At 63.1% G+C, this 113809-nt stretch carries 105 protein-coding genes and 4 pseudogenes (1 of these 109 cut by a window edge); 71 read left to right on the top strand and 38 right to left on the bottom strand.

What is annotated here, in order from left to right:
- Nucleotides 1-12, bottom strand: the 5' portion of a protein-coding gene (locus tag NKJ89_RS00545; protein ID WP_352598986.1) for an NIPSNAP family protein. Its footprint begins 756 nt before the window's first position; only the first 12 of its 768 coding nucleotides appear in the window; its start codon is at nt 10-12; its stop codon lies beyond the left edge, outside the window.
- Between the two features lie 94 nt (nt 13-106).
- Between NKJ89_RS00545 and NKJ89_RS00540 the strand changes: the two genes are divergently transcribed.
- The 9 genes from NKJ89_RS00540 (at nt 107) to NKJ89_RS00500 (ending at nt 6132) form a co-directional block, all read left to right on the top strand.
- The gene (locus NKJ89_RS00540) at nt 107-787 is read left to right on the top strand and encodes a TetR/AcrR family transcriptional regulator (RefSeq protein WP_352598984.1); all 681 of its coding nucleotides are present in this window, start codon (nt 107-109) and stop codon (nt 785-787) included.
- 191 nt (nt 788-978) lie between these two features.
- Nucleotides 979-2112 (top strand): metallophosphoesterase, encoded by a 1134-nt coding sequence (locus tag NKJ89_RS00535; protein ID WP_352598982.1) that lies wholly within the window; start codon nt 979-981, stop codon nt 2110-2112.
- A gap of 222 nt (nt 2113-2334) precedes the next feature.
- Nucleotides 2335-2988, top strand: a complete 654-nt coding sequence (locus NKJ89_RS00530; protein ID WP_352598980.1) for a glutathione S-transferase family protein — start codon at nt 2335-2337, stop codon at nt 2986-2988.
- 652 nt (nt 2989-3640) lie between these two features.
- On the top strand, nt 3641-3850 hold the full coding sequence (locus NKJ89_RS00525; RefSeq protein ID WP_010915421.1) for a cold-shock protein: 210 nt from the start codon (nt 3641-3643) through the stop codon (nt 3848-3850).
- A 363-nt stretch (nt 3851-4213) separates the two neighbouring features.
- Nucleotides 4214-4441, top strand: coding sequence for a hypothetical protein (locus tag NKJ89_RS00520; protein WP_023761966.1), 228 nt, complete (start codon nt 4214-4216; stop codon nt 4439-4441).
- Nucleotides 4441-4848, top strand: coding sequence for a hypothetical protein (locus NKJ89_RS00515; protein ID WP_352598978.1), 408 nt, complete (start codon nt 4441-4443; stop codon nt 4846-4848). The genes NKJ89_RS00520 and NKJ89_RS00515 overlap by 1 nt, the downstream gene beginning before the upstream one ends.
- Before the next feature lies 1 nt (nt 4849).
- Nucleotides 4850-5017: a hypothetical protein gene (locus tag NKJ89_RS00510; RefSeq protein ID WP_352598976.1), complete on the top strand. Its 168-nt coding sequence runs from the start codon at nt 4850-4852 to the stop codon at nt 5015-5017.
- A gap of 21 nt (nt 5018-5038) precedes the next feature.
- The gene (locus NKJ89_RS00505; RefSeq protein ID WP_502904067.1) at nt 5039-5452 is read left to right on the top strand and encodes a YkgJ family cysteine cluster protein; all 414 of its coding nucleotides are present in this window, start codon (nt 5039-5041) and stop codon (nt 5450-5452) included.
- Between the two features lie 68 nt (nt 5453-5520).
- On the top strand, nt 5521-6132 hold the full coding sequence (locus NKJ89_RS00500; RefSeq protein ID WP_352598974.1) for a LysE family translocator: 612 nt from the start codon (nt 5521-5523) through the stop codon (nt 6130-6132).
- Between the two features lie 100 nt (nt 6133-6232).
- On the opposite strand, the gene NKJ89_RS00495 is transcribed toward NKJ89_RS00500, so the two are convergent.
- The 4 genes from NKJ89_RS00495 to NKJ89_RS00480 form a co-directional block, all read right to left on the bottom strand.
- Nucleotides 6233-6511, bottom strand: a complete 279-nt coding sequence (locus NKJ89_RS00495) for a hypothetical protein (RefSeq protein WP_352598972.1) — start codon at nt 6509-6511, stop codon at nt 6233-6235.
- A gap of 441 nt (nt 6512-6952) precedes the next feature.
- Nucleotides 6953-8608, bottom strand: coding sequence for a chaperonin GroEL (gene groL / locus NKJ89_RS00490; RefSeq protein WP_128336279.1), 1656 nt, complete (start codon nt 8606-8608; stop codon nt 6953-6955).
- 63 nt (nt 8609-8671) lie between these two features.
- Nucleotides 8672-8968 (bottom strand): co-chaperone GroES, encoded by a 297-nt coding sequence (groES, locus tag NKJ89_RS00485; RefSeq protein ID WP_031261112.1) that lies wholly within the window; start codon nt 8966-8968, stop codon nt 8672-8674.
- 177 nt (nt 8969-9145) lie between these two features.
- Nucleotides 9146-9772, bottom strand: a complete 627-nt coding sequence (locus NKJ89_RS00480) for a TetR/AcrR family transcriptional regulator (protein WP_352598970.1) — start codon at nt 9770-9772, stop codon at nt 9146-9148.
- 249 nt (nt 9773-10021) lie between these two features.
- On the opposite strand from NKJ89_RS00480, the pseudogene NKJ89_RS00475 reads away from it, so the two are divergent.
- From NKJ89_RS00475 to NKJ89_RS00465, 3 genes and pseudogenes are all read left to right on the top strand, one after another.
- Nucleotides 10022-10480 (top strand): annotated as a pseudogene (locus NKJ89_RS00475) (MFS transporter); the annotation flags it as partial.
- Nucleotides 10481-10522: 42 nt separating this feature from the next.
- Nucleotides 10523-12397 carry an MFS transporter gene (locus tag NKJ89_RS00470; protein ID WP_352599328.1) on the top strand — a complete coding sequence of 625 codons (1875 nt, stop codon included), beginning with the start codon at nt 10523-10525 and terminating at the stop codon, nt 12395-12397.
- Nucleotides 12394-13539: a DSD1 family PLP-dependent enzyme gene (locus NKJ89_RS00465; protein ID WP_352598968.1), complete on the top strand. Its 1146-nt coding sequence runs from the start codon at nt 12394-12396 to the stop codon at nt 13537-13539. The genes NKJ89_RS00470 and NKJ89_RS00465 overlap by 4 nt, the downstream gene beginning before the upstream one ends.
- Nucleotides 13540-13546: 7 nt before the next feature.
- Here the strand turns inward: NKJ89_RS00465 and NKJ89_RS35690 are convergent, their stop codons facing one another.
- Nucleotides 13547-13705 (bottom strand): hypothetical protein, encoded by a 159-nt coding sequence (locus NKJ89_RS35690; protein ID WP_502904066.1) that lies wholly within the window; start codon nt 13703-13705, stop codon nt 13547-13549.
- Nucleotides 13706-13983: 278 nt separating this feature from the next.
- Between NKJ89_RS35690 and NKJ89_RS00455 the strand changes: the two genes are divergently transcribed.
- A complete protein-coding gene (locus NKJ89_RS00455) occupies nt 13984-14367 on the top strand; it encodes a hypothetical protein (RefSeq protein ID WP_352598966.1) in 384 nt (127 codons plus the stop codon).
- Nucleotides 14368-14401: 34 nt separating this feature from the next.
- On the opposite strand, the gene NKJ89_RS00450 is transcribed toward NKJ89_RS00455, so the two are convergent.
- Genes NKJ89_RS00450 through NKJ89_RS00425 form a run of 6 tightly spaced genes read right to left on the bottom strand, consistent with a single transcriptional unit; the run spans nt 14402 to nt 20199 of the window.
- A complete protein-coding gene (locus NKJ89_RS00450; protein WP_352598964.1) occupies nt 14402-15337 on the bottom strand; it encodes a phosphatidate cytidylyltransferase in 936 nt (311 codons plus the stop codon).
- Nucleotides 15337-15999: a lysophospholipid acyltransferase family protein gene (locus NKJ89_RS00445; protein ID WP_352598962.1), complete on the bottom strand. Its 663-nt coding sequence runs from the start codon at nt 15997-15999 to the stop codon at nt 15337-15339. Before NKJ89_RS00445 ends, NKJ89_RS00450 begins: the two co-directional genes overlap by 1 nt.
- Nucleotides 15996-16439: a hypothetical protein gene (locus NKJ89_RS00440; RefSeq protein WP_352598960.1), complete on the bottom strand. Its 444-nt coding sequence runs from the start codon at nt 16437-16439 to the stop codon at nt 15996-15998. Before NKJ89_RS00440 ends, NKJ89_RS00445 begins: the two co-directional genes overlap by 4 nt.
- On the bottom strand, nt 16436-17761 hold the full coding sequence (locus NKJ89_RS00435) for a phosphatase PAP2/dual specificity phosphatase family protein (RefSeq protein WP_352598958.1): 1326 nt from the start codon (nt 17759-17761) through the stop codon (nt 16436-16438). Before NKJ89_RS00435 ends, NKJ89_RS00440 begins: the two co-directional genes overlap by 4 nt.
- A 5-nt stretch (nt 17762-17766) precedes the next feature.
- Complete coding sequence (locus NKJ89_RS00430; protein WP_352598956.1) at nt 17767-19551, bottom strand: bifunctional alpha/beta hydrolase/class I SAM-dependent methyltransferase; 1785 nt, start codon at nt 19549-19551, stop codon at nt 17767-17769.
- Between the two features lie 39 nt (nt 19552-19590).
- Nucleotides 19591-20199 carry a CDP-alcohol phosphatidyltransferase family protein gene (locus tag NKJ89_RS00425; RefSeq protein WP_352598954.1) on the bottom strand — a complete coding sequence of 203 codons (609 nt, stop codon included), beginning with the start codon at nt 20197-20199 and terminating at the stop codon, nt 19591-19593.
- 215 nt (nt 20200-20414) lie between these two features.
- On the opposite strand from NKJ89_RS00425, the gene NKJ89_RS00420 reads away from it, so the two are divergent.
- The 6 genes and pseudogenes from NKJ89_RS00420 to NKJ89_RS00395 all read left to right on the top strand — a co-directional run bounded on the left by NKJ89_RS00420 (nt 20415) and on the right by NKJ89_RS00395 (nt 27025).
- Nucleotides 20415-20894, top strand: coding sequence for a MarR family winged helix-turn-helix transcriptional regulator (locus tag NKJ89_RS00420; protein ID WP_352598952.1), 480 nt, complete (start codon nt 20415-20417; stop codon nt 20892-20894).
- Nucleotides 20891-22072 (top strand): HlyD family secretion protein, encoded by a 1182-nt coding sequence (locus tag NKJ89_RS00415; RefSeq protein ID WP_352598950.1) that lies wholly within the window; start codon nt 20891-20893, stop codon nt 22070-22072. Before NKJ89_RS00420 ends, NKJ89_RS00415 begins: the two co-directional genes overlap by 4 nt.
- Before the next feature lie 303 nt (nt 22073-22375).
- Entirely contained in the window at nt 22376-23908 is a 1533-nt protein-coding gene (locus NKJ89_RS00410; RefSeq protein WP_352598948.1) for a DHA2 family efflux MFS transporter permease subunit, read from the top strand.
- A gap of 435 nt (nt 23909-24343) precedes the next feature.
- The gene (locus NKJ89_RS00405) at nt 24344-24559 is read left to right on the top strand and encodes a hypothetical protein (protein ID WP_352598946.1); all 216 of its coding nucleotides are present in this window, start codon (nt 24344-24346) and stop codon (nt 24557-24559) included.
- Between the two features lie 12 nt (nt 24560-24571).
- Nucleotides 24572-25207 (top strand): annotated as a pseudogene (locus NKJ89_RS00400) (PAS domain-containing protein); the annotation flags it as partial.
- A 48-nt stretch (nt 25208-25255) separates the two neighbouring features.
- Entirely contained in the window at nt 25256-27025 is a 1770-nt protein-coding gene (locus tag NKJ89_RS00395) for a putative bifunctional diguanylate cyclase/phosphodiesterase (protein ID WP_352599326.1), read from the top strand.
- 68 nt (nt 27026-27093) lie between these two features.
- On the opposite strand, the gene NKJ89_RS00390 is transcribed toward NKJ89_RS00395, so the two are convergent.
- Nucleotides 27094-27609 (bottom strand): CAP domain-containing protein, encoded by a 516-nt coding sequence (locus NKJ89_RS00390; protein ID WP_352598945.1) that lies wholly within the window; start codon nt 27607-27609, stop codon nt 27094-27096.
- 72 nt (nt 27610-27681) lie between these two features.
- Nucleotides 27682-28038: a winged helix-turn-helix transcriptional regulator gene (locus NKJ89_RS00385; protein ID WP_352598944.1), complete on the bottom strand. Its 357-nt coding sequence runs from the start codon at nt 28036-28038 to the stop codon at nt 27682-27684.
- 106 nt (nt 28039-28144) lie between these two features.
- On the opposite strand from NKJ89_RS00385, the gene NKJ89_RS00380 reads away from it, so the two are divergent.
- The gene (locus NKJ89_RS00380; protein ID WP_352598942.1) at nt 28145-28849 is read left to right on the top strand and encodes a glutathione S-transferase family protein; all 705 of its coding nucleotides are present in this window, start codon (nt 28145-28147) and stop codon (nt 28847-28849) included.
- A gap of 218 nt (nt 28850-29067) precedes the next feature.
- Complete coding sequence (locus tag NKJ89_RS00375) at nt 29068-29895, top strand: DUF2189 domain-containing protein (protein ID WP_023762293.1); 828 nt, start codon at nt 29068-29070, stop codon at nt 29893-29895.
- Between the two features lie 10 nt (nt 29896-29905).
- Here NKJ89_RS00375 and NKJ89_RS00370 read toward each other — a convergent pair whose 3' ends face one another.
- Nucleotides 29906-30538, bottom strand: coding sequence for a LysE family translocator (locus NKJ89_RS00370; RefSeq protein WP_023762294.1), 633 nt, complete (start codon nt 30536-30538; stop codon nt 29906-29908).
- Between the two features lie 162 nt (nt 30539-30700).
- Nucleotides 30701-31936, bottom strand: coding sequence for a TadE/TadG family type IV pilus assembly protein (locus tag NKJ89_RS00365; RefSeq protein WP_352598940.1), 1236 nt, complete (start codon nt 31934-31936; stop codon nt 30701-30703).
- A 319-nt stretch (nt 31937-32255) separates the two neighbouring features.
- Between NKJ89_RS00365 and NKJ89_RS00360 the strand changes: the two genes are divergently transcribed.
- Together NKJ89_RS00360 and NKJ89_RS00355 are read left to right on the top strand one after the other, a co-directional pair.
- A complete protein-coding gene (locus tag NKJ89_RS00360) occupies nt 32256-33116 on the top strand; it encodes a TIGR01459 family HAD-type hydrolase (protein ID WP_352598938.1) in 861 nt (286 codons plus the stop codon).
- Between the two features lie 6 nt (nt 33117-33122).
- Nucleotides 33123-34103 (top strand): bifunctional riboflavin kinase/FAD synthetase, encoded by a 981-nt coding sequence (locus NKJ89_RS00355; RefSeq protein WP_352598936.1) that lies wholly within the window; start codon nt 33123-33125, stop codon nt 34101-34103.
- A 58-nt stretch (nt 34104-34161) separates the two neighbouring features.
- Here NKJ89_RS00355 and NKJ89_RS00350 read toward each other — a convergent pair.
- Nucleotides 34162-34639: pseudogene (locus NKJ89_RS00350) on the bottom strand (HdeD family acid-resistance protein).
- Between NKJ89_RS00350 and NKJ89_RS00345 the strand changes: the two are divergent.
- The 4 genes from NKJ89_RS00345 (at nt 34523) to NKJ89_RS00330 (ending at nt 39875) form a co-directional block, all read left to right on the top strand.
- The gene (locus NKJ89_RS00345) at nt 34523-34762 is read left to right on the top strand and encodes a hypothetical protein (RefSeq protein WP_352599357.1); all 240 of its coding nucleotides are present in this window, start codon (nt 34523-34525) and stop codon (nt 34760-34762) included. The pseudogene NKJ89_RS00350 and the gene NKJ89_RS00345 overlap by 117 nt on opposite strands.
- 146 nt (nt 34763-34908) lie before the next feature.
- Nucleotides 34909-35715, top strand: a complete 807-nt coding sequence (locus tag NKJ89_RS00340; protein WP_352598934.1) for a MipA/OmpV family protein — start codon at nt 34909-34911, stop codon at nt 35713-35715.
- A gap of 303 nt (nt 35716-36018) precedes the next feature.
- Complete coding sequence (gene ileS / locus NKJ89_RS00335) at nt 36019-38982, top strand: isoleucine--tRNA ligase (RefSeq protein WP_352598932.1); 2964 nt, start codon at nt 36019-36021, stop codon at nt 38980-38982.
- A 212-nt stretch (nt 38983-39194) separates the two neighbouring features.
- Nucleotides 39195-39875 carry a hypothetical protein gene (locus tag NKJ89_RS00330; RefSeq protein WP_352598930.1) on the top strand — a complete coding sequence of 227 codons (681 nt, stop codon included), beginning with the start codon at nt 39195-39197 and terminating at the stop codon, nt 39873-39875.
- Nucleotides 39876-39923: 48 nt separating this feature from the next.
- On the opposite strand, the gene NKJ89_RS00325 is transcribed toward NKJ89_RS00330, so the two are convergent.
- Nucleotides 39924-40373 carry a nucleoside deaminase gene (locus tag NKJ89_RS00325; RefSeq protein ID WP_352598928.1) on the bottom strand — a complete coding sequence of 150 codons (450 nt, stop codon included), beginning with the start codon at nt 40371-40373 and terminating at the stop codon, nt 39924-39926.
- A 240-nt stretch (nt 40374-40613) separates the two neighbouring features.
- On the opposite strand from NKJ89_RS00325, the gene NKJ89_RS00320 reads away from it, so the two are divergent.
- The 5 genes from NKJ89_RS00320 (at nt 40614) to NKJ89_RS00300 (ending at nt 47035) form a co-directional block, all read left to right on the top strand.
- Complete coding sequence (locus tag NKJ89_RS00320; RefSeq protein ID WP_352598926.1) at nt 40614-42710, top strand: pseudouridine synthase; 2097 nt, start codon at nt 40614-40616, stop codon at nt 42708-42710.
- Nucleotides 42711-42723: 13 nt separating this feature from the next.
- Nucleotides 42724-43278, top strand: a complete 555-nt coding sequence (rsmD, locus tag NKJ89_RS00315) for a 16S rRNA (guanine(966)-N(2))-methyltransferase RsmD (protein ID WP_031261126.1) — start codon at nt 42724-42726, stop codon at nt 43276-43278.
- Between the two features lie 115 nt (nt 43279-43393).
- Nucleotides 43394-44782 carry a M16 family metallopeptidase gene (locus tag NKJ89_RS00310; protein ID WP_352598924.1) on the top strand — a complete coding sequence of 463 codons (1389 nt, stop codon included), beginning with the start codon at nt 43394-43396 and terminating at the stop codon, nt 44780-44782.
- A 4-nt stretch (nt 44783-44786) separates the two neighbouring features.
- Complete coding sequence (locus NKJ89_RS00305; RefSeq protein ID WP_352598922.1) at nt 44787-46175, top strand: M16 family metallopeptidase; 1389 nt, start codon at nt 44787-44789, stop codon at nt 46173-46175.
- Nucleotides 46172-47035, top strand: a complete 864-nt coding sequence (locus NKJ89_RS00300; RefSeq protein WP_352598920.1) for a patatin-like phospholipase family protein — start codon at nt 46172-46174, stop codon at nt 47033-47035. The genes NKJ89_RS00305 and NKJ89_RS00300 overlap by 4 nt, the downstream gene beginning before the upstream one ends.
- A gap of 49 nt (nt 47036-47084) precedes the next feature.
- Here the strand turns inward: NKJ89_RS00300 and NKJ89_RS00295 are convergent, their stop codons facing one another.
- Nucleotides 47085-47627 carry a dihydrofolate reductase family protein gene (locus tag NKJ89_RS00295; RefSeq protein ID WP_352598918.1) on the bottom strand — a complete coding sequence of 181 codons (543 nt, stop codon included), beginning with the start codon at nt 47625-47627 and terminating at the stop codon, nt 47085-47087.
- Between the two features lie 128 nt (nt 47628-47755).
- Here NKJ89_RS00295 and NKJ89_RS00290 point away from each other — a divergent pair.
- Both NKJ89_RS00290 and NKJ89_RS00285 read left to right on the top strand, forming a co-directional pair.
- Nucleotides 47756-47991, top strand: a pseudogene (locus tag NKJ89_RS00290) (patatin-like phospholipase family protein); the annotation flags it as partial.
- Between the two features lie 295 nt (nt 47992-48286).
- Nucleotides 48287-49519: a serine hydrolase domain-containing protein gene (locus NKJ89_RS00285; protein ID WP_352598916.1), complete on the top strand. Its 1233-nt coding sequence runs from the start codon at nt 48287-48289 to the stop codon at nt 49517-49519.
- Between the two features lie 263 nt (nt 49520-49782).
- Here the strand turns inward: NKJ89_RS00285 and NKJ89_RS00280 are convergent, their stop codons facing one another.
- The gene (locus tag NKJ89_RS00280) at nt 49783-50346 is read right to left on the bottom strand and encodes a TetR/AcrR family transcriptional regulator (protein WP_352598914.1); all 564 of its coding nucleotides are present in this window, start codon (nt 50344-50346) and stop codon (nt 49783-49785) included.
- Between the two features lie 110 nt (nt 50347-50456).
- Between NKJ89_RS00280 and NKJ89_RS00275 the strand changes: the two genes are divergently transcribed.
- Together NKJ89_RS00275 and NKJ89_RS00270 are read left to right on the top strand one after the other, a co-directional pair.
- The gene (locus tag NKJ89_RS00275; protein WP_352598912.1) at nt 50457-51245 is read left to right on the top strand and encodes an SDR family NAD(P)-dependent oxidoreductase; all 789 of its coding nucleotides are present in this window, start codon (nt 50457-50459) and stop codon (nt 51243-51245) included.
- Between the two features lie 58 nt (nt 51246-51303).
- Nucleotides 51304-52398, top strand: coding sequence for an alkene reductase (locus NKJ89_RS00270; RefSeq protein WP_352598910.1), 1095 nt, complete (start codon nt 51304-51306; stop codon nt 52396-52398).
- Between the two features lie 52 nt (nt 52399-52450).
- Here NKJ89_RS00270 and efp read toward each other — a convergent pair whose 3' ends face one another.
- The gene (gene efp, locus NKJ89_RS00265; protein WP_352598908.1) at nt 52451-53020 is read right to left on the bottom strand and encodes an elongation factor P; all 570 of its coding nucleotides are present in this window, start codon (nt 53018-53020) and stop codon (nt 52451-52453) included.
- Nucleotides 53021-53134: 114 nt separating this feature from the next.
- Here efp and epmA point away from each other — a divergent pair, with 114 nt between their 5' ends.
- Nucleotides 53135-54181 (top strand): EF-P lysine aminoacylase EpmA, encoded by a 1047-nt coding sequence (epmA, locus tag NKJ89_RS00260; protein WP_352598906.1) that lies wholly within the window; start codon nt 53135-53137, stop codon nt 54179-54181.
- Nucleotides 54182-54208: 27 nt separating this feature from the next.
- Here epmA and NKJ89_RS00255 read toward each other — a convergent pair whose 3' ends face one another.
- Nucleotides 54209-54625: a VOC family protein gene (locus NKJ89_RS00255; protein ID WP_352598904.1), complete on the bottom strand. Its 417-nt coding sequence runs from the start codon at nt 54623-54625 to the stop codon at nt 54209-54211.
- A gap of 168 nt (nt 54626-54793) precedes the next feature.
- Here NKJ89_RS00255 and NKJ89_RS00250 point away from each other — a divergent pair, with 168 nt between their 5' ends.
- From NKJ89_RS00250 to lpxK, 6 genes are all read left to right on the top strand, one after another.
- Nucleotides 54794-56137, top strand: a complete 1344-nt coding sequence (locus NKJ89_RS00250; protein ID WP_352598902.1) for a TldD/PmbA family protein — start codon at nt 54794-54796, stop codon at nt 56135-56137.
- Nucleotides 56124-56927, top strand: a complete 804-nt coding sequence (locus tag NKJ89_RS00245; protein WP_352598900.1) for a 3'(2'),5'-bisphosphate nucleotidase CysQ — start codon at nt 56124-56126, stop codon at nt 56925-56927. The genes NKJ89_RS00250 and NKJ89_RS00245 overlap by 14 nt, the downstream gene beginning before the upstream one ends.
- Nucleotides 56928-57029: 102 nt before the next feature.
- Nucleotides 57030-57275 (top strand): DUF4170 domain-containing protein, encoded by a 246-nt coding sequence (locus tag NKJ89_RS00240; protein ID WP_013532345.1) that lies wholly within the window; start codon nt 57030-57032, stop codon nt 57273-57275.
- A 5-nt stretch (nt 57276-57280) separates the two neighbouring features.
- A complete protein-coding gene (locus NKJ89_RS00235) occupies nt 57281-58072 on the top strand; it encodes a lysophospholipid acyltransferase family protein (protein WP_352598898.1) in 792 nt (263 codons plus the stop codon).
- Nucleotides 58069-59385, top strand: a complete 1317-nt coding sequence (gene waaA / locus NKJ89_RS00230; RefSeq protein WP_352598896.1) for a lipid IV(A) 3-deoxy-D-manno-octulosonic acid transferase — start codon at nt 58069-58071, stop codon at nt 59383-59385. The genes NKJ89_RS00235 and waaA overlap by 4 nt, the downstream gene beginning before the upstream one ends.
- A 1-nt stretch (nt 59386) precedes the next feature.
- Nucleotides 59387-60412 (top strand): tetraacyldisaccharide 4'-kinase, encoded by a 1026-nt coding sequence (gene lpxK / locus NKJ89_RS00225; protein WP_352598894.1) that lies wholly within the window; start codon nt 59387-59389, stop codon nt 60410-60412.
- Here lpxK and NKJ89_RS00220 read toward each other — a convergent pair.
- A complete protein-coding gene (locus tag NKJ89_RS00220; RefSeq protein ID WP_031261032.1) occupies nt 60409-60645 on the bottom strand; it encodes a DUF2093 domain-containing protein in 237 nt (78 codons plus the stop codon). The two genes, lpxK and NKJ89_RS00220, sit on opposite strands and share 4 nt — an antisense overlap.
- Nucleotides 60646-60770: 125 nt before the next feature.
- Here NKJ89_RS00220 and NKJ89_RS00215 point away from each other — a divergent pair, with 125 nt between their 5' ends.
- A complete protein-coding gene (locus tag NKJ89_RS00215; RefSeq protein ID WP_352598892.1) occupies nt 60771-61358 on the top strand; it encodes a hypothetical protein in 588 nt (195 codons plus the stop codon).
- Here NKJ89_RS00215 and NKJ89_RS00210 read toward each other — a convergent pair.
- Nucleotides 61355-62281, bottom strand: a complete 927-nt coding sequence (locus tag NKJ89_RS00210; RefSeq protein WP_352598890.1) for a LysR family transcriptional regulator — start codon at nt 62279-62281, stop codon at nt 61355-61357. The two genes, NKJ89_RS00215 and NKJ89_RS00210, sit on opposite strands and share 4 nt — an antisense overlap.
- A gap of 91 nt (nt 62282-62372) precedes the next feature.
- Between NKJ89_RS00210 and NKJ89_RS00205 the strand changes: the two genes are divergently transcribed.
- From NKJ89_RS00205 to NKJ89_RS00195, 3 genes are all read left to right on the top strand, one after another.
- Nucleotides 62373-63266, top strand: a complete 894-nt coding sequence (locus NKJ89_RS00205) for a DMT family transporter (protein WP_352598888.1) — start codon at nt 62373-62375, stop codon at nt 63264-63266.
- A 147-nt stretch (nt 63267-63413) separates the two neighbouring features.
- On the top strand, nt 63414-64289 hold the full coding sequence (locus NKJ89_RS00200) for an alpha/beta fold hydrolase (protein ID WP_352598886.1): 876 nt from the start codon (nt 63414-63416) through the stop codon (nt 64287-64289).
- Nucleotides 64290-64347: 58 nt separating this feature from the next.
- Nucleotides 64348-64674 carry an antibiotic biosynthesis monooxygenase family protein gene (locus NKJ89_RS00195; RefSeq protein WP_023762123.1) on the top strand — a complete coding sequence of 109 codons (327 nt, stop codon included), beginning with the start codon at nt 64348-64350 and terminating at the stop codon, nt 64672-64674.
- 211 nt (nt 64675-64885) lie between these two features.
- Here NKJ89_RS00195 and mutL read toward each other — a convergent pair whose 3' ends face one another.
- Nucleotides 64886-66754, bottom strand: coding sequence for a DNA mismatch repair endonuclease MutL (gene mutL, locus NKJ89_RS00190; protein WP_352598884.1), 1869 nt, complete (start codon nt 66752-66754; stop codon nt 64886-64888).
- Between the two features lie 106 nt (nt 66755-66860).
- Nucleotides 66861-67763, bottom strand: a complete 903-nt coding sequence (locus NKJ89_RS00185; protein WP_352598882.1) for a LysR substrate-binding domain-containing protein — start codon at nt 67761-67763, stop codon at nt 66861-66863.
- A 92-nt stretch (nt 67764-67855) separates the two neighbouring features.
- Here NKJ89_RS00185 and NKJ89_RS00180 point away from each other — a divergent pair, with 92 nt between their 5' ends.
- The 4 genes from NKJ89_RS00180 (at nt 67856) to NKJ89_RS00165 (ending at nt 72288) form a co-directional block, all read left to right on the top strand.
- Complete coding sequence (locus NKJ89_RS00180) at nt 67856-69406, top strand: trimethylamine methyltransferase family protein (RefSeq protein ID WP_352598880.1); 1551 nt, start codon at nt 67856-67858, stop codon at nt 69404-69406.
- Nucleotides 69407-69444: 38 nt separating this feature from the next.
- A complete protein-coding gene (locus NKJ89_RS00175; protein ID WP_352598878.1) occupies nt 69445-71094 on the top strand; it encodes an ABC transporter substrate-binding protein in 1650 nt (549 codons plus the stop codon).
- Nucleotides 71095-71189: 95 nt separating this feature from the next.
- On the top strand, nt 71190-71669 hold the full coding sequence (locus tag NKJ89_RS00170; protein WP_352598876.1) for a DUF3828 domain-containing protein: 480 nt from the start codon (nt 71190-71192) through the stop codon (nt 71667-71669).
- 4 nt (nt 71670-71673) lie between these two features.
- Entirely contained in the window at nt 71674-72288 is a 615-nt protein-coding gene (locus tag NKJ89_RS00165; protein ID WP_352598874.1) for a hypothetical protein, read from the top strand.
- 8 nt (nt 72289-72296) lie between these two features.
- Here NKJ89_RS00165 and queF read toward each other — a convergent pair whose 3' ends face one another.
- Entirely contained in the window at nt 72297-72758 is a 462-nt protein-coding gene (gene queF, locus NKJ89_RS00160) for a preQ(1) synthase (RefSeq protein WP_352598872.1), read from the bottom strand.
- A 97-nt stretch (nt 72759-72855) separates the two neighbouring features.
- On the opposite strand from queF, the gene NKJ89_RS00155 reads away from it, so the two are divergent.
- Nucleotides 72856-74901: an oxidoreductase gene (locus NKJ89_RS00155; protein ID WP_352598870.1), complete on the top strand. Its 2046-nt coding sequence runs from the start codon at nt 72856-72858 to the stop codon at nt 74899-74901.
- Nucleotides 74902-75037: 136 nt separating this feature from the next.
- Here NKJ89_RS00155 and NKJ89_RS00150 read toward each other — a convergent pair whose 3' ends face one another.
- Nucleotides 75038-75445: a hypothetical protein gene (locus NKJ89_RS00150; protein ID WP_352598867.1), complete on the bottom strand. Its 408-nt coding sequence runs from the start codon at nt 75443-75445 to the stop codon at nt 75038-75040.
- Between the two features lie 120 nt (nt 75446-75565).
- Here NKJ89_RS00150 and NKJ89_RS00145 point away from each other — a divergent pair, with 120 nt between their 5' ends.
- Nucleotides 75566-75994 (top strand): MarR family winged helix-turn-helix transcriptional regulator, encoded by a 429-nt coding sequence (locus NKJ89_RS00145; RefSeq protein WP_352598865.1) that lies wholly within the window; start codon nt 75566-75568, stop codon nt 75992-75994.
- A 209-nt stretch (nt 75995-76203) separates the two neighbouring features.
- On the opposite strand, the gene NKJ89_RS00140 is transcribed toward NKJ89_RS00145, so the two are convergent.
- Nucleotides 76204-78270: a putative bifunctional diguanylate cyclase/phosphodiesterase gene (locus tag NKJ89_RS00140; RefSeq protein ID WP_352598863.1), complete on the bottom strand. Its 2067-nt coding sequence runs from the start codon at nt 78268-78270 to the stop codon at nt 76204-76206.
- 304 nt (nt 78271-78574) lie between these two features.
- On the opposite strand from NKJ89_RS00140, the gene NKJ89_RS00135 reads away from it, so the two are divergent.
- From NKJ89_RS00135 to NKJ89_RS00115, 5 genes are all read left to right on the top strand, one after another.
- Entirely contained in the window at nt 78575-79762 is a 1188-nt protein-coding gene (locus tag NKJ89_RS00135) for a glycine C-acetyltransferase (protein WP_352598861.1), read from the top strand.
- 51 nt (nt 79763-79813) lie between these two features.
- Nucleotides 79814-80848 carry an L-threonine 3-dehydrogenase gene (gene tdh, locus NKJ89_RS00130; RefSeq protein ID WP_352598860.1) on the top strand — a complete coding sequence of 345 codons (1035 nt, stop codon included), beginning with the start codon at nt 79814-79816 and terminating at the stop codon, nt 80846-80848.
- A 109-nt stretch (nt 80849-80957) separates the two neighbouring features.
- On the top strand, nt 80958-82529 hold the full coding sequence (locus NKJ89_RS00125) for an HD domain-containing phosphohydrolase (protein ID WP_352598858.1): 1572 nt from the start codon (nt 80958-80960) through the stop codon (nt 82527-82529).
- Nucleotides 82530-82631: 102 nt separating this feature from the next.
- Nucleotides 82632-82904, top strand: coding sequence for a hypothetical protein (locus NKJ89_RS00120; protein ID WP_352598856.1), 273 nt, complete (start codon nt 82632-82634; stop codon nt 82902-82904).
- A gap of 64 nt (nt 82905-82968) precedes the next feature.
- The gene (locus tag NKJ89_RS00115) at nt 82969-84102 is read left to right on the top strand and encodes a substrate-binding protein (protein ID WP_352598854.1); all 1134 of its coding nucleotides are present in this window, start codon (nt 82969-82971) and stop codon (nt 84100-84102) included.
- Between the two features lie 94 nt (nt 84103-84196).
- Here the strand turns inward: NKJ89_RS00115 and NKJ89_RS00110 are convergent, their stop codons facing one another.
- Nucleotides 84197-84691 carry a MarR family winged helix-turn-helix transcriptional regulator gene (locus NKJ89_RS00110; RefSeq protein WP_352599324.1) on the bottom strand — a complete coding sequence of 165 codons (495 nt, stop codon included), beginning with the start codon at nt 84689-84691 and terminating at the stop codon, nt 84197-84199.
- 88 nt (nt 84692-84779) lie between these two features.
- Here NKJ89_RS00110 and hmgA point away from each other — a divergent pair, with 88 nt between their 5' ends.
- From hmgA to NKJ89_RS00090, 4 genes are read left to right on the top strand one after another with little or no spacing between them, the layout of a single operon-like run.
- On the top strand, nt 84780-86093 hold the full coding sequence (gene hmgA, locus NKJ89_RS00105) for a homogentisate 1,2-dioxygenase (protein WP_352598852.1): 1314 nt from the start codon (nt 84780-84782) through the stop codon (nt 86091-86093).
- Nucleotides 86094-86104: 11 nt separating this feature from the next.
- On the top strand, nt 86105-86992 hold the full coding sequence (locus NKJ89_RS00100; protein WP_352599322.1) for an MBL fold metallo-hydrolase: 888 nt from the start codon (nt 86105-86107) through the stop codon (nt 86990-86992).
- A complete protein-coding gene (locus tag NKJ89_RS00095; protein WP_352598850.1) occupies nt 86989-88002 on the top strand; it encodes a fumarylacetoacetate hydrolase family protein in 1014 nt (337 codons plus the stop codon). The genes NKJ89_RS00100 and NKJ89_RS00095 overlap by 4 nt, the downstream gene beginning before the upstream one ends.
- Before the next feature lie 4 nt (nt 88003-88006).
- The gene (locus tag NKJ89_RS00090; protein WP_352598848.1) at nt 88007-88294 is read left to right on the top strand and encodes a hypothetical protein; all 288 of its coding nucleotides are present in this window, start codon (nt 88007-88009) and stop codon (nt 88292-88294) included.
- A gap of 164 nt (nt 88295-88458) precedes the next feature.
- On the opposite strand, the gene NKJ89_RS00085 is transcribed toward NKJ89_RS00090, so the two are convergent.
- Both NKJ89_RS00085 and hppD read right to left on the bottom strand, forming a co-directional pair.
- A complete protein-coding gene (locus NKJ89_RS00085) occupies nt 88459-88644 on the bottom strand; it encodes a type II toxin-antitoxin system Phd/YefM family antitoxin (protein ID WP_352598846.1) in 186 nt (61 codons plus the stop codon).
- A gap of 64 nt (nt 88645-88708) precedes the next feature.
- Nucleotides 88709-89824 carry a 4-hydroxyphenylpyruvate dioxygenase gene (hppD, locus tag NKJ89_RS00080; RefSeq protein WP_352598844.1) on the bottom strand — a complete coding sequence of 372 codons (1116 nt, stop codon included), beginning with the start codon at nt 89822-89824 and terminating at the stop codon, nt 88709-88711.
- A gap of 137 nt (nt 89825-89961) precedes the next feature.
- On the opposite strand from hppD, the gene NKJ89_RS00075 reads away from it, so the two are divergent.
- Nucleotides 89962-90429: an Lrp/AsnC family transcriptional regulator gene (locus NKJ89_RS00075; protein WP_023762149.1), complete on the top strand. Its 468-nt coding sequence runs from the start codon at nt 89962-89964 to the stop codon at nt 90427-90429.
- Between the two features lie 29 nt (nt 90430-90458).
- Here the strand turns inward: NKJ89_RS00075 and NKJ89_RS00070 are convergent, their stop codons facing one another.
- From NKJ89_RS00070 to aztA, 4 genes are all read right to left on the bottom strand, one after another.
- Nucleotides 90459-90797, bottom strand: a complete 339-nt coding sequence (locus NKJ89_RS00070) for a protein tyrosine phosphatase family protein (protein ID WP_023762150.1) — start codon at nt 90795-90797, stop codon at nt 90459-90461.
- Nucleotides 90798-90947: 150 nt separating this feature from the next.
- A complete protein-coding gene (gene aztC / locus NKJ89_RS00065; protein WP_352598842.1) occupies nt 90948-91889 on the bottom strand; it encodes a zinc ABC transporter substrate-binding protein AztC in 942 nt (313 codons plus the stop codon).
- A gap of 28 nt (nt 91890-91917) precedes the next feature.
- The gene (aztB, locus tag NKJ89_RS00060; RefSeq protein WP_352598840.1) at nt 91918-92793 is read right to left on the bottom strand and encodes a zinc ABC transporter permease AztB; all 876 of its coding nucleotides are present in this window, start codon (nt 92791-92793) and stop codon (nt 91918-91920) included.
- A complete protein-coding gene (gene aztA, locus NKJ89_RS00055) occupies nt 92793-93608 on the bottom strand; it encodes a zinc ABC transporter ATP-binding protein AztA (RefSeq protein WP_352598837.1) in 816 nt (271 codons plus the stop codon). The genes aztB and aztA overlap by 1 nt, the downstream gene beginning before the upstream one ends.
- A gap of 227 nt (nt 93609-93835) precedes the next feature.
- On the opposite strand from aztA, the gene NKJ89_RS00050 reads away from it, so the two are divergent.
- The gene (locus NKJ89_RS00050) at nt 93836-94180 is read left to right on the top strand and encodes a RidA family protein (RefSeq protein ID WP_352598835.1); all 345 of its coding nucleotides are present in this window, start codon (nt 93836-93838) and stop codon (nt 94178-94180) included.
- Between the two features lie 187 nt (nt 94181-94367).
- Here NKJ89_RS00050 and hutC read toward each other — a convergent pair whose 3' ends face one another.
- Entirely contained in the window at nt 94368-95108 is a 741-nt protein-coding gene (hutC, locus tag NKJ89_RS00045) for a histidine utilization transcriptional repressor HutC (RefSeq protein ID WP_352598833.1), read from the bottom strand.
- Nucleotides 95105-96457, bottom strand: coding sequence for a formimidoylglutamate deiminase (locus NKJ89_RS00040; protein WP_352598831.1), 1353 nt, complete (start codon nt 96455-96457; stop codon nt 95105-95107). The genes hutC and NKJ89_RS00040 overlap by 4 nt, the downstream gene beginning before the upstream one ends.
- Nucleotides 96458-96555: 98 nt before the next feature.
- Between NKJ89_RS00040 and hutI the strand changes: the two genes are divergently transcribed.
- The 7 genes from hutI (at nt 96556) to NKJ89_RS00005 (ending at nt 113609) form a co-directional block, all read left to right on the top strand.
- Nucleotides 96556-97800 (top strand): imidazolonepropionase, encoded by a 1245-nt coding sequence (gene hutI / locus NKJ89_RS00035; protein WP_352598829.1) that lies wholly within the window; start codon nt 96556-96558, stop codon nt 97798-97800.
- Nucleotides 97788-99329, top strand: coding sequence for a histidine ammonia-lyase (hutH, locus tag NKJ89_RS00030; RefSeq protein ID WP_352598827.1), 1542 nt, complete (start codon nt 97788-97790; stop codon nt 99327-99329). The genes hutI and hutH overlap by 13 nt, the downstream gene beginning before the upstream one ends.
- Nucleotides 99329-100147, top strand: a complete 819-nt coding sequence (hutG, locus tag NKJ89_RS00025; RefSeq protein WP_352598825.1) for an N-formylglutamate deformylase — start codon at nt 99329-99331, stop codon at nt 100145-100147. The genes hutH and hutG overlap by 1 nt, the downstream gene beginning before the upstream one ends.
- Nucleotides 100148-100173: 26 nt before the next feature.
- Nucleotides 100174-101844, top strand: coding sequence for a urocanate hydratase (hutU, locus tag NKJ89_RS00020; protein WP_352598823.1), 1671 nt, complete (start codon nt 100174-100176; stop codon nt 101842-101844).
- Between the two features lie 12 nt (nt 101845-101856).
- Nucleotides 101857-102444, top strand: a complete 588-nt coding sequence (locus tag NKJ89_RS00015; RefSeq protein WP_352598821.1) for a HutD/Ves family protein — start codon at nt 101857-101859, stop codon at nt 102442-102444.
- Nucleotides 102445-102713: 269 nt separating this feature from the next.
- Nucleotides 102714-111317, top strand: coding sequence for a glycoside hydrolase family 94 protein (locus tag NKJ89_RS00010; protein ID WP_023762193.1), 8604 nt, complete (start codon nt 102714-102716; stop codon nt 111315-111317).
- Between the two features lie 510 nt (nt 111318-111827).
- A complete protein-coding gene (locus NKJ89_RS00005; RefSeq protein ID WP_023762195.1) occupies nt 111828-113609 on the top strand; it encodes a glucan ABC transporter ATP-binding protein/ permease in 1782 nt (593 codons plus the stop codon).
- Nucleotides 113610-113809: the final 200 nt, after the last annotated feature.

Raw genomic sequence — 113809 nt, 5'->3', positions numbered from 1 at the left:
GGGCATGTTCATCCAACTCTCCTCAAAACAGGGTGATCATCCTGTTTATAAACAGACCGGTTGTCCTGTTTTGTCAATATGCTAGAGTTCGGCAATGTCAGCAGAGATGAACGTTCAATCAAAATCGCGCCCGCGAAAACGCATCAACGACCCTGAAGGCATGCGCAAGAAAGTGCTCGATGTCGCCGAGGACGCGTTCCAGGCGCGCGGCTATCACGCCTCTAGCATCGGCGACCTGATGGCGGCGGCGGGCGTCAGCGGCGGAGCGCTGCATCACCACTTCCCGACCAAGAAGGCGCTGGCGCTGGCGGTGATCGACGAGCGTGTGGCGGCAGCGGTGGAACAGACATGGATCGCGCCGGTGCTGGCGGCAGCATCGGTGCGCGAAGGCGTGCGCGCCGTGTTCGAGGCGGTGGCGGCGGAACTGGAGCAGCAGGGTTTCGTGCGAGGCTGTCCGCTCAACAATCTGGCGCATGAGCTGTCGCTCGCCGATCCCGATTTTCGGATTGCCCTTGCCGGTATTTTTGCCGATTGGCGGCGGGCGATTTCGGAAAAGGTGCGGGCGGACCAGCAGGCGGGCAGGGACGAGGGCACAGATCCCGAGCGCTTCGCCGCGCTGGCGGTCGCCACCTATTCCGGCGCCATGTCGATGGCCAAGACGGCGCAGGATCCGAGCGTGCTGCGGGACTGTTTGGCTGGACTGGAGCGGAGTGCGCTGTCGTCATCTCAAGGCGGACTGGCAGCCAGGCGACGTCGCCGGGTGCTGCCAAGACCGAGAACCCTTTGATGTCACAGCGATAACGCGCCGCTACTGCGCCGGCGGCTTTCATCTCATAGCCTTCGGAACTTGCGCCTTCGTCGCAGCGCCTCGGCAGCCTGGTTCTCGAAGGGCGGAGATGCAGGCCTTTGGCACGATGTCGAATGGCGGCAAGGAGAGGCGCTGGACGGCCGGCCGCTCTCCATGCTGAAATTCAGCTCATGATGAATAGCCGTTCGCCTGGATTGTTTTCTCGTCGCAACTTTTTGGCGCAGGCCGTAGGTTTTGCCGCGGCCGGCGCATCGTCGCGCCCGGCATTCAGCCAGACCGGCCTACGCATCCAGCCCATCGACGCCACCTTCCTGTTCATCGCCGATGTTCATGCCTGCCGCATGGCGAGCGGCTTGAGCCCCAACTGCCGGCAGGAAGGAAAGACTGACGCGGCCCTGCTGCGCAACGTGACGGCGCTCAACGGTCTCGCCGACAAGGACTGGCCCACCGAGATCAACGGTGTCGCCAGTGGCCTGCGCTCGGCGGGCGGCCGCATCGGCAGGCCGCTCGGCCTCGTCGTCGGCGGCGACATCACGGACGATGGCGGCGGTCAAATCACCCAGCCGAGCGAGGGCACCCAACTGCTCCAGTTCAGCCAGCGCTACCAGCAGGGCGTCGGCCCCGATCGCGTGCACATGCCCGTCTATGTCGGGCTCGGCAACCATGATCTCGACCAGAACGGGCCGCCGCACCATGTCGACTGGTACAGGCGCGAATTGCGCGACTATGTCGAGGTCAATCATCGCGCCGGCGTGTTCTTCAAGCCGCCGGTGCCGGCCACCGACTATGATATCGACACCGACTGCTATTCCTGGGACTGGGGCGGCCTGCATCTGATCCAGACGCATCGTTTCGCCGGCGATACTGGCCACGGCGCCGAGAGCAGCCTGTCATGGCTGAAGCAGGATCTGGCGACCTATGCGGCGGATGGCCGCCCGGTCATCCTGTTCCAGCACTATGGCTGGGACACCTTCTCCATAGAACGCTGGGATGCCGCCAAAAGGCACTACGACGATGACGGCTCCGGTGCACCGCACTGGTGGGGCGAGGCCGACCGGCAGGCGCTGTTGGCGGCGCTCAAGGGCTACAATGTCGTCGGCATTTTCCATGGCCACCAGCACGACACGCCGCTGATCTATCGCAGGGATGGGCTCGATCTGTTCAAGCCGAAGGCTGCCTATATGGGCGGTTTCGCGCTGGCCAGGGTGACCGGCAACGGCTTGGACGTGGTGCTGGGCGAGGCAACCGGCGATCATGGCGAGGTCGCCTTCACCAATGCCTTCAGCAAGGGTTGGAGCATATGAAGAAGGCGACCCTCGCGGCCGCCTTTTCCGCATCTCCTGGGAGTTTTGAATTCGGAGGAATTCATCCGCGGGAGGCTAACGAGCCGGCGTCGGTTAGGTTCCAGGCGTCGCCCGGGCGTCAGATCAGGTCGTGCTTCCGCCTCCCGAGGCAAGGTCGGCGAGCTAGGCTGTTACCAAGCGCCGACCAACGGATTGCAGGTGATCGTGCGCGCGGGTAGAAAAATGGCTGAATTCACGCTCTTCATCGGCAACAAGTGCTTTTCCTCATGGTCGCTCCGGCCATGGGTGGCGATGCGGCATCTGGAGATCCCGTTCGACGAGAGCTTCGTGCGACTGCGCACGCCGGAGACGTTTGCAAACCTGGCGAAAGTGTCGCCGACCGGCCAGGTGCCCGTCCTGAATCACAATGGCAAGACCATCTGGGAAACACTTGCCATCCTTGAATATCTGGCTGACCTTTTTCCAGACAAAAGACTTTGGCCGGCCGACATCGACGCCCGCGCACTGGCGCGCTCGGTGGCGACCGAAATGCATTCGGGTTTTCGCGAGGTCCGCTATGGCTGGCCGATGAATTTGCGCCGGCCGAAGGGCCACAAGCCGCTCGACGCCGAAGGCGAACTACAGCGCGAGCGCATAGAGACGATCTGGCGCGAGTGCCGGGAACAATACGGCAAGGGCGGTCCGTTCCTGTTCGGCCATTTCACCGCGGCCGACGCCATGTATGCGCCTGTCGTCACCCGCTTCGACACCTACGGCGGCACGCTTGCGCCGGATACACGCGCCTATGTCGACGCCATTCTTGCCACCCCGGCGATGCGCCATTGGTATGCGGAAGCGGCAAAGGAGACATGGCCGGAGCCCGGCCCGGATGAATGACCTTCTTCCCCCGCCCGGTCGCCTGAACGGCTCTCGAAGACAGAGCCGGCGAGAGTCGGCGATCGCCGGCTGACGGAAACCTCAATCGTTAAGGCCCGCTCTGGCGCAATCAGTGTGCCCGACGCGTCGTATTCGGCGATCACATTACCGTCGCGTCTTGTGTGATGTTGCCGGCAAGGTCCGACTGGAAGCCGCGGTCTGGTGCGACGCCGCTGGGGATACGGCCAGCCGGTTCGTCACCATACAAGAACGCCCCTCGCACGTTTTATTGTACGGGAGGCGTCCTTTGTGTCAGCGTCCCTGAGATCGCTCTCTGAAACTGCTGACATAATGAAATGCATGGGCGCGAAATTGGTTCCCAGCATGCTGCTATTTTTTTGATGGAACAGGCGCCTTGGTTTCTGTGCCCGGAGCCGCCGGCGAATGGATCCTCGCCAGGCGCGTCTGCGTCGAATCTGGTGAGAAGAAAACCAGAAATTGACACACCCGCAAAAGAAGCCTACAAGGAATTCGTCGATATTTGTTTGACTGACTTTTGTTATCCGCGCTTTCGAGCGCGCCTTTGACGAACTTCCCACATCAAAAATCGGGACAAACGACGTCATGCATCCGCATGGCGTCGAACGAATATTTGCCATGGAAAGGGTTCGTCATGAGCACCGGCACAGTTAAATGGTTCAACGCCACCAAGGGTTTTGGTTTTATTCAGCCTGACGACGGCTCTGCCGACGTTTTTGTCCACATCTCGGCCGTAGAGCGCGCCGGTATGCGCGACATCGTCGAGGGCCAGAAGCTCGGCTACGAGATGGTCCGCGACAACAAGTCGGGCAAGATGTCCGCCGACCAGTTGAAGGCGGCCTGAAAAAAGAATTCAGCTCTCCCGGTGACCACGGATGTACTGGCACCGGTGAGTAGCGAATTCGAGCGCATGGCCGCGGAGACCTGAGTTTCCACGGCATGTCATGGGCATGAGAAGGGCGTTCCCGTGCATCCCCGGTGCATCCTTTTGGATGTCACCTGGTTGCGCGGCGCTCTCATGAAGGTCAGGCGGTGCCTGGCCTTTTTCATTTTGCGCGTCTTGCCGCTGAAAATGCGCCGCGCGCCGACCTGGACGTGCTATGGGACGCTCCAGCAATTGAATCCGCTGCCGTATGGCTTCGTGCATGGTCCCGACCGAAGACCTGGTCTTGCTCCATCGTCACGGGCTCCTGACAGGAGAAAGATTTTGACCGCTCAATCGAAGACAACAGCCGAACAGGCCGTGTCCTTGTTCAGCAAGACGCAAACCCAGTCGATGTCGCTCAACCGTATCAATTCCGAGCGCGATGCCGTCAGCCAAGCGCGTGAAGCCAAGACCGCGCGCTTGCGCGAATTGCGCCTGGAGAAGGAGGCCGATGAGTTGGCCGCCGCCGCGGCGCTCGCCGCTTTGCCGAAGCGAACCGGAAGACGCTGATGGCTACCAAGCGCGTGCCTCCGAAACTGATCGCCGCCGATTCGACCATCGCCGACGTGGTCGATGGCCTCAACAAGCCGGTCGAATATGTGCGCCGGGTGCTGGAAAAGCTGGAGCGCTGCAAACGCGCTCATGGCGATGCCCAGGTGCGGGTCGGTGTGCGCGGTCGCGCCGAATGCCCGAACTACCTGATCGAATATGTCCGTGAAGACGCCAAGACCCATGAGCGCGTGACCCATCAGGACGCCGCCTACAGCGGCAGCACGCATCGCGAGCTGGCAGTGCACCACATCGCGGAAGTCAGAAACTGGTCGCCCGAGGAAATGAACATCACGGCGGTTTCGGCGTTGATCGGCCGCCTGCGCAATCCACGTGCACCAACATCGCGCTTCGTCGACGAGGACTGACATGGCCATAAAATTCTCCACCAAGGACCAGCCGGCAACACCGGCTGCCACCGCAAAACCGGCCAAGCCGGTTGCCGCGCCGAAAGCCGGCGAAGCCGCCGAGACCGCGACCGATCTGTTCAAGTCGCCGGCCGAAGCGTCGTCGCGCAAGACAGGCAAGAAGAAATGACGGGCAAGAAGACATAGCCCCTTGCCGCAAGACGCCGATCGCAATCCTGCCGCGCCGGGGCTGTCTGCCCTGGTGGCCGCTGCAAGTCCTTTGTCGTCGCAGCGCAGCACCGCTGCTCTCTTCGACTGTCAGAGCTGCGGCGCCTGCTGTTCCTACTCGGCCGAGTGGCCGCGCTTTTCCACCGAGGACGACGCGCAGCTCGACCGAATCCCAGAAAAATATGTAGCCGCCAATCTGTCCGGCATGCGCTGCGAGGGCGTGCGCTGTTCTGCCCTTTGCGGCGAGATCGGCAAGTCGACCGCCTGCGGCATCTATGAACTCCGCCCGGACGTCTGCCGCGCTTGCATGCCTGGTGACGACGATTGCCTGATGGCGCGCCGGGCGCATGGGTTGCCGGTGGAACCGCCAATCTCGCCCCAGGACGGGACGGATTAAACCCACTGCCGCTTGCGCGCCATTATCCGCCCCGATACCTTCCGCCGGGCGGGGCAGCGGAGGATTTTATGAGCATCGAATTTCTGTTGACGTCGCTGATCGTCGTGGCTTCGCCCGGCACCGGCGTTCTCTACACGCTGAGCGCCGGCCTGTCGCGTGGCGCGCGGGCCTCGATCATCGCCGCCTTCGGGTGCACGCTCGGCATCATTCCGCATATGGCGGCGGCCATCACCGGTCTTGCGGCGTTGCTGCACACCAGCGCGGTTGCCTTCGAGACGCTGAAATATCTTGGCGTCGCCTACCTGCTCTACATGGCCTGGAACACGTTGAAGGAAAAGGGTGGCCTGAGCGTCGAACAGGATGTGACGCCGCGCTCGGCCCGCAAGGTGATTGCTACCGGCATCCTCGTCAACGTGCTCAATCCGAAACTGTCGATCTTCTTCTTCGCCTTCCTGCCGCAATTCGTCAGCACCACCGAGCCCAACGCGTTGTCGAAGATGCTGGAGCTCAGCTCCGTCTTCATGCTTTTGACCTTCGTGGTCTTTGTCGGCTACGGCATCTTCGCTGCCTCGATCCGCAGCCATGTCGTGTCGCGGCCAATGGTGCTGACCTGGATGCGCCGAACCTTCGCAGGCGCCTTCGTCATGCTCGGCGCAAAGCTGGCGCTGGCCGACCGGTAGAAACCGGTTCGCGGGTCCTGGCGTCTCTGCGCAAAATCCCTGCCAGATAGTCAGAAGGCGAGCCCAGGCTCGCCTTCATCTAGTCTTCAACTCCGGGCAATCACTTGTTGGCGCCGCCGAGAGCCTTCAATTTTTCGCAGAACGGCGCGTGTGGTTTGCTCATCGCAGCGTCCTGGCATTCCTTCATCATCATGGCCTGATCGTCCTTGGACATCGCTGCCCAAGCGGCCTTCATTTCATCGTCGGATTTCATCGTCTTCATGCTCGAATCGGTGAAGAACGGTTCCATCATCTTGGGCGAGTCAAGCGCCCCGGCAAATGCCGTGCCGCTGAAGACAGCCAATGCGAGTGCTCCAAAGCAGGCGGTTCTAATGCTCATCGCACGAGTCCTCCCTCATGGGTTTTCTCGATCGTCGAATGGCGGTCGCGCCCGGTTCTAGCACAGATTGAAATAGTTTAGGACTAACTCATATGGCTGTGGTCGGGCGTTCTCGTGCGTCAATATGGATTAGCGGAAGGTCTGCCGACCCATGGCGCTGACCTGGTGCGCCACACCTTCGGCGCCAAGCTGGCGCTGGCGGATCGCGTGCTGAGTCCGGTCGAGATCGCCGGCCACAGTTCGATACAGGCGGCCTTGCCGGCGTAGCTGGCCCCGACGAGGTCGCGGCGCTGATCGAAGCCGCAGTGCTTGCCGGCGAGGTACGGCAGCGCGCGGATGCCGCCGTCTGAGGACCGATTAGGCGCGGCGATCGAGATCTGCGCCAAACAAAAAGGGCGCCTTTCGGCGCCCTTTCCGTAAGTCTAGCGAGATTGGTTTGGATTAGAAGTCCATGCCGCCCATGCCGCCCATGCCGCCGCCGCCCATGCCGCCAGGCATGCCGCCGCCAGCCGACTCCTTCTTCGGAGCCTCCGCGATCATGGCTTCGGTGGTGACCAGCAGGCCGGCGACCGAGGCCGCGTCCTGGAGAGCGGTACGAACGACCTTGACCGGATCGACGATACCCATGGCGATCATGTCGCCATATTCGCCGGTCTGGGCGTTGTAGCCGAAGGTCGCGCCCTTGTTCTCAAGGATCTTGCCGGCAACGATCGATGCTTCCGCACCGGCGTTGGCCGCGATCTGGCGGGCCGGAGCCTGCAGCGCACGACGAACGATGTTGATGCCGGCGGCCTGGTCGGCATTGACGCCGGTGGCCTTGATGTTGGCCGAAGCGCGCAGCAAGGCAACGCCACCGCCAGCGACGATGCCTTCTTCCACGGCCGCGCGGGTCGCGTTGAGGGCGTCATCGACGCGGTCCTTCTTTTCCTTGACTTCGACTTCCGTCGCACCGCCGACGCGGATCACCGCAACGCCGCCCGCGAGCTTCGCGAGACGTTCCTGCAGCTTCTCCTTGTCGTAATCCGAAGTGGTCTCTTCGATCTGCTGCTTGATCTGGGCAACGCGGCCCTGGATCTCGGCCTTCTTGCCGGCGCCGTCGACGATGGTGGTGTTCTCCTTGGAGATCGACACCTTCTTGGCGCGGCCGAGCATGTTGAGGCCGACGTTCTCGAGCTTGATGCCGAGGTCTTCCGAGATGACCTGGCCACCGGTGAGGATGGCGATGTCTTCCAGCATGGCCTTGCGGCGATCACCGAAGCCCGGCGCCTTCACGGCGGCGATCTTCAGGCCGCCACGCAGCTTGTTGACGACCAGCGTGGCCAGAGCCTCGCCTTCGACGTCTTCCGAGATGATGAGCAGCGGCTTCGAGGTCTGCACGACGGCTTCGAGAACCGGCAGCATCGCCTGGAGGTTGGAGAGCTTCTTCTCGTGCAGGAGGATGTAGACGTCCTCGAGCTCGGCAACCATCTTGTCGGCGTTGGTGACGAAGTAGGGGCTGAGGTAACCGCGGTCGAACTGCATGCCTTCGACGACTTCAAGTTCGGTCTCGGCGGTCTTGGCTTCCTCAACCGTGATGACGCCTTCGTTGCCGACCTTCTGCATCGCTTCCGCGATCATCTTGCCGACCGACTCGTCGCCATTGGCCGAGATCGTGCCGACCTGGGCAACTTCCTCGGAGGTCTTGATCTTCTTGGCAGCCTTGCCGAGCGCAGAGACGACTTCGGTCACGGCCAGGTCGATGCCGCGCTTCAGGTCCATCGGGTTCATGCCGGCGGCAACGGCCTTGTGGCCTTCCTGGACGATCGACTGCGCCAGAACGGTCGCCGTCGTGGTGCCGTCGCCGGCGATGTCGTTGGTCTTCGAAGCAACTTCGCGGACCATCTGCGCACCCATGTTCTCGAACTTGTCTTCAAGCTCGATTTCCTTGGCGACGGTGACGCCGTCCTTGGTGATGCGCGGCGCGCCGAACGACTTGTCGATGACGACGTTGCGGCCCTTGGGGCCGAGCGTGACCTTCACCGCGTCGGCGAGGATGTTGACGCCGCGCAGCATGCGCTCGCGGGCATCACGGGAAAATTTTACGTCTTTGGCAGCCATTTTTAGCTCCTGGCAGGGGCTTTAGATTGAGCCCGGGAATTCAGTTGATGAAAAGGCCTGATATCAGCCGATGATGCCCATGATGTCGGATTCCTTCATGATCAGAAGGTCTTCGCCATTGAGCTTGACTTCCGTGCCCGACCACTTGCCGAACAGGATGCGGTCGCCGGTCTTGACATCCAGCGGAACCAGCTTGCCAGCTTCGTCACGAGCGCCGGAGCCGACGGCGATGATCTCGCCTTCCTGCGGCTTTTCCTTTGCCGTGTCGGGGATGATGATCCCGCCAGCGGTCTTGGATTCGGATTCGACCCGACGAACGACCACGCGGTCATGAAGCGGGCGGAACTTCGACTTTGCCATTTTTTCTTCCTCGATGAGAACGGTGAGAAACAGTTCCTCCGTCCGGCGGCGCCGGACATATGAGTTAGCACTCACCAATGGCGAGTGCTAACGTGGCGCTGAAATAGGCTGGCGGCCTGCCAGAGTCAAGGCGCGTAGCGCTGACCTGGAGCGTGAAATTTTTCTACGGATTGAAGCTTACAGAAACAGCCGCAGCTGGGTGTGGATGATGGAACGATAATCCTCGATTGTCCGCCGGCTTTCCGCGTCGCCCTCGGCAAGCGCCAGGCGCACCACACCACCGGCGAGCTGGAAGATCAGCAGAACCATGCGTTCGAACTGCTCGCGCTTCTCCGGCTCGATCAAGGCGGCGACATGGTCGCAGAACATCCTGGCCTGATGTCGGGTTTCGGCGATGTCTAGGTTCTTGAGCGCCTTGTCGGCCTGGATGGCGTTCTGCAGATCCTGGATGGCAGGATCGCCGGCGACGCGGCTGAGATAGTCGTCAAGCAGCCGGTCGGCGGCCACGATCACGTCCTTCGCCTCGCGGACATCGGCGATGATCGCTGTCAGCCGTGCACGGCTGACCTCTGAAAACCGTTCGTAGAGCATCGCCAGGATCGCCGATTTGTTGGGAAAGTAGTGGTAGACGGTGGCAATCGGCCCGCCCGCCAGCAGGCCGACTTCCTTCATGGTGACGGCATCGATGCCCTTTTCGCCGATCAGTCGCATGGTCGTCGACAGGATCGCGTCGATGCGCTCGCGACTGCGCTCCTGCTTGGGTCTGCGCCTGGGCGCGGTGGCTGTTTTCGTCACTTCCGTCATACACCGATCTTTCGCGCGGTTCTCAAATTCCAGTTGACAAAAAATATGATCAAGTATCAGTTTCCAGAATGCTGACAGGTTGTCAGTTTTTTTGCCGCACGGCAAGGACGTTGGGAGGCGCCTTTGGCTTCGACAAATACCGGCCGCGCAGGCGATGACGACTGGCTGGTCGGAAATCCGACCGGCGCACAGCTTGCGTCGGCATTGTGGGTTGGCTCGGTCGGCTTGCTCATCCTCGGGCTGCAGCCCGTGCTGCTCGGCGCGCTCTACAGCGAGGGCCATGTCACCGGCGATGAACTGGCGCTGGTTGCGACCGCCGAGATGATCGCCATCGCCATCGGTTCGGCTGTCCTGGCGATGCTGCTTTCGGCGCACAACATGCGCTGGAAAAGTGCCGTCCTTTTGCTGCTGCTGGCGCTGGCCAATGTGTGGACGGCCTATGCCGCAACCGCCAACACGCTGATCGCTGCCCGCGCGCTGGCCGGCCTTGCCGAGGGCGGTCTGGTGGCGGTCGCCACCGAGTTGATCGCCCGCTCGCGGCGCGCCGAGCGCATCGGCGGCTATTTCGTCACCATGCAGACGCTGGCGCAATGCGCGACTGCCCTGTTGCTGGCGCTCTATGTCATCCCGGCCGCCGGATCGGCCGGAGGCTTCATCGTTCTTGCCGTCGTCTGCGTCGCGTCGCTGGCGGTCGCCTTCACCGTCCCTGGCGACTATGCCGATCTGCCCAAGGACGAGAATCTGGCCAATGTGCTGACGGTTCCTTCGCTCACCGCGCTGCTGTCGGTGTTCTGCTACTTCATGTTCTTCGGCGCGGTCTGGGCCTTCCTGGAGCCGCTTGGCGCGCAATACGGCATCGATGGCCGCACCGTCGGCCTGATCGTCTCTGCCAGCCTCGCGGCGCAGGTCCTGGGTGCGATGACGGCAACCGTCTTCGAGGCGCGCATCGATTATCGCCTTGCAGTCGCGACGATCGGTGTCGTGGCGCTTGTCAGCTCCCTGGTCCTTGCCAGCGGACCTGACCTCACCACATTCTGGGTCGCCGCTCTGGTCATGGGCTTCATTCTTTTGTTCATCGTGCCCTACCAGATCCGGCTGGCGATCACCGCCGACGAGACGCGCACCGCCGTGCTGCTGGTGCCGGCAGCCCAGCTTTTTGGCCTGGCGATCGGGCCGATCGCCGCGTCACTGCTCATCGACGGCAAGGATTTCCGGCCGGTGCCGGAATTCGCCGCCGCCAGCGCTGTGGCCAGCGTGCTTCTGCTTGGTCTGTTTGTCTTGGTGGCGCGGGGGCGCCCCCCCCGCGCCGGGCCGGGGAGCGCCATGTCGAACAACTGGAGCAACTGGTCGGGCTTTGTCACCGCCGAACCGCGGTTGATCGCCAGTCCCGCCGATGCCGGCGAACTGGGTGATCTCATTCGTACCGCACTTGGCCCGGTCCGCGTCGTCGGCGCCGGCCATTCCTTCACCCCGCTGGTGAAATCCGAGGGCACCATCCTGTCCTTGGAGAAATTGGAAGGGCTGGTCTCGCACGACGCCGAAAAACATCAGGCGCGGGTGCGGGCAGGAACCCGGCTCGGCCCGCTGATGCACATCCTGCAAGGCATTGGCCAGGGCCTGCCCAATATGGGCGACATCGACCGCCAGGCGATCGGCGGCGCGCTGGGCACAGCCACGCACGGCTCGGGACCAAAGCTCGGCGCCTATCACACCCAGCTGGAGACGGTGCAGATCGTCGACGGGCTTGGCAAGCTGCGCGACTTCAAGCGGGCAGGGGACCAGGAGACGATCCATGCCATCGGCGTCGCGCTCGGAGCCTTCGGTGTGCTGACCGAAGTAACGCTCAACAACATCGCGACCTACAGGCTGCGCCGCCGCAAATGGGTGCTGCCGATCACTGAGATGCTGCGCGAGTTCGAGACGATGATGGCCGCGCATCGCTCGGCCGAATTCTACTACATTCCGTTTTCCGGCTATGCGCAGTTCATCGCCAGCGATCTCAGCGACGTAGCACCGACCCCGCGACCGCCGGAAGCGGATGAGGCCGGGTTGAGGACGCTGCGCCGGCTGCGCACCGCGCTCGCCTGGCTGCCGTCGCTGCGCGGCCGCCTGATCCGTTCGGCGGTCGCCAAATTTCCGGCCGAGGACTACGTGCAGGACTGGCTCAACGTCTATGCCAGCGACCGGCAGACCAAGTTCAACGAGATGGAATATCATTTGCCTTTCGAGGTGGGCCCGAAGGCGCTGGCCGAAATCATCGAGCTGACGGAGAAGCATTTTCCGGAGGTCTATTTTCCGATGGAGGTGCGCACCGTTGCCCCCGACGAATTCTGGCTGTCGCCATTCTACAGGAGGCCGACCTGCTCGATCGCCATCCACCATGACGCGGCAAATGATCCGCTGCCGTTCATGCGGGCGGCCGAGCCGATCTTCCGCAGATATGGCGGCAGGCCGCATTGGGGCAAGATGCACAGCCTGAAGGCGGTGGAGCTGAAAAAGCTCTATCCGCGCTGGGACGACGCCATGGCGGTGCGCCGCGATATCGATCCGCAAAACCGCTTGGTCTCGCCCTACATGGCCGGCCTGTTCGGCATCGAGCCCGGTCCTTCTGGCAGCGAACGATGAGCGCCTATTTTTCCGCCCTGTCGGCCGCGCTGAAGTCCGCCGGCATCTTCCAGCCCTGCCTGGTGCTGGATCTCGGCCGGCTGGACCGCAACATCGCACTGGTGAAAGACAGGCTTGCCCCCGGCCTCGCCGTGCGGTTGGTCGACAAGTCGCTCGCTTGCCCGCCCCTGCTCGCCCATATCGCCAAGGCGCTTGGCACCAATCACGTCATGACCTTCCATCCGCCGATCAGCGAGGCGGTGCTGAAGGCGTTTCCCGATGCCGATCTGCTGTACGGCAAGCCGATGCCGGTCGGCGCGGCAAGGGCAGCGCTGGTGAACGGCGAGGCCGACTGGTCGCGTGTCTGCTGGCTGATCGATACCCAGGACCGACTGGCGGAATATGGCGCGCTCGCCGACGAACTCGAGATCGAGCTGCGCATCGCCTTCGAGATCGACGTCGGACTGCATCGCGGCGGCTTTGCCAGCCCGGAGGCGTTGTCGCAGGCACTGAGCGCACTGCCATCCCACAAACGCCTGCGTTGCGAAGGCGTCATGGCCTACGAAGCGCATTCGCCGCATATTCCCAACCTGTTCGGCGGGCCGGTGAAAGCCTTGGCAAAGGCGTCGGCGCAGGCCACGGCGTTCGTCGCTTGTCTCGGCGCCGACCAGCGCCGCATCTTGAATATCGGCGGCAGCAAGACCGCACTGCTCCATCATGGCAGCGTCGCCAATGAAGTGTCGATGGGCTCGGCCTTCGTGCTGCCCAGCGATTTCGACACGCCCGGCCTTGATGGCTTCCAACCGGCTGCCTTCATCGCGACGCCGATCCTGAAAGTGGTCGCGCCGATGCTGCCCGGCCCGCCGGCCGTCACCCGCTTGCTGCAGGCACTCGGCCGGTTTCCGCGCAAGGGCTGCTATCTCTATGGCGGCAAGTGGATGGCCGAGCCGGTGTTCCCCGAAGGCATGCAGACGAACGGCCTGCTCGGCCTGTCCTCCAACCAGCAATTCATGGGCTTGCCGGCTGATGCGACTGCAAGGCCCGGCGACTACGCCTTCCTGCGCCCGACGCAGAGCGAGGCCGTGCTGCAGCAATTCGGATCGATCGCGGTGTTCTCCGGCGGCAGGATAATCGATCGCTGGCCGGCGCTGCCGATGGCGTGATCGCTTATCATTTCACCGGCATCCAGATCTCCAGCCCGCCATCGCCGCTGCGCGGGTCGAATTCGACGCCGTAGTCGAAATTGCCGGCATCGTCGCCGTTGACGCAGAGGCGACGTCGCCGGTCTCGCCCGGAATGTTGCCGATATAGGGGCCGAAGCGCTGCCATTGCCTCGGAATGGCGGCGCTGGTTCGCAGCTTTAGCGTTCGCCGAGGCCGGCGATCAGGAACGACCGGCTGGTCTCGAAGCGCGGGGGTTCGAACCGTTCGGCGACCTCAAGAAAGTCGAGACAGACATCTGAGCATTTACTAATGTAGACAAGTATAAATTAGATATTTATTCCGGAATTCGAGTCAAAATACCAAAATCGCTTTGTGGAATCTTAACAAGAGTCGCATATCGCAGAGAAGGTACAAGTAAAAATAGATGATGAGAAGTTTTATCCTATGCGTCCCAAATCTCATCCACTGTCACTTGCTTTTCGGGTGCTGTACCCGATGGTGCCGGTGTCGATCTTCGTAGGAATTGGCTGGTTTTGGGGACTCCCCGAAGTTTGGCATCTGCCTCAACCTGAAGCTAAATCAGACAACAAGCTGTGGCTTGTCACCTATGTCGGCCCGAAGGTCAGTGAGGTGGTGGGACCGCTATCGAGCGGTATGGATGAGTGTTCTGATCGCGCTTCGGAAATGAACGAGCAATGGCTGAAACAGATGGCCTCCGAAGATGAGGCTGGTGCAAACGGCGAAACAGATTTTGAGAAGACTATGTCCGCAAAGTGCATCAAGGCGTTTTTCCGGCCGGTCATAAGCTACTGGCCGGAAGACGCTTAGGCTCACTCTGGAGAGGCGGCTACAGACGGCTCACTCAGACCGTCCAGAAATAGCGCACAATGTGAAAGAAGATCGGGGCAGCGAAGACCAGGCTGTCGGTGCGGTCCATCATGCCACCGTGACCTTCGATGAGATGGCCCCAGTCCTTGACGCCCTGGTCGCGCTTGATGGCCGAGGCGACCAGACCGCCCAGAAATCCCATCGAGCAGGCGACGAAGGCCACGGCCGCCGCCTGCAACGGCGAAAACGGCGTCACGAACGACAGCAGCGCGCCGAGCAGGCTCGCCGACACCAGTCCGCCGATCAGGCCTTCCCAGGTTTTCGATGGCGAGACGTTCGGCGAAAAGCGGTGTTTTCCAAAGAGCTTGCCGAAGATGTACTGCAGCACGTCGCTGCCTTGCACGACGATGATCAGGAAGGCGATCAGCAACAGGGTGCGACCTTCGAAGCCCGGCACGTCGAGTGTCAGCAGGGCAGGGACATGGCTGACGCAATAGACCGCGATCATCACCGCCCATTGCTGCGCGGCGATCCGCTCGAGGAAGCGTTCGGTGTCGCCATGCAGCGCCGTGATCGCCGGCATCAACAGGAAGCAATAGACCGGAATGAAGATGACGAAGAGCCCGTACCAGGCGGTCCACACCAGCCAGTATTGAAACGGTATGATGATGCCGAACATGCCAAGCAGCACCCAATGGTCGCTGCGGCGCGTATGCGTCAGCGTCACGAATTCGCGCAGCGCGGCGAAGGAGATCAGCGCGAACAGGATAGTCATACCGTAGCGGCCGAAGAAGAAGGCGACCGTCATCATCGCCACCATCACCCACCAGGCGTTGATGCGCTGGGTGAGGTTGACCAGCGTCGAACTCAGCGGCTTCGGCGCCCGCGCCGAGAGTAAGGCGGCGACGGTGCTGGCGGTGGTCAAAACCGCCAGCAGGCCGATGATCAGGATGGAGATATCGTAGCGCATCAATCGTCTCGCTCGGGACGCGGGTTGAGCGCCAGAAGCGTGGCGTGAGCGCGTTCGAGAAAGGCGCGGCGTTCTTCGCCAGGCGCCACCGCGACCGGTGCGCCGAAGACGACGCGGCACAGCAGCGGCACCGGCAGGAACTGGCCCTTGGGCAGCACGCGCGACATGTTCTCGATCCAGCACGGGATCAGCTCGACCTCCGGCCGCGCCATCGACAGATTGTAGAGCCCGGAGCGAAAGGCCAGCAGCGGCTCCTCGGTCATGTTGCGGGTGCCCTCGGGAAACAGGATCAGCGAGTGACCCTGGTCGAGAACTGACAGCATGATCTCGATCGGGTTTTCCTCAGGCTTCGTCCATTGCCGGTTGATGAGCACGGACGACAGCATGTCCTCGGCAATGAAGCGGCGCAGCCGCGACTTTCCCCAATATTCGCCGGCGGCAACTGCGTGCGTGATCGCGCGTTCCCGTTCGCTGAGGCACGCCGACAGCAGGATGAAGTCACCATGGCTGGTGTGATTGGCGAAATAGATGCGCTGTCGGTTGGATGGCAGGCTGCCGCTCCAGATCGGACGCACGCCGGTCACCATCCAGGCCAGCGCCGAGAGCCCGACGGAGGTTACCGTCTGCAGCAAGGTGAACGTTTTCAGCGAAAGCTTGTTCATCGTGGCGCCCAGAATCCCGCCGCCAGAAGCGCTGCGGCAAATAGCGCCAGGGCCGTGCGCTGCTTGAACAGCAAGCGGCCTGTGCCGGCCATGCGGTCTTCGAGCGTGCGTGTCGTGGACGGGAGGGGCTTCAGGCGCATGCGCGCCAGCATGTCGTCCACCGCGGCGCCACCGGAAGCTTCGTCATTGTGACTGCCCATCAGCCGGAACAGCAGCGCATCGAACGCCAGCAGTGCCGACAGCGCCAGCACGGCGACAGCGCTACCGGCGGTGGTGGACAGCGCGAGGGCTGCAGGCAAGGTCTCGAAGGCGCCGCGCGCCGAGGCGGCAAGGGGCGCAAGGATACTTGCGGCAACCACGAGTGCGGCCGGCCATGCGGCCTGCTGCATCAGCATGCGGGCGAAGCGGTCGACGCGGTCCTGGTAGGCATTGCCGGTCATGGCGCAGTCCGCTCCGTGGTTTGGGCAAGATGAACCGGCCGGCCGGCGGCGATCAGCTTCTCGCGGGCAAGCGTCGGTGTTTCGGCTCTGCCGGTCGCCACCAGCCATTCGGCGACGACGCCGGCGCTCCGCTGGAAGCCGAGCGCACAGCACACCAGCACGGTGCCATCGCGGCGCGCGCTCTCCAGCGCGCTGGTTGCCTGTTGCTGTATCGCTGCCGGCGGTGGCAACAGGTCGATCATCGGAAAGCTGATCCAGCGGCAATCGGCTCCCGCCGGCTTTTCAAGTTCGGCGGCGAGGTCGATGACCGTGCCGAAGCTGTTGGCCTCGCGTGCTGTGGGAAAGCGTCCAAGAAAGACGCCATCGGCAACCGCCACCTGGGGAGCAAGATTGCGCGTCCAGGCCCACATGTTTGCCCGGGCACCGAGGCGGTAGGGCAAGAGCAGAATACGGCTTGCAAGCGTGATGCTGCCATCGGCGGATTTCTGGAACACCTTTGAGCCGGCCCCGGCATAGGCGCAGGCGACGATGGCCAGCGCCAGCGCCGGCCAAAGCAGGAGAAGCGCGACGGCGCAAAAGAAAGCGCCGAGCGCGGCACCGGCCAACGCAAGGGCGGCGCCCAGCGCATAGAACAACGCCAATCGCCGCGCCTTCGCATTGCTGGTCAGCCGGACACCTGAAAACGGCAACGCGCCGCTGGGCGGAAACAGCCACAGCGCAAAAACACCGAGCAGTGCTCCGGTCGGGATGTCGATGAAATGATGCTGCCAGGTCGTCAGCACCGAGGCACCGATCAGAAAGCACCAGCCATGCCAGACCGGCAGGAGAAAACTGCTGAGCCGGTGGCGCCAATGATCCCAGATGATCACCAGCAGGGCGATGTGCAGCGACGGCGCCTGGTTGAACGGCTTGTCGAAGCCGCCCAGCACGGCAAACAGGAAACCCGGCAGCCCGGTCGTTGCCGGCCGCACGAACGTCGCGGTCAGCGGGAACAGGATGAAGAAGGCAACGGCGACGATCTGCGCCGTGAGATAACGTCCGGCCAGGTGGTCGACCCCTTGCCTGTTGTCGTTGAGCAGCAGCGACAGGCCGTAGAACAGGTTGATTGACCAGTAGGGCACGATGGTCCAGGCGATGAACGGGATGCTGTGTTCCCAGGAGAAAACGATGCTGCCGACATCGTCGCGCCGCGACGCCAGCCAGTTGGCGAAGCCGTAGCTGAGGTAGAAGAACGGCGCCAGAAAGGCCAGCCACAGGGCTGCCCTGACAACCACCCGTCCATAAGGCTCGGTGCGTGCGGTCGATGCAAACGATGACACCATGCTGTTCAGCGGCGCCGCGCGACCGAGACGGTGAAGATACCCCATTGGTCGATGCGCTGGTCGAGCTTTTCGAAACCGGCGGCTTCGACAAGCTGGTCCATCTCGCATTGCGTGCGTCGGCGCATCACCCAGGCCTCGCCGCCACGATGCGAGGTCAGGCTGCGGGCGATCATCTCGAGCTGCGGATGCCAGGGCTGGTTGGTGTAGAGCAACAGGCTTCCCGGCTGCATGGCGCTGGCCAACCCACCGAGCGAGCGGGCGATCATCGCATTGTCGGAGAACAGTTCGTAGAGGCCGGAGACGATGGCGAGGTCGGGCGCCGGATCGGCTTTGGCGAGCATGTCGGCATCGAAAGCGTCCGCACGCTGGAACGAGACATCAGCCGGCAACTTCCGTTCGGTGATCAGCTTGCGGCCAAGCTGCACGTTGAGGTCGGAATAGTCCTGCAGGCGCACGCTCGCCGGCTGGTCGGGGTTCTTCACGATGGCATCGAGAACATAGCGGCCGTGGCCGGCCGCGATGTCGAGAATATGCGCCGGCCGGCCGTCGGCCTTGAGCGTCGCCAGGCAAGAGCCGATCAGTTCTTCGAGATGCAATTTGCGCTGGCGGATGCCGCGCCAGCCGATGGCTTCAAGGAAGACCCGGTCGACGACGCGGCCAAGAGATGTAAGACCCCGCGCGTCGTTCTCGTAGACGTAATCCAGTGTCGAGCCGGAATCGAAGCCGGTGGCGATGCCGGTCTTCATGCCCTGCGAGACCCAGGCGCCCATGCGGATGGAGGCACGGCTGAAGGCCCAATAGAGGCCTTTGGGCGACAACAGATCGAGCGGCGAGGCAAGCCTGTCGGCCTCGTCGCGGGTGTAGCCGGCAATATCCGCCTGCTTCAGGTCGACCGGCGCATCCGGCGCCGCAAACTGCTTCGCCAGGAACGGCCGGATCAGGTCGAGGGCCTGCGCCCGGTCGCGCTCGCCCAGCGTGTCGTGGAAGAAACCCGGCAACACATGGCGTTCCTTGGTACGGCTGCCGAGATTGACGAAGAACTGGTGCTGCGGGCCGTGGCGCACCACCCAGTCGCTGCCCGAGAGCAGCAGCTGCGTCGGCACGGTGATGGCGCGGGCGTCAGCGACAATCCGGGCGGCGTGCTGGTAGAGCTCGACCAGGATGTTGGAGGCGATCGGCCGGGTGATCAGCGGATCACTCTCGAAAGAGGCGATGCGCACCGGATCATGGGTCAGGAACTTCGCCTTGACGTAGGAATTGACGAAGAAGCGGCCCTTGATCTTCTGCCACAACGCGATGCCTTCCCTAGCGAAGGGCACGTAGAGTTTTACCAAAAAGGCCGGTGAGGCCAGCACCATGGCGCGCAGCTTCGGCGCATAGTCGTGCACCCAGGCTGCCGCGAGCACGGCGCCGAAGGACTGCGCGATCAGCGCGATATCCTGCGTGGCGAAGCCATCCCTGGCGGCAATCTCGCGCATGAAGCAGTCGATGTCGCGCACCAGGGCCGAGAAGGACGGGGCATAGCCGCGCTCGCCGGACGAACGGCCATTGCCGCGCGCATCCCACGCATAGAAAGCATGGTCCGGCATCTGCAATTCGTCGACGAGATGAGCCATGCGGCCGCCATGCTCATGGCCGCGATGGAAGAGCACCACCGCGCCCTTGGCATCGGCGAAAGCCGCCGGCCAGAAGCGGTAGAAGATCTCCGTCCCGTCATGGCTGCGGAAGACCCGCTCCTGCGCTTGCCGCTCAAGACCTTCGTTGGCCGCGGCGTTGATCGGTTCGTGCATTACGGTCTTTCCCTCTGGCGGCATGGCGAGCCCTCGTGCTCAGCTGGCGCTGCCAATAAGGCCGGCGCGTATCCGGTTGATGGCGGTCAGCAGCGAAAGCGTTGCCATGGCCGGAAACACAAATGGCGCGATGGATGCCGGCCAGAACCCGGCCGCGTACAGCACGGCGACCACGCCCAGGGCCAGTGCCCTGTCGCTCTTGCCGAACGGCCCGGCATAGTTTCGTCCGACCTTCGCAGCGATGCCGAGCACGCCGGCGAACTCAGTCATCACAGCCGATATCGCGAAAGCGATGACGGCCCATGCGCCAAATTCCGGAAAGACAGCAAAAGGGAGTGTCAGCGCGAGGTCCGAAACGACGTCGCAAATCTCGTTCAGATACATGCCGAGCGTCGAGGCCTGCGCATGTTCCCGCGCCAGCATGCCGTCCACGGCATTCAGCGCCATGCGCACGAACATCACCGCGGGGACAAGCAACATCAGCCAGCGCAATTCATGCAGAACCGCTATGGCCGCCCCTGCAGCCATCGACATCAACGCCGCCAGGATGGTTATGCTGTTTGCGGTAACCCCGATCGCCGCCAGCCGATTGACCAGCGGCCGCAGTCGTCCCTGGAAAGCCGGCTTGAGAGCGTAAAGCGTCGGCATTGTCGTTGATCCCCCGATCCTGACCAAAGGCTGTACAACAATATGTCAGACACGACCAGCATGAGGTGGCGGAGCGGCTATGCCGACCGGCATGGCGACCAGGCGCTCACCAATCGCTAACCATGACCACATCGCATGGCTGTCGTGCACATTTGCCAGCTTTTGATGCAACGCAGCGTCTTGAATAGTAAGCAAGCTTATTATATATCCAGCTCATGGTTTCCGATGGCATCGACAGACTGGGCTTCTTGATCCACGACGTGCAGCGCTTGATGCGCAAGCGCTTCGAGGCGAGGGCCAGTGGCTTGGGGCTTTCTTCGGCGCAATGGCGGCTTCTGGTCCGCGTTGCCAAGGAAGATGGCGTCGCGCAGGCGCGGCTGGCCGAACTTCTCGAAATCGAGCCGATCAGCGTTTCTCGCTTGGTCGATCGCATGGAGGAGGGCGGCTGGATCGAGCGTCGTCCCGACGCCACCGATCGCCGCGTCCGCATGATCTTCCTGACGCCCAAGGCGAGCGAAGCCTACGCCGTGATCAAGAGCATTGCCGGGGAAGTCTATGAGGAATCGCTGGTCGGTGTGAAGCCGGAAGCCCGTCGTGTCCTCATCGAGGGCCTTGAAGCGATGGTCCGGAACCTGACCGACGACGAGACGCCGTCCATTGAAAAAGTAAAGAATACAGAAGGCACAGCAGCATGAACGCGGTAGCCAAGATAGACGAGAAAGCGACCGAACTGGAAATGGAGGCGCCGGCACAGCCGGCCGCGGCCCCGGTTACGGTTGCTCCCCCGGTGCAGCCTGCCCTGTCCCCTGTGAAGAAGAAGCGCCGGCTGGGTCGCTTTCTGCTGATGGTCGCGCTGCCCGCAGCACTCGCTGTCGGCGGCGGCTATGTCTGGGTCACCGGCGGCCGCTACCAGGAGACGGAGAACGCCAATCTGCAGCAGGCCAAGGTGTCGATCGCGTCCGACACAGCCGGCCGCATCGTTCAGGTCGACATAGCCGACAATCAGCTGGTCAAGCAGGGTGACGTGCTGTTTGCCATCGACCCCGAGCCCTACCGGATCGCCTTGGCCCAGGCCGACGCGGCGGTTGCGGGAGCGCGTCTCAATGTCGAGCAGCTGCGCGCGGCCTATGGCCAGTCGATGGCTCAGCAAAAGTCCGACACCAGTCAAGTCGCCTTCGCCCAGTCGCAGTTCGACCGCGCCGCCGACCTTGCCCAGAAGGGCATCAACGCCAAGTCGTCGCTGGACGAAGCCAAGAACGATCTCGACAAGGCCAGGCAGCAGCTCGCCGTTGCCGAGCAAGGCATCATCAGCGCCAAGGCAGCCCTTGGCGGCAATCCCGACATCGAGACCGACAAGCACCCGACCGTGATGGCCGCGCTCGCCGCACGCGACAAGGCGGCCTACGACTTGGCGCAGACCACGGTCAAGGCGCCGGCCGACGGCGTCATCAGCCAGGCTTCCTCATTCAAGGTCGGCCAGTATGTCGGTTCCGGCACGCCGCTGTTCTCGCTGGTCGAGACCGGCGACACCTGGATCGCCGCCAATTTCAAGGAAACACAGCTCACCCACATGAAGCCCGGGCAGAAGGCTGATGTCGTGGTCGACACCTATCCGGGGCGTACCTTCGAGGCGACGGTCAAGGCGATTGGCGCCGGCACGGGAGCCGAATTCTCGCTGCTGCCGGCCCAGAATGCCACCGGCAACTGGGTCAAGGTCACGCAACGAATTCCGGTGCGCCTCGAACTGACCGATGCCGACGCCAAGATGGCGTTGCGCACCGGCATGAGCGCCACCGTTACCGTCGACACCGGCGTGGCGCGGGGACTGCCCTCGATCTTCGGTCACGCCACGGCTGGCGAGGCCGCGCAGTAAAAGTCAACAGAATCCCGCGCGGATCAGCGGGCGGAGGTGAATAGCAGGCTGATGGGAGGAGCTGGAAGGATCAGCGTCTGGGCTTGGCCGCGTCGCGGCTTGACCGGCATGTGAAATCTTCGGCACGGACCCGTCGGTCCTCATGTTTCCGGGCGGCAGGCATTCGCTCATCAGAGACTTTCAGTCGATGTAACCCCCACATCGACAATCGCGTCCCACCGCGACGAGGGTCTCTCAACGGAAGGCGTTGCCGCCCGGAAACCCGTTGTACACGTTTTTGTTACCTGCTGGAAGTTCCACGTCATGAGCACGCCCGAACCCTTCAAAGAAGTGCCGCATCGTGGGCTGATCACGGTCGCGCTGATGCTGGCGACGATCATGCAGGCGCTCGACACTACGATCGCCAATGTCGCACTGCCGACCATGACCGGCGATCTCGGCGCCTCGCCCGACAACATCAACTGGGTGCTGACCTCCTACATCGTTGCCGCCGCCATCATGACGCCGGTGACCGGCTGGCTGGCCGACCGCTTCGGCCGCAAGGAACTGTTCCTGGGGGCGGTTGTCGGCTTCACCGTGTTCTCGATGCTGTGCGGTATCGCCTGGAGCCTGGAGAGCATAGTGTTCTTCCGGCTGATGCAGGGTGTGTTCGGCGCCGCCATCGTGCCACTGTCGCAAACCTTCCTGCTCGACATCAACCCCAGGGAACGCCACGGCCAGGCAATGGCCATCTGGGGCGCCGGCATCATGCTGGGGCCAATCCTCGGCCCGACGCTCGGCGGCTGGCTGACCGAGAATTTCAACTGGCGCTGGGTGTTCTTCATCAACCTGCCGGTCGGCATCATCGCCTTCCTCGGCATGGCCGCCTATCTGCCGGCGGTTGCCCGGCGGGTGCGCAGCTTCGATTTCTTCGGCTTCGCCATGTTATCGCTCGGTGTCGGTGCGCTGCAGCTGCTGCTCGACCGCGGCGGCGAGGTCGACTGGTTTTCCTCGATCGAGATCTGGATCGAGCTTGCTCTTTCGATCACCGGATTCTGGGTGTTCATCATCCACACGCTGACGGCGGAACGTCCTTTCATCGACCCGAAGATCTTCCTCGACCGCAATTTCGTGACCGGGCTGGCATTCATCTTCGTCATGGGCGTGCTGATCCTGGCCTCGATGTCGCTGCTGCCGCCGATGCTGTCGACCATCTTCGGCTATCCGACCGTCACCATCGGTGTCGTCTTGGGGCCGCGCGGTGTCGGCACGATGATTTCGATGCTGGTCGTCGGGCGGCTCATGAGCAAGATCGACGCCAGGATTCTTGTGGTCATCGGATTCTTGCTGACCGCGCAGTCGCTCTACACCATGTCCAGCTTCACGCCGCAGATGGACAACTGGCTGATCCTCAGCTCCGGCGTCATCCAGGGCCTGGGCATGGGAATGGTGTTCGTGCCGCTGTCGACCGTCGCCTTCGCCACGCTTGACGTGCGCTTCCGCACCGATGCCACGGCCTTGTTCAGCCTGGTGCGCAATCTCGGCTCGTCCATCGGCGTGTCGGTCGTGACGGTCCTGATGGTGCGCAACACGCAGGTCAATCACACCGAGCTTTCGGCCTTCATCAACCCGTTCAACCCAAATCTCTGGGCCGCCTCTCCGGCAGCCGCAAGCGGCGATCCAATGGCGCTTTCGCAGGTCGATCGTGTGGTCAATCTTCAGGCGATGATGATCTCTTACGTCAACGACTTCAAAATACTCATGGTGATGACGCTGCTTGCCATCCCGTTTGTGTTCCTGCTGCGCAAGCCAAAGCAGGCGCCGGCCGGTGGCGCACCAGCCGCGCATATGGACTGAAGCACATCGCGTCGAAACGGATTCATGTGACGCGTTTTAGGTCTTTGGTTGCTATGCATGTCGTTGTCTCAAGCCGGGGCTACTTTTTGAGCGACATGCGTTAGATGCCGTTGCGCTTGAGGTTGTAAGTCTCCATGGCAAACCAGTCTGGAGATTTATGAATATGCAGCTTGCATTCTCAACTATTCCAGTAGCGGATGGCGCAGTGGCGATCGCTCCGGGCGGTGTCAACCAAGTTCGTCCTGATGTTGAAGAATACCGGGTCCGGGAGCTAGATGGAGGGTTCGAGGACGGCCCTTGGCTTCAGGTATTCAGGCTACGCGGCGCCGATTTCGATCCGGTTCATCTGTCATTAGTATGTCCGTAATACTATAGGCGGACTTTCCGTCCAGGCGAGTGATAGTTCTGCCAGACGCCAAATCGGAGGAACTCTGTTTGGTCACGAAATCATCCAGGCTAGCCATCGAGGTGCCCGAGTCGACCGGTCTGGCCGCGCTGGCAAAACTGGCTACGGCTTCCTACGAAACCCTCGAGCACGAGCTTCGAGCTACGATCGTCGAACTCCAAGGCCAGGCGCTCCGTTTCAAGACGGTGATCGACAACATATCGCAAGGCATTTGCTTTTTCGACGCCGATGAACGTCTGATCTAGTCCAACCGTCGCTACGCGGAGATCTACCGCATTGCGGTGGAACAATTGCAGCCGGGCCTGACACTGGGTGAAATCGTCGACCGACGCGTCGCTGCCGGAACATCCGCTATGGCCGCCGACGCCTATCTAGCATTGGCCCGGTCGGTCAATTCGAGTGTTACTTCAAGAATCTGGACCGCCAATCTCGCCGATGGCCGGACAATTCAGGTCTGCCACCAACCTATGCCCGACGGCGGCTGGGTTTCCACGCATGAGGACATCACGCAACTCTCGGCCAATCGCCAGATTGTCGATGAACGCATCTCGCTGCAAACGCTGATCGACTGGGTGCCCGGCTATCTGTGGGTCAAGGACACCGAAAGCCGCTTCGTCGTGGTCAACAGGGCCCTTGCATCCGACAGTGGCCGGGACAAGACGACCGACATGATCGGCTTGACCGACTTTGATGTCCATGCTCCCGAACTTGCGCAGAAATTTCGCCTGATCGAACAGAACGTCCTCACCGGCGGACAGCCGATGATCGACGAGGAGGAGTTTGTTGTCGATGCGTCAGGCACCGGCAAGTGGTTCTTGTCGACGAAGGTTCCGCTGCGCAATGTTAAAAATGAGATATTCGGTCTGATTGGCATCGCCCACGACATCACTGCTCGCAAGCAAGCCGACGTCCTCCGTAACGGGCAGGCTCAAATCCTGGAAATGATCGCGATGAGCGCGCCGCTCGAGGACGTGCTCGACCGCCTCATGCGCCTCGTGGAATCCCAGCTGACAGGCATATTCGGTTCCGTTTTGCTCCTCGACAAGCACGGCAGCCATTTGCGGCACGGTGCGGCGCCGAGCTTGGAGAAAGGCTATACGAACGCCATCGATGGCGTCGCCATCGGTCCCAAGGTCGGATCTTGTGGGACCGCCGTCTATCGGCGGGAGCCAGTCATTGTCGCCGACGTCATGCAAGATCCGCTGTGGGAGGATTACCGCGAACTAGTGGCGGTGTACGGCTATCGTTCTTGCTGGTCGACCCCGATCCTGTCGCATCAGGGCGCGGTCTTGGGTGTCTTTGCAATGTATTCGATGACGGTGCGTTTACCGGTCGAGGCCGAGACCCGGCTGATTGATTTCACGACCCGCATCGGCGGTATAGCGATCGAGCGCAAACTGGCTGAAGACCAAATCCACTTTATGGCAAATCATGACGTGCTTACCGGGCTTCCCAATCGCGCTTTGCTGGAGGACCGGCTCTCTCAAGCCATCTTGTACGCGCAGCGATACGATCGCTGGGTGACGCTGGTGTTCGTCGACCTGGACAATTTCAAGCTCGTCAACGACACGCTCGGCCACAATGCCGGGGACGAGCTTCTGAGGACCGTCGCCAGCCGTATGGTCGAATGCGTAAGGGCCACCGACACCGTCGTGCGACTTGGCGGCGATGAATTTGTGATCGTCCTGTTCGACCAGCCCACGGATGTCGATCTCATCTCCCAGAGCTTGCAGAAGATCCGGGCCGCGATTGCAGAGCCGGTTCATCTCGGAGAGCATCAGCTACGAACAACAGCCAGCATCGGCATCGCAAACTATCCCAAGGATGGGGCGAGCCCGGAAACACTCCTGGCCAATGCGGATGCAGCCATGTATCGCGCGAAAGAGTTCGGCCGCGACAATTTCCAATTCTACGCTCCCGAATTCAACTCGAAGGCTCATGAAAAATTCGTGCTTCAAGAGGAGTTGCGAAACGCCCTGGCCGCCTCGGAATTCGCGCTGCTCTACCAGCCGCAAGTTGATCTTCGCTCGGGGCGCGTCTTCGCGGTGGAAGCGTTGATACGCTGGAACCATCCGACACTGGGAGTGGTAGCGCCGACCAGTTTCATTCCTACGGCCGAGGAGACAGGTTTGATCGTGCCGATCGGCGATTGGGTTCTGCATGAAGCCTGTCGACAGAACAAAGCCTGGCAGGATGCGGGTCTGCCGCCGATGACGGTTTGCGTGAATGTGTCGGCACGGCAATTCAGGGAAAAGAACCTGGTCGGACGTGTCGTCAATGCACTCCAGGAGAGCGGCCTGGAGGCAAGCTATCTGGAGCTGGAGTTGACTGAAAGCCTCATCATGCAGGACATCGAATTGGCGGTCGCGACCATGAACGAACTGCAACACCTTGGCGTTCAGATCTCGATCGACGATTTCGGGACGGGCTATTCCAGCCTCAGCGCACTCAAGACGTTTCCAGTTGCGCGGCTAAAGATCGACAAATCTTTCATCAACGACGTCGCCGATGACGAAAACGATCAGGCTGTTGCGAGCGCCGTGATTTCGTTGGGTCAAAAATTGAACATGAGGGTTATCGCCGAAGGCGTCGAAACCGACGATCAAGTGGCTTTCCTGCTCAAAAACAATTGCGATGAAATGCAGGGCTATCACTTCAGCAAACCGGTCTCCGCACGGGACATCGAGACCTTGCTCAACCCCAAGGATTGACGGCTCAGCCATTGGTCCGCCGCGCAGCTTGACGAAGAAGCCGGCGGCCGACGGCGACACGCCTGCTCCTATTTCCCGAGCACGAGACTCCAGTAGCGGAGATCGCTGTCGCTGCCGTCGCGCACATAAGCAAGGCCAAAGCGGGTGAAGCGCGGGTCGAGCATGTTGCGGCGATGGCCGGGTGAATGCACCCAGATATCGAAAAGCTTCTGCAGGTCGAAACGGCCTTCGGCGATATTCTCGGCCGCCGCACCCGCAATGCCATTGCCTTTGACGCGCGAGGCGAAATCCTTGCCCCAGCCGGTGGTGTGGCTCATGCGACGGCGTTGCGCCATATAGCCCGCCTGCTGCAGGGCGGCCTGTTCGAGTTGCCGGTCGGGGGTCAGCGCCGCGAGCCCCGCCGAAGCGCGGATGCCGGACAACGTGCCGGTGGCGGATGAGGAGACCCCGGCGCCTTCGCCGGTCGGCAGCGAAACGGTGCTGCAGGCGGCGAGCCCGGCCAGGGCGACGAGGCCGACGCTTTTCAGCAGCATGCGCCTGTTCAGGTTCGGGATCGGGTGGTTTTCGATTTTCGCAACGGTCATGCCCACCTGAGATAGTGGCGATCATGGCTTTTGCCGGGCAGGGCGGCGAAAACCGCGGTAGAATCGGTGATCCTAGGCGGCGGTATCGAGATTTGATTCCGTGGAACCGCCGACCCGATCGTTCTCCGTATGCACCCACCAGGCGCCGAGTGCATCGATCAGCTGCACAAGCTTGCGGCCGGGCGCCGTGAGATCGTAATCGACGCGCAGCGGATAGCCCGGATACACCGTCCGCCGCACGATACCGGCGTCCTCCAGCTTGCGCAGTTCCAGCGCCAGGATGCGATGCGAGACGGTTGGGTTGTCGCGCCTCAGGTCGCTGAACCGCTTGGTCCCGTCCTTCAGATAATAGAGCAGCAAGGTGGGCCAGCGGCCGCTGAGCACGCGCATGGTCTCTTCGATCGGGCAGCGTGAGACGACGGTTTTCATGGGTAGTCCCTGGTTACAGAATTGTGCGTAATTTACATGGGGCGACCAGCGTTTAGGGTCAAGTTTCGCTGCGCGGCGTGATCCCTTGAATCATGGAAGAAAACAAATGGAACCTATCCTCCTTTATGGCTTCCCGGCGGGAAGCTCGATGGGGCTCGTCGCTGCCTTTGAACGCGTCGGGCAACCCTATCGCCTGTGTCGTGTCGATATGCTCACCGAGATGAAGAACGATGCCTATGCCAGCATCAACGGCCGTCAGGAAACACCGGTTTTGATCACCGACGAAGGCGCGGTGCTGACCGAGACCATGGCCATCGCCGCGTGGCTCGAAGCCCGCGACACGCAACGTCGCATCAGCTTCGACCCGCGCACGCCGCAAGCCGACCGCATGCATCAGCTGATGGCCTTCGTGAACACCGGGTTCACCGCCGCTTTCAGCCCGCTCTGGGTAGCATTGGAAATGGCCGCGGATGAACCGGCTCTGAAGGCGACTTTGGGCGACTTCGGCCGCAAGGCCGTCACCGAACGCCACGGCCGCCTTGAAGCGATGATCACCGATACGGACTTTCTGGTCGGCGATCGGCTGACGCTGGCGGATACCACGCTGATTGGCGTCGCCCGATGGGCGGAGTTCCACCAGGCGATCGACGGCGCTGCCTATCCCAAGCTGGCCGGGTTGCGCCGACGCATCGAGGCCGAACCGGTGGTGCGATATGCTCTGGCTGTCGAGGATGGCGAAAGCCCTGCTGGTTCGGGCGCCTGCCTTGGCCATGTGCCGCTGGCCGAGGTGATCGATCGCTTCGCTGCCTGACGCGCTTCAGGTATTTCAATCGCGCGGCGTCGACATGCCTGGCGCCGCGCGACTGCAATGCCGGTACCGAGCCGGGGAGAGAACCGGAATCAACCCAACCCGATCCATGGACTTGGCGACAAGCGGCTCTAAATCGACTAGAATAGCGCTTGAACGAAAAGTGGCAGCTCCGGGCGGCCATCCTGGCGGTGACCGCCCCGACATACGGGAGGAAGGTTATGGCCGGCTTTCATGTCATGGCGGACGCACGTGGAATGCACGTGCAGCCAGCAGTGCGGCGCATTACCACGTCGGACCTTTGGGATGCACTGCGCCTCGGCGCCGAGGATTTCTGGGCAAAGCCATCGCATTACGTGTTCCTGTGCCTGATCTATCCCATAGTCGGCCTGATCCTGACGCGGTGGACGTCGTCTGGCGCCAATGCCATCCAGCTCATCTACCCCCTGATGTCGGGTTTCGCGCTGGTTGGACCGTTTGCCGCGATCGGCCTTTACGAGATCAGCCGCCGGCGCGAGCTCGGCATGGACACTTCCTGGTGGCATGCCCTTGACGTGCGCCGCTCGCCGGCGATTCCGTCGATCGTGGTGATCGGGGTAATGCTGGTCGCGCTGTTCCTATTGTGGCTGTACACCGCCCAGTCGATCTACACTGGCCTGTTTGGCGATCGGCCCCCGTCCTCGATCGGAGACTTCGTCCGCGAGGTGCTGACGACCAGCAAGGGCTGGACGCTGATCCTTGCCGGCAACGCTGCGGGTTTTGTCTTCGCCGCGGTCGTGCTGGCCACCACCGTGATTGCCTTCCCGCTGCTGCTCGACCGCGATGTCGGCGCCGTTTCGGCCATCGAGACCTCAGCGCGGGCGGTCATGACCAATCCGCTGCAGATGGCGCTATGGGGGCTGATGGTCGCCGTGCTTCTGGTGATCGGCTCGATCCCGCTGTTTGCCGGGCTCGCGGTGGTCATGCCGGTGCTCGGCCATGCCACCTGGCATCTCTACCGCAAGGTGGTCGAGCCGGAGCGCGCGCAGCAGCCTAAGAGGCCGATGTAACGAAGCGCTCTCAGCGCTGCGCGTCGGTCGCCATCTTCAGCGCCAGTGCCGCCAGCACGGTGCCCATCATCCAGCGCTGGATGACCAGCCACAAGGGCCGTCCGGAGAGGAAGGTGGCGATCGAACCGGCCGTCACCGCGATGATGGCATTGACGGTGAGGCTGATCGTGATCTGCGTGGCGCCCAGCACCAGAAGCTGCGACAGGACATGGCCTTTGCCCGGGCTGATGAACTGCGGCAGCAGCGACAGATACAGCACGGCCACCTTCGGGTTGAGCAGGTTGGTCATCAGGCCCATCGCGAACAGCTTGCGCGGCCTATCCCTTGGCAGTTCGCGCACCTGGAATGGCGAACGCCCGCCCGGCTTCACCGCCTGCCAGGCAAGCCAAAGGAGATAGAGCACACCGGCAAAACGCAGCGCGTCATAGGCATAGGGCACGGCGAGCAACAGCGCGGTGATGCCGAAGGCCGCCGCCAGCACATAGAAGAGAAAGCCGAGCGCCACGCCACCGAGCGAGATCAGCCCGGCCTTCGGCCCCTGCGACAGGGAACGCGAGATCAGATAGATCATATTGGGGCCTGGCGTCAGCACCATGCCGAGGCAGACCAGCGCGAAGGCGAGATGGTTGGCGGTTTCGGGCATTGGTTCGTTCCCCTGCCGTGGGTAGGTGATCCCGCGAGCGGTCAACATGTGCCTGTCCCGGCAGGCGCGCGCAAGAGCATGGTTGCGCCAGCCGTTGCGCCAGTTGGTTGCCGATGCCTCTGGATCAGCCGACGATGTCGCTCAAACGTTCGGAGGCGTCTTTCATTTCACGAGAGTAATGCGGCGGCTGGCATACATCTCGCGAATTCCAAGAGCGGCCGTGCAATCCGTTCTGACGGATGAGTTTCCCGTCATCTGCACGGTCTTGCCAACAAGCCTCAGGCAGTCGCCTTGGCCGCTCATATCCGAGTTGCCGGCGTAGGAAATGGGAGCGTCAGGCGCATAGACGAAACCGCTGATCACGGAATTTGCGCCGCCATTCAGCGTCAGGGCGGACGTGTTCCCGCGATCCTCGAAAATGGTGATGCCGGCGTAAGGGCCGCTGGACGGCGGGGAAAGGTTCACCTGCTCATTGGCGTTTATGTAGATCTGTGCGCCCTCCATGAGGAATATAGTCACGCCCTGGCCGGTCAGGCTACCGTTGCCTCCGGGCTTGATGGCGGTGCCGCGCAGGATGTAGACGCCCGGATCAAGTGTGATGTTTCCCGACAATGTTTTGTCGCAATAGGTGCCGGGCGACAGCCTGTAGGTCTTGCCGTTCCCGTTCGGGACCGGCAGACACAATGTGAAGGGAGGAGGGACGACGTCGGCCAAAGGATCAAACGACGCATATTGATGTTCGAGCGGCGTTCCACAGGTGAGATTGGCGTTGGGTAACGAAAGGCCGGAAGTGCCGCCGACGGTCGAGACGCAGCCCGCTGAAACCAGCGCGGAACCGCCTCTGTTCACAGCATCGGACGCATCGGAGTTTGCCGCGATCACGCAGTTGGTCATCGAGACATTGGTCGAGCCCTGCAGGCTCACGGCCGCCGATGCCTGCGGATCGAGCGCCAGCACGCAGGCTTGCGCGCCGGGTTCCAGTTTGACCGAGGCGGAGCGGTGAGCCGGCCAGGACGGCGCGCCGCGGATAAAGCTTGCTCGGCTGATGCTGGAGGAAACCGAGATGTAGTAGGCGCTCGCGTCCCCGCTGGCTGCCGCCGAAAAGTTGGAGACGCTGCCCGAATATTCCTGCTGGTCGGCGGTGCTCATGTTGGCCGAGAAAAATGTCAGCCCGAGCGCCCGGACATTACTTGCCGTCATGCCGGGCGAGTACTTCGTGCCGACTGCGAGCCCAGCCGCGTCCAGTGAGTTCTGCAATACCGCGGCGTCGTCGCTCGTGCCCACCAGATCCATGATGCCGGCCACGCTGACCATTATCGGCAGCATCGCTATGGCGGTCGCCAAGGCAAAGTTGCCGCGCCTGTCGCGCGCGAATCTGAGGATCATCGCCTTCAGCATCCCTGCCCAGAAGCCAGTTTTCGGCATGACAATGCTGACAAAATGCTAAATTTCATGTTGCTGGATGTCTCAAAGGCCGGCCAGCTTTTTGATGGTTCGTTAACCATGCCGGCTCCGACGGCGCAATAATGCGCCGCCGTGACAGCTCTCTGAAGCGGCGAAAACATTGGCGCCGCGCTCCTTTGTGCGAGGCATCCGCTACCGCTCCCGCGGCCACGCTGAAAGCGGGTGACAGGCCGGGGCGGTTCGGCTAATCCGAACCGGCTGCGGCGAACCGTCGGCCGTGGTGCTCGTGGTGATCATGACTGAAGGAAATGGCATGGCGGATTCGCCTGAAATCATCGGCTCGCTCGAAGACGTGTCGAAGACCTATTCGGCAATCCTGTGCGATGTCTGGGGCGTGGTCCACAATGGCGAGAGCCATTTCCCGGTGGCGGCCTCGGCGCTTGCGAGGGCTCGAGAGGTAGAAATCCCCGTCGTCCTGATCACCAATTCGCCGCGCAGAAGTGCCGATGTCGTGGCGCAGATGAACGCGATCGGCGTTCCACTATCAGCCTACGACCGGGTGGTCACGTCGGGCGACGTGACCCGAGATTTGATCGCCGAGGGCCCGCGCAAGATTTTCCATATCGGCGCCGACCGTGACTTCACCCTCTATGAAGGTCTCGACGTCGAACTTGTCGAGGAATTCGAGGCGTCCGGCGTCGTCTGCACCGGTCTGTTCGATGACGAGGTTGAGAAGCCCGAGGATTACACCGAGCTTCTGCGGCGGCTGCGCGCCAGGAACCTGCCCTTCATCTGTGCAAATCCCGACATCGTGGTCGAGCGTGGCGAACGCCTCATCTGGTGTGCCGGCGCGCTGGCACGCGATTATGCCCAACTCGGCGGCCGCACATTGATCGCCGGAAAACCCTACGCGCCGATCTACAACGTCGCCATGAAGGAGGTTGTGGAGCTTCTCGGCCGGCCGGTCGAGCGCGGCCAGGTGCTGGCCATCGGCGACGGAATGATGACGGATGTGAAGGGCGCTGCCGACAATGGTTTCGACGTTCTCTATGTCTCCGGCGGTATCCATGCCCGCGACTATGGCGACGCACTGCAACCGGATCCGGCAAGGCTGGCGGCCTTCCTGGAAAAGCATGGATATCGTCCGGTGGCCGTCATTCCCAGACTGCGGTAGGTGACTATGGCAGCTTTCCAACACATTCTCGCAACCGCACCGCTGCCCGCCGACCTGCGCGGCGGCGTGGTGGCGATCGGCAATTTCGATGGCGTCCATCGCGGTCATCAGGCGGTGCTCGAGCGGGCATTGACTGAAGCCGGGCGGCGCGGGGTGCCGGCCCTGGTGCTGACATTTGAACCGCACCCGCGCAAGATTTTCAGGCCCGAAATACCGTTGTTCGTGCTGACGCCGCCGCCGATGAAAGCGCGGCTCCTGTCCCTGCTGGGTTTTGCCGCGCTCGTCGAACAGCCGTTCACACGCGACTTCGCCTCGCTGTCGGCAGAAGCATTCGTGACCGATGTGCTGGAAAAGAACCTTGGCATAACCCACTCCGTGACCGGGTTCGATTTCCATTTCGGCAAGGATCGTCAAGGCGGTCCGGCTTACCTGATGGCAGCCGGCGAGCGTCACGGCTTCGGCGTCACGCTCGTCGACGCCTTCCGTGACGAGGGCGCCGAGGTGATCTCGTCCAGCCGCATCCGCGGGTTGCTGAGCGAGGGCGAGGTGGCCGAGGCCGCCGGACTGCTCGGCTATCACTTCACCGTCGAAAGCGAGGTGGTCGGCGGCCAGCAACTCGGCCGCACACTTGGCTTTCCGACTGCGAATATGAGGCTGTCGGCCGAAGCCGCCCTGAAGGAGGGCATCTATGCCGTCAGCTTTCGCCGCGCTGACGGCACGCTTCACGACGGTGTCGCCAGCTTCGGCCGTCGCCCGACGGTCGACGACAATGGCGCGCCGCTGCTGGAAACCTTCGTCTTTGATTTCTCTGGCGACCTCTATGGCGAGATCTGCCAGGTTTCCTTCTTCGGTTTCCTGCGCCCCGAGGTGAAGTTCGAAGGGCTCGATGCGCTGGTCGCGCAGATGAAGCGCGATGAAGCCGAGGCGCGCACGCTGCTTGCCGGCGTCAAGCCGCTCTCCGACCTTGACGCTGCTATAGCCTTTTGAACGATGATCCCGAAAAGTGGGAACCGGTTTTCGGACCAGATCATGCACAAACGGGACACTACCTTTTCAGCGCCAAACCGACGGCAATGAAGGTCCAGCCTTGGAAGATCAGGTCGATCGCCAGGAAGAGCCCGAGCACCCACAGGCTGTTGACCGGCCAGCCCATGGCGATGACCAGGCCGGCAAGTGCGCTGATGACACCGGCCGCGACGACCCAGCCCCAGCCGCGTTGCGGCCGGTGGCTGTAGCCGACCCAGGCCCTGAGCACGCCTGACGCGACCAGGCGCGATCGCCAGCAGGAACGTCAGCACCGCCGAGGCAAGCAGCGGATTGTTGAAAGCGAAGAAGCCTGCGACGGCATAGAGCAATCCGCTGAGCAGCCAGTAGAAGAAGCGGCCCCACGTCTTGACCCCGAACGCATGCACGATCTCGATGACGCCCGCCACCAGCATCAGCCATCCCACGACGTAGACCGAAGCCACCGTGGCGATGAACAGATTGCCGAATGCAATGCCGCCGAAGATGAGCAGCAGCACGCCGAGCGCGACAAACCACCCCCATTTTGTCCGGGTCTGTTCGATCGCGATTTTCAAGGCGTCGCCATTCAGGGTCATTGTCGCGGTCTCCACCAAGGGCTGCGGGATGCTGCCGGACGTTAGTCCCGGCGCCGGTCAGCGTCCAGTCGATGGCCGGCAGTGAGGGATCGTCGCAAACCCAGCCGATGTCTCGGGTTTAAATCAAATTTTACCAAACGGCCGTCAAAGCTGTCATCGGTAACGGTGTGCGTCGTGTTAGTGGAGTGGCCATGAGTCCGGTCGGAAAAATCTCTCTGGTGTTGGCCGCAGCGCTGGTCGGTTGGGCGGGCACTGCCAATGCGGGCGAGGGCAGCTGGTTGTCCGGTGACTGGTATCTGACAGTTGGCGCCACGGGCATGGTGGCGCCGAACTTCGAGGGCGGCAAGAAGTATCTGCTCAGCGCTTCTCCGATCATATCGCTGGGCAAGGTCGGACCGGCGGCACGTTTCACCTCGCGCAACGACAACATCTCGCTGGCGCTGGTCGACGATGGCGGTGTCCGCGCCGGCCTGACCGGCAAATTCCTGTTTTCCCGTGACGATGACAATGCTGATGAGTTGAAAGGCCTCGATCCGGTGCGCTGGGGCGGCGAAGTCGGCGGCTTCTTCGAATTCTATCCGACGGATTGGCTGCGTGCCCGCGCCGAGCTGCGCCACGGCATTCGCGCTCACAACGGCTTTGTCGCCGACATCTCTGCCGACGCTTTCTACGATGTGACGCCAACCCTCAGGATTTCGGGCGGACCGCGTGTTTCATTCGCCTCGGCCGGTTACTTCGACGCCTACTATGGCGTCGACGCGCAGGAAGCCGTGGCCTCGGGCCTTAGCGAATATCACCCCGGTGGCGGCCTGAAATCGACCGGCCTCGGCGGCGCAATAACCTGGAAGGTGACCGAGCCGATGACCGCCAGCCTGTTTGGCGAATATTCGCGCCTGATGGGACCGGCCGCCGATTCCAGCCTGGTCAAGGAACACGGCGACCGCAATCAGTTCATGATCGGCGTGTCGACCACCTATCGCTTCGATTTCACGATGTAAGTGAATCGAACGAGACGCTTTATTCCTGCGCTCATCTCCGCTAAAAGCCGGGGCATGACGAGCTTTTCGCGCCTTTGCAGGCTGACGATACGAATTATGAGCCCGGTGTTCCGGGCGGCCTGAAGGTCGCCGGAACCGCCGGGAATGTTGCGCGCGGCCTCTCGCGCTTTTCCAGATCATAAGGCATGTCGCCCAAAAGTGGCCCCGGTTTTGGGAAAACGACATGCGTAAAAGTATAGTTCAACGCCCGAGCTGCTTAGCCGCCGGGCAAATGCACATGGCAGATCAATGACCGATACAGCGATGACCGACACCAAAGAAACGATCGATTATTCCAAGACGCTTTATCTGCCGCAAACGGATTTCCCGATGCGCGCCGGCTTGCCGGAGAAGGAGCCTCTGCTGGTCAAGCGCTGGCAGGATATGGACCTCTACCGCAAGCTGCGCGAGAGCGCGGCCGGCCGTACGAAATACGTGCTGCATGACGGCCCGCCCTACGCCAATGGCAACATCCATATCGGCCACGCGCTGAACAAGATCCTCAAGGACGTCATCACCCGCTCGTTCCAGATGCGCGGCTATGACTCGAACTATGTGCCCGGCTGGGATTGCCACGGTCTGCCGATCGAATGGAAGATCGAGGAGCAGTATCGCGCCAAGGGCAAGAACAAGGACGAGGTGCCGGTCAACGAATTCCGCAAGGAATGCCGTGAATTCGCCGCGCATTGGATTTCGGTGCAGGGCGGTGAGTTCCAGCGGCTCGGCGTCATCGGCGACTTCAAGAATCCCTATACGACGATGGCATTCCACGCCGAGGCGCGCATCGCCGGCGAGCTGTTGAAATTCGCCATGTCGGGCCAGCTCTATCGCGGCTCGAAGCCCGTGATGTGGAGCGTGGTCGAGCGCACGGCGCTGGCCGAAGCCGAGGTCGAGTACCAGGACTATGAGTCCGACACGATCTGGGTGAAGTTTCCGGTCGCCAGCCTCGTCCGCCCAATCGAAGGGGGCGAGACCAAACTGACGGAAGGAGCGCTCGATCTGCTGCAGGCCCATGTCGTCATCTGGACGACGACGCCGTGGACGATCCCGGGCAACCGGGCAGTCAATTATTCGCCGCGCATCAGCTACGGCCTCTACGAGGTAATGGCGGCCGAGAACGCGTTCGGCCCGCAGCCCGGTGAAAAGCTGATTTTCGCCGATGCATTGGCCGAAGACTCCTCGGCCAAGGCCAAGGTCACCCTGGATCGACTTCGCAGCGTTTCGGCGCAAGAGCTTGGAAGCCTTACGCTTTCGCATCCGTTCAAGGGGCTTGGCGGCGGCTACGAATTTGCCGTGCCGATGCTCGCCGGCGACCATGTCACCGACGATGCCGGCACCGGCTTCGTCCACACCGCACCCGGACACGGCCGCGAGGACTTTGACGCCTGGATGGATGCGGCGGTGGATTTGCGCGCACGCGGCATCGACAGCGCCATCCCGTTCGCCGTCGACGACGGCGGCTTCTTCACCAAGGACGCGCCGGGTTTCGGACCGGACCGCGAGGGTGGACCGGCGCGCGTCATTGACGACAACGGCAAGAAGGGCAACGCCAACCAGGCCGTCATCGACGAGCTGATCAAGCGCAACGCGCTGTTCGCGCGCGGCCGGCTGAAACACTCCTACCCGCATTCCTGGCGGTCGAAGAAGCCGATCATCTTCCGCAACACGCCGCAATGGTTCGTCTATATGGACAAGGATCTCGGCGACGGCTCGACGCTGCGCAGCCGTGCGCTGAAAGCGATCGACGACACCCGTTTCGTGCCCGCCGCCGGCCAGAACCGCATCCGCGCAATGATCGAGGAACGTCCCGACTGGGTGCTGTCGCGCCAGCGCGCCTGGGGCGTGCCGATCGCCGTCTTCGCAGATGCCGACGGCAATGTGCTGAAGGACGAGGCGGTCAACCAGCGCATCATGGACGCATTCGAGAAGGAGGGTGCCGACGCCTGGTTCGCCGCCGGCGCCAGGGAACGCTTCCTCGGCAATCACGATGCGTCCAGGTGGAAGCAGGTGATGGACATCCTGGACGTCTGGTTCGATTCGGGCTCGACCCACGCCTTCACGCTGGAGGATCGTCCGGATCTGAAATGGCCGGCCGACGTCTATCTCGAAGGCTCCGATCAGCATCGTGGCTGGTTCCACTCCTCGCTGCTGGAAAGCTGCGGCACCAGGGGCAGGGCGCCTTACGAAACCGTCGTCACCCATGGCTTCACCATGGACGAGGACGGCCGCAAGATGTCGAAGTCGCTTGGCAACACCGTGGTGCCGCAGGACGTCATCAAGCAGTCGGGCGCCGACATCCTGCGCTTGTGGGTGGTGACGACGGACTATTGGGAGGATCAGCGCCTCGGCAAGAATGTGCTGCAGACCAACATCGACGCCTACCGCAAGCTGCGCAACACCATCCGCTGGATGCTGGGCACGCTTGCCCATGACGATGGCGAGGAGGTGCCGCTGGAGAAAATGCCGGAGCTGGAGCGGCTGATGCTGCACCGGCTTGCCGAACTCGATGAGGTCGTGCGCGCGGGCTACGACGCTTTCGAATTCAAGCGCATCACCCGTATGCTGCTCGATTTCATGGTGGTCGAGCTGTCGGCCTTCTACTTCGACATCCGCAAGGACGCGCTCTACTGCGACGCGCCCTCGAGCGTGAAGCGCAAGGCTTCGGTGCAAGTGGTGCGCCATCTCTTCGACTGTCTGGCGAAATGGCTGGCTCCGATGCTGCCCTTCACCATGGAAGAGGCCTGGCTTGACCGTCATCCTGACGCCGTCTCGCTGCATCTCGACCAGTTCCCGCAAATCCCGGCGGACTGGAAGAACGAGGCGCTGGCCGAAAAGTGGCGCAAGGTGCGGCAGGTGCGACGCGTCGTCACCGGCGCGCTGGAGATCGCGCGCGCCCAGAAGGTGATTGGGTCGTCGCTGGAAGCGGTGCCGGTCGTCACCATCAACGATGCGGCACTCGAAGCGGCGATATCGGATGTCGACATGGCCGAGATGGCGATCACCAGCGATCTGGTAATCGCTCATGGGCAAACGCCTGTGGGAGCCTTCACGCTTGACGACGTCAGGGGTGTCGCCGTGGTGGTCGAAAAGGCCGAGGACCGCAGCTTGGTGAAATGCGCACGCTCCTGGCGCTACACCGCGGATGTCGGTCAGGATCCGGAATTCCCCGACGTTTCGGCGCGCGATGCGGCGGTGCTGCACGAATTGAAGGCGCTTGGCCGGCTTTGACAGGCCAGCCAGCCAGGTTGATGGGTGCACAAATGCCACGCCGGGCGGGCGAAAACCGCCCGCGCGTTGCCCTTAACGACTGGTTGAGGTAAACACGCGAAACTTCGGAAGACAAATTGTCGCCGGATTTCAGTCGCAAGTGCTTGGACGATGGGGACCGGTCACAACGCCGGTGGCAATCGAGAGGGCTGTCTAGAGTGGGACTTTTTGGCATGACCGAGAGATATAATGCGCGCCTGGCGCTGCTGGCGCCGCTTGTCGCATCGGGCCTGGCTTTGTCCGGCTGCATGGGCTCTCCGACCTATGGCACCGACAAGACCGCCGGCGAACAGCTGGCTGGCGATCTGACCGGCGCCTTTTCGATCGCGCCGAAGCACAAGGAGCAGATCGACTACAAGCCGCGTCCGACGCTGGTGAAACCGGCGCCAGGCCAGAAGGAAGCGCTGCCGGCGCCGCAGGACAGCATCGAGACGGCGAGCGCCGAATGGCCCGAATCGCCCGAGCAGCGCCGCGCCCGCTTGCGCGCCGACGCCACCGCCCACCAGAACGACCCGGCTTACCAGTCGGAGATCGTCGACGACGTGCAGACCGACCCGGCCTCGGTGAAGAAGGCAATGGCGGATTCAGGCTCGAGCCACCCGCCGGCGTGGAGCCCAGCCGATTCAGACAAGGGTCGCGCCGCCGAGATCCAGCGCCGGCTTGCCGACAGCAAGCAGGGCGACCCGAACACCCGCAAATATCTGAGCGAACCGCCGGTGCAGTATCGTGTCGCAGCCGGCACGGCGCCGCAGAACGAGCTTGGCGAGGACGAGTACAAGAAGGAACGCCGCCTGAAGAAGGAGGCGGAGGGCAAGAAGGGCAGCGGCTGGTTCGACTGGCTGCCGTCGCTCTAAAAAACCGACGGTCCGCGTTGCCTGCCGTTGACCGGCCTTGCGCCCGGTTCAGCCGCGCCGTTCCTGGAAAAATCCTTTGAGCAATAGGGCCGCTTCGGTCTCGCCGATGCCTGGATAGATGTCGGGCGTGTGGTGGCAGGTTGGCGAGGCGAAGAAGCGCACGCCATTGACCACCGCGCCGCCTTTGTCATCGGCGGCGCCGAAATAAAGCCGGCGCAGCCGGGCGAAGGAAATAGCGCCGGCGCACATGGCGCATGGCTCCAGCGTTACATAGAGATCATGGCCGGTCAGCCGCTCGGCTGACAGCTTGCGGCAGGCTTCGCGGATGACCAGCATCTCGGCATGCGCCGTGGGGTCGGCAAGCTCGCGGGTGCGGTTGCCGGCACTGGCAACGACCGTGCCGCCGTTGGCGATGACGGCGCCGACCGGCACTTCGCCGCGCAAGGCTGCCGCTTCCGCCTCTTTCAGCGCCATCGCCATGAAATCCGGTCGCTTCACGCGGTGTCCATTCCTATTATCTCCTCGCCACCCCCGGCTTTTGGTTTTCGTTTGTCTTGCCGGAAAACCGGTCTCCACTTTTCCCTGACAAACTCTGATGATCCTGTTATTGAGCGCATCAACCCGAAAATCGGACTCGATTTTCGGAAATGATCATGCGCCAAATCAAAGTGCTACAGCGTTCGTTGCGCGCCCGAGAGGATGCGCCACGCTGTAGCAGCGCAAACGGACAAAGGCCACATGGACGACAACGACAAGAAATTCCGACCCAAGAAGGGTCCGGCCAGGAGCGGCTCGAAAGCGGCGGGACCCCGCGGCCGTGATGGCGCCGCCGGCAAGGGCGGCAAGCCGTCCTTTGGCGCCAAGAAACCCTACGCGCCGCGCGGCGATCGGCCGATGGCCGCCGAGGGCGAGCGGCCGAAGCGCGACTTCAAGGGCGGCGACAGGCCATTCAGCAAAGGACCGCGTCCCGAAGGCAAGCCTTTTGAGAAGCGTGAGGGACCACGCAAGCCCTACGCACCGCGCGGCGACCGTCCGATGGCGACTGAAGGCGAGCGCAAGCCCTATGAAAAGCGCGAAGGGCCGCGCAAGCCCTATGCACCGCGCGGCGACCGGCCGATGTCGGCTGAAGGCGAACGGCCGAAACGCGACTACAAGCCGCGCGAAGCCGGTGAGCGTGGCGCTCCGCGCGCCGAGAGACCATTCCACAAAGGCCCGCGCCCCGAAGGCAAGCCCTATGAGAAGCGCGAAGGGCCACGCAAACCCTATGCGCCTCGTGGCGACCGCCCGGCTGCAGCGGCAGGGGGCGGCGAAAAGCGCTTCGACCGTCCCAAGCGTGAGTTTGGCGACCGCGCGCCGCGCGACGCCGCTGACCGCCCCAAGCGCGATTTCGCTGATCGTCCCAAGCGCGACTTCAGCGATCGGCCGCAAACTGCATCCGGCACCGGCTTCAGGCCGCGCCCGCGTTCCGCCGACGCTGCCGAAGAGGCAGGCGAACGCATCGCCAAGCGGCTGGCGCGCGCCGGTCTGGCCTCGCGCCGCGATGCCGAGGAACTGATCGCCGCCGGTCGCGTCAAGGTCAATGGCCGCGCCCTGACGTCGCCGGCCTTCAATGTGATGCCTGATGACATCATCCATCTCGACGGCATGGAAATCCCGCCGATCGAGCGCACCCGCCTGTTCCTGTTCCACAAGCCGGCCGGCGTCGTCACCACCAACCGCGATCCCGAAGGCCGCAAGACCGTCTTCGACGTGCTGCCGGCTGAATTACCGCGGCTGATGACCATCGGCCGGCTCGACATCAACACCGAAGGGCTGCTGCTGCTTACCAATGATGGTGGCCTGTCGCGCGTGCTCGAACTGCCGGCCACCGGCTGGCTGCGCCGCTACCGCGTGCGCGTCCACGGCAAGGTCGAGGAGAGCGCGCTTGCCGGCCTGCGCGAAGGCATTGCCGTCGACGGCGTCTTTTACGGCGCCATCGAAGCGACGCTCGACCGTGAGCAGGGCACCAATGCCTGGCTGACGATCGGCCTGCGCGAGGGCAAGAACCGCGAAGTCAGGAACATCCTCGGCTCGCTCGGCCTTGATGTGACGCGGCTGATCCGCATCTCCTACGGTCCGTTCCAGCTCGATGACCTCGCCGAGGGCCATGTGCTGGAGATCAAGGGCAGGGTGCTGCGCGACCAGCTTGGCGAGCGCCTGGTCGAGGAATCCGGCGCCAATTTCGACGCCGAGGTCACCAAGCCGTTTTCCAACAAGCCGGTGCGGCGCACCGAAGTCCGCGAGCCGGAGCCGGAACGGCCGAAATTCACCCGTGACGTCGAGCGCCGTCCGATCGGCGAGGGCGGTTTGATCAAGAACCGCAAACGCCGCGAAGGCAGCCGCGACGAGGCGCTGGGCAAGTTGTCGACAAGTCCCGACAGAAGCGCAGGGTCCGAGAAGAGCTTTGGCGAACGCGGCCCGCGGCCCGAACGCAACTTTGGCGACAAGCCACGCGGCAATTTTGGCGACAAGCCGCGCGGTGGCTTCGGCGACAAGCCTCGTGGTGGTTTTGGCGGCAAGCCCGGCGGTGGCAAGAAATCCGAGCGTGAGCAGCGGCCGATCGAGCCGCCCGGCCAGCGCAAGGCCAATGTCTGGATGGCGCCGGGTGCGCGGCCGATCGGCAAGGGCAGGGCTGAAGCCGACGCCGCCAAGGCGGCTGACGCCAAGGCGCGAAAGGCGTCGTTCAAGCCGTCTTATGGCAAACCGGCCGGCGCAAAACCATTCGGCAGGCCGAGAGGCGAGCCGGGCGGCGGCGAGCGGCCGCGCGGCGGCCCGAAGGGTCCCAGGACGAAATGAGACCCGGATTAATATGAGAATCGTCGGCGGTGAGTTTCGCGGGCGTCCCTTGGCGACGCCTCGCTCAAGCGCCATCCGTCCGACGACCGATCGCACCCGCGAGGCCGTCTTCAACGTGCTGGCGCATCGATTTGCGGAGAAACTGGACGGCGCGCGCGTGCTCGACCTGTTCGCCGGCACCGGTGCGCTCGGGCTCGAAGCACTGTCGCGCGGTGCGTCCTACGGCGTCTTCATCGAGGAATCGGCCGAAGGCCGCGGCCTGATCCGCGACAATGTCGAGGCCTTCGGCCTGACCGGCCGCACCAAGATCTTCCGCCGCGATGCCACCGGCCTCGGCGAGGCCGGCACGCTTGCGCCCTTCGGCCTCGTCTTCGCCGACCCGCCCTACGGCAAGGGTCTTGGCGAGCGTGCCCTGCAGTCGGCCAAGGCCGGCGGCTGGCTCCGTCCCGGCGCGCTGTGCGTGGTCGAGGAGGCCGCAGTGGCGCCCTTCGAGCCAGGCCCCGGCTTTTCCGTGCTGGATGAGCGCAGTTACGGCGAGACGGTGATCCGCTTCATCGAGGCGGGCTGATAGCTTTTGACGCCCGGCCTCTTTGCCGCCGCCTTTGACGGCAAGATGGCCAACAATTCACTTTGCTTGTGGTTCATACCCTGCCTATCGTCTGCCAAGGAAATCGGAGCCGTTGATGACATCTAGGGCTGAATGGCTGCGCGGGACTCTGCTGGCGACCTCGCTGGCTTTCGTCATGACCGGCCCGGCGCTGGCCGAGAGCCTCGTCTTGCCCGATACGATTCCAGCCACGTTCAAGGTCACGGATTTCCTGCTCGACAACGGCATGGAGGTCGTCGTCATTCCCGACCACCGCGCACCGATCGTCACCCATATGGTCTGGTACAAGATCGGCAGCGCCGACGAGCCGCCGGGCAAGTCCGGCATTGCCCATTTCTTCGAGCACCTGATGTTCAAGGCGACGACCCATCATGCGGCCGGCGAGTTCGACCGCGCCGTCTCCGACATCGGCGGCTCCAACAACGCCTTCACCTCTTACGATTACACGGCCTTCCATGAGACGGTTGTGCCGTCGGCGCTCGAGCTGATGATGAGCTTCGAGGCCGACCGCATGCGCAATCTCATCCTCACCGACGATGTGATCAAAACCGAGCGCGACGTCATCCTTGAGGAGCGCCGCTCGCGCATCGACAACAATCCCGAGGCCGTGCTGGACGAGGAGGTCGACGCCACGCTGTGGCAGAACCAGCCCTATCGCATCCCGGTCATCGGCTGGATGCAGGAAATGCGGCAGCTGAACCGCACCGACGCCACCGCCTTTTATGACAAATACTACCGGCCCAACAACGCCGTGCTGATCGTGGCCGGCGATGTCGAACCGGACACGGTGCGGACGCTTGCCGAAAAGACCTATGGCAAGGTCGCGCGCGGCCCCGATTTACCGCCGCGCATCCGCCCGGTGGAACCGGAGCAGAACACCAGGCGCACGGTAACGCTCGCCGATGCCCGCGTCAGCGTGCCGAGCTTTTCCACCCAATGGGTGGTGCCGTCCTATCATTCGGGCAAGCCGGGCGAGGCGGAAGCGCTCGATCTGCTGGCGGAAATCCTCGGCGGCGGCAACCGCAGCCGGCTCTACCAGGCCCTCGTCGTGCAGCAAGGCATCGCCTCCAACGCCGGCGCCTATTTCCAGGGCACCATGCTCGACGACACCAATTTCACCATCTACGGCTCGCCGCGCGGCGATGCCAAGCTCGTCGATCTCGAGGCGGCGGTCGATGCCGAGGTGGCTCGCATCGTCAGGGATGGCGTGACGCCCTCGGAGCTGGCAAAGGCCAAGGACCGCTATATCAGGTCGATGGTCTTTGCCCGCGACAAGCAGGATTCCATGGCCAACATCTACGGCTCGACGTTGGCCACCGGCGGCAATGTGCAGGACGTCCAGCAATGGCCGGATCGCATCGGCAAGGTCACCGCCCAAGACGTCAAGGCCGTCGCCGCGCGCTATCTGGTGCTTGCCCGGTCGACGACCGGTTATCTCTTGCCGCAGCAACAGGCGGGGAATTGATTCGATGACGAACACGAACGCGATGCACGCCGGCGCGCCCTTACCTTCTCCCACAAGGGGAGAAGGCAGAGCGCTCGCCGCCTTCGCAACCCTCTTCCTCTCCATCGTCTTCCTGATCCTGCCGGCACTCACGGCGCGCGCGATGGACATCCAGTCCGTCACCTCGCCAAAGGGCATCACCGCTTGGCTGGTGGAGGACTATTCCGTGCCGATCGTCGCCATCCGGTTCGTCTTCGGCGGCGGCTCGACGCAGGATCCGCCGGGCAAGGAAGGCCTGGCCAATCTGATGACCGGCCTGTTCGACGAAGGTGCCGGGCCGCTGGACTCGGAAGACTTCCAGATCAAGCTCGACGATGCCGGCGCCGAGATGAGTTTCGAAGAGAGCCGCGACGGCACCTACGGCTCGATGCGCATGCTGGCCGAGCAGCGCGACGAGGCGTTCGACCTCCTGCGGCTGGCGGTCAACGAGCCGCGCTTCGACCAGTTGCCGATCGATCGCATCCGGGCTCAGATACTGTCCGGCATCATCGCCGGCGAGAACGACCCCGATACGGTCGCGCAGAGCAAATGGGCGCGGGCACTCTACGGCGACCACCCCTATTCCCGCTCGGACGAGGGCACCAGGGAGAGCATCGCCGCCATCAAGCCGGACGACCTGAAAGCCCTGCACAGGGCTGTGTTCGCGCGCGGCGGCCTGCATGTCGCGGTGGTTGGCGCCATCGACCCCGAGACGCTGAAGAAGAAGCTCGACATGGTGTTTGGCGAACTGCCGCAAAACCAGGCGCTCGCTCCCGTGGCCGATATCGACCCCAAGCTGGCGCAGCATGTCGAGGTCGACTACGACCTGCCCCAGACCTCGCTGCAACTCGCCTATCCCGGCGTGAAGCGCAAGGCGGCGGATTTCTTTCCCGCCGTGCTGATGAACGAGATCCTCGGCGGCGGCACCTTCACCTCGCGGCTGTTCCAGGAGGTGCGCGAAAAGCGCGGGCTGGCCTACAGCGTCAACTCCTCGCTGATCAATCAGGACCACGCCAATGCGCTGATCGTCAGCACCGGGACCCGCTCGGACCGGGCGGCCGAGACGCTGGCTATCGTCCGCGATGTGGTCAAGCAACTGGCCGATGAAGGCCCGACCGAAGCGGAGCTGGCGGCGACCAAGAAATACATGATCGGCGCCTACGCCATCAACAACCTGGACTCGTCGAGTGCCATTGCCTCGACGCTGGTCGAGCTGCAGCTCGACGGTCTCGGCATCGACTACATGCAACGCCGCGCGAGCTACATCAACGCGGTGACGCTCGACCAGGTCAAGGCGGCGGCGAAAAAGCTGCTGACCACAGAGCCGACCATCATGATCATCGGCCCGAAACTGGCAGGGGCCGGCAAGGGATGAGCCCGACCTTCGGCATCGCCTTCGGCGGCGGCGGTGCGCGTGGGCTGGCGCATATCCATGTCATCGAGGCGCTGGACGAGCTGGGCATCAAGCCCGTGGCGATTGCCGGCTCGTCGATCGGCGCCATTATGGGCGCGGGCATGGCCGCCGGAATGACCGGCAAGGACATCCACGACTATGCCCGCGCGATCCTCGGCCGCCGCGCCCAGGTGGCGAGCCGCATGTGGCGGGCGAGGCCGGGCACGATCGCCGAAGCCATGCAGGTCCGCGTCAGCCAGTTCAACGTCGAGCGCATCCTGAAGGCCTTCCTGCCCGAAGCCATTCCTGAAACTTTTGCCGAGCTCAAAATTCCGCTGAAGGTGACCGCGACGGACTATTTCGGCCACAAGCTGGCCGTCTTCGACGATGGCGACCTGCACTCGGCACTGGCGGCGTCAGCGGCCATACCCGCCGTGTTCCGCCCGGTGATGCGCGACGGCAGGCTGTTGATCGACGGCGGCATCTACAACCCCGTGCCCTTCGACCTGATCGAGAACGATGCCGACATCATCATCGGCGTCGACGTCGTCGGCGCGCCGGTAGAGCTCGACCGCAAGCACCCGACCACCGTCGACCTGATATTCGGCGCCACCCAGCTGATGATGCAGTCGATCATCGCCAACAAGCTGAAGCAATGCCGGCCCGACATCCTGGTCAGACCGGCGGTGTCGAAATACCGCGTGCTCGATTTCCTGAAGATCGACGCCCTGATGAATGAGACGGTTGACATCAAGGACGAGCTGAAGCGGCAGGTGGAGAAGGCTATGGAGGCGCGGCTTGGCGCTGCCGTCAAAGCGAGGCGCGGAAAGCTGATCGGGTGAAAATGGTGGCGTGCCGCCTCGATCTGCAAGGAAAGTAGCGCTAACCGATTTACGATTTCGCCGCCACCGGCGCATACTCCAGCGCCACCACGCCGTTGTTGAATGGCTTGGCGGAAACCAGTTCGAGCGAGATCGGCTCGCCGACTGGAAACAGCGGCTTGCCCTGGCCGACGGCGCCGGGATAGCTGAGCAGCCTGACGCGGTCGACCAGGCCATGGCGCAGCAATTCCTGCGCGACGCTCAGGCTGCCATGCACATAGATGTTGCCGCCAGTGCCCTGCTTCAGCGCCCTGACGGCTTCCGGCAGGGAGTCCTTCAGCAATTCGGCCGGCTTCCACTCGAGCGCCTTCAGGCTGGTCGAGGCGACATATTTCGGCAGCGCGTTGAACCGGCCGGCAAAATCTCCGGTTTCCTTGGGCCATGAGCCGGCAAATATCTCATAGGTCGCGCGCCCCAAAAGCATGGCGCCGCTGTCGGCAAGTTCGTCCTCCTTGAACCTGTTCATCTCGTCGTTCCAGGTCACACTGGGCAGCTTCTCGACCTCGGCTATGCCATCGACGCTGATAAATTCGGTGACGATAAGTTTTCGCATGGCGCTCTCCTTCATTGGTCAAAGGACGAACCGCGCGGCCTGCCTGCGACACGCTTCGTGAAAAATAGCGCGGCGCTTTGTCGTTTATGCCAATGCCAAAGACACGCATTGACCTCAACCGGCCTGACGGCGCCACGCAGCTGATGATGCAGTCGATCATCGCCAACAAGCTGAAGCAATGCCGCCCGACATCCTGGTCCGCCCGGCGGTTTCGAAATGCCGCGTGCTCGATTTCCTGAAGATCGACGCCCTGATGAGCGACACGGTTGACATCAAGGACGAGCTAAAACGGCAGGTGGAGAAGGCTATGGAGGCGAGGGCTGATGCCGCCGTCAAAGCGAGGCGGGGAAAACTGATCGGGTGAGGATGGTGGCGTGCCGGCAAGGCCTGACGCCTATTCTCTGCTTGCCGAACTGGCTTAAGCGAACAACAGGCGACCTATGGGAACGGTCGCGTTTGACCCGATACGGCGATGGGCGAGCTCACGGCCGAATGGCGGCAAGGCGCCGCAAGTTTGCCGTAGGGATCGCATTTGGGCTTCCTGAGAGCAGACGTCGTCTGCAGCTTCACTGGAGGTCAAGCAGTCAACTATTGGCAATAATGCGGGGAGCGCGCAGGATTGTCCAAAGAGCCTTCGCCTGCGACAGGACATTTGCGCGATGAGTCAATTTGGTGGCGAACCGGTTCGTGATCCTGCACATCTCGGCTTCGACAAGGCGAGCCTGGCGCGACTGAAGCGGTGGATGCAGCGATATGCCGACACAGGGCGCTGGCCGGGTGGTGCGGTGCTCATCGCGCGTCATGGAGAACTCGCCTTTTTCGACTGCGCCGGGCACGCCGACGTCGAAGCCAAGCGGCCTTGGCAGCGCGACCTCATCGCCCGCATCTACTCGATGACCAAGCCTGTCACCGCCGTCGCGCTGATGATGCTGTACGAGGAGGCGCGCCTGCATCTCGACGATCCGGTCGAAGCTTACCTGCCGGAATTCAAAAACAGGCAACTTCTGATACCGGGCGCAACGTCGCTGGACCAAACAGTGCCCATCAAAACGAAGATAACGATCCACCATCTGCTGACCCACACATCTGGCCTAAGCCTTTTTACGAACCCCGGACTGCTCGGTGAAGCTTATGCCAAGGAAAAACTCGGCCTCGCCCTTGCTTATGGTGGGCTCGACAAAATGGTGCGCAGGATCGCCGAGCTGCCATTGGAATGGGAGCCGGGCACGAAATGGCAATACAGCACCGGGTCCGATGTCATCGGCCGAATCGTGGAAGTCGTTTCCGGAATGACGCTGGACAAGTACTTCGCGACCCGCATCTTCGAGCCCCTCGGCATGACCGACACCGGCTTCTCTGTGCCGGAGTCTGAGATCAGCCGTTTTCCCCCGCTCTATGAGGCTACGGCTGGCGGCATGGCATTGCGCGAAGCGCCGGAGGTTTCGGAGTGGCGGCAAGGCAAGGTTGATACGTTCTGCGGCGGAGGCGGGCTCGTCGGAACCATCGACGACTATTGGCGGTTCACCGAAATGCTGCGGGCTGGAGGTGAAATCAACGGCGAACGCATCCTCAGTCCCCGCACTTTGAGATTGGCGGCGTGCAATCACCTACCGGGAGATCTTGCCTCGATGGCAACCGAAGTTTGGGCCGAAACCCAGTTTGACGGCGTCGGGTTCGGTCTGTTGGGCTCTGTTGTCCTCGATCCGGCTAAGGCACAAATTTCGGCGCAAGTCGGCGACTATGGCTGGGGCGGGGCGGCAGGCACCTTCTTCTGGGTAAGCCCGGTCGACGACATGGTTGTCATTCTCTTCACGCAACTGCTGCCTTCAAGCGCCATTCCGGTGCGCAAAGAGCTGCGCGCACTCGTCCACGGTGCGTTGACAGGGGCCTGAGACTCGTCGACAGAAACAGCGCGGAGCAACCCTGCTGCTTAGCAAGCTGGGCCGGCTCGGCTTCGTCGTGCTCGATGAGCTCTTCGCCCAACCCTCTAGGCAGTTGCTCTTCCATCTCATTGCCTCAACAGGGAAGTTCGAAACCCTCTTGGTCCGCCAATCCCGCCGATTGCACGCTGCGGTGCGATATTCTGCAAGATAGCCACCCAACCACGGACGATAGCCGCATTGCTCTCGACAAGAGCACTCCTGCCGCAGACCACCTAGCTGGCAGACACTTGGCTGATCCCGGCATCGACCCAGGCATGCGTCTGCTCAAGCACTTCATCCGATAGCGCGGGATCGTCGATCGCCCGAGCGAGGATTACTGCCCCCACCATCGCTGCCCAGCTTCCGATCGCCGCGCGGCGTCTGTCTGCCGGATCCAACTCCGGGAGCGCCTTGCCGATACGGTCGATCTGCGATCGTAGGCCTTCCGTCATGGCCGAGCGTGCAGCCGGGGTCTGATGGCGGATGGCTGCAGCAAGGCCCGCCGTCGGGCAACCGCCGGCGCAGTTGTCGCGATGCCGGGGCGAAAGATAGGAACCTAAATAAGCGCGAAGATCGCTCCCTCCGCTTGAGTCCGCAGCGAGGGCGTGGGCAAGGGTCTGCGCGATCAGGTCGTCCTTCGAACTGAAATGGCCATAGAAGCCGCCATGGGTGAGCCCTGCGGCCTTCATCACTTCAGCCACGCTGACAGCGTCGAACCCCTTCTCGCGAAACAGCCGGCTGGCCGCGTCCAATATCCGGTGACGGTTCTCCGCCATTTGCTCTCGACTGACCTTCATTTCAAAATTCTCCGTCGGCCCCGTTGACATTTACATGATGTCCATCATATTTAGCCGCAATCATGATGATCGTCATGAATATAGGTTCCATCAGAGAAAAGAGCAATGCCATGACCACCATTCCATCAGTCCTCATCACCGGCGCCTCCACGGGCATCGGCGCTTCCTATGCCGAACGGTTCGCCCGCCGCGGACACGACCTCGTGCTGGTTGCCCGTGACGTGGCACGAATGGAGGCACTGGGAGCCCGGCTCCGTCAGGAAACTGGCGTTGCGATCGACATCATCCAGGCTGATCTTACGCAGCCTGCCGAGCTTGCAACGGTAGAGACGAGGCTGCGCGATGACGCCCGCATCGGGATTCTCGTCAACAATGCCGGAACAGCCATCGGCGGAAGCTTCATCGAGCAGAGCACCAATGACGTCGCCCGGCTCGTTGCGCTCAACACGACCGCGCTTCTGCGACTTGCCAGCGCCATCGCCCCACGACTTGCGAAGGCAGGTGCAGGGGCGATCGTCAACATCGGTTCCGTGGTCGGGTTGGCGCCGGAGTTCGGCATGACGGTCTACGGCGCAACCAAAGCCTTCGTGCTGTTCCTGTCGCAGGGGCTCAGCCTCGAGCTTGAGCCGAAGGGCGTCTACGTCCAAGCCGTGCTACCCGCCACGACGCGAACCGAGATCTGGGGCCACGTCGGCGCCGACATCAACTCGCTCTCCAACGTCATGGAGGTGGACGATCTGGTTAACGCGGCGCTGGTCGGCTTCGACCGCCGCGAACCGGTGACCATCCCGCCACTCCCCGATGCCGGTCAGTGGGACGCGCTTCAGGCCGCGCGCCAGGCCATGCTTCCGAACTATCGGAACGAACATCCCGCCGAGCGGTACCGCAAGGTCGCCTGAGCACCAATGAATCCATTTGATAACGACCTCGTCGCGGCGGGGACAAACAAGGTGACCTATGACCAACAAAGCACTTTTTGAGCCTTATTCTCTCGGCTCGCTGACGCTCTCCAATCGTATCGTCATGGCGCCCCTCACACGCAATCGCGCTGGCCCGGGCTTCGTTCCGGGCGATCTTGTCGCCGAGTATTACGGCCAGCGGGCCTCCGCCGGCCTGCTGATCTCCGAGGCCACGCAGATCTCGCGGCAGGGACAAGGTTACCAAGACACGCCCGGCATCTACTCCCAGGCTCAGATCGACGGCTGGCGCAAGGTCACGACAGCCGTGCACGCCAAGGGCGGGCGTATCTTCCTGCAGCTCTGGCACGTCGGCCGCGTCTCGCACGTCGATCTGCAGGAGAACGGCGCCGCGCCCGTGGCGCCCTCAGCAATCCGGGCCGCGACCAAGACGTTCGTGAACAACAGCTTTGTCGAGGTTTCGGAGCCCCGCGCACTGGGGCTCGACGAGCTTGCGGGGATCGTCAACGATTTCCGGCAAGCAGCCGCGAACGCCATTGAGGCCGGTTTCGATGGCGTCGAGATTCATGGCGCCAACGGCTATCTGCTGGACCAGTTCGCCAAGGACGGTGCCAATGTCCGCACAGATGCTTATGGCGGATCGGTCGAGAACCGCGCCCGGCTGATGCTGGAGGTTGCGACTGCGGTGGTCGAGGAGATCGGCGCAGAGCGCACCGGCATCCGGATTTCGCCCGTCTCGCCCGCCAACGGCGTCTCGAGCAGCGCCCCCCAGGCGCAGTTCGACTATATCGTCGATCAACTCGACGCTTTGGGCATCGTCTATATCCATGTCGTCGAGGGCGCCACGGGCGGATCGCGCGATGTCGCGCCGTTCGACTTCGGATCGCTCCGCCGGCGCTTCAACAATACCTATGTCGCCAATAACGGCTATGACCTCGAACTCGCGGCGTCGCGGCTCGCCGAGGGCAAGGCGGACCTGTTCGCCTTCGGGCGCCCGTTCATCGCCAATCCTGACCTTGTGGAACGGCTGAAGACGCGCACGCCGCTGACGGAATTCAACTCGGCGACGCTCTATGGCGGCGGCTCCGCTGGCTATACCGACTATCCCGCGATCGCCGCCTCAAGCCGCCCATGAGCTATCGGAGGGCGGCGGCTGCGAGGCAGCCATCCCACGTGACAGCAGCCCCTCAGTCCTTGGCCCGCTCCACATAAGCCCCATCGGCCGTCATCACCACCACGCGGGTGCCCGGCGCGATGTGCGGGGGCACCAGCGTGCGCACGCCGTTGGACAGCACGGCCGGCTTGTAGGATGAGGAGGCCGTCTGTCCCTTGGTCGTCGGCTCGGTTTCGACCACTTCGAAGGTAGCGCGCTGCGGCAGCACCAATGAAATGGCAATGCCGTTGAACTGTGACAACTGCACGGCCATGCCTTCCAGAAGGTAAGGCGCCATGTCGCCGACCACGCCTTCCGACACCGCTACCTGGTCGTAGGTTTCCGGGTTCATGAAGTGAAAGCCTTCGCCGTCGCGATAGAGGAAGGTGTGCTCGCGCTCTTCGACATAGGCGCGCTCCACCTGTTCGGTGGTGCGGTAGCGCTCCGAAACCTTCACTCCGTCGCCTATGCGGCGCATGTCGAGCTGCGTCACTGGCGTGCCCTTGCCTGGATGGATGTTTTCGGCAAAGAGGATCACATAAAGCTTGCCGTCCTTTTCGACGACATTGCCTTTGCGGAGCGAACTGGCGATGACTTTCACCACGGTTTTAAATCCTGCGATAGTTGATTGGCGTTTGCCGGCTTGTGCGGCGCTGGATGGGGGCCTACCGCATCTTGGCCGCCGCCGCCAGCCCCCCTCCACCATGATCTGGGCCCCATGACCGAAGCTTCACCCTGGTGGACGCCGCATGTCCATGCCGACCGCCGCCCGCGGCTGATGCTGCGCAATGCCATCGCCGCCAGCCTGCGCGACTGGTTCGCCGCCCATGATTTCGTCGAGGTGGAAACGGCGGCCCTGCAGGTCTCGCCCGGCAACGAGGCGCATCTGGCGGCCTTCGCCACGGAAGCGATAGGGCCGGACGACGCGCGGTCGCCGCTCTATCTCCACACCTCGCCGGAATTCGCCTGCAAGAAGCTGCTTGCCGCCGGCGAGCAGCGCATCTTCAGCTTCGGTCCGGTCTACCGCAACCGCGAGCGCGGCCCCTTGCACCATCCCGAATTCACCATGCTCGAATGGTACCGGGTCGGCGAAGGCTATGAGAGCCTGATGCGGGATTGCGCCGCCTTTCTGGCGCTGGCCGCGACAAGGGCAGGGGCGACGCGCTTTTCCTTCCGCGGCCGAGACTGTGATCCGTTCGCCGAGCCGGAACGGCTAACGGTTGCGGATGCCTTCACCCACTATTCCGGCATCGATTTGCTGGCTACGGTCGCCGCCGACGGCGGCACCGACCGCGACGCGCTGTACGCCGCCTTGACCCGGGCCGGCCTGCGCACCGCACCCGACGACAGCTGGGCCGACCTGTTCAGCCGGGTGATGGTGGAGAAGGTGGAACCGTTCCTCGGGCAGGGGCGGGCGACCATCCTGTGCGAATATCCTGTCGCCGAGGCGGCGCTGGCGCGGCCGAGCCCGATCGACCCGCGCGTTGCCCAGCGCTTCGAGCTCTATTGCTGCGGCGTCGAACTCGCCAACGGCTTTGGCGAACTGACCGATGCCGAGGAGCAGCGCCGGCGCTTTGTCATCGAGATGGATGAGAAACAGCGCATCTACGGTGAGCGCTATCCGCTGGACGAGGATTTCCTCGCCGCCCTAGCCATCATGCCGCAGGCCAGCGGGATCGCGCTCGGCTTCGACCGGCTGGCGATGCTGGCGACCGGCGCACAGAAGATCGAGGACGTCATCTGGACGCCGGTCGCGGCGCCCTGAATCACTCGGTAGCCGTTCCTGACCCGTTCAATGCGCGAAAACCTGCTCCAACGAGCGGAAGCCCTTGAATTCCAGCGCATTGCCCGAGGGGTCGCGGATGAACAGCGTCGCCTGTTCGCCGGGTTCGCCCTTGAAGCGGACCATCGGCCGTTCCAGCCAGTCGATGTCGTCGCGCGCCTCCAGCCGCGTCGCCAGGCGCTGCCAGTCTTCCATCAGCAGCACAGCGCCGAAATGCGGGATAGGCACGGTGATGCCGTCGACCTTGCCGTCACTGGGGGCTTGTGCTGCCTGCGGCCGCAGATGCGCCGACATCTGGTGGCCGAACAGGTCGAAGTCCACCCAGGTCGCCGACGAGCGGCCGATCGCGCAGCCCAGCACCTCGCCATAGAAAACGCGGGTTTCATCGAGATCACGGACCGGGAAGGCTAGATGGAAAGGCGTCATCGAAAATGCTCCGAACAGGGCTGCCGACTGGTTATGCGTCGCGGGGTTCGCGGTTTGAACCCTCAACCCTGCATTTTGATTGAAGCCTATGCCATTGCACAAGCTGGACCGGAACAATAGATGGGTGGGCAACGACCGGACGTCGGCCGCACCAGCAGGATTTCAGGCATGACCGATATATCAGACGCAGCAAAATTGACCGACCGCGTCGCGGCTCTGGTCGAGGCTGCCAAAAAGGCCGGCGCCGATGCCGCCGACGCGGTGGCAGTGCGAGGCCGCTCGACCGGTGTGTCGGTGCGTCTCGGTAAGGTCGAGGGCACCGAATCGTCCGAGAGCGAGGATGTCGCGCTGCGCGTCTTTGTCGGCGGCCGGGTGGCGAGTGTCTCGGCGACGGCGGCCTCGGATCCGAAGATGCTCGCCGAGCGTGCCGTCGCGATGGCGAAAGTGTCGCCGCAGGATCCTTACCAGGGGCTCGCCGACCCGGCATTGCTCGCCAAACAGACGCGCGATCTCGACCTGTTCGATGCCACCGAAGTGTCGGCCGACCAGTTGAAGGAAGCAGCCCTTGCGACGGAAGCGGCAGCCCTTGCCGTCAAGGGCGTGACCAATTCGGCCGGCGCCAGCGCCAGTGCGGGCCTGGGCGGGCTGGTTCTGGCCACCTCGCACGGCTTCCTCGGCCACTATGTCGGCTCGCGTTTTTCGCGCTCGGCCAGCGTCATTGCCGGCGAGGGCACCGGCATGGAGCGCGACTACGAATTCTCTTCGCGCCAGCACTTTGCCGATCTGGATACACCCGAGGATATCGGCCGCAAGGCCGGCGAACGCGCGGTGCGTCGGGTCGGGGCGCGCAAGGCGGCGACCGGGCCGGTCGACGTGGTGTTCGATCCGCGCGTCGCGCGCGGCATCGCCGGCCATCTTGGCGGCGCCATCAACGGCGCCTCGGTCGCGCGCAAGACCTCGTTCCTGCGCGACATGATGGGCAAGCAGGTGGCCGCATCCGCCATCACCGTCACCGACGAGCCGCTCAGGCGGCGTGGCCAGGCCTCGCGTCCATTCGACGGCGAAGGCGTCGAGGGGAAAAAGCTCTTGATGGTCGAGAAGGGGGTGCTCAATCACTGGTTCCTGTCGACATCGGCCGCGCGCGAGCTTGGCCTCGTCACCAACGGGCGCGGCGCGCGCAGCGGCTCTTCCGTCTCGCCATCCTCCACCAATCTCGCCATTGAGCCCGGCGAGCGCTCGCCGGAAGAGCTGATCAAATCGCTCAAGACCGGGTTCTATATCACCGAGGTGTTTGGCCAGGGCGTCGACATGGTCACCGGCGAATACAGCCGTGGCGCCTCGGGCTTCTGGATCGAGAATGGTGAACTGGCCTATCCGGTCGCCGAGGTCACCATCGCCTCGAACCTGAAGACCATGTTCCTCAACATGGTGCCGGCAAGCGATCTTGACCGCAATTTCGGCACCGCCGCCCCAACGCTCCTGATCGAAGGGATGACCCTTGCCGGAGCATGACCTGACCACTGCCGGCGCCACCGAGGATTTGGAGCTGCTGCGCGATGCCGCCCGCGAGGCTGGTGTCATCGCCATGCGCTACTTCGGCAACAGCCCACAAGTCTGGATGAAGGGCGGCACATCGCCGGTCAGCGAGGCCGATCACGCCGCCGACGCCTTTCTGCACAAAACGCTGCTGGCGGCGCGGCCGGATTATGGCTGGCTGTCTGAAGAAACAGTCGACGATCCGGTTCGGCTTTCGGCACGCCGCACCTTCGTCGTTGATCCGATCGACGGCACGCGCGGGTTCCTGGAGGGCCAGCGCACCTGGTGCGTCAGCGTTGCCGTCGTCGAGCATGGCCGCTCGTTGGCCGGCGTACTGGAATGTCCGGCGATGGAGGAGACCTATTGGGCGCTGCCCGGTCAGGGCGCCTTCCGCAACGGCAAGCGGATTGCGGTGCGCAAGCTGGCGGATACGGCCGAGATTTCCGGGCTCAAGCAGTTGACCGACCTGATGCCTGCCGAATGGCAGGCGCGGATGAAGCGCGCGCCCTACAGTCCTTCGCTTGCCTATCGGCTGGCCATGATCGCCAATGGCGCGCTGGATGCCACTTTCGTCAAGCCGAACGCGCATGACTGGGACATTGCGGCCGCCGATCTCATCCTGCGCGAGGCCGGCGGCCAGTTGCTCGACCAGCATGGCCGCGCCCCGCTCTATGCCGGCGAGGTGACCCGTCACGGCGCGCTCGCCGCCGGCAGTGGCGAACTGCTGGCCGTGCTCGCCGGCGTCATCGCCGGGCTGGATGCGTGAAAGCGCTTTCCTGAACGAGATGAATTCATCAGGCTCTAAGGTTCCAAAGTCGGCGGCTTTGGTCTAGACCTGTCACAAACTCACGATATGTGAAGGACCGACATGGCCGCGGAAGACGGAAAGAAACAGCTTTTGCATCTGGTGTTCGGTGGCGAACTGAAGAAGCTTGGCGGCACCGAATTCCGCGATCTCGACGGGCTCGACATCGTCGGCATCTATCCGGACTATCAATCCGCGCACACGGCGTGGAAAGCCAAGGCGCAAGCCAGCGTGGACAATGCCCACATGCGTTATTTCGTCGTTCACCTGCATCGGCTGCTGGACCCCGACAACAAGGCTGCCGGTTGACTTCGATGGAGCATGATCTGGCGAAAGGGCCAGCGAGAGAGGCCTCGCCCACGGGCAGGGGACGCAGCCGCACGACCAAGGCCTTCTGGCGCAAGATTCGCCAACCACTGGCGGAATCGCGGTTCGTCAAGAACGCCATCGCCAGCCTGTTCGCCCAGTTCGTCCGGTTCGTACGCCTCACCAATCGCGTCGTCGAAGGGTCGGCGCGGTTTTCGGGCGGTGACTATACCGAGTTCGAGCCCGGCATCATCGCCCTGTGGCACGGCCAGCACCTGTTGACGCCAGCGTATTACCCCAAGCGCAAGCCATTGGTCGCCATGGTTTCGCGCAGCGCCGATGCCGAGCTCAACGCGTTGATGCTGGAGAAATTCGGCATCGAGGCGGTGCGCGGTTCCGGTGGGCGTGAAAATGCCAGGCATCTCGATAAGGGCGGGGCAAGAGCCCTTATCGCCCTGAAAAAGTCGCTCGCCACCGGCAAGAACGTCGCCATGATCGCAGACATTCCGCACGGTACACCGCGCGACGCAGGACTTGGCATCGTTCTCCTGGCGCGCCTCTCGGGCCGGCCGCTTGTGCCAGTCGCCATCACCACCAGCCGCCGCAAGGTGCTGGAGAAGAGCTGGGACAGGACCACCATCAACCTGCCGTTCGGCCGCTCGTCGATCGTCATTGGCCCACCGATCTACGTGGCGGCTGGTGCCGATGACGCCGAAATGGAGCGCAAGCGCCAGGAAGTGACAGTCGCGCTCAATGCCGCGACCGCTGAGGCCTACCGTCTTGTGGACGCCACGCGATGAGCGGTCGCTGGGCGCGAGCCATGCTGTCGGCATACCGCTTCGCGGGTGCGGCCGCTTATCCGCTGGTCGGGCCCTATGTCGCCTGGCGCACCTCGCGCGGCAAGGAAGACCGCTATCGCCGCCGCGAGCGCTATGGCGTCGCCGGCCGCCCGCGGCCCCAGGGTCCGGTGATCTGGATCCATGCTGCAAGCGTGGGTGAGACAATAGCCGTCGTGCCGCTGGTCGAAAGCATTCTCGACTACGGCGTCAACATCGTGCTGACGACCGGCACGGTCACTTCGGCGCAGGTCGCCGACGAGCGGCTCGGTGACCGCATCATCCACCAATATGTGCCGCTCGACCTCAAGCCGGCGGTCAGCCGGTTCCTCGATCACTGGCAGCCGGATCTGGCGATCATCGCCGAATCCGAGATCTGGCCGATGACCATCCTCGAGCTTGGCGCGCGCCGCGTGCCGCAGGTGCTGGTCAATGGCAGGCTGTCCGACCGTTCGTTCAGGTCGTGGAAGAAACGGGCCAACATCGCCGAGGCGTTGTTCGAGAATCTGGCTCATGTGGTGGCGCAGTCGGATGTCGATGGCGAGCGCTTCCTCGCGCTCGGCGCCAGGCCGGTCACCGTGTCGGGCAACCTCAAGGTCGATACTTCGCCGCCGCCGGTCGACGAACGGGTGCTGGCGACGCTGCGGCGGCAGATCGGCGCGCGACCGACCTGGGCGGCGATCTCGACCCATGACGGCGAGGAGGTGGTCGCGGCGGAAGTCCACGCGACACTGCACAGGCGTCACCCTGGCCTTCTGACGATCGTCGTCCCACGTCATCCCGCCCGCGCCGAGGCGCTTGCCACGCAGATTTCCGGCATGGGCCTTAAGGTCGCGCGGCGCAGCAAGGGCGACAGGATCACTGCCGACACCGACATATTGCTCGGCGATACGATCGGCGAGATGGGGCTTTATCTCAGGCTGACGGAAATCGCCTTCGTCGGCCGCTCGCTGACCTCGGAGGGTGGCCAGAATCCGCTGGAGCCGGCCATGCTCGACACCGCGGTTCTCGCCGGCCGCAATGTGCAGAATTTTCGCGAGGCCTACCAGCGTCTGCTCGACAGCGGCGGCGCCAAGCTGGTGCGCGATCGCGACATGCTGGCCGGCGCCGTCAATTTCCTCCTGACCAACGAAGTGGCGCGCCACGAGATGATGGCGGCGGGGGTTGCGACCGTCGACGAGATGCGCGGTGCGCTGGCGCGCACGCTGAAATCGCTTGAGCCTTACATCCAGCCGCTGGTCGTCAAATCGCGCCTGAAGGGCGCTAACGGGCGCTAACGTGGCTTCCGAAGCACCACCTTTCTGGTGGGAAGAGCCGGACTGGCGGGTCCTGGCACTGTCGCCGCTGTCGGCCATCTATGCGCTTGCCGCCGGCCGCGGCATGCGGCGGGCCAAGCGGGAGAAAATCGAGGCACCGGTTCTGTGCGTCGGCAATTTCACCGTTGGCGGCACCGGCAAGACACCGGTGGCCATAGCGCTCGCCCAACAGGCCAAACGCATGCGTCTGAAACCCGGCTTCCTGTCGCGTGGCCATGGCGGCTCCTTCGCCGAGCCGCATGTCGTCGATATCGATCACGACAGCGCCAAGCATGTCGGCGACGAGCCGCTCCTCTTGGCCGAACACGCGCCGGTGGCGGTGACGCCGAACCGCGCCGCCGGCGCCCGGCTGCTGCTGGAAAAGCATGGCTGCGATTTCTTGATCATGGACGATGGCTTCCAGAGCGCGCGCATCCATATCGACTACGCGCTGGTCGTCGTCGACGCGCGCTACGGGATTGGCAATGGCCGTGTCATTCCGGGCGGTCCGCTCCGGGCCAAAATCGTCGACCAACTGGTCTTCACCAGCGGGCTGTTGAAGATGGGCGAGGGCACCGCCGCTGACGCCGTGGTACGCCAGGCGGCGCGCGCCGGCCGGGCGATCTTCGAAGCCCATACCGAACCAACCGGCAAGGCAGGGCTTGCCGGAAAGCGGCTCCTGGCCTTCGCCGGCATCGGCCACCCCGAGAAATTCTTCGACACGGTGCGCAATGCCGGCGGCGAGCTGGCGTTGACTCGGCCGTTTCCGGACCATCATTTCTATGGCGAGGATGAACTTGCCGAACTGGCGGCGACCGCACGCAACGAGGGGCTTGGCCTCATCACCACCGCCAAAGACGCCGCCCGGCTGCGGTACGGCGCCTCACAGGACTTTCTCGACCGGCTCGAAGTGCTGGAGATCGACACTGTTTTCGAACTCGATCACGTGCCCGCGCGCATCATCGACGAGACGCTCGATGCCTGGCGCCAGCGTAAAATGAGGGGCTAACCGCGCTTACGCAGCTCCGGATGCACCTCGATTTCGCGGCGCAGGGATGCAGTTGCGCTGACATAGGGCTCTTGCCTGGCGACGCTCCAGTATTTCAACTCATCGAGCGGAATGCTTTCGCCGGTCACCGCGCAGCGCACAAATGCGCCGGGGCTGGTAACCTGGAAATCGCCATCGAGATAGCGGATGCGGGCTTCCTTGCTGCCGCCGGGGCCTTCGAAACGGTTCATCATGCAGGGACGCCGAGGTTCATGGGGATTTCATCGCCATAAATTTCCGGCGAGGTCAAGCATGTGACAAGCCTTAGACAATGCTGAACCCCTAATGTTGGGAAGAAAAACGCTGTTGACAGGGCGCTATGGATATTTCCTCTGCTCGTCTTGCCGCCTTGCTTCGGGAAGCAATAACGCCGCAGGCCGTGCCGTCGGCGAGGGCCAATCCGGTAAAAGCCGCCCTCGTGAAGGCACTGGTGGCGCCGCCGGCGCCATCCGGCGCGCCCGTGCGTCCGGCAGCGACACCGGCACTGCCTATGCTGATATTGCCGGCAACAACGGTGAGAGCCCAGCAGCCAGCATCGGCGGAGATGTTGCAGGCCTATCTGGCGCTCGCGGAACCGGACGGCGAAACGACCGGCGATCCCGCAGCGACTGCGGCGAGGACATCGGCCGACGACGATACGCGACGTGGCCTGGCGCCGCCGCCGGCAAGGGTCGATGAGGCAGCCGCCGCAAGGCCCACAGCACTGCCGTGGCTTGCGCTCCTCTCACGTGAGGTTCCAGCCCTGCGCCGCGCGGCGGTAGCCAATGCGGTTGCAGGACGAGGGCGGGCAGCTTCGAACGACGTGGCACGACCCGAAAGCAGGCAGATGAGCGTGGCGCTAACGTCGTTGGCTGCCGGATTGTTGGCCGCGGCGATCGTCGGGTTCGTTCTTCTGGTGCTACGCTAACCCTCAGCATCGATGAAGGCTTCCATCTTTTCCGGCGGCAGTCCTGCCTGCACCGCGATACGGCGCGCCAGTTCCGCCGCGGCGGCCCGTGGCCGTCCCATCGGCCGGTCGAGCCAGTAGGACACCGGATTGAGCGCGGTGCGCTCGTCGACGGGAGCGATGCGGCCCGACTTCAATTGATGTCCGGTCAGCGGCGGGCGCGCCAGTGCGATGCCGAGCCCATAGGCAGCGGCGTCGAGCACCAGATTGTAGTCCTCGAAGCGACGGTCCTGCGGGCGCGGGCGGTAGTCCATGCCTTGCGCGGCGAACCAGGCGCGCCAGGCCGACGCATCGGAATCGTTGATCAGCGGAAATTTGAGCAGCCGGGCAGGGTCGCCGCGACCGATCTCGCGGGCTAGCTCGGGCGAGGCGATGGGGAAGACATGTTCCTCGAAGAGCTGCACCGAGACGCGGCCTGGAATGCCGCCGCGGCCGCAGCGGATCGAGAGGTCAATGCCTTCGTCGGCAAGGTCGGTCTGACGTATATCGACATCCAGCACGATGCGCAGCTTGGAGGGATCGTTCTCCAGCGCTGCCATGCGCGGCATCAGCCACAGCCCGCTGACCGAGGGGATCGAGGTCAGACGCACCACGGCGGTGCCGCGCGGTTCGACCCAGCGGTCGGAATGGCTGGAAATCAGCGCGAAAGCTTCGGCTGTGCGCAGATGCAGCCGGTTGCCCTCGATGGTCAGCGAAACGCCGCGCGCGCCACGATCGAAGACTTTCAGTCCCAGCCAGTCTTCGAGCTTGGCGATCTGCCTGCTGACGGCGCCGTGGGTGATGTTGAGCTTTTCGGCCGCCGCCGAAAAACTCCCTGTTCGCGCCGCCGCGTCGAAGGCGCGCAGCGTTTCGAGCGGCATCATTGTGTCTGAGCTGTGATCCATAGTCACAGGTGATCCTCGATTTGGTCGTTTGTCAACCGGCCCGAAAAGGCGTTTTCTGCCTTTCAGGACCGAAGAACACGAGGACGGTGAGATGGGTGCAATCACGGGCACGTTGAATTCGACACAGCGGGTGGACACCACGGCAGCCATTGCGGTGGCGCTGACGGTGGTTGGCTGGGCGTCAGCCTTTCCGGCGATCCGTGCCGGTCTTGCCGCCTTCGGGCCGCTGGAACTCGGCGCCCTGCGCTTTTCCATCGCCGCGGTGCCGGCGGCGATCTTCCTCGCGGTCAAGCGGCCGGCGCTGCCCAGGCTCGACGAAGTGTGGCGCCTCGTCTTCGGCGGCGCCATCTTCGTCGCACTCTACACCGTCATGCTCAATTTCGGCGAACTGACCGTTTCGGCAGGTGCCGCTGGCTTCATCATCAATGTCAGCCCGATCTTCACCGCCATCATGGCGATGGCGTTGCTTGGCGAGCGCTTCTCGGGCATGGCCTGGTTCGGCACGGTGATTTCCTTCGCCGGCATTGGCATCATCGCCACGGCAGACGGGCAGGGACTGCATTTCAACGCCGGTGCCCTGCTGGTACTTGGCTCGGCCTTATGCTCGGCCGTCAACACCATCGTCCAGAAGCCGCTGTTTGCCCGCCATCATCCGTTGACCATTTCGGCTTCGAACATGGTGCTCGGCGCACTCTGCCTGTCGCCCTTCCTGCCGTCAGCCTTTTCGCAGGCGGCGCTTGCTGACACCGCAGGCCTTGGCGCTGTGATCTTTCTCGGCATCGTCCCCAGCCTGATCGCCTATGCCGCCTGGGCGACCGCACTGTCGCGTCTGCCCGCGGCACGCGCCTCGAACTTCCTTTACCTGGTTTCGCCCATGTCTGCTCTGATCGGCTTCTTCTGGCTGGGCGAAGTGCCGACGCTGCTCGGCATCCTGGGCGGCGCGCTGGCGCTTGGCGGCGTCATCGTGGTGAATTTGAAGAGATGAATGCTGGAGTTGTCCGACTCCAAAGAAATGCTGAAGCCCGACCCTCCGACGTCTACCTGATCGGCCAGTGTCCCTTGCGCTCCGATAAATCCCGGAACGAACCCCGGCTAGACGCGTTTTGCCGGTGTTTATTCGACGGAGGCCCGAATGGTGGGTGCAACGACGCACCGGCGCATGCAACTGGATGATCTATCCATTTTCTACCGCGAGGCAGGGCCACCCGAAGCACCTGTCTTGCTCTTGCCGCACGGCTATCCCTGTTCCTCATACCAATTCCGCCAATTGATGCCCGCGCTCGCCGACCGCTGGCGGACGATTGCATTCGACTGGCCGGGCTTCGGGTACAGCGGCACACCCGATCTGACCGCCTTCGGCTATGATTTTGACGCCTATGCCGACGTGCTTGCCAAACTTGTTGATGCATTCGGTCTCAAGCGCTACGCCTTGTGGCTGCATGATTATGGCTCGCAGATAGGACTCCGGCACGCGATCTCGCATCCGGATCGGGTCACCGCGCTCATCATCCAGAACGGTGATATCTACGAGGACGTCCTCGGTCCCAAATACGCCGTGATCAAAGCTTGGTGGGCCGACAAGACGCCCGACAAGCACCGCCCACTCGAGGCGGCGGTGAGCGAGGACGGGTTTCGCGCCGAGTTCATCGGCGAAGTGGCGGACGACGTCGCCATGCGCGTGCCGCCCGATCTGTGGAAACTTCACTGGCCATTGATGGACACACCCGTCCGTCGACAGGTCGCCGTCGATTTAATGGAGAAACTGGAGGCCAACCTTGCCTGGTTCCTGCGATATCAAGCCTATCTGCGCGCCTATCATCCGCCGACGCTGATCGTCTGGGGGCCAGAGGACGGCTATATGCCGGCAGCGTCCGCCCGGGCCTATCATCGCGATCTGCCCGATGCGGAACTGTATTTGATCGATCGCGCGGGCCACTGGCTGCTGGAGACACATTTCGACGATGCCCTGCCACTGATTCGCGAGTTTTTGGCACGTGTCCACGCCTGATCGTCGCTCAAGGTTGGGGTTCGCAGTGCCCGTGCCCGTCTGTGCGAAGGAGTTTATCATGCCGACTAAGCCGACAATCGCGCGCATTTGGCGCGGTCGCACACGCCGCGAGGTTGCCGACGCCTATGAGTCATACATTCGCGCCGAGGGTATTCCACCCCTCGAGAAGACCGCGCTCGGCGTCCAATTGTTGCGCGAGGACCGCGGCGAGGAGACGTGGTTCACGACCATCTCCTATTGGGCCGATATGCAAGCGATGACTGCCTTCACCAAAGGCGAACCGACCAAAGTCCACCATTTGGACCGCGATGCCGAGTTCCTGATCGAATTGCCCAAGCGGATCGATGTCCATAGGATACTCGTCGATAGGCAGGGACTGCGCTGACGGCCACGTGGTCATTCGCAACCTCACTTCGCGGAGATGTCGCTGATGTGGGGGCTGACCTGGGCGGCGATCAAGTTCGGTCTCGGCGCCGCATTCGCCGAGGCGCGAGCGCGGCGGTCGGTTGTCCGGCATTGCTGGTGAACACCGGCACCTACGGTCTGCTCTTTCGCCGACCAAACGCTCCTCCTGCATCGTCTTTCCCAGAACTGAACTAACGCCTGCCGAACAGCCTTTCGATATCCGCAAGCTTGAGTTCGATATAGGTCGGTCGCCCGTGGTTGCAGGTGCCGGAACCCGGCGTCGCCTCCATCTGGCGCAGCAGCGCGTTCATCTCCTCGGCCTTGAGCAGGCGGCCGGAGCGGACCGAGCCGTGGCAGGCCATGGTCGCCGCGATCTTGTCCAGCCGCTCCTTCAGCGTCTCGACCGTGTCGTTGTCGGCGATCTCGTCGGCAAGATCGCGCACCAATTGCTGGACATTGGTTTCACCGAGCATCGACGGCGTCTCGCGCACTGCGACGGCGCCCGGGCCGAAGCGCTCGATGCCGAGCCCGAAGCGGGCCAGCGTCTCCGAATGCATCGCCAGCCGTTCGGCATCCTCTTCCGGCAGATCGATGATCTCAGGCAGAAGCAGCATCTGCGAGGGCACTGGGCGCGACTGCAGCGCATTTTTCAGCGCTTCGTAGACCAGCCGCTCATGTGCGGCATGCTGGTCGACGATGACGAGCGAATCCCTGGTCTGCGCGACGATGTAGTTCTCATGCACCTGGGCGCGCGCCGCACCCAGCACTGCGCCAAGCAAAGTCTCGGCGGCTTCGTCCTGCCCGGCGCGCGCATCGGCGCTGGCAAGCGGACCGGCATCGAACGCGGCCTGCTCGTTTTCGCCCAAACCGCGATGCCCGAAGCCAGCCCCTTCGAAACCCATGTCGAGTGGCCGCTGCGGCGAACGGGCCGCATCGAAGCTGGACATGCCTGACGCGCGGTAGGCCGCGTCGTAGCTGCGGTGGCCGTTCGCCGGGCCACCGTAGGATGCGGCACCGGGTCGGAAGGCCGCCATCATACCGGCAGCGCCCGTGGTCGCGGCACGAATGCCGGAATCGGCGAGTGCTTGCCGGATTGCTCCGACGATAAGCCCACGCACCAGGCCAGGGTCGCGGAAGCGCACATCGGCCTTCGCCGGATGGACATTGACGTCGACGATGGCCGGATCGAGCGTCAGGAACAGCACCGTCACCGCATGGCGGTCGCGCGGCAGGACGTCGGCGAAGGCACCACGAATGGCGCCGGCGATCAGCTTGTCGCGCACCGGGCGGCCGTTGACATAGGCATATTGTTGCAGCGCGTTGGCGCGGGTGAAGGACGGGATCGACACGTGACCGGTCAAATGCACGCCTTCGCGCATCGCATTGAGGGCAATCGAATTGTCAGGAAAGTCGGCACCCATCACCTGGGCGATGCGACGCAGGCTGCCTTCCGCGCTGTCGTCCGTCGCCGGGAGTTCCAGCGTCGAGCGGTCGGAACCGGCCAGCGTGAAGCGCACAGCGGGGAAGGCGATGGCTATGCGCTTAACCACGTCGCTGGTCGCCGAGCTTTCGGCACGCTCGCCTTTCATGAATTTCAGTCGGGCCGGCGTTGCGAAGAACAGGTCGCGCACCTCCACCGTGGTGCCACGATTGGCCGCCGCCGGTCGGACGGGCAAGACGCGGCCACCCTCGATGCCGATCTCGGCGGCACTGTCGCCGGCGGCCGTGCGCGAACGGATCGACAGCCGCGACACCGAGCCGATCGACGGCAGCGCTTCGCCGCGGAAGCCGAGTGATCGGATATCGTTGATATCCTCGGTGAGCTTGGAGGTGCAGTGGCGGGCAATCGCCAGCGCCAGCTCCGGTTCTGGAATGCCGGAGCCGTCGTCGGTGACGCGGACCAGGTTCAGCCCGCCGCCGGCCGTGACGATCTCGACCCTCCCGGCACCGGCATCGAGCGCATTCTCGACCAGTTCCTTGACCACGCTTGCCGGACGCTCGATGACTTCGCCGGCGGCGATCTGGTTGATCATCGTTTCGGAAAGCTGGCGGATGGGCATGGCATCAGTATAGGAGGATTCGAGGGCGATGAGGAAGCATTCGATGTAGGCGGAATAGCGGTGATGCTGTCCCGCCGACTTCCAAGGAACTGGGAGGCACTGTCCCTCACGCCTGCGCGGCCAACCAGTCCCGCACCTTGCGGGCGTTGTCGCTCAGTTCCCGGTTCTTCGGCCAGACGACATAGAACGCCTTGCCGGTCCTCAGAACATGATCCGTCACCGGCACCAGCAGGCCTGATGCCAGCAGACGCTCGGCAAGATGTCGCCACCCCAAAGCGATGCCTTGCCCTTCCATCACGCCCTGGATCACCAGGCCATAGTCGTTGATGCGCAGGCCGCGCGCGGTGTCGCTGAGGCTGGCGCCCGCTGACAGGAACCATTCGTCCCAACTGGCCGCCTCGCGGTACGGCTCTTCCAGATGGATGAGACGGTGCGTGGCCAGTTCCGCCACCGATTTGGGCAGGCCGAACTTCGCCGCGTAGCTGGTGCCGGCAACGGGAAATATCTCCTCATCGGCCAGCGGCAGCGAATGATAGTCGGGCCAGTCCCGCGGCTCGCCTCCGCGCACGCCGAGAGGGATGCCTTCGGCGATGATGTCAAGATCGCGGTCGGCGGTCTGGATGCGCAGGTCGATGCCCGGCAGTTCGTCTCGGAACTGCTGTAGGCGCGGCATCATCCAGAAGGAACCGAAGGCAGTCGACGCGGCCAGCGTCACATGGCCGCCAGTTGCCTGCAGGCGCAGATCCTCCGCCGATTTACGAATATGCGAGAGGCCGAGCGAGACATCGGCGTGGAAGCGCTCCCCGGCCTCGGTGAGGACGACCTGACGATGGCGGCGCTGGAACAGCTTGGCGCCGAGCTGTTCTTCCAGTCCGCGCACCGCGTAGGAGACGGCAGCCTGCGTCATGCCGAGTTCGCGCCCGGCGGCGGTGAAGCTCGACAGACGCCCGGCCGCCTCGAAGACGATCAGGCTGCCGGCCGAAGGCAAGAGGTGGCGCAGGCTTCGCATAAGCTCAGCTTATACAAGCGATCAGGATTTTCCAGCGTCACATGTGTATTTTGTCCCGCTAGGCTGGTGCCAATGAGTGGAATGGAGTTGCCATGAACGCACCTGCCCCTGATGTGACCGAACACGCCAATCGTCGAAGTGGCGGCCGCTTGGGGCGCAAAGCTCTGCGCGGAGCGCCGGTAATGTCGTTTCCGACGCTGGTCCGCAAGATCCCTGTCTATCAGATGGTTCCCGATGAGGCGGTCGAGCTGATCCATGAAGAGTCGCTCTCGATCCTCGAAGAAGTGGGATGCGAATTTCGCGACGACGAGGCCATTGCGATCTGGAGGGCCGCCGGGGCAGACGTTTCGGAGACGCGTGTGCGCATCGACCGCGCCTTGTTGATGGAGCTCGTGTCGAAGGTGCCGTCGGAATTCACGCTCAATGCGCGAAATCCGCAGCGCTCGGTGCGCGTGGGCGGCAACAACTCCATCTTCGTGCCGATGTACGGCGCGCCTTATGTGCGCGATCTCGACAACAACAGGCGCTACGGCACGCTCGCCGACCTCAACAATTTCCACAAGCTCGCCTACATGGCGCCGGCGCTGCATTCATCGAGTTCCATCATCTGCGAGCCGATGGAAATCGCGGTGCCGAAGCGTCACCTCCACATCATCCATTCAGCGCTGAAGCACTCCGACAAGCCGTTCATGGGCATCGTCACGTCCAAGGATCGGGCGGAAGACACGATGGCGATGGCGGGCATCGTGTTCGGCGAGGATTATGTCCGCGACAACCCGGTCCTGGTATCGATCACCAATTGTAATTCGCCACTGGTGTGGGACGCCACCATGCTGGACGCGATGAAGGTCTATGCGCGGAGCAATCAGCCGCTGATCCTCGCGCCCTTCGCGCTGTGCGGCGCCTCGACCTCGGCCTCCGCCGTGGGTGCCGTGGCGCAGGTCAATGCGGAAGCGCTGGCGGGCGTCGCGTTCACGCAGCTGCTGCGCCCTGGGTCGCCACAGGTCTACGGACAGTTCATGGTGACCGTGGACATGAAGACCGGCGCTCCGATGGGCGGCACGCCGGAGGCGGCCCAGATGATGTATCTTATGGGGGCGCTGGCGCGGAAATACCGGCTGCCGTGGCGCACGTCGGGCTTCCATGTCGGGTCGAAGCTGAACGATGCGCAGGCGGGCTACGAGGCGAACATGCTGATGCATGCCGCCATCCTTTCAGGCGCCAATTACATCTGGCACTCCGCCGGATGGCTCGAGGCCGGCCTGACTTGCGGCTATTCCAAATTCGCAACCGACTGCGAACAGCTTGTCGGCTGGTACAAATACGCCGGCGGGCTGCCGTTCGACGATTTCAAGGAAGCGATGGCGGCGATCCGCGAAGTGGGGCCGCAGGGCCATTTCCTGGGCACCCAGCATACGCTCGAACATTTCGAGTCCGCCTTCTTCATGCCCACCATCATGGACTTCAATTCGTTCGAACAGTGGAAGGCCGAAGGGGCGAAGGACCACGACACGCGCGGCCGCGAAAAAGCGCGCAACATGCTGGCGGATTATGAGGAGCCGAAGCTCGACGAAGGCATCGCCGACGGCCTGACAGACTTTATCGCGCGGCGCGAGGAGAAGCTGCCGGACAGCGTCAGCTGACGCGAACCAAGACCAAGGGAATTAGACGGGAGGAAACAATGACCTTATTCAGAAGCAATGGCGATCACGTGCCGAGCGCCATCGAAGCAATGGCCGCCGAAGCACGCGCCGGTCGTGTCGACCGGCGCGAATTCCTAGCGCTGGCAAGCGCCTTCGGCGCGTCAACGGCGCTTGCCTACGGCATGATCGGCCTAGCCGTGCCCGACCGGGCGGTCGCCGAGGAGCCGAAGAAAGGCGGAACGCTGCGCGTCTCCATGTCGGTCAAGGGGCAGAAAGATCCGCGCACTTACGACTGGGTGGAACTGGCCAACATTTCGCGCTGCTGGCTGGAGCCGCTTGTCCGCTACACCAGGCAATTCACATTCGAGCCGGTTCTGCTCGAAAGCTGGGACATCAACGACGATGCCACAGAATACGTGCTGCACGTGCGCAAGGGCATCACCTGGAACAACGGCGATGCTTTCAACGCCGATGACGTCGCCTACAACCTGACCCGCTGGTGCGAGAAAGGCGTCGCCGGCAATTCGATGGCCGCCCGCGTCGGCGCGCTGATCGATGCAAAGTCTGGCAAGGCCAAGGATGGCGCGATCACCAAGCTCGACGACAACACGGTCAAGCTGAAACTCGCCGAACCCGACATTTCGCTGATCCCGAACTTCACCGACTATCCGGCGCTCCTGGTTCATCGCAATTTCGATGCCGACGGTGCCGATCCGATCAAGAAGCCGATCGGCACGGGGCCGTTCGAACTGGTCTCATACGATGTCGGCCAGAAGGCGGTGGTCAAGCGCCGCGAGAACGGCAAATGGTGGGGTGGGGAAGCGCCGCTCGACAGTGTCGAATTCATCGACTACGGCACCGACTTCAACGCTTCGGTCAATGCTTTCGACTCCGGCGAGATCGACCTCAATTTCGAGACGCCCGCGGACTTCATCGACATACTCGACAAGATGGGCCTGGTGAAATCGGAGGTCGCGACGGCGACGACGCTCGTTGCCCGCACCAACATCACCCACAAGCCCTATGACGACCAGCGGGTGCGCAATGCCCTGCAAATGGCCGTCGACAACAATGCGGTTCTCGAACTTGGCTATGCCGGACGAGGCACCCCCGGCGAAAACCATCACGTCGCCCCGATCCACCCGGAATATTACCCGCTGCCCAAGAAGACACGTGACGCCGCCGGCGCCAAGAAGCTGATGGCGGAAGCCGGGCAGGCCGACTTCGAGCATGAACTGATCACCGTCGAGGACGATTGGCAGAAGAATACGGGCGACGCGATCGCCGGCCAGCTGCGCGATGCCGGGATCAAGGTCAAGCGCACGGTGCTGCCGGGTTCGACCTTCTGGAACGACTGGACGAAATATCCCTACTCGATGACGATCTGGTACATGCGCCCGCTCGGCGTCCAGGTGCTGGCGCTGGGATATCGCACCGGCGAGGCCTGGAATGAAACGGCATATTCGAATCCCGATTTCGACGCCAAGCTCAAGCAGGCTCTCTCGCTCATCGACGTGGCGAAGCGCCGCGAAGTGATGAAGGACGTCGAACAGATCCTGCAGGATTCGGGCGTCATCGTTCAGCCGTTCTGGCAGAAGCTCTACAGCCACATGAACAAGAAGGTGAAGAACTACGGCGTCCACCAGACCTTCGAGATGGACCTGCAGAACGTCTGGCTGGATGGTTGAAACAAGCGTTGCGGGGCTTCATGAGCCGAAAAAAAGCCGATATGCAGGATGCGTGGTATTGATAGGCTCAAGCCATCAAAAGCCGGAGATTCTGCATGAGACTGACAGTGCTCGTTGCCGCCCTTTCGATAGCCTTGCCGGCGGCCGCCGTCGCCGGACCGGCGTCCAACGCCGTGAAGTTCTTCTATGTTCCGGCGGTCAAGTTCGAGGCCGACGAACAATACCGGGATCGGTTCACCGAGCCGGTGACGAAACTGTTCGACCTGAACGACCAGGCAACGAAAAAGAACCCGGACGAGGTCGCGTGCATCGATTTCGATCCTGGCCTGGACGCCCAGGATTTCGATCAGAAGACCATCTCGAAAACGCTGAAACTGTCTGAGAAGCTGGATGGCGACAATGCAGAGGTTACAGCGTCCTTCAGCCTTTTCTCCGAAGGCGACGATTCCAAACGCGAAATGGTGTGGTCGCTCAAGAAGATCGAAGGCAAATGGAAGATATCGGACATTGCCTCGAAGACCAACGACTGGAAGCTCAGCGCGCTGGAATGCATGGCCGGCCAGACAGCGGAGTGATGCGATGGCCCATCGCCCGTTCCTGGCACTCTCGACCATGTGCCTGCTGGCGGTGAGTCTGAGCGGTGCCGCCGCCCAAGGTTTGTTGGGTGCGCCGCCGGCAAACACCCCGGCTGACACCGCGCTGGGCGACAGCGGGGCGCCGCCGGCAAATGCGCCCGGCGGGGCCGTGGAACCGGCAACACCCCCGGTCGGATGGTCGCCAGCCGAGGCAGCGCCGGCAGCACCCGTCCAGCCGGGATCCCCGACCGCCGTGGTGCTGCCGTTTTACGATCAGGCTGGGCTGGAGATCGATCCGGCGCAGCGCAGCCATTTCATCGATCCGGCAAAAACGGTGCTCGACAAGAGCGACGCCTTGCGCAAATCCGGGCAGGGCGAATGCCTCGACCCCAACATGGCGCTCGACAACGCTGATTACGACAAGGCCGAGATCGCCAAGAGCCTGAAGACGCTCGAGGCGATCAGTGGCGACCAGGCCAAGGTCGTCGTCGCCTTCGTCATCGCTGGAAACCCGCACCGGCTGGAGTGGAAGTTCAAGAAGGTCGACGGCGACTGGAAGATCACGGATCTGTTGTCGGTGACCGGTGAATGGGCACTCAGCCAATATCAGTGCGAATGATGAGCGAGCTAGCCGCGCCCGCGATAGGGCGCGACGCCGGTGTCAGGCAGCCAGGCGCCTTCGGGCGGCGCGCCGGTCTGCCAGAACACGTCGATCGGAATGCCGCCGCGCGGATACCAGTAGCCGCCTATGCGCAGCCACAAGGGCTTGGTTGCCGCCACAATACGGCGGCCGATCACTACGGTGCAGTCTTCATGGAAGGCGCCATGGTTGCGAAACGAGGTCATGAACAGTTTGAGCGACTTGGATTCCACCAGCAGCGCATCGGGCGCATAGTCGATGACGATATGGGCGAAATCCGGCTGGCCGGTGACCGGGCACAGCGAGGTGAATTCCGGGCAGGTGAAGCGCACGATCGCCGGCGGCCCGTCGCCGCGCGCAAACGGCACGGTCTCCAGGATCGCTGCTTCGGGGCTCTGTGGCGTCTCGACGTGGGCGCCGAGCTGGGTGAGGGTTTTGGTGTCGATCATGAGCGGGATCCTTATCGCATGCCGGGAAATGTGGGGACGACATGCTTGAAAACGAAATTTGCCGCTCATTAGCACAATTTGAAACCGCAGGAAGACGATGACCAGCAGCGATCCGCTTCTCCAGCCCTATCAGCTCAAACATCTGACGCTGAAGAACCGGGTCATGTCGACCAGCCATGAGCCGGCCTATTCCGAAGATGGCATGCCGAAAGAGCGCTACCGGCTCTACCATGCCGAAAAGGCCAAGGGCGGCATGGCGCTGACCATGACCGCCGGCTCGGCGATCGTTTCGCGCGACAGTCCGGCCGCCTTCGGCAATCTGCATGTCTATGAGGACAGGATCGTGCCGTGGCTGGCCGAACTCGCTGACGCCTGTCACGAGCACGACTGCAAGGTGATGATCCAGATCACCCATCTCGGCCGCCGTACCGGCTGGAACAAGGCCGATTGGCTGCCGGTGCTCTCGGCTTCGCCCGTGCGCGAACCGGCGCATCGCGCTTTCCCGAAGACCATCGAGGACTGGGACATTGAGCGCATCGTCGCCGACTATGCGTCAGCGGCCCAGCGCTGCCACGCCGCGGGCCTCGACGGCATCGAGTTCGAGGCCTACGGGCATCTGATGGACGGCTTCTGGTCGCCGGCCACCAATCACCGCGACGACGAATTCGGTGGCTCGTTGGACAACCGCCTACGCTTCACCAACATGGTGCTTGATGCCGTGCGTGCGGCGGTCGGCGATAAATTCGTCGTCGGCATCCGCATGGTCGCCGATGAAGATTTCGAAAAAGGCCTATCGAAGGCGGAAGGCATAGAGATTGCAAAACGGCTGGCCGGCTCCGGCAAGGTCGATTTCCTCAACATCATCCGCGGCTCGATCGAGAGCGATGCGGCACTCACCAAGGTTATCCCGGTGACTGGCATGCGCTCGTCGCCACATCTCGATTTCGCCGGCGAGGTGAGGGCGGCGACAAAATTCCCGACCTTCCATGCGGCGCGCATTTCCGATGTCGCCACCGCGCGGCACGCCATCGCCACCGGCAAGCTCGACATGGTCGGCATGACCCGCGCCCACATCGCCGATCCGCACATTGTCAAAAAAGTGATGGAGGGCAGGGAGCACGAAATCCGCCCTTGTGTCGGCGCCACCTATTGTCTCGATCGCATCTACGAAGGCGGTGAAGCGCTGTGCGTCCACAATGCGGCGACCGGCCGCGAGGCCGACATCCCGCACATCATCGTCAAGACTGAAGGACCGAAGCATAAAGTCGTCGTCGTCGGCGCCGGCGCCGGCGGGTTGGAACTGGCGCGAGTCGCGGCAGAGAGAGGCCATCAAGTCACGATCCTGGAAGCATCGTCGCAGGCCGGCGGCCAGGTTCGGCTGGCGACGCAGAACCCGCGGCGTAAGGAATTGATCGGCATCATCGATTGGCGATTGGCCGAACTCGACCGGCTCGGGGTCGAGATCCGTTATGACACCTGGGCCGAGAAAGACGACGTTCTGGCATTGTCGCCCGACGTTGTGGTGGTTGCCACCGGCGGGCTGCCGCAGAACCCGCCGCTGACGGCTGGTGACAACCTGGTCACCTCGAGTTGGGACATCATGGCCGGCAGCGTCAAGGCGGCCGAAAATGTGCTGCTCTATGACGACAATGGCGGCCATCAGGGCATGGGCGCGGCCGAACTGATCGCCAATGCCGGCTCGAAACTCGAGCTTGTTTCGCCGGAGCGGTTCTTTGCGCCGGAAATGGGTGGCATGAACCATGTGCCATACATGCGAGCCTTCCAGGAAAAGGGGGTCACGATCACCATCAACACCCGGCTGCGCTCGGTGCGGCGCGAGGGCAACCTGTTGGTCGCCGAGCTGGCCTCGGATTTCGCCGATGGCTGGCGCGGCGAGCGCAGGGTCGACCAGGTGGTGGTCGAGCACGGCACGCTGCCGCTCGACGATCTCTATCTCTCGCTGAAGCCGCTGTCGAAGAACGGCGGCGCGATCGACTATGAGCGGCTGGTGAATGGTGGCGACATCTTTCCTGAGCGCAATCCAGAAGCGCGCTTCGTGCTGTTTCGGATCGGCGACGCGGTCGCCTCGCGCAACATCCATGCCGCCATCTATGACGGCATCAGGTTCGGCTTGCGGATTTGAAATCTGGTGCTAGGGGACTCGGTGGCGCGCGGTCGGGCTTGCGTACGAGAGCCCGTGTACTTCGGTCCGACCACGCGCCCGCACGTTACTGGCCGGTGGCCAGACAACATGCGATTCCGTGAAATTATGCTGCGCCTCAGACCATCCGCGCGACGGCCATGCACAGCACGGTGATGACCAGCAAACCGCCGGCGATGCGCTCGCCTCTTGTCATTTTCGCGCGCAACCGGGCTTCCGTCGCCGCGTCGGTGCCGGCAAGCTGCCTGGTGGCAGAACCGACCAGCGCGCCCTGGACGCCGGCGGCAATTAGAGCCGTGGCGATGCCCAGCGCCAGCACCTTCTCCATCGGACCGAAAAGGCCTTGATGGAAGAAATACCAAAGCAGTATGCCGGTGAGGAAAACCAGGCCGGCCGCGCCCATTTGGGGCCGGAAGAACCGTTCCGCCCGGATCTCCGGATCGCGGCCGACCGCGATGGTGGTGCCGGCCCAGAACACGCCGGCCATGACATGAAGACCGAGGACGACGATGTAGACATATTGCATGACCGCATTTCCTCTTTTTTGCCCGCCGTTCGCATATGATTAGATATCAAATGATTAGATGTCAATGTATAAGACTGTCACCCAGTTCCCTCTACGGAGAACACCGCCTAGTGTCCGACGATGACGCCCTTTGACCGCCCGCCAGTCGGCATGAATCTCGGCCGCACCGCCAAACTTGTCGCCCAGGCCTTCGATGCTGCTCTTGTCGAAGCGGGCGGTACGTTGCCGGTCTGGCTCACTCTGCTGTCGGTCAAATCGAGCAAGCTTGCCAATCAGCGCGAGCTTGCCGGCATGATCGGCATCCAGGGGGCGACGCTGACCCACCATCTCAATGCGATGGAGGCGCAGGGCCTGCTGATACGCCGCCGCGATCCCGTCAACCGCCGGGTTCATCTGGTCGAACTGACCGCGGCGGGAGAAGCGATGTTCGAGACCTTGCGCAAGGCTGCGTTGTCCTTTGACAAGCGGCTACGGGTCGGACTGTCCGACGAGCGGCTGGCGGAGTTCGCGCAGGTTCTGGCGGCGTTGCGGGCGAATGTCGGGGGATAGGAGGGCGGGCCCGGCTCATCGGCTCAGTCGTCGTAGCCCCGGATTGTTCCAAAAGTGTAATGGCGTAGCTTTGGCGCGGTGATCAAATTGGTCAGCTTCGTCTTGCGTCGAAGCCGTCCTGGAACATCTCGCCCAAAAGTGCGTAGCGGTTCGGGATAATAAAGCGCGTCGCTCGGTTCCGCTCAAGCGCGATACGCTTTGGGCGACGCCTATGCCAGGCTTCCCTGCAGCACCGTCAGCCTGGCCTTCTTCGGCATGCGGGCAGTCAGCCATTCCAGTGCCTTGTCGTGCGGCATCGGGAAGGCGATGGAGTAGCCCTGCACCTGGTCGCAGCCGATCGCCATCAGCGATTCGAGTTCGGCTTCGGTTTCGGCGCCTTCGGCGACGATGGAGATGCCGAGGCCACGGGCAAGCTCGGTGATGGCGCGCACGATCTTCGAGTTGTCGCCATTCTCATGAATGTTCTGGACGAAGCGTCGATCGATCTTCAGCCGGTCGATCTCGTTCGGATTGACATGGCTTAGCGAGGCATAACCGGTACCGAAATCATCGAGTTCCAGGTGGACGCCGGCCGCCCTGATGTGGCGCAGCTTGGCGGCGATACCCGTCTTCTCGTCGTCGAGGATAACGGATTCGACGATTTCCAGCGACAGTTTCTGTGGCGGCAGCCCGGCCTTTTCCAGCGTCTCGAAAAGAAACTCATCGAAATCGTGCTCGCGCAGTTCGGTGCCGGAAACATTGACCGCAAGCCGGCCGAAGGCAATGCCGGCGCGGTTCCATTCGGCGGCTTCGTTGATCGCCTTGGCGATGACGATGCGGCCGATCTCGGGCATGAAGCCGCATTTTTCGGCGACCGGGATAAATTCGCCCGGTGGGATCATGCCGCGCTCGGCATGGTTCCAGCGCACCAGCGCTTCGATGCCGCTGATCGTGCCGTTGGTCAGCGAAACCTGGGGCTGGAAATAGACCTGGAATGCCCGCTCCGCGATGGCGACCTTGATGTCGTGCTCGAGCTGCTTGCGATAGTCGAGCTCGCGGCGCAACTCTTCGGAGAAGAAGGAGAAGTTGCCGCCGCCCAGCTTCTTGGCGGAATAGAGCGCCAGATCGGCATGAACCAGCAGATCCTGAGCATTGTCGGCGTCGATCGGGTAGACGGCGATGCCGGCGCTGGCGCCCGGGAGAACGGTCGTGCCCTGGAAGACGATCGGCTCGTTGATATGCGCCAGGATGCGCCGGGCCAGCATGTTGATGTCTTCGGTGCCGCCGGCGCCGCCGAGGATCATGACGAACTCGTCGCCGCCCAGGCGCGCGCACAAGTCCGACGCTCGGCAGGAATCGCGCATGCGCTGCGCGGTGACGACCAGCACATAGTCGCCTGCGGCATGGCCTAGCGTATCGTTGATCTGCTTGAACCGGTCGAGGTCGAGCTGGATCACAGCCAGGCGCTCCCGGCGGCGGTGTGACCCCTTGATCAGCGTGTCGAAATGATCGGTCAGGAACGTGCGGTTGTGCAGGCCGGTGAGGCCGTCATGCACCGCGATGAAGGCCATCGAATTGCGCGCGTCGATCAGCTCATGCGTCTTGCGCAGGATGGCGTTCGACATCGGCCTGAAGATGAAGAGTGCCACCAGTATGATGACGCCCAGGGTGGCGTAGAACAGCGTGCGGTGGAGAGCGAGCAGCTTCTCGGAACGCTCGTCTGCATCGGCGCTGATGCGCTGGCCAAGCGCGGCGTAGCCCGACAAGTTCGCATTGGCGACGGAGGCATCGAGATTGACGCGCTCGCCGCCGCCCTTGTAGCCGCCATTGCCGCTGAATTGAGATTCATAGGCCGAGATCAGGCGGTCGCCATTGGCGATCAGCCCGACCGAGAAATAGTCGAGGTGGAAGGGCTTGGCGAAAAGGACGCTGTCGATCGACCTCGGATCGAGCTTGGCCGGCGATTGGGGGTCGGCTCCCGTCTGCTTTAGCAGCAGATCGTAGTTGGTCTCGAACTCCCCCGTGGCCTGCTTGAGCGCGCTGACCAGCGCCGGCTGTTTGTCACGCGAAGCAGCACCGGTTGCGCCGGCCAGGAAGACGATGCGCTGCGAAAGCGTCTTTTGCGTGCTGACGATGTCGAGCAAGGTGTTGTTGTGCTGTTGGGTGGCCATCATCTGCTGCAGCAGGATGAAGGAGGCTATCACCATGGCGGCAATGATCAGCAGGGCCAGCCAGTAGCCAGCTTTGATCAGCAGTATGAGTTTGCCTGAAACGGTCTGCGCCGGCTGCTGCGACATTTTCGGGGGCGGTCCTCTTCGCCAACGGATTCCTGCTGCGAAGACTGGCCTGCAAACATTAACAGGTCTGGAAATCCACAGCCGTCCGGCAAGGTTGGGACGTGGAAAGATCGCGAAATGGTTATCGGCCCGTTTAGCGTCATGCCGGCATTCGAGCGGTCACCAGCCAGCACCATTTGTTGTAGTGTCGCTTTTGTGATCATCGGGGCCACATCGGGTCGCTTGCCACCGATCCGGTCGTTTTTGCGATGGATTTTTAGCTCGGACGAGACGACAGTCGGCCCACATCGAACGAGGCCCAACCATGACCGCAGCATTCCTTTCCCACATCGACAACGAGCTCGCGGGGCTCAAATCGGCCGGCCTCTACAAATCCGAGCGCGTGATCTCCTCGACCCAGTCGGCTGAGATCGAGGTCGGCGGGCAGAAAGTGCTCAACTTCTGCGCCAATAATTATCTCGGCCTTGCCGACAGCGACGACCTACGCGATGCGGCCAAGCAGGCGCTCGACCGCTATGGCTATGGCATGGCATCAGTACGCTTCATCTGCGGCACGCAGGAGGAGCACAAGCAGCTCGAGGCGACGATTTCATCCTTCCTCGGCCTGGAAGACACCATCCTCTATGGCTCCTGCTTCGATGCCAATGGCGGCCTGTTCGAGACGTTGCTCGGTGAAGAGGACGCGGTCATTTCCGATGCGCTGAACCACGCTTCGATCATCGACGGCGTGCGGCTGTCGAAGGCCAAACGCTTTCGCTACGCCAACAACGACATGGCCGATCTCGAGGCGCGCCTGAAGGAAGCCAGGGACTGCCGCTTCCGGCTGATCGCCACCGACGGTGTGTTCTCGATGGATGGCATCATCGCCAATCTCAGGGGTGTCTGCGACCTTGCCGATAAATACGACGCCATGGTGATGGTTGACGACAGCCATGCGGTCGGCTTCGTTGGCCAGAACGGTCGCGGCTCGCCCGAGCATTGTGGCGTCGAGGGCAGGGTCGACATCATCACCGGGACACTCGGCAAGGCCCTCGGCGGTGCATCCGGCGGCTACACCTCTGGCAAGAGGCAGGTGGTCGACTGGCTGCGCCAGCGCTCGCGGCCCTATCTTTTTTCCAACACGCTGATGCCGGCGATCGCCGGCGCTTCGATCAAGGTATTCGACCTGATCCGCAATGGCGATGCCTTGCGCGAGCACCTGTATGCCAATGCGGCGCGGTTCCGGTCGCAGATGGGCAAGCTCGGTTTCACGCTGGCTGGTGCTGATCATCCGATCATTCCAGTGATGCTGGGCGATGCGACGCTGGCGCAGGAGATGGCGGCTCGCATGCTGAAGCGTGGCATCTACGTCATCGGTTTTTCCTTCCCGGTGGTGACGAAGGGCCAGGCGCGCATCCGCACCCAGATGTCGGCGGCGCATTCCGCCGCGGACATCGACCGTGCGGTTGAGGCATTCGAAGCGGTCGGCAAGGAATTGGGCGTGATTTCCTGAAAGGCCGCAATCGAAAGCCATTCCGGATCAAGAGATTCAAGGGACAAAAGCATGTCGAACATGATGAAGGCGCTGGTGAAGGCCAAGGCCGAGCCGGGCATCTGGATGGAAGAGGTGCCGGTGCCGGAAATCGGCCCTAACGACGTGCTGATCAAGATCCGCAAGACGGCAATCTGCGGCACCGACGTCCATATCTACAATTGGGATCAGTGGGCGCAGAAGACGGTGCCGGTGCCGATGGTCACCGGCCATGAATTTGTCGGCACCGTCGCCGATTTCGGCGCCGCTGTCACCGAATACAAGGTCGGCCAGCGCGTGTCGGGCGAGGGTCATATCGTCTGCGGCCATTGCCGCAACTGCCGTGCCGGGCGAGGGCATCTCTGCCGCAACACGCTCGGCGTCGGCGTCAACCGTCCGGGCGCCTTTGGCGAATATCTGGCGATTCCGCAGCACAATGTCGTGCCGATCCCCGACGACGTGCCCGACGAGATCGCCGCGATCTTCGATCCCCTGGGCAACGCCGTCCACACGGCATTGTCCTTTGACTTGGTCGGCGAGGACGTACTGGTCACCGGGGCCGGACCGATCGGCATCATGGGCGCGCTCGTCGCGCAATGCGTCGGCGCACGAAAGGTGGTGATCACCGACATCAACCCTGTGCGGCTGGCGCTGGCGAAAAAGCTCGGCGTCCAGCATGTCGTCGACGCCTCGAAGGAAAAACTGCGCGACGTCATGCCGGCGCTCGGCATGACCGAAGGCTTTGATGTCGGCCTCGAAATGTCGGGCGCCGCCCCCGCCTTCCGCGACATGATCGATACCATGAACAATGGCGGCAAGATTGCCATCCTGGGCATCGCGCCCACCGGCTTCGAGATCGACTGGAACAAGGTCATCTTCAAGATGCTGCACCTCAAGGGCATCTATGGCCGCGAGATGTTCGAGACCTGGTACAAGATGATCGCGCTTGTGCAGGGTCCGCTGGAGGTCTCCGGCTTGATCACGCACCGCATCGGCATCGATGACTTTCAGGCCGGCTTCGATGCCATGCGCAGCGGCAGTTCGGGCAAGGTGGTGATGGACTGGTAGGCGTTGGCGCCGGGGATCTGAAACCAGCCAGCCGGCTGACGGCGTGCGTGGGATTTTCCGCTAGGTATTGACGGCCCGCGGGACTAGCATGCTCATTGGGAGGTGGGCGATGACAAAAGTCTCGATCCGCCGGGCGGACTTCATGATGGTCCTCGCCTATGCTTCGGACCTCGCAACCGGCCATTCTCGCGACTTCGCGCTGAAATCCTGCGTGCTTGCGATGCGGATCGCAGATCGTGCGGGCGTTTCCGAGCAGGTTCGGCGCGATGCCTACCACCAGTCGATGCTTCGCTATGTTGGCTGCAACGCGGATACCGATCTTCTGTCGGCAACCTTCGGCGACGAAATCGCGCTCCGCCAGGACCTTGTCGGTCTCGACATGGGCAATCGTGCGGAACTGGGCAGGGTCTTCCTACAGGCCTTCAAGCGGTTCTACTACGATCTCCAGCCTGACGCGCAGGCCAGGGCGATCGAGGCCGCCATGTCGCAGGCGTTGGCGGTGGCCCGCCCGGTGCTGATCGCGCATTGCGAGGTCGCGCAGCGCATCGGTGAGCGGCTTGGCTTGTCCGGGGAGATGGGCCGCAATCTTGGACAAATCTACGAACGCTGGGACGGCAAGGGTCTGCCACGTGGACTGAGCGGCGAGGAGGTACTGCCGGCCGTCCAATTGATCACGCTGGCGCAGGATGTCGTTGCGCTTAGCGATGCCGTAGGGATCGTGGAAATGGCCGAAACTATCGCCAGCCGCGGCGACGGCCCTTATGCGGCTGATCTGGCCCGGCTTGTCTCGGCAAACGCGGCGGTGCTGATGGAAGGCATCGGCGTGACTGTCGACCGGGAGACGATTTTGGCGCTGGAGCCCGATCCGCCGGTGTCGCTCGATGAGGCGGACTGCGACGAGGCATTTCTCGCCATCGCCGACATGATCGACATGCGCATGCCGTTCACACAAGGCCATTCGCGGATGGTGGCGGAACTGGCTGAGGGAGCGGGGAGACAGATGGGGCTGCCCGCCGACGACGTCCGTGCGCTGCGCTGGGCGGGCTGCATCCACGACATTGGCGAACTCGTCGTGCCGGTGGCAACCTGGATGCGCAATGGTCCGCTGTCGGTCCGCGAGCGCGACGCAGCCCAACTGCACGCCTATTACGGCGAGCGTGCGCTGGCCTCGTTCGGCCGCGAAGGCGAGGCGATGGCCTCACTCGTCCTGCGCCATCACGAACGCCTGGACGGCTCTGGCTATCACCGCAAGGTCGGCGGTTCCGACCTGTCCCCGGCGGCGAGAATCCTGGCCGCTGCCGAAGCGTTCCAAACGTCGCGGGAGGAACGTCCTCACCGCAGGGCACTGCCCAGCGACGCCGCGGCGACGCAGTTGCGCGCTGCCGTTCGTGAGGGCAGTATCTGCCCCGACGCCGCCGAGGCCGTGCTGTCCTTCGCCGGCCAGCGGTCGCGCCGGGCGCCGCACCGGCCGCTGGCTGGAATGACGCCACGTGAGATCGAGGTGTTGCGCCTGATCGCCGCCGGCCTCACCGCCAAGGAAGCGGGGCGCGAGCTGGATATCTCGCCCAAGACCGCGGACCACCATATCCAGAACGTCTATGCCAAGATCGGTGTGACCACTCGCGCCGCCGCGGTACTCTATGCGGTCGAGCACGGCCTTGTCCGGCCGGGCGAGACGTAGTCATCGGCATAGGGAATCCTCCCCATGTGCACCTGCTCCGAGGCGCGCATCGTGATCCTGTCGACGGATCAATGGTGGCCGCGACCGACAGGAGGAAATCAGATGCTTCTCGCAACGACCAAGGTGGCGGACGTCGACCGCTTCATCCGTATCTTTTCGACCAAGGGCGCCGACAAGCGCCGACTGCACGGTTCGAACGGCGCGACCGTGTTCCGCGACCCCAGCGAGTCCGACCGCGTCTGGGCGATCTTCGACTGGGATGCCGAGGGTTGGAAGAACTTCGTATCGGATCCCGAAGTGCCGGCGATCCTGCAGGAGGCTGGCCACGTGGGCAAGCCGCAAGCGGCGATGCTGCTCGGCCACTATGAGGCCTGACGTGCCTTTCGCGCCGCCTGCTACCGGCGGCGCACCCACGAACCCCAAAGATCGGAGACATGAGATGGACCAGAAACCCATCAAGATCGGCCTTATCGCCGAACTCACCGGCCCGTTGTCCTTCATGGGCATCGCCAACGCAAACCTCACGACCATGCTCGTCGATGACATCAACGCCAAGGGCGGCTTGCTGGGCCGGCCGGTGAAAGTCATCATTGAGGACGGTGAGACCACCGACAGCGTTGCCAAGGCAAGGACCGCGAAACTGATAGATGTCGACAAAGTCGATCTGGTCGTCGGAGGCATCTACAGTTCGACCCGCCAAGCCATCAAGAGCGAGGCGGTCACACGCGGCAGGACGCTCTACATCTACACCGAGCAATACGAGGGGCAGGAAAGCGATCCCCTGATCTTCTGCACGGGCCCGGTGCCCGCGCAGCAGGTCGAGCCGCTGATCCCATGGTTCATGAAGAGCACCGGGGCGAAGAAGTTCTATCTGCCTTCGGCCGACTACATCTGGCCCCATCTGTTGAACAAGGCCGCGAGCCGGGTGGTTCGCGCCAATGGCGGCGAGATCGTCGGTGAGGAGTATTTTCCGCTCGATACCGTCGATTTCCGGCAGACGGTGCAGCAGATCATGGCGAGCGGCGCTGAAGTGGTCTTCAACACCCTGGTTCCGCCGGGCTTGACGCCGTTTCTCGACGAGCTGCACAGGGCTGGTTTCGGCAAGCGAGGCGGCAAGTTCATCTGCACCTACTTCGACGAGAACTTCTTCAATCTCGTGCCGTCCGAGCAAATCGAAGGCCTCTACAGTTGCCTCGACTACTATCAGGAACTCGAGGATCCGTTTGGCCGGGCGCTCTTGCGGCGCTACCAGGACCGATTCCCCGGCAGCGCGATGTTGACCGCGGGCAGCGGCTGCACCGGCCACTACCGGGCGATCAAAATGTGGGAAGCGGCGGTGAACGAAGCCGGCTCGGTCGAGCGCGACGCGGTTATCCGGGCGCTCGACCACGCCCGGATCAGCGAGGGACCGGGTGGCCCGGCCGAAATGGTCCCCGGCCAGCACCATGTTCGCATGAACATGTACATTGCGCAGGCACAGAGCGGTCGCTTCCGGATCGTGAAGAACCTTGGACCGATCGATCCCAACGAACGGATGCTTGCCGGCGAAAGCCAAGTCATCGGCGCCGACTGAATCCGCGGCGTCGATCAATGTTGCTCCAAGTGGCGAGGGCGAGTAGATGCCGCCCTCGCCATCCAACCGGGCCAACAAGGGCTGTTCCTTGCGCCTATTCGATGTCATTCCGCAACTGGCCGTGGGTTGACGCCAAGGCGGCCTCCAGCGCGGCCAATCCGTTCGAGATCGCCGCACGCTCGCTTGCGCTAAGTTTGTCAAGCAAATCCCTCTCGAACGCCTTCGCCAGCGGCACCATTTCGCGATAGGCCGCAAGGCCGACCCTGGTCAGCGCCAGATGTTCGACGCGGCGGTCATTCTCGTCAGCGGTTCGGGTGAGCCAGCGTCGCCGTTCGAGTTCAGCCACCGCCCGCGATACCTTGGTCTTGTGCATGGCCGATTGGTTGCCGAGTTCAGTCGCGGTCATCGTTCCATGCTGCCCAAGCCCGGAAAGGGTACGCCATTCCGGCCGCGTCAGGCCGTGACTGTCCTTGTATATTCGCGAAAATTCGCGGCTGACGGCGTCGGCAAGACGGTAGAGCCGGTAGGGCAGGAAATTTTCCAGATTGAGAATTTCAGGCGCGTCGGACGCTTCGCTCTTGATCGCCATTTTTTCAAAGCCGCCATTGATGGTTACATTTTCGATGGTTACAAATGAAACCAGTTTGGTCAATTGAGATCTATTCCGGGAGGAAGCAATGGCCTTTTCCTACATGCCGGGGTTCGGCAACGACTTTGAAACCGAGACCTTGCCGAGTTCGCTCCCGCAGGGGCGGAATTCGCCGCAGCGGCCGGCCTATGGGCTCTATGCCGAGCAGCTTTCCGGCTCGCCCTTCACCGCGCCGCGCGGCACCAATGAGCGCTCCTGGCTCTATCGCATTCGGCCGAGCGTCAAGCACACTGGCCGCTTCAAACGGGCGAGCTATCCCTTGTGGAAGAGCGCGCCCAATGTCGGCGATCACGAACTGGCGCTCGGCCAGTACCGCTGGAATCCGGTGCCGATGCCGAAAGAGCCCACCGATTTCATCGCCGGCATGCGCAGCATCACCACATCAGGCGATGTGCTGGGACAGACCGGCATGGCAGCGCATGTCTACGTCGCCAACCGCTCGATGGCGGACGATCATTTCTTCAATGCCGACGGGGAGTTGCTGGTCGTGCCGCAAGTCGGTGCCTTGCGCTTCATCACCGAGATGGGCGTCATCGAGCTGCGGCCCGGCGAGCTCGCAGTGCTGCCGCGCGGTCTGGTGTTCAAGGTCGAACTGGTCGATGCCGAAGTGCGCGGCTATGTCTGCGAGAATTACGGCGCCAAGCTGACGCTGCCCGATCGTGGTCCGATCGGCGCCAACTGCCTGGCCAATCCGCGCGATTTCAAGACACCTTGCGCATGGTTCGAGGACAAGGAAACGCCGTGCCGGCTGATCGTCAAATGGTGCGGCAATTTCCATGTCACCGAGATCGGTCACTCGCCCCTGGATGTCGTCGCCTGGCACGGCAACTACGCGCCCTACAAATATGATCTGGCAACCTTTTCGCCGGTCGGCGCGCTGTTGTTCGACCATCCAGACCCGTCGATCTTCACCGTGCTGACCGCGCCGAGCGGCGAGGAGGGCACCGCCAACATCGACTTCGTCATCTTCCCGCCGCGCTGGCTGGTGGCCGAAGATACGTTCCGGCCGCCCTGGTACCACCGCAACATCATGAGCGAGTTCATGGGGCTGATCCACGGCCAGTACGATGCCAAGGAAGAGGGTTTTGTACCCGGCGGCATCAGCTTGCACAATCTGATGCTGGCCCATGGACCGGATGCGCCTGGCTTCGAAAAGGCCTCGCGCGCGGACCTGAAACCGGTCAAGCTCGACAACACCATGGCCTTCATGTTCGAAACCCGCTTTCCGCAGATGCTGACCCGCTACGGCGCCGAACTGGAAACCCGGCAGGACAATTACATCGACTGCTGGTCCGACCTGAAGAAGCGTTTCAACGGCACGCCCGAGGGCGACTGGTCTTGAGCACTGAGCCAATGGCGGACCGACTGGTGCTTTTGGGCTCGAAGGGTGGTCCGGCATTGCGGCCGGGCGGACCATGGCCGAGTTCGTCGCTGCTGCAGATCGGCGGGCGCAGCATCGTCGTCGATTGCGGTCTCGGCGTCACGCGTGGTCTGGTCGACGCCGGCATGAGCCTGAAGGCGCTCGACCTGGTCTTCGTCACGCATCTGCATTCCGACCATGTGTTGGAACTGGGACCGCTGATCCACACCGCCTGGACGGCGGGGCTGGCAACACCCATCGAAGTGTTCGGTCCGCCCGGCACGGGCCACTACTGGCGGCGCTTTTGTCAGTCGATGGAGTTCGACATCGAGATACGCATCGTCGATGAGGGCCGGCCGGATATCCGCGAGTTGGTTTCGATGGTCGAGTTCGGCGAAGGCCAAGTGGTCGAGCAGGGTGGTTTGAAGGTCTCGGCGCTGCGCGTCGAGCATCCGCCGGTGACCGACTGTTTTGCCCTGCGCTTCGAGCATGACGGGAAAAGCGTTGTGTTCTCCGCGGATACGGCCTTTTTTCCACCGCTCGCCGATTTTGCCCGGGACGCCGACGTCCTGGTCCACGAAGCCATGCTGGAAGACGGCATCGAGCGGCTTGTGGCTAAGACCGGCAATGGCGGGCGGCTGAGAGACCATCTGCTCGCCAGCCACAGCTTTGCCGAAGAAGCCGGGCATATCGCCCGCGATGCCGGCGTGACGAGCCTGGTGCTCAATCACCTCATTCCGGCCGACGATGCCGAGATCGGCGAGGCCGACTGGATCGCCGCTGTCAGGAAAACATGGGCCGGCGACTTGACGATCGCCCGCGACGGCCTTGTTGTGGAATTAAGCGGCGCCAAAGCCGCACAGGGAGAGGAAACCGCATGAAGCTTGCCACATTGAAGGACGGGACGCGCGACGGAAAACTCGTCGTCGTCTCGCGCGACCTGACACGCTTCACCGACGCCTCGTTCCTGGCGCGCACGCTGCAGGCGGCGCTAGACGACTGGCGGCGCATCGCCCCACATCTCGCGACGATAGCGGAATCGCTGGAGAACAATGCGATGCCGTCGGAACGCTTCCACGAGCATGACGCCCATTCGCCGCTGCCGCGTGCCTATCAGTGGGCCGATGGCTCGGCCTATGTGAACCACGTCGAACTGGTTCGCAAAGCCCGCGGCGCCGAGATGCCGGCGAGCTTCTGGACCGACCCGCTGATCTACCAGGGCGGCTCGGATTCCTTCATTCCGCCACGCGATCCGATCCGGATAGTCGACGAGGCGTTCGGCATCGATATGGAAGGCGAAGTCGCTGTTGTCGTCGACGACGTGCCGATGGGTGCAAGCCTCGAGGAAGCGCGCGCCGCGATCCGGCTGATCATGCTGGTCAACGACGTGACGCTGCGCGCACTGACAGGACCGGAGCTGGCGAAAGGTTTCGGCTTTTTCCAGTCAAAGCCGTCCTCGGCGTTCTCGCCTGTCGCAGTGACGCCGGACGAACTGGGAGACGCCTGGGATGGCGGCAAGGTCAGCCTGCCGCTGCTCGCCGATGTCAACGGCAAGCCCTTCGGCCGGGCCAATGCCGGCATCGACATGACCTTCGATTTCCCGGCGCTGATCGTGCATGCCGCCAGGACAAGGCCGCTGGCCGCCGGCACCATCGTCGGCTCGGGCACCGTCTCCAACAAGCTCGACGGCGGGCCGGGCAAGCCTGTCCAGGACGGCGGCGCCGGCTATTCCTGCATCGCAGAACTGCGCATGATCGAGACCATTGTATCAGGCGAACCCAAGACGCCGTTCCTGCGCTTCGGCGACACGGTGCGCATCGAGATGAAGGACAAGACGGGTCATTCGATCTTCGGCGCCATCGAGCAGAAGGTCGAGAAATACGAGAGGTGAGGGAATGACGGGGCACTATCTGCTGGCCGGTGTCTGGGCACTCGCCTTGCTGGCGGCCTTCATCCAGGCGATCCGGTTGAGCTACCGCGTCGAGGCGCGCACGCTCGGCCTGACCAACCGCAGCGGCTTTCCGCGCAAGGCGATGATGTTCCACACCATCACCAACATCAACGTCGCGCGGGATCTGGAAACGCAAGTCATGCGGCGGCGGATGAGCCGGCTTTTGCTGATCGTTCTTGCCGGATCTGTGGTTATGTGGGCGGGCTTGTATCTGGTGCGGTCGATCGGATGACACCATGAACCTGCCTGATCACCTGCTCGCATGTCCGGCAACCTGCATGCGATGCTATCCGGCACCTTGGTCAAGCCGCCACAGTTGGACGAGTTCCTGCTCGTTATGACATCTAAGGAAGGCAGAGGTCGAGAGGCTGGGGGCTCCAGTTGCCAATTCTCATCTTACATAATCGGCCCATCAACGGCTGAGGTAGTGCCGATGCCTGGCAGAAGGCCCACCTTCACCGGAGGGGGGAGAAGACGCGCCACCGGCTTACCGCGTCGGGTGATCACGATCTCCTCGCCGGCCTTCGCGCGCCTTACGAGTTCCGATAGCTTAGCTCTGGCTTCGGTTATGGAGACGTTCACGGCTCGACCTCTTGTGATCGGAACTTAGATCAAAGCCGATCGAGCCGCAAACGAGCTTGAGGTTTCAGGCCGCTTTGCCATCCACCTTGATCACGCCGCGCTTGATCTGGTCCTGCTCGATCGATTCGAACAGCGCGCGGAAATTGCCCTCGCCAAAGCCTTCGTCGCCCTTGCGCTGGATGAACTCGAAGAAGATCGGGCCGATCACAGTTTTCGAAAAGACCTGCAGCAGGATCTTGGTCGTGCCGCCGTCGACGACACCTTCACCGTCGATCAGGATGCCGTGCTTCTTCATCCGCTCGATCGGCTCGTCATGGCCGTTCACCCTGGCATAGGACATGTCGTAATAGGTTTCCGGAGGGCCGGGCATGAATTTCAGCCCGTTGTCGGCGAGTTTGTCGGTGGCTGCGTAGATTTCGTCGGTGCCGACCGCAATGTGCTGGATGCCTTCGCCATTGTACTTCTTCAGGTACTCGGCGATCTGGCTGGTCTCGTCCTTGGATTCGTTGAGCGGAATGCGGATCTTGCCGCAGGGCGAGGTGATGGCGCGGCTGACCAGGCCGGTGATCTTGCCGTCAATGTCGAAGAAATGGATCTGCTTGAAGCCGAACAGGTTGCGGTAGAAATCCCACCATTTGTCCATCTGGCCACGATAGACATTGTGGGTCAGGTGATCGAGATAATAGAAGCCGACGCCTTGCGGCCGCGGGTCGCGTTCACCCAGCCATTCGAATTCGGCATCGTAGGCAGAGCCTTTCTCGCCGTAGGTCTCGATAAAGTAGAGCAACGAGCCGCCAATGCCGACGATTGCAGGCACATCGAGCGCCTTGTCGGTGCCTTCGTAGGGCGTCGCGCCTTTGGCAACAGCGTGGTCGAAAGCGTGTTTGGCATCGACCACGCGCCAGGCCATGGAGGGCGCGCAGGGGCCGTGCTTATCGACGAATTTCATCGCATGCGAGCCGGGCTCGGCATTGACGACATAGTTGATGTCGCCCTGGCGCCAGACTGTGATGTCCTTCGTGCGGTGCTTGGCCACCGCGACATAGCCCATCCGGGTGAACAGTTCGGCGAGTTTCTGCGGCTCCGGATGCGCGAACTCGACGAACTCGAACCCATCTGTGCCGGCGGGGTTGTCCTTGCTGATCTTGGCGGGTGGGGCATCGTGCGGGAAGGGGCCCATGATATTCCTCCGGATCTGGCCTGGCCTGCAAAGGCCATCTGACGCCATCATAACGCGGAGCCGGTGCACGGTGCTTGCATTCAAACGCTTGAAATGGTCATCTTATGCGCGAAGTATGCATGTTGTTGGACAAAGCCATGGATGAGACGCGCATTGACCAGTTTGACCGCAAGATAATGGCGCTCTTGCAGGGCGATGCGCGGTTGACCAACAATGATCTTTCGGAGCGGGTGAACCTGTCGGCGTCGCAATGCTCGCGCCGCCGCCAGCGGCTGGAGGAAGACGGCTTTATCAAGGGCTATCGCGCTGTTCTCGACCGCGACAAGCTCGGTTTTTCCTTGGTCAATGTCATCTCGGTGACATTGGCCACCCACAATCGCGACAATGCGCGGCGCTTCGGCGAACTGGTGGCGCGGCTGCCTGAGGTGCAGGAGGCGCACGCGCTGACCGGCGAGATGGACTACATCCTGAAAGTGGTGACGCCCGATTTGAAGTCGCTATCGGAATTCGTCAACGGAGTGCTCCTGCCGCACGAATCCGTGCAGCACGTGAAAACGGCGATCGTGCTGGAGACACTGAAGGAAACCGGCGCGCTGCCGATCTGACTGTTGGCCCGATTCGACCTTCGGCCGATCTACCCCTTCGACTGTTGGATCAGCCCATAAAGATTGGTGCAGCGCGCGCCTGAACGGCAATAGGCGAAGACCGGGCCGTCGAGCTCATCCAGTGCCTCGGCCTGATCCTCGACATTCTCGGCCGTGATCTGGCCGCTGATGACGGGGATGTAGCGGAAGGCGAGGCCCTCGGCTTCCACCGCCGCCTTGAGCGTGTCGGCCGAAGGCTGGCCGGGCTGCTCGTCGTCGGGTCGGTTGCAGATGACGCTCTTGAAGCCGGCGGCCTTGATGGCGGCGACGTCTTCCGGCTGTATCTGGCCCGAGACCGAATAGTCCTCACTGATTTCGCGGTATTCCATGGCAGTATCCTCGCAAACTGGTCAGGCGGCAGTCTTGCCACTCCCCGACATGTGCGGCAATCCGCACCGAAGGAATTCTCTGCCAAATAGACATTGCGCGCCAGAAAATCCAACCGGGCCGATGCGGCCCGGTTGGATGACCCTTCAAACTCAGCTGCCGAGGATCGCCCCTTTGATCTGGCGGATGTTGTTGTGCATCATGTCGATATAGGTCGAGGCCGGGCCGTCGGGTTGCGACAGCGCATCCGAATAGAGCGTGCCTCCGACCTTGATGCCGGTCTCGCTCGCGATCTGCTCGATCAGGCGCGGGTTGGTGATGTTCTCGACGAAGATCGCAGCCGCTCTGTCCTGTTTCACCTGGGTAACCAGCTTGGCGACGTCGGCGGCGGACGGTTCGGAATCGGTCGAGATGCCTTGCGGGGCGAGGAAGGTCAGGCCGTATGCGTGTTCGAAATAGCCGAAGGCATCATGCGAGGTGATGACGACGCGCTTGTTCTCCGGAATCGAGGCGATCGCCGCTTTCACTTCGCCTTCGACTGCATCGAGCTTCTTGGTGTAGGCGGCGGCATTGGTCTGGTAGCTGACGCAGCCGTCGGAATCGGCCGCGCAAAAGGCTTCGGCGATGTTCTTCACATAGATCCTGGCATTGGCGATCGACTGGAAGGCATGCGGATCGGTGACCGTCTTGCCGCCACCGGTGCCGGCACCTTCGGCGGCGTCGGCATCGGCGAATTCAGGCTTGAAATCGATCGGCTTAACACCCTTGGTCAAGGTGATGATCGAAGCCTTGGTCGCGCTGGCATCGACCAGCCGCTGCAGAAACCCTTCGAAGTGCAGCCCGTTGACCAGCACGATATCGGCCTTGGCCATGGCCACCGCATCGGCCGGGCTCGGCTCGTAGACATGGGCGTCGCCATCCGGCCCGACGATGGTGGTTACATCGATACGGTCGCCGCCGACATTCCTGGCAAAATCGGCGATGACGGTGAAGCTGGCGACCACTTTCAATGGTGCCGCGAAGGCCGACGATGCACCAAAGGCAGTTAATGTTAGAACGCTCATCGTGAGGGCGGCGCGGATCGATTTCAGCATAGACGGGTCTCCTTTAGGGGGCGGGGGATCAGGCCGTTCTGTGACGGTGATGGACGATGCGGGCGCGCAGAATGCCGCGCGTGCCGAACAGGATCGAGGCGAAATAAACGACGCCTGCCGACAGGATGATGGCCGGGCCGGATGGCAGCGACGCGTGATAGGACAGGAGCAGCCCGGCGACGCAGGAGGCAAAGCCTATCAGCACCGCCAGCACGCACATCGGCTCGACGCGCACCGTCCAGAAGCGGGCGGCGGCGGCCGGCAGCATCATCAGCCCCACCGACAGCAAGGTACCGAGTGCCTGGAAGCCGCCGACGAGGTTGAGCACGACAAGGCCGAGGAAGATGAAATGCACCGGGCTGCCGAGCCGGCTGACCGAGCGCAGAAACAGCGGGTCGAGGCATTCGGCGACCAATGCCCGCCAGAAGATGGCAAGGCTGACCAGCGTCACCGCGACGATGCCGCCGATCAGCGTCAGCGCTTCATCGTTGAGCGCCAGCACGGTGCCGAACAGCACATGCATGAGATCGACGCTGGAGCCGCGGATCGACACCATCAGCACGCCGATGGCGAGCGAAATCAGATAGAACGCCGCCATCGAGGCGTCTTCGCGCTGGATGGTGAAGCGCGATACAGCACCTGCGCCGAGCGCGACGATGATGCCGGCGATCAGGCCGCCGATGGTCATCGGCAAAATTTCCAACCCATAGAGCAGAAAGCCGGCGGCAGCTCCGGGCAGGATGGCATGCGCCATCGCGTCGCCCGACAGGCTCATGCGCCGCAGCATCAGGAAGACGCCGACCGGGCAGGCGCCGAGCGATAGCATCAGCGAGCCGATCAGCGCCCGCTGCATGAAGCCAAAATCGGCGAAGGGCGCGATGAAAAGACTGTAGAGCGTATCCATCAGGCAGCCCTCGGTCCGACGCCGTGGTGGTGGTGGTCGTGATCATGATGGTCGTAATCGTGCCCATGGCCGTGATCATGCTCGTCTGGCTCGCACCAGGGCGCATTCTCTTCCCAGGCTTCGTGGAAGCGGCGGGCGCGCAAAAGATTCTCTGGCTTCAGCGTTTCCCTGGTTTCGCCCCAGGCGATCGGTTGGCGGGCGAGAAGCAATGTTTCGGGGAAATTCTGCCGCACCAGATCGAGATCGTGGACGACCACCATGATGGTGCGTTCCTCGCCGTGCCAGTGTTTGATCAGTGCGATGAGGTCGCCAACCGTCTTGGCATCGACCGCGTTGAACGGCTCATCGAGCAGGATGAGCTCAGCGTCCTGCAACAGCACACGCGCAAACAGCGTGCGCTGCAACTGGCCGCCCGACAGCGTATCGATCGGTCGCTTCTCGAAGCCGCCCAGGCCGACCGCCATCAGTGCTTTGGCAACATCATCGCGATCTTGCCTGGTGTAGCGGCCGAGCAGGCCGCGCCGTGGCCACAGGCCAAGCGAGACCAGATCCACCACTCGTGCCGGAAAGGAGCGGTCGAGTTCCGACTGCTGCGGCAGGTAGGCGGCGCGAATGCCAGGCGCGCGGACGACCTCGCCGGCCATTGGTTTCAACACGCCGACAATGCCTTTCATCAGCGTCGATTTGCCGGAGCCGTTGGCGCCGACGACGGCCGTCAGCGAACCCTTGCGGATGGTACCGTCAAGATGATGGATTGCGGGATGGCTGCCGTAGCCAAGCGTCAGGTCGCGGAATGTCAGGCATGTGTTTGTCATTCTGCGATCCGTGGGGCGGCGAAATCCGGCTGCGGGCAGCGGCCGACTGGATATGTGATGTTATTACATTAGTCAACAAGCCAATCCGGCGGAATTGCGGCTGGCGGGTCAACTTGCCGTGTGTGGATATCATATGCCCTTGGCCCAAGGGGATTCGACCTGGCGACCTTGCCCGATGCCGGCCGCAACTCTAAAGAGGCGCAACCGCCACAGGAAGGAACCATCCAATGAGCATTCGTCGCATCGATGTTGGCCCGCGCATGAGCCAGATCGTCATTCACCGAGATACCGTCTATCTGGCCGGTCAGGTCGGTAAGCCGGGCGGCAACGTCGCTTCGCAGACTCAGGATATCCTGGCGGCCATCGATGAACTGCTGGCCAAGGCCGGCTCGGACAAGACCAAGATCCTGCAGGCGATCATCTGGCTGGCCGACATGAGCACCTTTGCCGAGATGAACTCGGAATGGGACAAGTGGGTGCCGCAAGGCAACACGCCGGCCCGCGCCACCGGCGAAGCAAAGCTCGCCGGGCCGGAATATCTGGTCGAGATCATTATTACGGCCGCGATCTGAAGCGTTGAAGCTGCCAATCTCCCCCCTTGTGGGGAGATGCCTGGCAAGGCAGAGGGGGCGCTGTCCCGCCAGCCTTTCAGTCTGATTGATTGATGCTCTTCCAGCAAGTTCCATGACAGAAGTTGGCGCTCTACGGCGCCCCCCTCTGTCCTGCCGGACATCTCCTCCACGAGGGGGGAGATCAGCCTCACCCCTGCGACGGCGTGAACCTTGCCACCAGCGTGTGGCTCTCCGCCGCGTAGGTAAAGCGCACATGGGTGACCGGGTGATCGGCGCTCCATGTCCGACGCTCGACCACGAGGCACGGCGCGCCGGCTGCGATATCGAGCGCGGCCGCGATATGCCTGTCGGCGGCGACAGCGCGAATGCGGTGCTCGGCTTCGCTCCACGGCACCCGGCCAATCAGCCACGGTCCCGGTGCTATGGCCACGAATTCCTCGTCTGCTGCCTCGGGCACGGCGGTGAGATTGATCAGCCGCTGTTCATGCGCGAATGGCCGCTCGCCCGCGAAATGCCCACACTCCAGCGCCAGCACCGGCCCGGCCATGCCCAACTCCAGCAGTGCGCGATCCTCGGCACTGCTGCGCCTTTTGTGTCGCGCCACGCGCTCGTAGCGATAGGCCAGGCCAAGCGCCTCGACCTCGATTCGGATGTCATGGATTTCCAGTACCGCAGCCTGCGACTGCGGTCGGCGGACGAAGCTGCCGGAACGACGCCGGCGTTCGATCAGTCCCGCCTTGGCAAGCTGCGACAGCGCCTTGTTCACTGTCATGCGCGAGCAATTGTATTGCGCACTCAGTTCGTGCTCGAACGGAATGCGATGGCCGGGTGGCCAGGCACCGGACATGATGCGTTCGCTGATGTCGGACAGGATGCGCTGGTGCAGCGAGATGCCACCTTCCGCATCCGCAATCTCGACAATGCTCATGCCGAAAGCGCCGTCATCACGCCGCGAAACCGCTCGGCGATGGCCTCGCGCCTGGCATGCCGGCCGCCGCTGACCTGTTTTTGGCCATGCACCCAAACGCAGTCGACCTTGCTGCCATTGGCGAAGATCCAGGCGTCGAGGATTGCGTCGCCGGTCTTGCCGGCCAGCGAGGGACTGCCCGCGTCGAGCGAGACGAGATCGGCGGATGCGCCGGCGGCGATCGCTGAGGTGCCGGCACCAAGCGCGACGCTGCCGCCGTCAAGTGCGGCGTCGAATAGCGCGCGGCCGGTCGAACCGCTGGCGACCGCCAGCACGTTGCGGGCGCGGTGCGCGAGGCGCTGCGAATATTCGAGCTGGCGCAATTCGTCGGGCAGCCCGATCAGAACGTTGGAATCGGAGCCGATTCCGAAGCGGCCGCCATGCTCTCTGAACAGCGGCGCGGCAAAAATGCCGTCGCCGAGATTGGCCTCGGTGATTGGGCAGAGACCGGCAATCGCGCCGCTCTTGGCCATGCCGATCGTTTCCGCATCGGTCATATGCGTGGCGTGGATCAGGCACCAGCGTTGGTCGACCTCGGCATGGCCAAGCAGAAATTCGACTGGCCGCGCGCTCGACCAAGCAAGGCAATCCTCGACCTCCTTCACCTGCTCGGCGACGTGGATGTGAATCGGCCCGTCCGGCGCCATGGCAGCCACCTCGGCCAATTCCTGTGGTGTCGCCGCGCGCAAACTGTGCGGGGCAACGCCGACAACGGCTTGGTTCAAAGTGCGAACGGATTCCCGGCTTTTCTCAACAAGCCGGGAGAACCGACTCACATCGTTAACGAATCGCCGCTGGCCTTCGTTCGGAGCAGCGCCGCCGAAAGACGAGTGCGCATAAAACACCGGCAGCAGCGTCAGGCCGATACCCGTTTCGCCGGCCGCCGCCGCAATGCGCTCGGCCATCTCGGCGAGGTTGGAATAGGGTTTTCCGTCGCTGTCGTGATGCAGATAGTGAAATTCGCCGACGCGCGAAAAACCGGCCTCCAACATCTCGACATAGAGTTGTGCTGCAACAGCCTCGACCTGATCGGGCGTCATCGCCAGGGCGAAGCGGTACATCACCTCGCGCCAGCTCCAGAAACTGTCGGCGGAGGGGCCGCGAAGCTCGGCAAGGCCGGCCATGCCGCGTTGGAAGGCGTGACTGTGCAGGTTGGGCATGCCGGGCAGCAGGATGGCGTGACGTTCGTCGCCGGCCTGCGCTGTGGCTCCAGGTTCGACGCCCGTGATGCGTCCCTTGGCGAAGGTGAGCCGCACATTGTCGTGCCAGCCACTGGGAAGGAGTGCCTGTTCCGCGAAGATATCAGTCACTTTTCTCTCCGGTTCTTTGTCTCTCGTGCGATGATGGCACTTGCAGTGCGTTTCAATATGTATATACATAATCGCCACCGATTGAAATGGAAAAGATGATGGTTGCAGAGAGCAAAAGCCGGGCAGGGGCGGCTCGCATCTGGCGCAATGCACGCTTGGCGACGTTGGCCGAAAATGCGGCCGGACTGGGCATCGTCGAACGGGGCGCGATCGCTGCACGTGACGGCCGCATAGTCTTTGCCGGTCCCGAATCGGAGATCCCGGCGGCATTTGCCAAGCGTTCCGAGACGATCGATTGCGAGGGCCGCTGGATCACGCCCGGCCTGATCGACTGCCACACCCATTTGGTTCATGCCGGCAACCGCGCCAACGAGTTCGAGATGCGGCTGGCCGGCGCAACTTATGAAGAGGTCGCCAGGGCCGGCGGCGGCATTGTCTCCTCGGTCAAGTCGCTGCGCGCCGCCAGTGAGCGCGAGTTGGTCGCGCAATCGCTACCCCGCCTCGATGCGCTGATCGCCGAGGGTGTGACCACGGTTGAGATCAAGTCGGGCTATGGGCTTGATCTGGAAAATGAGAAAAAATCGCTGCGTGCTGCGCGGCAGTTGGGCAACGTGCGTCCGGTGACGATCCGCACAACTTTCCTCGGCGCCCATGCCCTGCCGCCGGAAGCCGAGGGTGACAAGGACAGTTTTATCGATCTGGTCGCCAAAGAAATTCTCCCTGCGATTGCCGCCGAGGGGCTGGCCGATGCCGTCGACGGCTTTTGCGAGGGCATTGCCTTTTCGCCGGACCAGATGGCGCGCGTCTTCGAGGCGGCCAAGGCTGCCGGCCTGCCGGTCAAGCTCCATGCCGACCAACTGTCCAACCTGCACGGCGCCGAACTCGCCGCCCGCTATGGCGCACTGTCGGCCGATCATCTCGAATACACCGATGAGGCGGGTGCAGCGGCGATGGCCAGAGCGGGAACCGTGGCGACGATCCTGCCCGGCGCCTACTACTTCATTCGCGAAACCAAGAAGCCGCCGATCGGCCTGTTTCGCCAGCAAGGCGTCAAGATGGCTGTCGCCACCGACAACAATCCCGGCACCTCGCCGCTGACCTCGCTGCTTCTGACCATGAACATGGCGGCGACCTTGTTTGGCCTGACGATCGACGAATGCCTTGCCGGCGTCACCCGCGAGGCCGCCCGGGCGCTTGGCAGGCTGGGTGAAACCGGCACGCTCGAAGCCGGAAAATCCGCCGATCTGGCGATCTGGAACATCGAGCGCCCCGCCGAACTCGTCTACCGCATGGGCTTCAATCCGCTGCATGCCCGCATCTGGAGAGGACAATGCCCGAACTAACCCTGAAGCCCGGCAACGCGACGCTGGCCGACTGGCGCGCCATCTACCGCGGCGCCATGCCCAAGCTGGACCATGCCTGCCGGCCGAAAATCAAGGCGAGCGCCGAAGCCGTCGCCAGGATCGTTGCCAAGGGCGAGCCGGTCTATGGCATCAACACCGGCTTCGGCAAGCTGGCAAGTGTCCGCATCCCGGCTGAGGATCTCGAGACCTTGCAGCGCAACATCGTGCTGTCGCACGCCGCCGGCGTCGGCGAGCCGATGCCATCAGCCGTTTGCCGGCTGATGTTGGCGCTGAAGCTCGCCAGCCTGGCGCAAGGTGCGTCCGGCGTGAGGCCGCAGACCATCGAATTGCTCGAAGGCATGCTGGCGAACGACGTCATCCCGGTGGTGCCGGCGCAAGGGTCTGTCGGCGCCTCCGGCGACCTTGCCCCGCTGTCGCACATGACGGCGGTGATGATCGGCGTCGGCGAATGCTTCACCCCGCACGGCCGTTTCCCGGCCAAGGTGGCCTTCGTCTCGCACGGGCTGGAGCCCGTGACCTTGGGCGCCAAGGAAGGCCTGGCGCTGCTCAACGGCACGCAGTTTTCGACCGCCTATGCGCTGGCCGCCCTGTTCGAGGCCGAAGTGCTCTATCAGTCTGCACTGGTCGCTGGTGCGCTATCGACCGATGCCGCAAAAGGCTCGGACGCCCCCTTCGACCCGCGCATCCATGCGCTGAGACAGCATCGCGGCCAGATCGAGACGGCGGACGCGCTGCGCAATTTGATGGCCGGCAGCGCCATCCGCGAATCGCACCGGGTTGGCGACGAGCGCGTGCAGGATCCGTATTGCCTGCGCTGCCAGCCGCAGGTCATGGGCGCGGCGCTCACCGTCCTGCGCCAGGCCGCCGACACGCTGGGCACCGAGGCCAATGGCGTCACCGACAATCCGCTGATCTTCGCCGAGGACGACACCGCGCTTTCGGGCGGCAATTTCCACGCCGAGCCGGTGGCCTTCGCCGCCGACATGATCGCGCTCGCGGTCTGCGAGATCGGTTCACTGTCGGAACGCCGCATCGCCATGCTGGTCGACCCGGCATTGTCGGGCATGCCGGCGTTCCTGACGCCGAAGCCCGGCTTGAACTCCGGCTTCATGATCCCGCAGGTGACGGCGGCAGCCCTGGTTTCCGAGAACAAGCAGAAGGCCTATCCGGCCAGCGTCGATTCGATACCCACTTCGGCCAACCAGGAAGACCACGTTTCGATGGCCGCGCATGGCGCGCGCCGGCTGATCGGCATGGTCGAGAACGCCACCGCGGTCATCGGCATCGAATTGCTGGCCGCGGCACAAGGCTGCGACTTCCATGCCCCGCTGGCGTCGAGCGCGGCACTTGAAGCCGTGCGCAAGCTGGTCCGGGGGGAGGTGCCGCATCTCGACAATGACCGGCATTTCCACCCCGACATGGAAAAGGCCATCGCCATGGTGCGCAGCGGCGCGACCATCAGGGCAGCCGGCACGGTAGCGCTGCCGTCGATTTCTGGAGCGGCATGATGGCAAGCGCGCCCTGGCTCACGATAACGCGCGGCACGGCCCCGTTGGTGGTCTCGATCCCGCACACCGGCATCGACCTCGCCGGCCTCGAGAACCGGCTGGTGTCGCCCTGGCTTGGCCGTCGCGATTGTGACTGGTGGATCGACAAGCTTTACGATTTCGCCACCGACCTTGGGGCGACCGTCGTGCACACGGCTATCTCGCGCACCGTCATCGACGTCAACCGTGATCCGTCCGGCGCCTCGCTCTATCCCGGTCAGGCGACGACTGGCCTGTGCCCGACCGAGACTTTCGACGGCGATCCGCTGTATAGGGCCGGCGAAGAACCGGGGCCGTCGGAGATCGACGAGCGCCGTGAAAAATTCTTCGCGCCCTACCATGCCGCCCTGCAGGCCGAGATCGACCGGCTGCGAGGCCTGCACGAAAAGATCGTCGTCTATGACTGCCACTCGATCCGCTCGGTGCTGCCGCGCCTGTTCGAAGGGATACTGCCGGTGTTCAATCTCGGCACCAATGACGGCACGAGCGCCGATCCGGCCTTGCAGGCGATGATCGGCCAGATCATGGCCGAAACCGGCGAAGCTTATGTCGTCAATGGCCGCTTCAAGGGCGGCTGGATCACACGCCATTTCGGCCAGCCGCACCAGGGCGTGCATGCGCTGCAGATGGAGCTCTCCAATCGCGGCTATATGCGCGAGCCCGACGGCAAGGGTATGCCGGACAATTGGCCGGTGCCTTACGATGCCGAGTTCGCAGCACCGATCCGCGCCACGCTGCGGAAAATCCTCGAGGCCGCGACATCCTGGGCGCGCGTCTGAAATTCGATCCTTTTTGGAGTGACGCCATGAACAATCCTCGCCACAACATCCGCGAAGTCCGCAGCCCGCGTGGCACGGAAATCAGTGCCCGCTCCTGGTTGACGGAAGCACCGCTGCGCATGCTGATGAACAATCTCGATCCGGACGTCGCCGAAAATCCCAACGAACTGGTCGTCTATGGCGGCATCGGCCGCGCGGCGCGCACCTGGAACGATTTTGACCGCATCGTCGCGTCGTTGAGGACGCTGGCCGATGACGAGACTTTGCTGGTGCAGTCGGGCAAGCCAGTCGGTGTGTTCCGCACCCATCCGGACGCCCCGCGCGTGCTGATCGCCAACTCCAACCTCGTGCCGCATTGGGCGACTTGGGAAAAGTTCAACGAGCTCGATAAGAAGGGCCTGATGATGTACGGCCAGATGACGGCCGGTTCGTGGATCTACATCGGCACGCAAGGCATCGTGCAGGGCACTTACGAGACCTTCGTCGAAGCCGGTCGCCAGCACTATGGCGGCAATCTGAAGGGAAAATGGATCTTGACTGCCGGCCTCGGCGGGATGGGCGGCGCCCAGCCGCTCGCCGCTGTCATGGCCGGCGCCTGCTGCCTGGCGATCGAATGCAATCCGGACTCGATCGATTTCCGCCTGCGCACCCGCTATGTCGACGAGAAGGCCGAGACCCTCGATGAAGCGATGGAGATGATCGAGCGCTGGACCAAGGCCGGCGAGGCGAAGTCGGTAGGCCTGCTGGGCAATGCCGCTGAGATCGTCCCCGAAATATTCAGGCGCGGCATTCGCCCCGATATGGTCACCGACCAGACTTCGGCTCACGACCCTATCAATGGCTATCTGCCGAAGGGCTGGACGATGGCCGAATGGCGCGAGAAGCGCGTCAGCGACCCCAAGGCGGTCGAGAAGGCGGCCCGCGCTTCGATGCGCGAACATGTCGAGGCGATGGTGGCTTTCTGGAACGCCGGTGTACCGACGCTCGACTATGGCAACAACATTCGCCAGGTGGCCAAGGAAGAAGGCTTCGAGAACGCCTTCGCCTTCCCCGGTTTCGTGCCGGCCTATATCCGCCCGCTGTTCTGCCGAGGCATCGGCCCGTTCCGTTGGGCGGCCCTGTCGGGTGATCCGGAGGATATCTACAAGACCGACGCCAAGGTGCGCGAACTGACGCCCGGCAATACCCATCTGCACAACTGGCTCGATATGGCGCGTGAGCGCATCGCCTTTCAAGGGTTGCCGGCACGTATCTGCTGGGTTGGTCTCGGGGACCGGCATCGGCTCGGCCTCGCTTTCAACGAGATGGTGGCCAAGGGCGAGCTGACGGCGCCGGTCGTCATCGGCCGCGATCACCTCGATTCCGGCTCGGTCGCCTCGCCGAACCGCGAAACGGAGTCGATGAAGGACGGCTCGGATGCCGTGTCCGACTGGCCGCTGCTCAACGCATTGCTCAACACGGCGTCGGGCGCCACCTGGGTGTCGCTGCACCATGGCGGCGGCGTCGGCATGGGCTTCTCGCAGCACGCCGGCATGGTCATCGTCGCCGACGGCACGCGCGAAGCGGCCAAACGACTGGAACGGGTATTGTGGAACGACCCGGCGACCGGCGTGATGCGCCACGCCGATGCCGGCTACGACATCGCCATCGAATGCGCCAGGGAGCATCAGCTCAACCTGCCCGGCATTCTCGGCTGATTGCCTGAACCGATGCGCATTCTGCGGGCAGCCGAATACCGGTCGATGCCGTGGAAGAACGGCGGTGGCGTGACGACCGAAATCGCCGTCTCCCCCACTGGGGCCGGCCTCGACGACTTCGACTGGCGCGTCTCGATGGCGCGCGTCGAATCGAGCGGCCCGTTCTCGCAGTTTGCCGGCATCGATCGCACCCTTGCCGTGCTCGAAGGCGAGGGCATCATCCTCGAGATTGCCGGCTACCCGCCGACATCCATAAACAGGGCGACCGCTCTGTTTTCCTTCCCGGCCGACGTGCAGACCTCGGCCGCGCTGATCGGCGGGCCGACCACCGATCTCAATGTCATGACCCGCCGAAGCCGGATGAGGCATTCGGTCGAACGCCTGTCGATTTCGACACCCGCGGAAATCCGGACTGAAGCCGGTACGACCCTCATCTTGTGCTTGAACGGCGAAGTCACTGTGCCCGGCGCCGAACCGGTTCGCCTCGGAGCGCTGGACACCTTGGTAGCCGGTTCGGACAGCGCCAGCCTGCTTGTCCAGCCAGCCCATGCCGCAACGCTGTTCGTGATCCGGATCGGCGGCATTTCCGGCAATGGTTAACGCTTGTTTCCAAACATGATCGCGATGCCGACGAATTATAGCGTAAGCTGAAGGCGGGCATCACGAAAAAGCCCCAATCCTTCCGTCGATCGGTCCCGACGGGGAGAGGGGCGCTCGTCGTTGTTTTTCGCTGAGAGATGACGCCCTGTCGCGGTGCGGAAACAAACTTTCGGCAAATGGGGCTTATGCAACCAATTGCAATTGAATCGGTTTTAGGGCCATTGCCGTGGCGGTGACGCCGCTGGACTGCCCCGCTTACGGAATTTTCAATGAATATTCAGACGACCCCTGCCCAAATCGAGAAGACAAGCGCGAGCTTCCCGGCCATCACCGAAGAGCCGATCCGCTCCAATTACCTGCCTGAGGAGCGCCTTCGGCTGCTCGGTGAAAGGCTGGCAAACGGCGACCTCACGGATTTGTTCGGCCTGACGCCTTTCGATTTTCAGGCCCGTATCCGTGACAGTGCCAAGAAGATTTTGGAAGTCTACCGGTCGACGAATGCGGCGCAGGCGAGGGGCGAGACGATCACGCCGTCGGCTCAATGGCTGCTCGACAACAATTATCTGGTCGAAGAGACCATTTTCCAGGTCAAGCGCGATCTGCCGCGCCGCTTCTATCGCCAGCTGCCGACCCTGAAACTGCCTGACAACGGCAGCGTGCCGCGCGCGCTGGCGCTGGCCTGGACCTATATGGCGCATTCGGACAGCTCCGTCTCGGCGACGATGTTCAAGTCTATCGTCCAGGGTTTTCAATCGGTCGAGCCGCTGAAGATCGGCGAACTCTGGGCGCTGCCTTCCCTGTTGCGCTTCGTCCTAATCGAGAATCTCCGCCGGTTGGCGGTCAGGGTCAACCGCACCCGTCAGATGCGCCAGATCGCCAACGATGTGGCGGACAAGGTTCTGGCGATCGACGACAGTTCCGACCGGCAGGCAATCCTGTCCAACTTCAGCGCCCATGCGCAGGACACCACCTTTGCCACCCAGCTGCTCTACCGTCTGCGCGATGGATCGCAGAACGCCGGCAAGGCCCTGGAATGGCTAGAAGGCGAACTCGAAAAGGCCGGCTCCGACGCCGAGGAAATCATCATTTCCGAACATCAGACGCTGTCCAGCGGCAATGTGACGACGGGTAACATCATCCGCGGCCTGCGCCTCATCAACGACGTCGACTGGACCGTTTGGTTCGAAGGCGTCAGCCGCATCGATACCGTGCTGCGCGAGCGCACCGATTTCGCCGCGCTCGACTTCTTCTCGCGTGACCAGTACCGGACTGCGATCGAGGAACTGGCGCGTCGCTCGGACCTCTCCGAATATCGTGTCGCCGACAAAGCCATCGAACTGGCCGGCCACGCCGCCGGCGAGACCATGTTGCGCGATGATGTCGGCGATGCCGTATCAACGCCATCCGCCCACACCGATGTGGGTTTCTTTCTCGTCGGCCCACGCCGGCTGGAGCTGGAGAAAGCGATCGGCTATCGGCCTACCGTCAGCCAGACGTTCAAACGAGCCTTCCGCAAGACCGGATGGCTTGGCATCGTCGTGCCGGTGTTTGCGCTGACGGCCCTGCTTCTGGTCCTCTCCGGCAATGCACTCGCCAATCTCGGCCTGTCGGTGCCGTCGATCGCCCTGATGCTGGTGCTGTTTGCAGTGCCGGCCAGCGAGGGCGCGCTCGCCTTCTTCAACACTGTCGTTTCGCTGTTCCTCAAACCGACGCGCCTCGTCGGCTACGATTACAGGCACGGCGTGCCGCCCGAGGCGCGCACGCTGGTGGTGGTGCCGTCGCTGATCGGTTCACGCGACGACGTCGAGGAGAATGTCCGCAACATCGAGGTGCATCATCTCGCCAACACAGCCGATGAAATCCATTTCGCGCTGCTGTCGGACTGGCCCGACAGCAAGACCGAGATCGATGCGGCGGATACTGAAATCCTCGAATTCGCCCGCGCCGAGATCGCCCGTCTCAACGACCGCTATCCCTCCGAAGGTGCGCCGCGTTTCTACATCCTGCACCGGCGCAGGCTCTTCAATGCGGCTCAAGGGTCCTGGATGGGCTGGGAGCGCAAGCGCGGCAAGCTGCACGAGCTCGACCTTCTGCTGCGCGGTGACAGCGACACCACCTTCCTGCCGCTCGATGTGCCGTTACCGGAGAACGTCGTCCATGTGATGACGCTCGATGCCGACACGCGCACCACTCGAGACGCGGTCGCGACCATGGTCGGCAAGCTTTGCCACCCGCTCAACCGCCCGCATTTCGATGCCAGCAAGCGCGTCGTCACGGCTGGCTATGCGATCCTGCAGCCGCGCATCACCGCGTCGCTGACCAGCGGCGACGATGCATCGTTTTTCCAGCGGGTCTTTTCGGCCAATCGCGGCCTCGACCCCTATGTCTTTGCCGTGTCCGATCTCTATCAGGACGTCTTCGGCGACGGATCTTTCACTGGAAAGGGCCTCTATCATGTCGACGCCTTCGAGGCGGCGCTGCAGGGCCGTATCGAGGAAAACACCATCCTTAGCCACGATCTGCTGGAGGGCGCGCTGGCTCGCGCGGCGCTGGTCACCGACGTCGAACTGGTCGAAGACTATCCGACGCGCTACTCGGTCGATGCCTCGCGCCACCATCGCTGGGCACGCGGCGACTGGCAGCTCCTCGGCTTCATGCTCGATCCGCGCTCCGGCGTGCCGGCTCTGTCGCGCTGGAAGATGATCGACAATCTGCGCCGCTCGTTGACACCAATCTTCTGGGTGATGGCGGCGATCGGCGGCTGGACGCTGCTGCCCTTCACGCAGGCGGCGCAATGGCAGGCCTTGCTGATCCTCAGCCTGTTCATGGCGCCGACATTCAACATCGTCAACGCCATCCTGCCCAAGAGCGGCGACCAGACGCCGCGCGGCCATTTCTCGGCGCTGGCACGCGACGTTGCCTTCGGCACCGCCATGGTGGCGCTGAAGATCGTGCTGATGGCGCACAACGCCTGGATGATGGGCGACGCCATCGTCCGCACGCTGTACCGGCTGTTCGTCAGCCGCCAGAATCTTTTGGAATGGCGCACTGCCTCGCAGGCGCATAAGAGCGGCGACAATAGTGTCGGTTCCTATTACGGCATGATGTATGGCGCCGTGATCATCGGCTTCGTCGGCCTTGCCATTCCGGTGCTGGCCGATTCCACCGGTGCCTTCGTCGCCTTCTTCTTCGCGCTGTTCTGGATTGGCTCGCCCGCCATCGCCAGTTGGATCAGCCGTTCGGCCGAAACCGAGGATCGCTTGCGCATATCGCAAGCTGACATCCATGCGTTGCGCACGGTGGCACGGCGCACATGGCACTATTTCGAAAGCTTCGTGACGTCAGAGCACCACCATCTGCCGCCCGACAATTTCCAGGAAAGCCCGGCGCCGGTCGTCGCACCACGTACCTCGCCGACCAATATCGGCGTCTACCTGCTGTCCGTCGTATCGGCCCGCGATTTCGGCTGGATCAGCCTGTCCGATGCCATCACCCGCATCGACGCCACCATGTCGACGATCGAGGGTATGCCGCGCGACCGCGGCCACCTCTTCAACTGGTACGACACGACGACACTGAAGCCGCTCTACCCGCTCTACATCTCGGCCGTCGACAGCGGCAATCTTGCCGGCCATCTGGTGGCTGTGGCGGCAGCCTGCGCCGAATGGGCGGAGGCACCCTCCGTCCATCTCCAGGGTGATTTCGAAGGCATTCTCGACACGGTCACCGTTCTCAGCGAAAGCCTTGATGAGTTGCCCGATGACCGTCGCCAGCTGCGCCCCCTGCGCCAGCGCCTCGCCGACCGTCTCGACGGCATGCGGCGCGCGGTCGACACCATCAAGGCGCAGCCGGAGATGGCGTCGATCCGCACCATCAACCTGGCTGTGCTTGCCGGCGAGATCCGCAAGCTTGCCACAGCTATCCACACCGAGGCGGCGTCCCCCCAGAGCGACGTCATCGTCGACTGGGCGGCAAGGCTGGAGGCCACCTGCGAAGCGCACGTCCATGACGCGCACAGCGACGACAATGCCGTCGAGGCGTTGCGTGCCAAGCTGATCACCCTGCGCGAGCGCACGCGCCGCTTCGCCTTCGAGATGGATTTCTCCTTCCTGATGCGGCCGGAGCGCAAATTGCTGTCGATCGGCTACCGGGTCGAGGAACACCAGCTCGACGAAAGCTGCTACGATCTTCTGGCTTCCGAGGCGCGGCTGACCAGCCTGTTCGCCATCGCCAAGGGCGACCTGCCGACCGAGCACTGGTTCCGGCTTGGCCGACCGATCGTCGAGATCGGGTTCCAGGGCGCACTGATGTCGTGGTCCGGCTCGATGTTCGAATATCTGATGCCGCCACTGGTCATGAAGGAGCCGCACGGCTCGATCCTCAACCAGACCAGCAAGCTGATCATCAAGCGCCAGATCCAGTATGGCCGCCAGAAGAACGTACCGTGGGGCATTTCGGAAGCGGCCTACAATGCCCGCGACCGTGAACTGACCTACCAGTACACCAATTTCGGCGTGCCCGGCCTTGGGCTGAAGCGCGGCCTTGGCCAGAACACGGTAATCGCACCTTACGCCACCATATTGGCGGCACAGTTCAACCCGCGTGAGGCGGTGCACAATCTCGCCCGGCTCAGGGAAGTCGGCGCACTAGGCCGCCACGGCTACTATGATGCCGTCGACTTCACGCCGCAGCGCGTGCCCGAAGGCACCGACCATGTCGTCGTGCAAAACTACATGGCGCACCATTCGGGCATGTCGATCGTGGCGGTCGCCGACGCCATCTTCGAAGGTCGCATGCGCGACCGCTTCCACAGCGATCCGGTCATCGAATCGGCCGAATTGCTGCTGCAGGAGAGGGCGCCCCGCGACATTCCGACCGCGACCGTCAGGACCGAGGCCGACGAACGCTCCAAGGACGAGACCGAGATCGAGAGCCCTGACACCCGCATCGTGCTCAACCCGCTGCAATCGCTGCGCTCGACCAGCGTCATGTCGAACGGTCGTTATTCGGTGATGGTCACGGCGACCGGCTCGGGCTACAGCCGCTGGGGCGATCTCGCCGTCACCCGCTGGCAGCCGGACCCGACCGAGGACCGGCTTGGCTCCTACATCTTCCTGCGAGACGCCGATACCGGCGACTGGTGGTCGGCGACGTCGGAGCCGAAGCGTGCGGTCGAGGAAACGGCGCAGACCTTGTTCTCCGACGACAAGGCGAGCTTCGTCAAATCGGTGGGGACGTTGCGCTCCGAGGTCGAATGCATCGTCGTTTCGGAAGGCAACGGCGAGGGGCGTCGGGTTACGCTCTACAATGATGGCCCATCCGACCGTCACATTGAAGTGACCTCTTTTGCCGAACTGGTGCTCGGTCTGGAAGCGTCCGACAACGCGCATCCGGCCTTCTCGAAGATGTTCGTGGAAACCGAAATCTCTGCGAATAACGCGGCGATCTTCGCCACACGGCGCAAGCGCGAGACCAGCGAGCCCGATATCGCCATGGTGCATTTCGTCACCGATCCGTCAGGGTCGGCGCGCGATGCCGAGGCCGAGACCGACAGGCGCGCCTTCATCGGCCGTGGCCGTACCATTGTCGACGCAGCCGCGTTCGATCCGGGCGCCAGGCTCGGCGGCCATTCAGGCTTCACGCTCGATCCCGTCGCCTCGCTGCGCCGGCAAGTGCGGGTGCCGGCCAACAAGAAGATATCGTTGACTTTCTGGACCGTGGTCGGCGCCGGCCGTGCCGAACTGGACGAGGCTATCGCCCGGCTCGATCATCCCGAGAGTTTTGCCCGCCAGGCCATGCTCGCCTGGACGCGCAGCCAGGTCCAGACGCGTCATATGGGCCTCAGCCTGACCGATGCCGCCAATGTGCAGAAGCTGGCGCGCTACCTGATCTATCCGGATCCGTTCCTGCGTCTCCCCGCCGAGTCCATTTCCACGGGGCTGGGCAAGCAGTCGAGCCTGTGGCCGACCAGCATTTCCGGCGATTTCCCGATCTTCCTGGTCAGGATCGGTGACGTGGCCGATCTGGAAATCGTCGCCCAGGCGTTGCGTTTCCAGGAATATATGCGCAGCCGTGGCATGATGATCGACTTCGTCGTCGTCAACGAGCAGGCGTCCTCCTATGTCCAGGACCTGCAACGGGCGGTCGAGACGCTATGCGAAAACAGCCGTTTGCGCGGCAAGGAGCTCGGACCTCGCCAGCACATTTTCGCGGTGCGCCGCGATCTTATGGACGACACGACCTACAAGACGCTGCTCGCCGTGGCCCGCGTCGTCCTGCACACGCGCAACGGCACCATCTTCGACCAGATTGAGCGGGCTGAAGCAGCCGCCTTGCAGGCGCGCGACGCCCTGCTGCCGACAGCATTTCCGGTTCCGCGTGACCTGCCATCGCCGACGCCCACGACGCATGCATTCGCCTCGCAGGCGGTGGCCAATGTCAGCGCCGATGGAAGTGGGCTCAGCCAGTGGAACGGGTTTGGCGGTTTCGATGGCGACGGGCGGCACTATGTCGTGCGCCTGGCCGGCCGGCGAACGACGCCGCAGCCGTGGATCAACGTCGTCTCCAACGCCTCGTTCGGCTTCCATACCTCGGCCGAGGGTGCTGCATTCACCTGGAGCCGAAACAGCCGCGACTACCAGTTGACGCCATGGTCGAATGATCCGGTTTCGAACCGGCCGGGCGAGGGCCTCTACATCTACGATCAGGCCAGCGGCAAGGCGTTCTCGCCGCTCGCCGCCATGGTGCGCGATCCCTCGATGACGTACGAGGCCTGGCATGGCCAGGGTTTCTCGACCTTCCGTTCGAGGCGCGGGCCGTTGTCGATGGATCTTACCCATGTCGTCGATCCGGTCGATCCGGTGAAAATTTCGCGGCTGCGTATCCAGAATGCCGGTTCGGTGCCGGCACGGCTGCGTGTGTATGCCTATGCCGAATGGGTGCTCGGCGGGCATCGGTCGCGCACGGCGGCAACCATCGTTCCGGCGCGGGACGCTGCCAGCGGCGCGTTGCTGGCGCAAAATCCCTATGGTCTCGATTTCGGCGAGCGGGTGGCCTTCCTCGCCGCTGATGGCGGCGTCCATTCGGTGACATCCGACCGCTCGGAGTTCCTCGGCCGGCATGGCTCCAGCGAGCTTCCGCAGGCGGTGCTAAGCGGTGCTGGACTGTCGGACCGTGTCGAGGCCGGCGACGATCCGTGCGCGGCGATCGCCCGCGACATTGAGATTCCGGCCGGCGGCGACGTGACGCTGCTCTGGCTGCTCGGTGACGCCGAATCCGCCGAGGAGGCGAGTGCCTTGGTGCGGAAGCACCGAGCCAAGGATTTCGACCAGCGTCTGGCCGACAATGAGCGCGAGTGGCGTGGTTTCCTCGACACCATCCAGGTCGAGACGCCGGACAAGGCGCTCGACGCCATGGTCAATCACTGGCTGCCCTATCAAAGCCTGACCTGTCGCATCCGTGCCCGCTCCGCCTTCTATCAGGCCAGTGGTGCGTTCGGCTTCCGCGACCAGTTGCAGGATACGCTTGCGTTGCTGGCGCATGATCCGCAACTGGCGCGCGACCAGATACTCAACGCGGCACGGCGGCAATTCCCCGAAGGCGACGTGCAGCACTGGTGGCTGCCGCGCACCGGTGCCGGCGTGCGCACCCTGATCTCCGACGACGTGGTCTGGCTGGCTCACGCCACGGCGCGCTACCTGTTGGTCACCGGTGATGTCACCATACTGAAGGAGCAATTGCCCTTCATCGACGGGCAGGCGCTGGGCGATGATGAGCACGATGCCTTCTTCACTCCGGAAATCTCGAAGAAGACGGCGTCGCTCTACGACCATTGCGCGCGCGCGCTCGATCTCGCCATCAAGCGCAGCAGCCCTGCGGGCCTGCCGCTGATCCTCGGCGGCGACTGGAACGACGGCATGAACCGCGTCGGCGGGCACGGCAAGGGCGAGAGCGTATGGCTCGGCTGGTTCCTGTTGAAAACTCTGGGTGACTTCGCTCCCGTTGCCAAGGTCGAGGGCGATGCCAAGCGTGCACAGGCCTGGGCGAAACATGCCGACGTGCTGAAGCGGGCGCTTGAAAGCACGGCATGGGACGGCGAGTGGTATCGGCGCGGCAGCTTCGACGATGGCAGCCCGCTGGGGTCGCGAACATCGCAGGAATGCAAGATCGACTCGATCGCCCAGTCCTGGAGCGTGCTTTCGGGAGAGGGCGATCCGGCGCGGTCGACGACGGCGATGGAGCAGGCGACCAAGCTGCTCGTCGACGACAAGCTCAAGATCGTCAAGCTGTTCACGCCGCCCTTCTCGAAGACGGATAAAGACCCAGGGTATATCAAGAGCTATCCGCCCGGTGTGCGCGAGAATGGCGGCCAGTACACCCACGCCGCCACATGGTTCGTCATCGCGCTTGCCGAGATGGGGCGGACCGACGAGGCCTATCGCTGTTTCTCGATGCTGAACCCCGTCAATCATGCGATCGACGAGGCCTCGGCCGAGCACTATCGCGTCGAACCTTATGTCGTGGCGGCCGATATCTATGCCGGGGACGGCAATGCCGGCAACAACAAGGGCGGCCGTGGCGGCTGGACCTGGTACACCGGCTCCGCCGGCTGGCTCTACAGGGCGGCGGTAGAAGGCATCCTCGGCATCGAACGGCGCGGCAAGCGTGTCCAGTTCAAGCCGAAACTACCCACTCACTGGGACGGCTATTCGGCAACCCTCAAGATGCTGGGGGCGGAACTCAAGGTTCGCGTCATCCGCGACAATAAGGCCAAGGCCGTGACGCTGGAGGTGAACGGGGCAAAGACCAAGGCTTCGGCGCTCGAACTGAGGGCTGGCGAAGTTACCGACGTCATCGTCAGGATCCCGGCCTGATGCATGTTGCCCCAAAAGCGTGCTCCCGGACCTAGCCCCGGGGGCTCGGTTTTTGGGCCATGACGAGATGCGCGGCGCCATGCCGTCCGGCGTTGCCGTCGGCCCGGCTGAAGGCGATGCCTCTGAGAAGCACATGAAATCAAAGGCTTGGGGTGCGCCGTAACGGTCGCCTCGATCGACGAGACGTAGTCCCCGTCGCTAGGCGGGGCGCAAGCGCACTTGGCTTTGGCCTATACTGCGCAGAAGGAGATTTCGGCCTTGGTCATGCGCCCGACATTGCCGCTGATTAAAATTGTGGCAGCGTGTGCCAACTGCCATGATTTCGCCGTATGCCTGACATTTTACCTGTCTTCTCAAACCGTTAGGTGATCACGGCAGATTTCGGAACGTCGCCATCTTTTGTTCGCTCTGAGGGAACTGAAGAGGTACACGGCCATTGTTTTGCGACGTATCAACCGATACGAGTCAAATGATGCAGTGCACAATAAACAGCATGGCGGAGTAACTGGGGTGACCCTTCTGCAAATCTACTGGCGAGCGCTCGGATATCTCGCCCAGGACAGGAAGCGCGTCGCGTTGATCTGTTCGGCCAATGTGGCTCTCGCCATCATCGCCATTCTTGAGCCGATCATGTTCGGACGGGTGATCGATGCGATTTCCGAACGCGGCTCGGTGTTTACGACACTTGCCCTGTGGGCTGGCCTCGGCGCTTTCAACATCGTGGCATTCGTGCTGGTGGCGCGCGGCGCGGACCGCTTTGCCCACAAGCGCCGTAGCGAGGTGCTTTGCGACTCGTTCGAGCGCGTGATCACCATGCCGCTTGCCTGGCACCACCAGCGCGGCACCTCCAACGCCCTGCACACCCTGCTGCGCGCGGTCGAGACGCTGTTCAGCCTGTGGCTCGAATTCATGCGTCAGCACCTGTCGACGGTGGTTGCGCTGTTCCTGCTGATCCCGACCGCGGTCAGCATGGACCTGCGCATGTCTATGGTGCTGCTGGCGCTCGGTGCGCTCTATGTCGGTATCGGCCGGCTGGTGATGAAGCGCACCAAGGCGGGTCAGGCCGCCGTGGAGCGCCACTACCATAAGGTGTTCGCGCACGTGACCGACTCGGTCAGCAATGTTGCCGTGTTGCAGAGCTACAATCGTCTCGGCCACGAGGCCGATACGCTGCGCCTCTATGTCAAGAACCTGCTCGACGCCCAGAACCCGGTGCTCGACTGGTGGGCGATGGCCAATGCGCTGCATCGCCTGTCCTCGACGATCTCGATGATGGTCGTACTGTTGATCGGCGCCTATCTGGTCACCCACGGTCAGCTGCGCATCGGCGACGTCATCGCCTTCACCGGCTTTGCCACGCTGCTGATCGCCAGGCTCGACCAGATGTCGGCGTTCGCGAACCAGATTTCGGAGGCCCGTGCCAAGCTCGAGGACTTCTACCATCTCGAGGACTCCGCGGCCGACGCCGCCGAGCCGGACGGCTTGCGCGATCTCGCCAACGTCACCGGTCATGTCCGCTTCGAGAATGTCGGTTTCGAATTCGCCAATTCTGGCCATGGCATCGACGACGTGTCCTTCGAGGTCCAGGCTGGCCAGACCGTCGCCATTGTCGGCCCGACGGGCGCCGGCAAGACGACGCTCATCAACTTGCTGCAGCGCGTCTTCTCGCCATCGCAAGGCCGTATCCTGATCGACGGCATCGACACCCGCACCGTGACCCGCAAGTCGCTGCGCCATTCGATCGCCACCGTGTTCCAGGATGCGGGCCTGCTCAACCGCTCGATCGAGGACAACATCCGCGTCGGCCGTGCCGATGCGAGCAATGACGAGATCCATGCCGCCGCCAATGCGGCTGCCGCGCAGGACTTCATCCTGTCGAAGAGCAATGGCTACGACACGCTGGTCGGCGAACGTGGCGGCCAGCTATCGGGCGGCGAACGCCAGCGCATCGCCATTGCCCGCGCCGTGCTGAAGGACGCACCGATCCTGGTGCTCGACGAGGCGACCAGCGCGCTCGACGTCGAGACCGAGGATCGCGTCAAGGAAGCGATCGACGAGTTGCGGCGCGACCGCACCACCTTCATCATCGCCCACCGCCTGACCACCGTTCGCGACGCCGATCTGGTCGTGTTCATGGATAAGGGCAGGGTGATCGAGATGGGCGGCTTCACCGAGCTGTCGCTGCGCAATGGCCGCTTTGCCAGCCTGCTGCGCGCCGGCGGCCTGCTCAACGACGAGGAGGTTCGCCGCCTCAGCCGCAGTGTGCAGCAACAGCAGGAAGCCGCGGCCTGATCTTCTTTCTTCTACCTCCCCCTTGTGGGGAGGTCGGACCGTAGGTCCGGGTGGAGGGTACGGGCGCCATCGCCGCTCCCCCACCCCGCTGCTTCGCAGCGACCCTCCCCACAAGGGGCAGGGCTATCGCATATGAGTAAAGAGGCTAAGCAGGTTTTGATCGGCCCATCGTGCCTTGAGTCGTTTGTGGCTGAGCGGGA

Source organism: Mesorhizobium sp. M0047 (genome assembly GCF_040323315.1).
Classification (GTDB): Bacteria; Pseudomonadota; Alphaproteobacteria; order Rhizobiales; family Rhizobiaceae; genus Mesorhizobium.
Note: the sequence above shows the minus strand (reverse complement) of the source record. Positions and strands in the feature narration are given on the sequence as shown.

Bases quoted from the DNA above. Each gene is read 5' to 3' on its own strand.
- NKJ89_RS00540 (WP_352598984.1), top strand. From the start codon at position 107: ATGAACGTTCAATCAAAATCGCGCCCGCGAAAACGCATCAACGACCCT.
- NKJ89_RS00535 (WP_352598982.1), top strand. From the start codon at position 979: ATGATGAATAGCCGTTCGCCTGGATTGTTTTCTCGTCGCAACTTTTTG.
- NKJ89_RS00530 (WP_352598980.1), top strand. From the start codon at position 2,335: ATGGCTGAATTCACGCTCTTCATCGGCAACAAGTGCTTTTCCTCATGG.
- NKJ89_RS00525 (WP_010915421.1), top strand. From the start codon at position 3,641: ATGAGCACCGGCACAGTTAAATGGTTCAACGCCACCAAGGGTTTTGGT.
- NKJ89_RS00515 (WP_352598978.1), top strand. From the start codon at position 4,441: ATGGCTACCAAGCGCGTGCCTCCGAAACTGATCGCCGCCGATTCGACC.
- NKJ89_RS00510 (WP_352598976.1), top strand. From the start codon at position 4,850: ATGGCCATAAAATTCTCCACCAAGGACCAGCCGGCAACACCGGCTGCC.
- NKJ89_RS00500 (WP_352598974.1), top strand. From the start codon at position 5,521: ATGAGCATCGAATTTCTGTTGACGTCGCTGATCGTCGTGGCTTCGCCC.
- NKJ89_RS00495 (WP_352598972.1), bottom strand. From the start codon at position 6,511: ATGAGCATTAGAACCGCCTGCTTTGGAGCACTCGCATTGGCTGTCTTC.
- groL (WP_128336279.1), bottom strand. From the start codon at position 8,608: ATGGCTGCCAAAGACGTAAAATTTTCCCGTGATGCCCGCGAGCGCATG.
- groES (WP_031261112.1), bottom strand. From the start codon at position 8,968: ATGGCAAAGTCGAAGTTCCGCCCGCTTCATGACCGCGTGGTCGTTCGT.
- NKJ89_RS00480 (WP_352598970.1), bottom strand. From the start codon at position 9,772: ATGACGGAAGTGACGAAAACAGCCACCGCGCCCAGGCGCAGACCCAAG.
- NKJ89_RS00465 (WP_352598968.1), top strand. From the start codon at position 12,394: ATGAGCGCCTATTTTTCCGCCCTGTCGGCCGCGCTGAAGTCCGCCGGC.
- NKJ89_RS35690 (WP_502904066.1), bottom strand. From the start codon at position 13,705: ATGGCAGCGCTTCGGCCCCTATATCGGCAACATTCCGGGCGAGACCGG.
- NKJ89_RS00455 (WP_352598966.1), top strand. From the start codon at position 13,984: ATGCGTCCCAAATCTCATCCACTGTCACTTGCTTTTCGGGTGCTGTAC.
- NKJ89_RS00450 (WP_352598964.1), bottom strand. From the start codon at position 15,337: ATGCGCTACGATATCTCCATCCTGATCATCGGCCTGCTGGCGGTTTTG.
- NKJ89_RS00445 (WP_352598962.1), bottom strand. From the start codon at position 15,999: ATGAACAAGCTTTCGCTGAAAACGTTCACCTTGCTGCAGACGGTAACC.
- NKJ89_RS00440 (WP_352598960.1), bottom strand. From the start codon at position 16,439: ATGACCGGCAATGCCTACCAGGACCGCGTCGACCGCTTCGCCCGCATG.
- NKJ89_RS00435 (WP_352598958.1), bottom strand. From the start codon at position 17,761: ATGGTGTCATCGTTTGCATCGACCGCACGCACCGAGCCTTATGGACGG.
- NKJ89_RS00430 (WP_352598956.1), bottom strand. From the start codon at position 19,551: ATGCACGAACCGATCAACGCCGCGGCCAACGAAGGTCTTGAGCGGCAA.
- NKJ89_RS00425 (WP_352598954.1), bottom strand. From the start codon at position 20,199: ATGCCGACGCTTTACGCTCTCAAGCCGGCTTTCCAGGGACGACTGCGG.
- NKJ89_RS00420 (WP_352598952.1), top strand. From the start codon at position 20,415: ATGGTTTCCGATGGCATCGACAGACTGGGCTTCTTGATCCACGACGTG.
- NKJ89_RS00415 (WP_352598950.1), top strand. From the start codon at position 20,891: ATGAACGCGGTAGCCAAGATAGACGAGAAAGCGACCGAACTGGAAATG.
- NKJ89_RS00410 (WP_352598948.1), top strand. From the start codon at position 22,376: ATGAGCACGCCCGAACCCTTCAAAGAAGTGCCGCATCGTGGGCTGATC.
- NKJ89_RS00395 (WP_352599326.1), top strand. From the start codon at position 25,256: ATGATCGCGATGAGCGCGCCGCTCGAGGACGTGCTCGACCGCCTCATG.
- NKJ89_RS00390 (WP_352598945.1), bottom strand. From the start codon at position 27,609: ATGACCGTTGCGAAAATCGAAAACCACCCGATCCCGAACCTGAACAGG.
- NKJ89_RS00385 (WP_352598944.1), bottom strand. From the start codon at position 28,038: ATGAAAACCGTCGTCTCACGCTGCCCGATCGAAGAGACCATGCGCGTG.
- NKJ89_RS00380 (WP_352598942.1), top strand. From the start codon at position 28,145: ATGGAACCTATCCTCCTTTATGGCTTCCCGGCGGGAAGCTCGATGGGG.
- NKJ89_RS00375 (WP_023762293.1), top strand. From the start codon at position 29,068: ATGGCCGGCTTTCATGTCATGGCGGACGCACGTGGAATGCACGTGCAG.
- NKJ89_RS00370 (WP_023762294.1), bottom strand. From the start codon at position 30,538: ATGCCCGAAACCGCCAACCATCTCGCCTTCGCGCTGGTCTGCCTCGGC.
- NKJ89_RS00365 (WP_352598940.1), bottom strand. From the start codon at position 31,936: ATGCTGAAGGCGATGATCCTCAGATTCGCGCGCGACAGGCGCGGCAAC.
- NKJ89_RS00360 (WP_352598938.1), top strand. From the start codon at position 32,256: ATGGCGGATTCGCCTGAAATCATCGGCTCGCTCGAAGACGTGTCGAAG.
- NKJ89_RS00355 (WP_352598936.1), top strand. From the start codon at position 33,123: ATGGCAGCTTTCCAACACATTCTCGCAACCGCACCGCTGCCCGCCGAC.
- NKJ89_RS00345 (WP_352599357.1), top strand. From the start codon at position 34,523: ATGCACGATCTCGATGACGCCCGCCACCAGCATCAGCCATCCCACGAC.
- NKJ89_RS00340 (WP_352598934.1), top strand. From the start codon at position 34,909: ATGAGTCCGGTCGGAAAAATCTCTCTGGTGTTGGCCGCAGCGCTGGTC.
- ileS (WP_352598932.1), top strand. From the start codon at position 36,019: ATGACCGACACCAAAGAAACGATCGATTATTCCAAGACGCTTTATCTG.
- NKJ89_RS00330 (WP_352598930.1), top strand. From the start codon at position 39,195: ATGACCGAGAGATATAATGCGCGCCTGGCGCTGCTGGCGCCGCTTGTC.
- NKJ89_RS00320 (WP_352598926.1), top strand. From the start codon at position 40,614: ATGGACGACAACGACAAGAAATTCCGACCCAAGAAGGGTCCGGCCAGG.
- rsmD (WP_031261126.1), top strand. From the start codon at position 42,724: ATGAGAATCGTCGGCGGTGAGTTTCGCGGGCGTCCCTTGGCGACGCCT.
- NKJ89_RS00310 (WP_352598924.1), top strand. From the start codon at position 43,394: ATGACATCTAGGGCTGAATGGCTGCGCGGGACTCTGCTGGCGACCTCG.
- NKJ89_RS00305 (WP_352598922.1), top strand. From the start codon at position 44,787: ATGACGAACACGAACGCGATGCACGCCGGCGCGCCCTTACCTTCTCCC.
- NKJ89_RS00300 (WP_352598920.1), top strand. From the start codon at position 46,172: ATGAGCCCGACCTTCGGCATCGCCTTCGGCGGCGGCGGTGCGCGTGGG.
- NKJ89_RS00295 (WP_352598918.1), bottom strand. From the start codon at position 47,627: ATGCGAAAACTTATCGTCACCGAATTTATCAGCGTCGATGGCATAGCC.
- NKJ89_RS00285 (WP_352598916.1), top strand. From the start codon at position 48,287: ATGAGTCAATTTGGTGGCGAACCGGTTCGTGATCCTGCACATCTCGGC.
- NKJ89_RS00280 (WP_352598914.1), bottom strand. From the start codon at position 50,346: ATGAAGGTCAGTCGAGAGCAAATGGCGGAGAACCGTCACCGGATATTG.
- NKJ89_RS00275 (WP_352598912.1), top strand. From the start codon at position 50,457: ATGACCACCATTCCATCAGTCCTCATCACCGGCGCCTCCACGGGCATC.
- NKJ89_RS00270 (WP_352598910.1), top strand. From the start codon at position 51,304: ATGACCAACAAAGCACTTTTTGAGCCTTATTCTCTCGGCTCGCTGACG.
- epmA (WP_352598906.1), top strand. From the start codon at position 53,135: ATGACCGAAGCTTCACCCTGGTGGACGCCGCATGTCCATGCCGACCGC.
- NKJ89_RS00255 (WP_352598904.1), bottom strand. From the start codon at position 54,625: ATGACGCCTTTCCATCTAGCCTTCCCGGTCCGTGATCTCGATGAAACC.
- NKJ89_RS00250 (WP_352598902.1), top strand. From the start codon at position 54,794: ATGACCGATATATCAGACGCAGCAAAATTGACCGACCGCGTCGCGGCT.
- NKJ89_RS00240 (WP_013532345.1), top strand. From the start codon at position 57,030: ATGGCCGCGGAAGACGGAAAGAAACAGCTTTTGCATCTGGTGTTCGGT.
- NKJ89_RS00235 (WP_352598898.1), top strand. From the start codon at position 57,281: ATGGAGCATGATCTGGCGAAAGGGCCAGCGAGAGAGGCCTCGCCCACG.
- waaA (WP_352598896.1), top strand. From the start codon at position 58,069: ATGAGCGGTCGCTGGGCGCGAGCCATGCTGTCGGCATACCGCTTCGCG.
- NKJ89_RS00220 (WP_031261032.1), bottom strand. From the start codon at position 60,645: ATGATGAACCGTTTCGAAGGCCCCGGCGGCAGCAAGGAAGCCCGCATC.
- NKJ89_RS00215 (WP_352598892.1), top strand. From the start codon at position 60,771: ATGGATATTTCCTCTGCTCGTCTTGCCGCCTTGCTTCGGGAAGCAATA.
- NKJ89_RS00210 (WP_352598890.1), bottom strand. From the start codon at position 62,281: ATGGATCACAGCTCAGACACAATGATGCCGCTCGAAACGCTGCGCGCC.
- NKJ89_RS00205 (WP_352598888.1), top strand. From the start codon at position 62,373: ATGGGTGCAATCACGGGCACGTTGAATTCGACACAGCGGGTGGACACC.
- NKJ89_RS00200 (WP_352598886.1), top strand. From the start codon at position 63,414: ATGGTGGGTGCAACGACGCACCGGCGCATGCAACTGGATGATCTATCC.
- NKJ89_RS00195 (WP_023762123.1), top strand. From the start codon at position 64,348: ATGCCGACTAAGCCGACAATCGCGCGCATTTGGCGCGGTCGCACACGC.
- mutL (WP_352598884.1), bottom strand. From the start codon at position 66,754: ATGCCCATCCGCCAGCTTTCCGAAACGATGATCAACCAGATCGCCGCC.
- NKJ89_RS00185 (WP_352598882.1), bottom strand. From the start codon at position 67,763: ATGCGAAGCCTGCGCCACCTCTTGCCTTCGGCCGGCAGCCTGATCGTC.
- NKJ89_RS00180 (WP_352598880.1), top strand. From the start codon at position 67,856: ATGAACGCACCTGCCCCTGATGTGACCGAACACGCCAATCGTCGAAGT.
- NKJ89_RS00175 (WP_352598878.1), top strand. From the start codon at position 69,445: ATGACCTTATTCAGAAGCAATGGCGATCACGTGCCGAGCGCCATCGAA.
- NKJ89_RS00170 (WP_352598876.1), top strand. From the start codon at position 71,190: ATGAGACTGACAGTGCTCGTTGCCGCCCTTTCGATAGCCTTGCCGGCG.
- NKJ89_RS00165 (WP_352598874.1), top strand. From the start codon at position 71,674: ATGGCCCATCGCCCGTTCCTGGCACTCTCGACCATGTGCCTGCTGGCG.
- queF (WP_352598872.1), bottom strand. From the start codon at position 72,758: ATGATCGACACCAAAACCCTCACCCAGCTCGGCGCCCACGTCGAGACG.
- NKJ89_RS00155 (WP_352598870.1), top strand. From the start codon at position 72,856: ATGACCAGCAGCGATCCGCTTCTCCAGCCCTATCAGCTCAAACATCTG.
- NKJ89_RS00150 (WP_352598867.1), bottom strand. From the start codon at position 75,445: ATGCAATATGTCTACATCGTCGTCCTCGGTCTTCATGTCATGGCCGGC.
- NKJ89_RS00145 (WP_352598865.1), top strand. From the start codon at position 75,566: ATGACGCCCTTTGACCGCCCGCCAGTCGGCATGAATCTCGGCCGCACC.
- NKJ89_RS00140 (WP_352598863.1), bottom strand. From the start codon at position 78,270: ATGTCGCAGCAGCCGGCGCAGACCGTTTCAGGCAAACTCATACTGCTG.
- NKJ89_RS00135 (WP_352598861.1), top strand. From the start codon at position 78,575: ATGACCGCAGCATTCCTTTCCCACATCGACAACGAGCTCGCGGGGCTC.
- tdh (WP_352598860.1), top strand. From the start codon at position 79,814: ATGTCGAACATGATGAAGGCGCTGGTGAAGGCCAAGGCCGAGCCGGGC.
- NKJ89_RS00125 (WP_352598858.1), top strand. From the start codon at position 80,958: ATGACAAAAGTCTCGATCCGCCGGGCGGACTTCATGATGGTCCTCGCC.
- NKJ89_RS00120 (WP_352598856.1), top strand. From the start codon at position 82,632: ATGCTTCTCGCAACGACCAAGGTGGCGGACGTCGACCGCTTCATCCGT.
- NKJ89_RS00115 (WP_352598854.1), top strand. From the start codon at position 82,969: ATGGACCAGAAACCCATCAAGATCGGCCTTATCGCCGAACTCACCGGC.
- NKJ89_RS00110 (WP_352599324.1), bottom strand. From the start codon at position 84,691: ATGGCGATCAAGAGCGAAGCGTCCGACGCGCCTGAAATTCTCAATCTG.
- hmgA (WP_352598852.1), top strand. From the start codon at position 84,780: ATGGCCTTTTCCTACATGCCGGGGTTCGGCAACGACTTTGAAACCGAG.
- NKJ89_RS00100 (WP_352599322.1), top strand. From the start codon at position 86,105: ATGGCGGACCGACTGGTGCTTTTGGGCTCGAAGGGTGGTCCGGCATTG.
- NKJ89_RS00095 (WP_352598850.1), top strand. From the start codon at position 86,989: ATGAAGCTTGCCACATTGAAGGACGGGACGCGCGACGGAAAACTCGTC.
- NKJ89_RS00090 (WP_352598848.1), top strand. From the start codon at position 88,007: ATGACGGGGCACTATCTGCTGGCCGGTGTCTGGGCACTCGCCTTGCTG.
- hppD (WP_352598844.1), bottom strand. From the start codon at position 89,824: ATGGGCCCCTTCCCGCACGATGCCCCACCCGCCAAGATCAGCAAGGAC.
- NKJ89_RS00075 (WP_023762149.1), top strand. From the start codon at position 89,962: ATGGATGAGACGCGCATTGACCAGTTTGACCGCAAGATAATGGCGCTC.
- NKJ89_RS00070 (WP_023762150.1), bottom strand. From the start codon at position 90,797: ATGGAATACCGCGAAATCAGTGAGGACTATTCGGTCTCGGGCCAGATA.
- aztC (WP_352598842.1), bottom strand. From the start codon at position 91,889: ATGCTGAAATCGATCCGCGCCGCCCTCACGATGAGCGTTCTAACATTA.
- aztB (WP_352598840.1), bottom strand. From the start codon at position 92,793: ATGGATACGCTCTACAGTCTTTTCATCGCGCCCTTCGCCGATTTTGGC.
- aztA (WP_352598837.1), bottom strand. From the start codon at position 93,608: ATGACAAACACATGCCTGACATTCCGCGACCTGACGCTTGGCTACGGC.
- NKJ89_RS00050 (WP_352598835.1), top strand. From the start codon at position 93,836: ATGAGCATTCGTCGCATCGATGTTGGCCCGCGCATGAGCCAGATCGTC.
- hutC (WP_352598833.1), bottom strand. From the start codon at position 95,108: ATGAGCATTGTCGAGATTGCGGATGCGGAAGGTGGCATCTCGCTGCAC.
- hutI (WP_352598829.1), top strand. From the start codon at position 96,556: ATGGTTGCAGAGAGCAAAAGCCGGGCAGGGGCGGCTCGCATCTGGCGC.
- hutH (WP_352598827.1), top strand. From the start codon at position 97,788: ATGCCCGAACTAACCCTGAAGCCCGGCAACGCGACGCTGGCCGACTGG.
- hutG (WP_352598825.1), top strand. From the start codon at position 99,329: ATGGCAAGCGCGCCCTGGCTCACGATAACGCGCGGCACGGCCCCGTTG.
- hutU (WP_352598823.1), top strand. From the start codon at position 100,174: ATGAACAATCCTCGCCACAACATCCGCGAAGTCCGCAGCCCGCGTGGC.
- NKJ89_RS00015 (WP_352598821.1), top strand. From the start codon at position 101,857: ATGCGCATTCTGCGGGCAGCCGAATACCGGTCGATGCCGTGGAAGAAC.
- NKJ89_RS00010 (WP_023762193.1), top strand. From the start codon at position 102,714: ATGAATATTCAGACGACCCCTGCCCAAATCGAGAAGACAAGCGCGAGC.